Here is a 115,343-nt window from a genome sequence, read left to right as displayed (position 1 = left end):
GCGAAAAATCCGCAGCATGCGGATCACCCGGATGATCAGCAGGTACTGCGCGTCGCTGTAATACAGGGCGATGATGCCCGGCACGATCGCCAGCAGGTCGACCAGGCCGTAGAAGCTGAAGGCGTAGCGCAAGGGCTTGGGTGAGCAGTACAGGCGAATCAGGTACTCGACCAGAAAGACGGCAGTGAACCCCCACTCGATCGCTGCCAGCAGGCCGGCGTAGTTCTGGTGCACTTCATCGATACTGTCCAGGACCACGGTGATCAGGCTGGCGAGGATGATCAGCAGGAGGATGCTGTCAAAGCGTCGGCCAGCGACCGTGTCGGTTTGGAAAACGATGACATAGAGCCGCTCACGCCAGCTCGAAGGGGTGTCCATACTTTGCTCCATTACACAATGGAGCAGAGCCTAGGGGCAGCGTCTCAGCTATGCAAGCGACCGCTACGACGAGCCAGCGGCTGGCGCATCAAGCGCTGACCGATCAGCACCAGCCAGCAGGCGAAGATGAACGGCGCGGTCAGGCCAGGCACTGGCAGTTGGGCTACCAACGGTTGCAGGACAATGGCCAGGATCATCGCCAGCAGCGGCAACCAGGGTTGCTTGCGGGTCTGGCTGAAGGCCAGGGCGGCGAGTGCGGCATTGAAACCATAAAGGCCGGCATAGGCAGCACTGGCTTCGCCGCCGAGCAGTGCGACACTACCGCCCAGCGCTGCGCCGAGCAGCGCCCAGGCGGCGGCATAGCGGTTGGCGATCAGCAAGCCGATGGCGATCAGCAGACCGGCAAGCGGGTTATCCAGCAGAAAAATCTGACCCAGGCCGCGCGCCAGTGCGTAGAGCGCATGGTGTTCGATCGGGCTGATGGCGCTGGCTTGGGGGTGGCTGAGCAGCAGCACGGCCCAGCCGATCAATACGAACGGTGCGGTGTACGCCGGTAACAGCAGATTGGAACTGGCACGCTTTAGCCACTGATGCACCAGCATGCTGCTCACACCGCCAGCGGCGATGATCAGCGGTGGCAGGATGGCCGACCAGGGCAGGGCATAGCTGAGTAGCAGGCCGATCAGCACGCCGTTGTAGCTGTACAGCCCGGCTTGGCGATCGGTGCGGTTGTAGCCACGGCGTTGGGCCGTGAGCAGCCCGGAAAGGGCGCCAAGCAAGGCGCCGCCGACTAGGTTGGGGGCGGTCAGGGTGATGGCCAGCAAGCACAACAGGCCGCACAGCGGGTTGCGCTGCAGCAGCACCTGGCTGAAGCCATTGAGCAAGGCCGTGGCCCAGTCGGGGCACGGGTTGACGAAATTCTTGGTGTACATGGGGGCAGTCTGGGTTGATGTGGAGCGGGGTGGCCTCTATTGGGCTGGTTTTCCCACATGAATGTGTGTTGGTTGCGCTGGCCTCATCGCGGGCAAGGCCAGCGCCTACAGGGATGATATGTAGGCGCTGGCTTTGCCAGCGATGGGCTGCAGAGCAGCCCTATGCAGCATCAGATCAAGGTTTCGATCCGCAGCGTGTTAGTCGATCCCGGCTTGCCAAAAGGCACACCGGCAGTGATCAACAGGGTGTCGCCACGGCTGGCCATGCCTTGTGCCTGGGCGATTTCCAGTGCGGTGGAGCAGATTTCATCAACTTGACGCAGACGATCATTGACCACCGAGTGCACACCCCAGGCCACGCTAAGGCGCCGAGCGGTGGACAGGTTAGGGGTCAGGTTGAGAATCGGCGCCCGTGGCCGCTCGCGCGCAGCACGCAAGGTCGAGGCACCCGATTCGCTGTAGTTGACCAGTACCGCCACCGGCAGAATGCCGCTGATACGACGGATCGCGCAGCTGATGGCGTCGGAAACCGTCGCTTCAGCCTTGGGCCGGCCAACGTCGAGCTGAGCCTGATAGTCTGGGCCATTTTCGACCTGACGGATGATCTTGCTCATCATCTGCACAGCTTCGAGCGGGTAGTCACCCGAAGCGGTCTCGGCCGAGAGCATGACCGCGTCGGCACCTTCAGCCACAGCGTTGGCCACGTCGGTGACTTCGGCGCGGGTCGGGGCTGGGGAGAAGCGCATCGATTCAAGCATCTGCGTGGCAACCACCACCGGTTTGCCCAGCTCGCGGCAGGTGTTGATGATGGTTTTCTGGATCTGTGGCACGCTTTCAGCAGGCACTTCCACGCCCAAGTCGCCGCGGGCAACCATGATCGCATCGCTCAGCTCGGCAATCGCGCGCAGTTGAGTCACCGCCGACGGTTTCTCGATCTTGGCCATCAGGTAGGCGCGGTCACCGATCAGCTGGCGTGCTTCGATGATGTCTTCCGGGCGCTGCACGAACGACAGGGCCACCCAGTCCACACCCAGTTCCAGGCCGAAGGTCAGGTCGCGGCGATCCTTGGCGGTCAGCGGGCTGAGGTCCAACACTGCCTGTGGAACGTTGACGCCTTTGCGGTCAGACAGCTCGCCGCCATTGAGTACTTCAGTCTCGATGGCGTCGCTGTGCTTGGCAGTCACCCGCAGGCGCAGCTTGCCGTCATCGAGCAGCAGGTCCATGCCTGGCTCAAGCGCAGCAATGATTTCCGGGTGGGGCAGGTTGACCCGCTCGACAGTGCCGGGGGTGCTGTCCAGGTCCAGGCGCAGGGCCTGGCCGCGTTGCAGCTGGACTTTGCCCTCGGCAAAACGGCCAACCCGCAGTTTCGGCCCTTGCAGGTCCATGAGGATACCCAGCGGGTAATTCAGCTGGCTTTCAACTTCGCGGATCCACTGGTAGCGCAGGGCATGGTCTTCGTGTTCGCCATGGCTGAAGTTGAGGCGGAAGATATTTACCCCGGACTCAACCAGTTGGCGGATGTCATCGATACCCTTGATGGCAGGGCCGAGGGTAGCGAGGATTTTGACTTTTTTGTCAGGCGTCATGTTTGGCACTCTCGAGGATCAGAATGGCGCGAAAATCGTTAACGTTGGTCCGCGTCGGCTCGGTGACGATCAAGGCATCGAGAGCGGCGAAGTAGCCATAGCCATTGTTGTTGTCCAGCTCATCACTGGCCGACAGGCCGAGGGCTGCGGCGCGCGCGTAACTGTCTGGGGTCATCAACGCACCGGCGTTGTCTTCGGAGCCATCGATACCGTCGGTGTCACCGGCCAGGGCATAGACACCGGGCAGGCCCTTGAGGCTTTCGGTCAGGCTCAAGAGAAACTCGGCGTTGCGTCCGCCACGGCCATTGCCGCGCACGGTCACGGTGGTCTCGCCACCGGAAAGGATCACGCACGGAGGTGACAGTGGCTGGCCGTGCAGGACGATCTGTCGGGCGATGCCGGCATGGACCTTGGCCACCTCCCGTGATTCGCCTTCCAGGTCGCCGAGAATCAGCGGGCTGAAACCGGCTTGACGGGCTTTGACCGCCGCAGCTTCCAGCGACTGCTGGGGGCGGGCGATCAGTTGGAAGTGGCTGCGTGCCAGGGCCGGGTCATCGGCCTTGACGGTTTCCGAGGCCGGGTTGTTCAACCAGGCAGTGACGGCAGCAGGCGCTTCGATGTTATAGCGCTTGAGGATCGCCAGGGCTTCGGCCGAGGTGCTCGGGTCGGCCACGGTCGGGCCGGAGGCGATGACGGTGGCCAGGTCACCCGGTACGTCGGAAATCGCATAGGTGTAGACCGTGGCCGGCCAGCAGGCCTTGGCCAGGCGGCCACCCTTGATCGCCGAGAGGTGCTTGCGCACGCAGTTCATCTCGCCGATGGTCGCGCCGGATTTAAGCAGCGCCTTGTTGATCTGTTGCTTGTCGGCCAGGGTCAGACCTTCGGCGGGCAGGGCCAGTAAGGCAGAACCACCGCCGGAGAGCAGGAAAATCACGCGGTCGTCGGCGGTCAGGTTGCTGACCATTTCCAACACGCGTTTGGCAACAGCCAGGCCGGCGGCGTCGGGAACCGGGTGGGCAGCTTCGACCACTTCGATTTTCGAGCAGTTGGCGCCGTGGCCGTAGCGGGTGACCACCAGGCCGGAGACCGGGCCCTTCCAGTGGCGTTCGACCACTTCGGCCATGGCCGCTGCAGCCTTGCCAGCGCCGATGACAATGACGCGACCGCTGCGGTCGCTGGGCAGGTGCGCTTCAAGGACCTGGTGAGGGTGCGCGGCATCGATGGCCGTGGCGAACAGGTCGCGCAGAAAGTGTTGCGGATCGAGCGACATGGCAGGCTCCAATCTTATTGTTCTTCAGAATCGAAAACGCCCCTGGGCCCGCCTCCGTGCAGGCTGACCCAGGGGCGCTGTTGCCTGGGTATTACTTGTCGTCGCGGATCGAGAAGTTGGCCATGTGCTCAAGCCCTTTGATCAGCGCCGAGTGGTCCCAGTTGGCACCGCCGATGGCTGCGCAGGTGCTGAACACTTGCTGGGCGTTGGAGGTGTTGGGCAGGTTGATGTTCAGCTCCTTGGCGCCTTGCAGGGCCAGGTTCAGGTCCTTCTGGTGCAGGCTGATGCGGAAGCCTGGATCGAAGGTTCCCTTGATCATGCGCTCGCCGTGTACTTCCAGGATCTTCGAGGAGGCGAAGCCGCCCATCAGTGCTTCACGTACCTTGGCAGGATCGGCGCCGTTCTTGGCGGCGAACAGCAGGGCTTCAGCCACTGCCTGAATGTTCAGGGCAACGATGATCTGATTGGCGACCTTGGCGGTCTGACCGTCGCCGCTGCCACCCACGCGGGTGATGTTCTTGCCCATGGCCTGGAACAGCGGCAGTGCGCGTTCGAAAGCATTCGGGCAACCACCGACCATGATGCTCAAGGTCGCGGCCTTGGCACCGACTTCACCGCCGGACACTGGCGCGTCCAGGTAGGTGGCGCCAGTCGCCTTGATCTTCTCGGCGAAGGCTTTGGTGGCGGTAGGGGAGATCGAGCTCATGTCGATCACGACTTTGTTCGGGCCTACGCCTTGAGCCACACCGTTGTCACCGAACAGCACGCTTTCGACCTGTGGGGTGTCGGGCACCATGACGATGATGAATTCAGCTTCCTGGGCCACTTCTTTCGGGTTGGCCAGGGCAACGGCGCCTGCGGCAACGAGGTCGGCCGGGGCTGCATCGTGATGGGTGGACAGGAACAGGCTGTGACCGGCTTTTTGCAGGTTCTGCGCCATTGGGCGGCCCATGATGCCGGTGCCGATAAATCCGATTTTAGCCATGAGAGATGCCTCTTGTAATTGTTTGCAGGTCAGATCGCGTTATGGGATTTCAACCAGCCCAGGCCAGCTTCGGTGGTGGTCAGCGGCTTGTATTCACAGCCCACCCAGCCCTGGTAGCCGATGCGGTCCAGGTGTTCGAAGAGGAAGCGGTAGTTGATTTCGCCAGTACCCGGCTCGTTGCGGCCCGGGTTGTCGGCCAGCTGGATGTGGTTGATCTTGGCCAGGTTGCTTTCCATGGTGCGGGCCAGGTCGCCCTCCATGATTTGCATGTGGTAGATGTCGTATTGCAGGAACAGGTTGCTGCTGCCGACTTCGGCCTGGATTTCCAGGGCCTGTTGGGTGTTGTTCAGGTAGAAGCCTGGGATGTCGCGGGTGTTGATCATTTCCATGACCAGCTTGATCCCGGCGGCTTCCAGCTTGTCGGCAGCGTATTTGAGGTTGTCGACAAAGGTCTTGCGGACGCTGGCGCAGTCCGGGCCTTGCGGGCGGATACCGGCCAGACAGTTGACCTGGGTGTTGCCGAGCACTTGGGCGTAGGCGATGGCCAGATCGACACCGGCGCGGAACTGCTCGACGCGCGCAGGATCGCAAGCGATACCGCGATCACCCTTGGCCCAGTCGCCAGCCGGCAGGTTGAACAGCACCTGGGTCAGGCCGTGGGCATCGAGTTGCTGCTTGATTTCAGCCGAGCTGAAATCGTACGGGAACAGGTATTCAACTCCGCTAAAGCCAGCGTCAGCTGCAGCTTTGAAGCGGGCGAGGAAGTCCTGCTCGGTGAACAGCATGGACAGGTTGGCGGCAAAACGTGGCATGGAGGTCTCCTTGCAAAAGTGGGCCCTGTGCGCAATGCAGCAGGGCCGCTCAAGCGATCAGTCGAGCAGGGAAATCGCGGTTGGTGCGTCGTTGCCGACCAGCGCCAGGTCTTCGAACTCGTTGACCGCGTTGATTTCGGTGCCCATGGAAATGTTGGTCACGCGCTCGAGGATAACCTCGACCACCACCGGGACCTTGAACTCTTCAGCCAGTTTCTGCGCTTTGAGCAGGGCAGGCGCGATCTCGCCAGGCTCGGTAACACGCAGGGCCTTGCAACCCAGACCTTCAACCACGGCGACGTGGTCGACGCCATAACCGTTGAGCTCCGGTGCGTTGATGTTCTCGAACGCCAGTTGCACACAGTAGTCCATCTCAAAGCCACGCTGGGCCTGGCGGATCAGACCCAGGTAGGAGTTGTTCACCAGCACGTGGACGTAAGGCAGGTTGAACTGCGCACCCACGGCCAGCTCTTCGATCATGAACTGGAAATCATAGTCGCCCGACAGTGCCACAACCTTGCGGCTCGGATCAGCCTTGACCACACCCAGTGCTGCAGGAATGGTCCAGCCCAGCGGGCCGGCCTGACCACAGTTGATCCAGTGACGCGGCTTGTACACGTGGAGGAACTGCGCGCCGGCGATCTGCGACAGACCGATGGTGCTGACGTAGCAGGTGTCTTTGCCGAACACCTGGTTCATTTCCTGGTACACGCGCTGTGGCTTGACCGGCACGTTGTCGAAATGGGTCTTGCGCTGCAGGCTGGACTTGCGCTCCTGGCAGTCTTCCAGCCAGGCGCTGCGGTCCTTGAGCTTGCCGGCGGCTTTCCACTCGCGGGCCACTTCCAGGAACACGTCCAGGGCAGCACCGGCGTCGGAAACGATACCCAGGTCAGGGGTGAATACCCGGCCGATCTGAGTCGGTTCGATATCGACGTGAATGAAGCGGCGGCCTTCGGTGTAGACCTCAACCGAACCGGTGTGGCGGTTGGCCCAACGGTTACCGATGCCCAGCACCACGTCGGACTTGAGCAGGGTGGCGTTGCCGTAGCGGTGCGAGGTCTGCAGACCGACCATGCCGACCATCAGTGGGTGATCGTCAGGGATGATGCCCCAGCCCATCAGGGTCGGGATCACTGGAATGCCGGTCAGCTCGGCGAATTCAACCAGCTTGTCGCAAGCGTCGGCGTTGATGATGCCGCCACCGGCAACCAGCAGTGGGCGCTCGGCAGTGTCGAGCATGGCCAGGGCTTTCTCGACCTGGACGCGGTTGGCGGCAGGCTTTTGCACAGGCAGCGGCTGGTAGGCGTCGATGTCGAATTCGATTTCGGCCATCTGCACGTCGAACGGCAGGTCGATCAGCACAGGGCCCGGGCGGCCAGAGCGCATTTCATAGAACGCTTTCTGGAACGCGTAAGGCACTTGGCCTGGCTCCAGAACGGTGGTCGCCCACTTGGTCACCGGCTTGACGATGCTGGTGATGTCGACGGCCTGGAAATCTTCCTTGTGCATACGGGCACGCGGCGCTTGGCCGGTGATGCACAGGATCGGGATGGAGTCGGCGGAGGCGCTGTACAGGCCGGTGACCATGTCAGTGCCAGCAGGGCCGGAGGTGCCGATGCACACGCCGATGTTGCCGGCTTTGGTGCGGGTGTAGCCCTCGGCCATGTGCGAGGCGCCTTCAACGTGACGAGCGAGGACGTGATCGATACCGCCGACTTTCTTCAGGGCCGAGTACAGCGGGTTGATTGCAGCACCCGGAATACCAAACGCGGTTTCAACACCTTCGCGGCGCATCACCAGAACGGCTGCATCAATTGCTCTCATTTTGCTCATGGTTTTGTGCCTCTTTGATTTTGTAATTGTATACAAATGGCTTTTCGTCAGAGTGTATTCACGCCAGGCGACTCTGGTCAATCCATTTTCATCGGCGATGGGTGCTTTCGTCGGGAAGGCCATAAAAAAGGCGTTTCGTCAGAATTGGGTTGTCGCGCTGAAAATATTGTATACAAAAATATTCGCCATTGTGTTCTATTTGTTCTATTGATTTTTACACCTGCCCTCAGGGCTTCTAACAACAAGAGGACCTTTCCATGACCACATTGACCCTGAAAGTCGCTGTCAGCCTGGTGAACGCCGCGCTGGCTGCGGGTCGCAAGATCTCTGCCGCACCCCTGACGGTGGCGGTGCTCGACAACGGCGGCCACCTATTGGCGCTGCAACGTGAAGACGGTGCCAGCCTGCTGCGTCCGCAAGTGGCGATGGGCAAAGCCTGGGGGGCGATTGCCCTGGGTAAGGGTTCGCGCCTGCTGGCGCTGGACGCGCAGCAACGTCCGGCGTTCTTCGCCGCGCTCAATGGTCTGGGGCAGAGCCCGGTGGTGCCAGCGCCGGGTGGCGTGCTGATTCGCAATCAGCAGGGCGTGGTGTTAGGGGCGATCGGTATCAGTGGCGATACCTCGGATATTGACGAGCAGTGCGCGATCAGTGCGATCGAAGAGGCGGGATTGACGGCGGATGCCGGTGTAGCCGCCTAAGGTCTATGGGGCTGCTTTGTAGCCCATCGCCGGCAAGGCCAGCTCCTACAGGAGCCGGCCTTGCCGGCGATAGCGGCGCTGCGGACTAAGCGTCCGGCTCACACCCTTTGAGCACCAGGCGAATGATGGTCTGCGTTGCTGCCTCATAATCGCTGTCTTCCAGCTTGGCTTTACCGGTAACCACCGAAATCTGCCAGTCGAAGTCAGCATAGGTTTGAGTCGCCGCCCAGATGCTGAACATCAGGTGATGCGGATCGACTGCAGCGATCTGGCCACGCTCAATCCAGGCCTGGATGCATTCGATGTTGTGCCGGGCCTGTTCGTTGAGCTGTTCGACCTGGCTCGGGCTCAGGTGCGGGGCGCCGTGCATGATCTCACTGGCAAACACCTTGGAAGCAAACGGCAAGTCGCGCGAGATGCGTACTTTCGAGCGGATATAGGCGCTCAGTACTTCCTTGGGATCACCCTCGGCATTGAATGGTGTGGATGCCTGCATGATCGGCTCGATGATGCTTTCCAACACCTCGCGGTAGAGGTTTTCCTTGGACTTGAAGTAGTAGTAGACGTTGGGCTTGGGCAGCCCGGCCTTGGCCGCGATATCGCTGGTCTTGGTGGCGGCAAAGCCCTTGTCGGCGAACTCCTCGCTGGCCGCGCGCAGGATCAATTCTTTGTTGCGCTCGCGAATGCTGCTCATGGTTGACGCTGTTCCTCGTGTCGGGCCGCAGGCGGCACCGGGCCTGAAAGGGCGGTGGCGCATGGTAGCACCGCGTTTGCAAAGGGCTCAAGCTGGCGACTTTGGGCTAGACTGAGCACCTCTTAACCCGCTGGAATCAGGCAAACATGGCAGGAAGCAGTCTTCTGTTGTTGATCGACGACATCGCTACGGTACTCGACGATGTCTCGGTGATGACCAAGGTCGCGGCGAAAAAGACCGCCGGTGTATTGGGTGACGACTTGGCCCTGAACGCCCAACAGGTCTCGGGCGTGCGCGCCGAACGGGAAATTCCGGTGGTCTGGGCGGTGGCCAAGGGCTCGTTCGTCAACAAGCTGATTTTGGTGCCGGCGGCGCTGTTGATCAGTGCGTTTATTCCCTGGGCCGTGACACCATTGCTGATGGTTGGCGGTGCTTTCCTGTGTTTTGAAGGCTTTGAAAAGCTCGCCCACAAGTTTTTGCACAATAAAGCGCACGAGCAAGCCGAACACGAGGCCAGAACTGAAGCGCTGGCCGATCCGGCTGTTGATCTGGTGGCCTTTGAACGGACCAAGATCAAGGGCGCCATTCGCACGGATTTTATTCTCTCGGCGGAAATCATCGCCATCACCCTGGGCGCGGTCGCCGCTGCACCGCTGACTCAGCAGGTCATCGTGCTCTCGGGCATTGCCATTGTCATGACCATCGGTGTGTACGGATTGGTTGCCGGCATCGTCAAACTGGATGACCTGGGATTGTGGCTGACAGGTAAAGCCTCAAGCGTGGCCAAGGCTGTCGGTAACGGCATTTTGCGGGCGGCGCCGTACATGATGAAGAGCCTGTCGGTGATTGGCACCGCAGCGATGTTTCTGGTCGGTGGCGGGATCCTGGTGCACGGTGTGGCGCCGCTGCATCACGCTATCGAAGCCTTCAGCCAAGAGCGGGGCGGGGCGTTGACCGGGGCGTTGCTCAACGGTGGCGTCGGTATCATTGCCGGAGCTGCGGTGCTGGCCGTTGTGGCCGTGGTAGGCAAGATCTGGCGTTCGGTTAAAGGCTAATGACCTCATCGCTGGCAAGGCCAGCTCCCACAAGGTCAGGTAGTGAACCGATCCTGTTGGAGCCGGCTTTGCCGTGTTGATCAGAAGTGCACTTTGACCAGGAAGCTGGCGGTGTTCTGATCGGTATCGAAGGCATCGCTGTCCTTGATGCCGTACTTGTTCTTCCAGTAGTCGTATTCAAAACCGACATACAGCTGCTTCTCGCCCCAGTTCAACGCTTTACCCAGGTCGTATTTAACCTGCGGGTTGAAGTGCAGGTTGGCGTGGTAGGTGCCACGGCGGCTGGTGGCGTCGTTGTCGACTACCCAGTCCATGAAGCCATCGATGAGGATGTCAGACTTGCCCACAGGAATGGTGTAGGACCAGACTGGGGTGATCTGCCAGACATTGTCACCGGCCCGGCTACCTTCAGTGTTGCGCTGGTAGAAGTTCAGCTGGAAGTAATCGAAACCCGGGATTGCCAGGTCGAAACCAGGACCGATCAGGTAGGACTCGGTATCGCCCTCACCAAACTCGTAGGTCATCGCCAGCAGCACGTCCTTGATCGGACCGAACTCCAGCTTCTGGTCGAAAATCTTGCCGAACGACAGACGCGGCTGAATCTCACCGTAGTAGGTGTTGTCGCCGTTGTTGAAGTCTTTATCGCCGTTGTAAAAGATCTTGTCGACGAAGATGAAGTTGTCGCCGTATTTCCAGGCATCGGCGTGCTCGAAGGTTACGGTCTGCTGGATTTCCGGGTTGACGGCGAAGTTCTTGCCCCACAGGTAGGTCAGGCTGTTGTTCTGCCATTGCAGCAGATCACCGGCGGTGGCGGCAGTGCTGGCCGCCAGCAGGCCGCCGGCGAGAATCAGGCTATTGGTAATGCGCATCGCTGTGTTGCTCCCTTGATTGAATCTGATGTCAGTGCTCTGAATGGCACCGTTTTGTTCAAATACTTGTCTTTTGAGTCAGTTTTTTTCGATTAACCACAGCTATTTGGCAAGCGCTGCGCCAACTATCCGATACGGCACAACAATCCTGCTCGACGTCTTTCTGAACAGCTGAAAAGGGGTACTTCAGGTTAGCGTAACGCTTGCCAACCGCCCGAATTCATTGACTGAGCGGTCAGCAAACGCAGGTAGGATCCGTCCTACCCTGAGCGAGGGGCGCGCAGATTACTGGCTTGCGCGCGGGTCCTCAAGTGCTCCGTCATGGAGCAGGTGGTGTTAAAGCTGTGCATTTGGTCAGGTTTTAGAAGTGAACCTTAACCAGGGCGCTGGTCACGCTCTGATTGGTGTCCAGCCGACCATTGTTCTCGATACCGTATTTGTCTTTCCAGTAGCTGTATTCGATACCCACGTACAACTGCTTGGCACCGAGGTTCAGCGCCTTGCCCAGGTCGTATTTGACCTGCGGGTTGAACTGCAGGTTGGCATGGTAGGTGCCGCGGCGACTTTCGTCGTTATCGACCACCCAATCCATGTAGCCATCGATGAGGATGTCGGATTTGCCCACGGGGATGGTGTAGGAAAAAGTTGGGGTAATCTGCCAGACACTATCACCCGGGCGGCTGCCCTCGGTGTTGCGCTGCATGATGTTGAGGGTGAAGTAGTTGAAGCCGGGAATGGCCAGGTCAAAACCAGGGCCGATCAGGTAGGCCTCGTTGTCACCTTCGCCTGACTCGTAGGTCATGGCGATCAACACGTCCTTGATCGGGCCGAATTCGAACTTGCGTTCGAAGATCTTACCGAGCGACAGACGCGGGCTGAACTCACCGTAGTAGGTGTTACTGCCTTTGTTGCGGTCGGTACCGCCGTTGTAGAAGATCTTGTCAACGAACAGGAAAGTGTCGCCGTATTTCCACTTGTTGGCGTGCTCGAAGGTCACCGTCTGCTGGATCGCAGGGTTGACCTGAAAGTCCTTGCCGTAGAGATAGGTGAGACTGTTGGTGTGCCAGAGCAGCAAGTCTCCTGCGGTAGCTGGCAAAGCGGCCAGCAAACTGCTACCCAACAGGAGGGAAGTGGTGATGCCTTTCATGTTGTGATTCCCGGCTTTGTTATTGTTGGTTTTGGGTTTTCGGCGCGAGGCGCCCCGGCCGACCCGCTCCCACGGGTCGACGGTCCTGCGTGTTGCTCGGGTGTGCCGGGCGGCAACTGCCGCCCAAAGGCTCAGTGCTGGTGGGCGGCGTCGTTGTGCGCGGCGCGTTCGGCGCCGCCAAGGATGTTGAACAGCAGGTTGAGGATCAGCGCGCTGACCGTGGCCATGGCGATACCGCTGTGGGTGATCGGTTCCATCCACTGCGGCATCTGCGCGAAGAACTCCGGACGCACCACAGGGATCAGGCCCATGCCAACGCTGACAGCGACCAGCAACTGGTTGCGGCGGTCGGCGATGTCAGCCTCCTGGAGAATCTTGATTCCGGTGGCGGCGACCATGCCGAACATGGCAATCGAGGCGCCGCCCAGTACCGCAGGCGGAATTGAAGCAATCAGGAACGCTGCCTTGGGCAGCAGGCTGAGGAGAATCAGAAAACCACCGGCAACCACCGTCACATAACGGCAGCGCACGCCGGTCATCTGCACCAGGCCGATGTTCTGGGCAAAGGAGGAGTGGGTAAAGGTATTGAAGAAACCGGCAACGAAGGAGGCCCCGGCGTCGCACATCAGACCGCGGCGCAGCATGCCTGGGGTCACTTCACGGTCGGTGACTTTGCCCAGTGCCAGGAACATGCCGGTGGACTCGACGAAGATGATTACCACCACCAGGCACATGGAAAGGATGGGTGCCAGGCTGAAGGTCGGCATGCCGAAGTGCAGCGGGGTGACCACTTGCACCCAAGGGGCATCGTCGAGACCGGACAGATCAACCATGCCGATGGAACCGGCGAGGATGTAGCCCAGGCCCATGCCGATCAGGACCGAGACATTGACCCAGAAGCCACGCATGAAGCGATTGACCAACAGGATGGTGGCCAGCACCAGGCCTGCGACGATCAAGTAAATAGGGGAGCCGAAGGTTTCGGCGCTGGCACCGCCACCGGCCCAGTTGACGGCAACCGGGAACAGCGACAGACCAATCGAGGTGATGACCGTGCCGGTCACCAGCGGTGGGAAGAAACGCACCACCTTGGACATGAATGGGGCGATCAGCATGCCGAAGAAACCGGCGGCGATGGTCGCGCCAAAGATACCTTGCAGGCCGACACCGGGCATGCCGGCCATGGCCACCATGCTGCCGACAGCAGCAAAGCTTGCGCCCATCATCACAGGCATGCGGATGCCAACTGCGCCAATGCCGAACGACTGGACGATGGTGGCGACACCAGCGACCAGCAGGTCGGCATTGATCAGGAAAGCGACTTCTTCACGAGAAAGGCCGGCGGCCTGGCCGATGATCAGTGGCACGGCAATGGCGCCTCCGTACATCAGCAAGACATGTTGTAGACCCACCAGGAACAGTTGGAGCATTGGCAGTGGCTGTCGTGGGGGCGCAACGGGGATGTACGCCTTGCGTGACTCGGACATGCAACACCTCGGTTTTGTTTTTATTCTTTAGAGCTGCAAGCTTCAAGCGCCAAGCTTCAAGTAGAAGCAGGAGGTTGCGCTTGGCTTGCAGCTTTTAGCTTGCCACTTGAAGCTTTATTGCTTAGTTGGTTGGTGCCCCTTTGGCGATCCAGGCACCGATCAGTTCACGTTCTTGCTGGGTCATCTGGGTGATGTTGCCCAAGGGCATGATCTGTGTTGCCACGGCCTGCGCTTGAATGCGCGCAGCCTGCTGCTGGATCTGTTGCGGGGTGTCGAGCATTACCCCGGCCGGTGCAGCGCTGAACAGTGGGCTGGTAGGCTTGGCCGAATGGCACACGGCGCAACGTTCCTGGATGACGCTATGGATCTTGTCGAAGCTGGCATCGTCAAGTTTGGCAACGGTGGCTGCGGGTGCTTCGGCAGCAGGGGCGGCAGCCTGGGCAGGCTCGGCAGCTTTCTCTGCCGCTTTTTCAGCAGCGGTCTTTCCACCCAGGGCAGTTTCCGGAAGCGGTTGGTACTCAACCTTGGCGGCAGCCTGCTCCGGCGCGGTCGGCATCGGCGCAGGGCCGGTGACGTACGCCAGGCAAATCATCGACAGGGCACCGACTGGCAGGGTCCAGGCGTACTTGTTGCTGTCATGACGGGTGTTGAAGTAATGACGAACCAACACTGCAGCCACGGCGATACCGGCCAGGATCAACCAGTTGTACTGGCTGCCGTAGGTGCTCGGGAAGTGGTTGCTGATCATGATGAACAGCACCGGCAGGGTGAAGTAGTTGTTGTGACGCGAACGCAGCAGGCCTTTGGCCGGCAGGGTCGGGTCGGGCGTTTCGTTCTTCTCGATGGCGGCTACCAACTGACGCTGGGCCGGCATGATGATGCGGAATACGTTACCGACCATGATGGTGCCGATGATCGCGCCGGTGTGCAGGTAGGCACCACGACCGCTGAACACCTGGCTGAAGCCGTAGCAGGCGGCAATGACCAGGATGAACAGCACCAGGCCGAGCAGGCCAGGGCGCTTGCCCAGGGGCGAATCGCAGAGGAAGTCGTAGATGAACCAGCCGGCGATCAGCGAGCCGACACCGATGGCGATACCTTCGCCGCCCGACAGCGTGCTGCCTGGGGCCAGCAGATACAGGGTCGGGTTCCAGTAGAACACCAGGCACAGCAGGGCAATACCCGACATCCAGGTGAAATAGGCTTCCCATTTGAACCAGTGCAGGTTCTCCGGCATCTTCGGCGGAGCCAGCTTGTATTTCTCCAGGTGGTAGATCCCGCCACCGTGAATCGCCCAGAGATCGCCGGACAGACCGTCGCGCGGGTTGGCCCGGTTGAGGTTGTTTTCCAGCCAGACAAAGTAGAACGACGCGCCAATCCATGCCACGCCAGTGATCATGTGAACCCAACGCACGCTCAGGTTCAGCCATTCCAACAGATGTGCTTCCACAGTCTTTACCTCTACCCTGGCACCCTGTAGCCGGATGCTCAGGTCTTCTCTTATTGGTGGGGGGCGAGGATCAGTTGCTCATCCTCATTGAAAAAATGCTCATCGCAGTTGTTGCCAGTGCCACTGCGATCAACCACCAGGAAGTCATCCCGCTTTTCGATCGTCAGCACCGGGTGGTGCCAGACGCCGCGATGGTAATTGATGCCCTGCCTTCCATTACTCACGAAGGCGCGGACAAGGCCTGATACAGGTGCATCGCCAACCGGCGCGACCACGATCAGAAAGGGGTTGCCGAGCAGCGGAATAAACGCCTGGCTGCCCAGCGGATGGCGCTCCAGCATGCGAACGGTCAGCGGCATGTCCTGCGCGTCGGCGCGGAAGATGCTGATGATCGCGTTGTCCTCGGGCTGGGCGGTTTCGACCGTCGCCAGCTTGTGGAAGCGCATGGTCGAACCGTTGTTGATCATGAAGTGGTCGCTGCCGTCGGTTTCGATCACGTCACCGAAAGGGGCGAAGGCTTCTTTGGTCAATGGCTCAATCACTAAAGTGCGCATGCGGATTCTCTTTATTCTGTGTTGTGGAGGGTGTCGCTCATTCGGCCGTTTGGGCCCTGGGTATGCTCGCGTGGCGCACTCGGGCCCGTGGGCTCAGGCACCCTTTAAAGTTGCAGCAGGCGGAACAGGGCAATCAGGTTGATCTGTGCCAGCGCTTCCTTGAACTCAGCCTCGGCCGAGTTGTGGATGCGTTTTTCGAACGAGGCGAGGATCTGGTGCCGATTGCTGCCTTTGACTGCCATGATGAACGGGAACTTGAACTTCTCTTTGTAGGCGTCGTTGAGTTCGGTAAAACGCTCGAACTCTTCGGCAGTGCACTGATGGATCCCGGCACCGGCCTGTTCATTGGTGCTCGATTCGGTCAGTTCACCCTGGATCGCGGCCTTGCCGGCGAGGTCCGGGTGAGCATTGATCAGTGCCAGCTGAGCGGCATGATCGGCGCTAAGGAGAATGTCGCTCATGCGCTGATGCAGGGCTTCGATCTGATCGATTTCCTGCAGTTGGCCCAGGTCGTAGGCTTTTTCGGCGACCCATGGCGAGTGCTCGTAGATGTCGGCGAAGGCTTCGACGAACGCACTGCGTTCCAGGGACGAAGGCTTGAGGGTCTTGAAAGCGGTCATTAGACGTTCTCGGCTTTGTAAGGGTGGGTGGCATGCCAGTGACGGGCGATGTCCACGCGCCGGGTGAACCAGACCTGATCGTGGCTCTTGGCGTATTCGATGAAGCGCTTGAGTGCTGCCAGGCGTGCCGGGCGGCCAATCAGGCGACAGTGCAGGCCGATGGAGAGCATCTTCGGCGCTTCGGCGCCTTCTTCGTACAGCACGTCAAAGGCGTCTTTGAGGTACTGGAAGAATTGCTCGCCACAATTGAAGCCCTGTACCTGGGTGAAGCGCATGTCGTTGGTGTCCAGGGTGTAGGGGATCACCAGGTGCGCCTTGCCGGTCGGGTTGTTCGACTCCCAGTAGGGCAGGTCGTCGTCGTAGGTATCGCTGTCGTAGAGGAAGCCACCTTCCTCCATCACCAGGCGGCGGGTATTGGCGCCGGTACGACCGGTGTACCAGCCCAGCGGACGTTCGCCGGTCAGTTCGGTGAGGATGCGGATGGCTTCGAGCATGTGCTCGCGCTCCTGGGCCTCGTCCATGTTCTGGTAGTCGATCCAGCGGTAGCCGTGGCTGCAGATTTCGTGGCCGGCTTCGACCATGGCGCGGATTACGTCAGGGTGACGCTGCGCGGCCATGGCGACGGCAAAGATGGTCAGTGGCACGCCAGTCTCTTTGAACAGCTTGAGCAAGCGCCAGACGCCGGCGCGGCTGCCATATTCGTAGAGCGACTCCATGCTCATGTTACGAGCGCCCTGCAGAGGCTGGGCGGCGACCATTTCAGAGAGAAAGGCTTCTGATTCCTTGTCTCCGTGAAGAATGTTGCGTTCACCACCTTCTTCGTAGTTGAGCACGAAAGACAAAGCGATGCGGGCATTCCCCGGCCAGCGCGGATGGGGTGGGGTATTGCCGTAACCGATCAGGTCGCGAGGATAATCAGCGCTCACTGCAGTCTTCCTTCTTATACGTGTAAACGGATGGCGTGGTGCCCTTGTAGGGTGTCGCCCACGTCGATGAGATGATTGTATACAACTTTGTTTGCGGTTTGTAAGCCTGTTTTTTCGTATTTCTTTGTCTTTTCACGCTGGAAAACCTCTGCAAGAAACCTGCCTGATTGGTCAGCAAATGACGCGGCCGTCGGCCAGTAACGTGGTTTTGCGACTGATGGCGTATTTACAGGAGGTCATCGGCGTGCCAGGAAAGAATACTTAATTATTGTGTACAATTTTACAGAAAAATGTCTTAATAATTCGACAGTCGTACGCTGCCGGGTTTCCTGACGGCGTCGTATGGGACTTTTTGCCAATAGATAGACAGAGGCGAGCAAGCAATGGGACGTTTGACCACGCATGTACTGGATGCCGCACACGGCTGCCCTGGTAGCTCGATCAAGGTCGAGCTGTACCGCGTCGAAGGCCAGCAGCTGGAGTTGGTGAACTCCACCCTGACCAACAGCGATGGCCGTTGCGACGCGCCGTTGCTGCAAGGTGACGATTACCGCAGCGGTGTCTACCAGCTGCAATTCAATGCCGGCGATTACTACCGCGCCCGTGGTGTACAGCTGCCCGAGCACGCATTCCTTGATGTCGTGGTCCTGCGTTTTGGTATCAGCGCCGAGCAGGATCACTACCACGTGCCGTTGCTGATCTCGCCGTACAGTTACTCGACCTATCGTGGAAGCTAGTTGGTCGCTAGAAGAATCTTCGTAGGTCCTTGCCCGCTCACACTGCGGGCTTTTTTTTGTCTGCTGGTTATTGGCGGGGTGGACTGCATCGATCTCCCACGTAGGCCACGCAGGCAACAAAAAAGGTTCTTCACGGAATCCCGGGAAACACAGAAACAAGAACGCCGGTTTGATTGATGATGTTCGTGCGAGCAAACACATCTAACAAACCGGCGTTCTTATGCGCGATATTAATACGTTCCTTCCGTTTTGGGAGGGCTTTTCTATCGTCGCCATCAAGCTTGATGGCGACGCGCTGCAGATCGATCTCATCTCCCAGGCCACTCGATTCCCTACCTGCAGTGGCTGCAACCAACCCAGCACAACCACCCATGAATACTGCCAGCGGGCCATCCGAGACCTGCCCATCCTTAGGATGCCGGTGCGGCTAAACGTCGAACTCAGACGAGTTGGATGTGGCGCTTGCGGCAAACGGATGGAGGCTGTCAGTTGGCTTGATCGTTACTCCCGGATGACGCGCCGCTTGGCTGAAACCGTCATCCAGACCTGTCGACGGCTGCCAACCTTGCATGTGGCTCAGCTATTCGGACTGCACTGGGATAGCGTGCGGTTACTGGAGCGACGGGCTCTACAAGCAGAACTGGAGGAGCGGCCTGTAGCCCGCCCAAGGCGACTGGTCATGGACGAGTTTGCCCTGTTCAAAGGGCATCGATACGCCAGCGTCGTACTGGATGCCGATAGCCGCCGGGTGCTGTGGATCGGCGAAGGACGCAGCCGTGCCGCCATCCGACCGTTCTTCGAAGAACTGGGGGCTGAGGGTTGCGCGCGAATTGAGGCGGTGGCGATGGATATGAATACCGCGTTTGACCTGGAGGTGCGCGAGCATTGTCCGCGGGCACGGGTGGTCTACGACCTGTTTCACGTGGTGGCCAAATACGGTCGAGAAGTCATTGACCGTGTGCGCGTCGATGAAGCCAACCGCCTGCGGCATGACAAGCCTGCCCGCAAGATCATCAAGCAAGCGCGGTGGCTGTTGCTACGTAATCCAGAAAATCTCAGGAGTGCAGATCAGCAGGTGCACTTGAAGGATTTGCTTGCTGCCAACCAGTCGTTGATGACGGTTTATTTGATGAAGGCAGAGCTCAAAGCGCTGTGGTCACCTACTACCGCTTGGGGCTGGCGATCAGCCTGGAAACAGTGGCTGCGTCTGTCCGATGAAAGCGCGATACCGGCTCTGAAGCAGTTTGCCAAACGCCTGAAGGGCTATTGGCGCGGCATTCTGAGCAGGGTGCGGTGGCCAATGCACACCGGACAGCTGGAGGGGATCAATAACAGGATTAAGGTCATCAAGCGGATGGCCTACGGCTACCGGGACAGCGAATTCTTTTTCATGAAGATCAAGAGCAACTTTCCCGGTAATCCGTGAAGAACCACAAAAAAGCCCCACCCGAAGGTGAGGCTCTGTTTGCTCGGGCCGGGTTTACAGGAATACGAACTTGGCGATGAAGATCGCTGTCAGTACCCATAAACTTGCCGAGATCTCGCTGAAGCGCCCTGTACCTGCCTTGAGCACCACGTAGGTGATAAAGCCCAGGGCAATACCATCAGCCACCGAGAAGGTCAGCGGCATCATGATCGCGGTGACGATCGCCGGGATGCTGTCGGTCGCTTCATCCCAGTTGATGTGCGCCATGCTGCCCATCATCAGCATGGCGACATAAATCAGCGCACCTGCAGTGGCGTAGGCAGGGATCATCCCGGCCAGTGGGGCGAAGAACATTGCCGCAATGAAGAACAGGCCAACCACCACCGCCGTCAGCCCGGTACGACCGCCAGCAGCGACACCAGCAGCACTCTCGACATAACTGGTGACCGGCGGTACGCCAACCACGGCACCGAACACACTTGAAGCACTGTCAGCCTTCAATGCTCGCGAGAGGTTTTCGATACGCCCGTCGGCATTCACCAGGTTCGCCCGCTGGGCCACACCCATCAGGGTGCCGGCGGTGTCGAACATATGCACGAAAAGGAAGGCGAATACCACGGCGATCATGCTGACGTTGAACACACCTGCGACATCCATGGCCATCCAGGTCGGTGCCAGGCTCGGTGGCAGGGAGAACAAGCCGCCGTATTCGACCAGACCCAGGCCCCAGCCCGCGAGGGTAACGCTGATGATGCTGATCAGGATCGCCCCGAACACCCGGTGGTAGCTGAGTACCGCGATCATCAAAAAGCAGATCGCCGCCAGCAGCGGGCCAGGTTCGTGCAACGATCCAAGTTTGATCAGCGTGGCCGGGCTGTCGACGACAATGCCCGCCGTTTTAAGACCGATCAGTCCGAGAAACAATCCGACGCCGGCACCCATTGCATGACGCAGGCTCACGGGAATGCTGTTGAGCAGCCATTCACGCACCCGCGACAGTGTCAGCAGCATGAACAGCACCCCCGAGACGAACACCGCACCCAGCGCGGCCTCCCAGGTGTAGCCCATGGTCCCGACCACGGTATAGGTAAAGAAGGCGTTGAGCCCCATGCCCGGCGCCAGGCCAACCGGCCAGTTGGCATACAGGCCCATCAACAGGCAGCCCAGGGCGGCGGCGATACAGGTGGCGACGAACGCCGCGCCGTGATCGATGCCGGCATCGGCCATGATGTTGGGGTTGACGAAGATGATGTACGCCATGGTGATAAAGGTGGTCAGCCCGGCGATCATTTCGGTCTTGACGGTGGTGCCATGTAGCTTGAGTTTGAAAATCCGCTCCAGCCAGCTCGTTTCGAGCGGTGGGGCAAGATCCAGCGTAGGGGCTTCGGATTTGCGGCTTTCCACAGCATGTACTCCTCAAGTCTTTTCTTGTTTTTCAGAGCCAGTCCTGCGCACGCACTGGGGAGCTCTGTGAGGCGGGTGGGGTGGCAGGCGACCGGACTGTTAGTTGACTTCTGAGTCAGGAAGTTGCACGGGTGGATTATGCGTTTGTATACAAAGAATGCAAATAATGTTTTTGATGTTGTGCGCAAATAAATGCACCGTGTCGCTATAAAGGCCATCATCCCCTGCAGAAATCGCTGCGGCTGTGTACAATGTGCCCATACCTTAATCGATTAATTTTCTTACCAGGACTTGCCTTCGCCCCACTGGCTGCTATTACAGTCAGGGTCCGACTGGCAGATCTCCGTGCTCGAGTGCCCATGAACGAACAGCTGCAACCTCTCAAAAAACCAGTGCGTACCGGCAAGGCCGGACGTAGCGGAACCCAGGACGATATCGTCTACGCGCATATTTTCGAGGCCATTCTCGAGCAGCGTCTGGCGCCGGGTACCAAGTTGAGCGAGGAGGCCCTGGGCGAGATATTTGGCGTCAGCCGTACCATCATTCGTCGCGCGTTGTCACGCCTGGCCCATGAAAGTGTGGTGCTGCTGCGGCCAAATCGTGGTGCGGTAGTGGCCAGCCCCACTGTTGAAGAAGCCCGTCAGGTGTTCTTCTCACGCCGCATGGTTGAGCGAGCAATCACTGAGCTGGCCGTCGAACACGCCACCGCCGAGCAACTCAACGAGCTGCGCCAGATGGTTCGTGAGGAGCGTGACAGCTTTTCTCGTGGTGACCGCGGCGCCGGTATCCGTCTTTCCGGTGAGTTCCACCTGAAGCTGGCCGAAGCGGCTGGCAATGCACCGCTGATCAGCTTCCAGCGTAGCCTGGTGTCGCAAACTTCCTTGATCATTGCCCAGTACGAAAGCGGCAACCGCTCGCATTGCTCCTACGACGAGCACATGCAATTGATCGACGCCATCGAGGCCCGGGATGTGAATCAGGCAGTGAGCCTGATGATGCATCACATGGATCACATCGACAGCAAGCTCAACCTCGACGAAGACAGCGCGTCGGATGATCTGCATGCGGTGTTCTCGCATTTGCTGCAGACCAAGAAACGCGGAAGTTCGGTGCCGGTTAAGGGCTGAGATCGAGTCGCTGACATCGCCGACAAGGCCCGCTTGCACCTTCAGCCCGAGTGATCTGGGGGAGCTGGCCTAGCCGGCGTTGCATTTCAGGCTGACTGGCACTTCACCCAGCCTCTGCTAGATTCACACCTGTCTCACACCGCAAACCTTCATCAAGCAGTTGGGCTTGCGCGCTTCGCGTAGAACTTCAACTACTTGAGGACAGGTATATGTCGATGCCCCTGAGCAAGCGCATGGGTGCGGAACTGATCGGGACGTTCTGGCTGGTTTTAGGTGGTTGTGGCAGTGCGGTGCTGGCTGCGTCACTGCCAGCGGGGATCGGGCTGGTCGGTGTGGCCATGGCCTTTGGTCTCACCGTACTGACCATGGCGTTCGCCATCGGTCATATCTCCGGTTGTCATCTCAACCCCGCCGTCTCGGTGGGCCTAGTGGTGGGGGGGCGATTTCCGGCCAAGGATCTGCTGCCCTACATTGTCGCCCAGGTGATCGGCGCAATCCTGGCCGCCGCAGTGATCTATTTCATCGCCAGCGGCAAGGAAGGGTTCGATGTGGCTTCTGGCCTGGCCTCCAATGGCTATGCCGAACACTCGCCGGCCGGGTATTCATTGGCGGCAGGCTTTGCCAGTGAAGTGGTGATGACCGCGATGTTTATCCTGATCATCATGGGCGCCACCGACAGTCGTGCGCCAGTAGGCTTTGCACCGATTGCAATTGGCCTGGCACTGACCCTCATTCACCTGATCTCGATCCCTATCACCAATACCTCGGTCAACCCTGCGCGCAGCACCGGTCCGGCGTTGTTCGTCGGCGGTTGGGCGCTGCAGCAGTTGTGGCTGTTCTGGGTGGCACCACTGATCGGGGCAGTGATCGGCGGCGCGGTGTACAAAGGCTTGTTTCGCGAGCCTTAGCGTTGGTGCACGCAGCGCCCGGCAGCGAATGTCTGCTTGACGGTGCGGTCATCGCCCAGGGTCATCAGCACGAACAGCGTCTCATCGATGCTGTTCGATTGCTGGATGCGGTAGTCCATCAGCGGCGTAGCCTTGTAGTCCAGGACCACGAAGTCGGCGTCATTCCCCGGCTTCAGGCTGCCGATGCGGTCGTCCAGGTACAGCGCCTGGGCACCGCCCAGGGTGGCCAGGTACAGGGACTTGAACGGGCTCAGGCGGGCACCTTGTAGCTGTATGACCTTGTAGGCTTCATTGAGGGTGTTGAGCAGCGAGAAGCTGGTGCCAGCACCCACATCCGTACCCAAACCCACCTTGACCTTGAACTTTTCCGCCTGCGGCAGGTTGAACAGGCCACTGCCGAGAAACAGATTGGAGGTTGGGCAGAAGGCCACGGCCGAACCGGTTTCGGCCAGGCGCTGGCATTCCTCGTCGCACAGGTGCACACCGTGTGCGAACACTGAGCGTTCGCCAAGCAGCTTGAAGTGGTCGTAGACGTCCAGATAGCCCTTGCGCTCAGGGAACAGCTCTTTGACCCAGTCGATCTCCTTGAGGTTCTCGCTCAGGTGCGTGTGCATGTATAGATCGGGGAACTCACTCAGCAGTTGGCCGGCCAGGGTGAGTTGCTCCGGGGTACTGGTCGGGGCAAAGCGTGGGGTGACGGCGTAATGCAGGCGACCCTTGCCGTGCCAGCGCTCGATCAGCGCCTTGCTTTCGGTATAGCCGGACTCAGCGGTGTCGGTCAGGTAGTCCGGGGCGTTGCGGTCCATCATGACCTTGCCGGCAATCATCCGCAGGTCCAGGCGTTCGGCTTCGGTAAAGAAAGCATTCACCGACTCGGGGTGGACACTGCCAAACACCAGGGCGGTGGTGGTGCCGTTGCGCAGCAATTCTTCGACGAAGATCTTCGCCACGTTGTCGGCGTGGTCTTGGTTAGCGAACTGCTTTTCGCAGGGGAAGGTGTAGGTGTTGAGCCAGTCCAGCAGTTGCTCACCGTAGGAACCGATCATGCCGGTCTGTGGGAAGTGGATATGGGTGTCGATAAAGCCAGGGGTGATCAGCGCATCTTGATAGTGCTGCACTTCGATGTCGGCTGGCAGGGTTGGCAGCAGGTCGCTGGCGTGCCCCAGGGCGCTGATCTTGCCGTTGTCGATCAACAGTAGACCGTCTTCGAAATACTGGTAGGACGCTTCGATCCCGACTTCGGCGGGGTCGGCGACACTGTGCAGGATGGCGGCACGGTAGGCTTTGCGGGTTGCGCTCATAGGGCTCTCGTCATATGGCTTGGCTGCGCCGGGAAGGTGGCAGCAATTGGGCAATGGGGCCGGCATTGGCAGCATTGTCATGCTGGCCAAAGCTGGCGTTGTAGGTGGCAATGATTTCGGCGGCGATAGACACAGCGATCTCGATCGGCAGCTTGCCCTTGACCTCGGCCAAGCCCATCGGGCAACGCATGCGTTGCAGGCGCTCTTCGCTGTAGCCGCGTTCACGCAGGCGGTGTTCGAATTTGACCCGTTTGGTCTTCGAGCCAATCAGGCCGAACCAGGTGAAATCATTACGTTTGAGGATCGCCGCGGTCAGTTCCAGGTCCAACGGGTGGTTGTGGGTCATGACGATGCAATAGCTGCCTGCGGGCAGGTCGTCGACTTCATCGACCGGCTCTTCGCTGACAATCTTGCTGACCCCGACTGGAATGCTTTCGGGGAACTCCTGCTCGCGCGAATCGATCCAGCGCACCCGGCAGGGTAGCGCGGCGAGCAAGGGTACCAGAGCGCGACCGACATGGCCTGCACCGAATACGGCAATCTGTGCCTGGACCTGGCCCATGGGTTCGAACAGCAGCACCGTAGCGCCGCCACAGCATTGGCCCAGGCTGGCGCCGAGGCTGAAGCGTTCAAGGTGTGGAGATTCGCGACGCTCGCTGAGCATTTGCCGGGCGATCTTCATGGCTTTGTATTCAAGGTGGCCGCCACCGATGGTGTCGAACAACTGCTCGGCGCTGACCACCATCTTTGAGCCGGCGTTGCGCGGTGTCGAGCCGCGCTCTTCGATGATGGTGACCAGTATGCAGGCTTCGCCGCGGGCTTGCAGGCCGGCGAGGGCGTTGATCCAGGTGTGCATTTTCACTTACCTATGGGGTGCCTGTGCTGGCCTCATCGCTGGCAACACCAGCTCCCACAGGGAGCCGGCATTGCCGGCGATCAGGTGCTCACGGTGTCACGGTCTCAACCTCGGCAGCCGGCTGTTGTGCCGCCACCACCTTGCGCATCTGCTCGCAACCCCACAGTACCCGCTCAGGTGTGGACGGTGCGTCGATTTTTGGATGTACGCGGTAGTCGGCAAGGCTGGCCACGGCATCCTTGATCGCGCACCAAGCGGCGATGCCCAGCATGAATGGCGGCTCGCCCACAGCTTTGGAGTGGAACACGGTGTCTTCCGGGTTCTTGCGGTTCTCCACCAGTTTGACCCGCAGATCCACTGGCATATCGGCCACTGCCGGAATCTTGTAGCTGGCCGGGCCGTTGGTCATCAGCTTGCCCTTGGCGTTCCACACCAATTCTTCGGTGGTCAGCCAACCCATGCCCTGGATGAAACCACCTTCGACCTGACCGATATCGATAGCCGGGTTCAGCGAGGCACCGACGTCGTGCAGGATGTCGGTGCGCAGCATCTTGTACTCGCCGGTCAGGGTGTCGACGATCACCTCGGCGCAGGCCGCGCCGAAGGCGAAGTAGTAGAACGGACGGCCACGGGCCTGGCTGCGGTCGTAGTAGATTTTCGGGGTCTTGTAGAAACCGGTGCTCGACAGTGACACCTGGGCGAAATAGGCCTGCTGCACCAAGGCGTCGAAGCTGAGGATTTCATCGCGAACGCGCACATGGCCATTGCGGAACTCGACGTCTTCTTCACTGACCTTGTACTGGCGCGCAGCAAACTCGGTCAGGCGCTTCTTGAGAATCTCGGCAGCGTTCTGGGCGGCCTTGCCGTTCAGGTCGGCACCACTGGAGGCCGCGGTGGGTGAGGTATTCGGCACCTTGTCAGTGTTGGTTGCGGTGATCTGGATGCGTTCAAAATCAACCTGGAAGACTTCTGCCACCACCTGCGCCACCTTGGTGTTCAGACCCTGGCCCATCTCGGTGCCGCCGTGGTTCAGGTGAATACTACCGTCGGTGTAAATGTGTACCAGGGCACCGGCCTGGTTGAGGAAGCTGGCGGTGAATGAGATGCCGAACTTCACCGGGGTCAGCGCCAAGCCTTTTTTCAGGATCGGGCTGTTGGCGTTGAAACGGCGAATCGACTCACGGCGCTGCTGGTAGTCGCTGCTGGTTTCCAGTTCGGCAGTGATTTCCTCGAGCATGTTGTGCTCGACGGTCTGGTAATAGTGGGTGACGTTGCGCTCGGTCTTGCCGTAGTAGTTGGCCTTGCGTACGGCCAGCGGATCGAGGGCCAGATGACGAGCAATGTGATCCATCACTTCTTCGATGGCGACCATGCCTTGAGGGCCGCCAAAACCGCGGTAGGCGGTATTTGAAGCCGTGTTGGTCTTGCAGCGGTGGCCATGGATGGTGGCATCGCCCAGGTAGTAGGAGTTGTCGGCGTGGAACATGGCGCGGTCGACAATCGACGCCGACAGGTCCGGCGAGCAGCCGCAGTTACCGGCCAGGTCAAAGTTGATCCCGTGCAGGCGGCCGGTGTCGTCAAAGCCCACATCGTACTCAATGTAGAAGGGGTGACGTTTGCCGGTCATCAGCATGTCTTCGACCCGCGGCAGGCGCATTTTGGTCGGCTGGCCGGTGAGGTGAGCGATCACCGCACACAGGCAGGCAGGGCTGGCAGCCTGGGTTTCCTTGCCACCGAAACCGCCACCCATGCGGCGCATGTCGACGACGATCTTGTTCATCGATACGTCGAGGACTTCGGCAACCAGCTTCTGGACTTCGGTCGGGTTCTGGGTCGAGCAGTAGACGATCATCCCGCCGTCTTCGGTCGGCATCACCGAAGAGATCTGGGTCTCCAGGTAGAAGTGCTCCTGGCCGCCGATGTGCAGGGTGCCCTGCACGCGGTGCGGGGCGCAGGCCAAGGCGCTGGCTGAGTCGCCGCGCTGATGGGTATGGCTGTCGAGGACGAAATGCTTTTTGCGCAGCGCTTCGACCACATCCAGCACCGGCTCCAGGTCTTCGTATTCGATGATTGCGGCCATGGCGGCGCGGCGCGCGGTGTCGAGATCGCGGGCAGCCACGGCAACCACCGGCTGGCCGACAAACTCGACCTTGTCGATGGCCAGCAGCGGGTCGCCCGGCAACAGCGGGCCGATGTCCTTCAAGCCCGGTATATCTTCGTGGGTAATGGCGATGCGCACGCCTTCGAAGGCGTAGCAAGGGCTGGTATCGATACTCAAGACCCGGGCATGAGCGCGGTCAGACAGGCGCGCATAGACGTGCAACTGATTGGGGAATTCCAGGCGATCGTCGATGTACACCGCTTCGCCGGACACATGCTTGTCGGCGCTGTCGTGCTTGAGGCTACGACCGACACCGGTGGTCAAGTCCTGGCTGAACAGCTCGGCCATTTCTGCCTGGCTTTTGGCGACGTGATGGTTAGACATAAGCGGTCACCCGAGTCTCGATGTGCGGCGTTTGCAGTTCGATGAAATATTTGCGCAGCAAGTTCTGTGCGCTGAGCAGGCGATATTCCTTACTGGCGCGGAAGTCCGACAGTGGCGTGAAGTCTTCAGCCAAGGCCAGGCAGGCGCGTTCGATGCTCGCCTGGTTCCAGGCTTTGCCAACCAGCGCAGCTTCGCAGGCACGGGCGCGTTTCGGGATGGCGGCCATGCCGCCGAAAGCGATACGTGCAGCTTCGACCACACCGTTTTCAATGCGCAGATTGAACGCGGCGCAAACCGCCGAGATGTCGTCGTCCAGGCGCTTGGAGACCTTGTAGGCGCGGAACGTCCAGGCACTGCGAGCGCGCGGCACAATGATCTTCTCGATGAACTCGCTTTCCTGGCGAGCGGTGATCCGGTAGTCGATGAAGTAGTCTTCCAGCGCCAGGGTGCGGGTGCTTTCGCCCTTGCGCAGCACAATCTGCGCATCCAGGGCAATCAGCAGGGGCGGGGAGTCGCCGATTGGCGAGGCGTTGCCAATGTTGCCGCCCAAGGTGCCCTGGTTGCGGATCTGCAGCGAGGCGAAGCGATGCAGCAGCTCGCCGAAGTCCGGGTATTCGCGGCTCAAGGCGTCGTAGCAATCGGTTAATGGTGTGGCTGCACCGATTTCCAGATGCTCTGCTTGCGTGTCGATACGCTTGAGTTCGGCGACGTTGCCGACATAGATCATTACCGGCAGGGTTTTGTGGAACTGGGTGACCTCCAAAGCCAGGTCAGTACCACCGGCGAGCAGGCGTGCTTCTGGGTGCGAGCCGTACAGGTCGGCAAGGTCGGCCACGGTCAGTGGCACCAGGCAGCGTTTGTCGCCACTGTTGAGTTCGCCGGTTTCGCTAGGGGCGATGACTTTGAGGCGGGCGATGGTCTGCGCCTGGTTGCTATCAAACTGGTCAGGCTTGGCCTGGCAGCAGGATTGTTCGGCGGCAGCGAGGATCGGCCGATAGCCGGTGCAGCGGCAGAGGTTGCCGGCCAGGGCTTCCTGGGCCTTGTGCAGGTCCGGTGCGTCACTGTTCTTCTGCAGGGCAAACAGCGACATGACAAAGCCTGGGGTGCAGAAGCCACACTGCGAACCGTGACAGTCGGCCATGGCCTGTTGCACGCTGTGCAGCTGGCCTTGATGCTTGAGCCCTTCGACGCTGATCAATTGCTTGCCGTGCAGTGACGAAACAAAGGTCAGGCAGGAGTTGAGGCTGCGATAACGGAGTTGTTCACGGCCGTTGTCGTCCGCGCTCAGTTCACCGACCACCACCGTACAGGCGCCACAATCGCCGCTCGCGCAGCCTTCCTTGGTACCGGATTTGCCCAGGTGCTCACGCAGGTATTGGAGCACGGTCAGGTTGGGATCCAGGGCATGCTCACTGCGCAGCTCCTGGTTGAGTAGAAACTGGATCACGGGAAGGCCTCACACGCTGTTTATTGTTGTTGAGCGGACTGTAAGCAGACTTGATTTTCAGGTCAACAATTTTCTGACCTTAGAGTCAGGAAATTTCCCGTGCCATTACCGGGCTGCTACAGCCGTCTCTCTATTGAGCATAGTTCGCTGTCAGCGCGGGTAATCTTTTGCGTTATTCATGCCAACTTCTGCATCTAGGCCCCTGCGCGGCGCAGGGGCAAGTGCGCTACAATTGCGCCCTTTGCACAGTTCAATGATTTTGAAGGAAAACCATGACGTTCAAGGCGCCGGACAGCCTCTCGGAGCAAATCGCCCACTACCTGGCCGAGCGGATCATCCGCGGCGAGCTCAAGCCTGCTGAGCGCATCCAGGAGCAGAAGGTTACTCAGGCGCTGAACGTCAGCCGTGGCTCGGTGCGCGAAGCCTTGCTGATCCTTGAACGTCGCCACCTGGTGACCATCCTGCCGCGCCGTGGCGCCCACGTCACCGAGCTTAATGAGCATGGGGTGCGTAGCCTGTGCACTCTGATGGGCGAGCTCTACACCTTGTTGGGCAATGCCGTTGCACAAAACTGGCGCAGTGATAGCGAGCTGCTGCCTTTCCTGAAAATCCAGCAGCGCCTGACCGCTGCCCTCGAACGCCAGGACATCAAGGCCTTCGTCGAAGAGAGCTTTGCGGTGATGCGCGCCGCGTACCCGTTCGCCAACAATCCGTACCTGCAGGAAACCGTCGAAAACCTGCAGCCGGCCATGAGTCGCGCCTATTACCTGGCGCTGGATCAGCGCAAGGCCGAGATGAGCGATTTCCTCGCGCTGTTCGCCAGCCTGCTCGAGGCCGTGGTGGCACGTGATCAGCCGCGCATCCGCACGGTGCTGGCCGACTACTGCCAGCGCAGCTGCGAGCTGGTGCTGGCGGCGCTGGCGACTGCCTGAGCATGCGCCTCAAGTGCATTCGCCTGGCCGGGTTCAAGTCGTTCGTCGACCCGACCACGGTCAACTTCCCCAGTAATATGGCGGCAGTGGTCGGGCCCAATGGCTGCGGCAAGTCCAACATCATCGATGCGGTGCGCTGGGTGATGGGCGAAAGCTCGGCCAAGAACCTGCGTGGCGAGTCGATGACCGACGTCATCTTCAACGGCTCGACCAGCCGCAAGCCAGTGAGCCAGGCCAGTATCGAGCTGGTGTTCGATAACTCGGACAGCAGCCTGGTGGGGGAGTACGCAGCCTACGCGGAAATCTCTATTCGCCGTAAAGTCACCCGCGACGGTCAGAACACGTATTACCTTAACGGCACCAAGTGCCGGCGCCGTGACATTACCGATATCTTCCTCGGCACGGGCCTCGGTCCGCGCAGCTACTCGATCATCGAACAGGGGATGATCTCCAAGCTGATCGAAGCCAAGCCCGAGGACCTGCGCAACTTCATCGAAGAAGCTGCCGGGATCTCCAAGTACAAGGAGCGACGGCGCGAGACTGAGAGCCGCATCCGCCGTACCCATGAAAACCTTGAACGCCTGACCGACTTGCGCGAGGAGCTGGAACGCCAGCTCGAGCGCTTGCACCGCCAGGCCCAAGCCGCCGAAAAGTACAAGGAGTACAAGGCCGAAGAGCGTCAACTCAAGGCGCAACTGTCCGCCTTGCGCTGGCAGACCCTGGACCAGCAAGTCGCGCAGCGCGAAGGGGTGATCGGTGACCAGGAAGTGGCCTTCGAGGCCCTGGTGGCCGAGCAGCGTAATGCCGATGCCAGTATCGAGCGCTTGCGTGATGGTCATCATGAGTTGTCCGAGCGCTTTAACCTGGTGCAAGGGCGGTTTTATTCGGTCGGCGGTGATATCGCTCGGGTCGAGCAAAGCATCCAGCATGGCCAACAGCGTCTGCGCCAGCTTCAGGACGACTTCAAGGAAGCCGAGCGCTCGCGTCTGGAAACTGAGTCGCACCTGGGTCACGACCGCACCTTGCTCGCGACCTTGGGTGAAGAGCTGGAACAACTTGAGCCCGAACAGGAAATGACCCTGGCCGCCGCTGAAGAGTCGGCGGCGACCCTGGAAGAAGCCGAAGGCACCATGCACGGCTGGCAAGAACAATGGGACACGTTCAACACCCGCTCCGCCGAACCGCGTCGACAAGCGGAAGTGCAGCAGGCCCGCATCCAGCAACTCGAACAGGCCCTTGAGCGCCTTGCCGAGCGCCAGCGCAAACTGGCGGAGGAGCGCGATCAGCTCAGCGCCGACCCGGAAGACGCGGCGATTCTCGAACTGAGTGAGCAGGTGGCCAGCAGCGAGCTGGTGCTTGAAGACTTGCAATTGCAAGAGCAACAGGTGGTCGAGCAGTTGGAAGCGCTGCGCGAGCAATTGCAGCAGGCGGTTCACGCGCAGCAACAGGCCCAGGGTGAGTTGCAGCGCTTGGGCGGTCGTCTGGCATCGCTCGAAGCCTTGCAGCAGGCCGCGCTGGAGCCGGGCACTGGCACCGCGCAGTGGTTGCGCGAACAAGGCCTGGATCAACGTCCGCGGCTGGCTGAGGGCCTGCGGGTCGAGCCAGGTTGGGAGCTGGCGGTGGAAACCGTGCTCGGTGCTGACTTGCAGGCGGTGCTGGTGGATGATTTCAGTGCTCTGGATCTGGCAACTTTCAATCAGGGCGACCTGCGTTTGCTCGATGCCAGTGCTGAAGGTGTGCGGGTGCCTGGCAGCTTGCTCGACAAGGTTGAAGGGCGCGTCGATCTGGCACCTTGGCTGGGGCAGGTCCTGCCGGTGGACAACCTTGAGCAAGCATTGGCCCAGCGCGGCCGCCTGAATGATGGTCAGAGCCTGGTCAGTCGCGATGGCTACTGGGTGGGGCGGCATTTTCTACGGGTCAATCGCGCCAGTGATGCCGAAGGTGGCGTCCTGGCTCGTGGTCAGGAACTGGAGCGCCTGAGTCTTGAGCGCCAGGAGCAGGAAGCCGCGCTTGAGCTGCTCGACACACAGCTTCAGGAGCAGCGCGAACAGCAACAAGGGCTGGAAGAGCGCCGCGAGTACGTGCGCCGCCGCGCTCAGGACGAAGCCCGTCAGCAGGGCGAGTTCAATGCGCGCTTGTCTGCTGGTAAAGCGCGGGCCGAGCAACTGAGCTTGCGTCGGCAACGCCTGGAAGAAGAACTGCTGGAGCTGTTGGAGCAACGTGCACTCGAAAGTGAAAACCTCGGCGAGTCGCGCTTGCAACTGCAGGATGCTCTTGAGCTGATGGCTCAAGACACTGAGCAGCGCGAGCTGCTTCTGGCTCAACGCGACAGCTTGCGCGAGCGTCTCGACCGGGTACGCCAGGAGGCTCGCCAGCACAAGGACCATGCCCATCAGTTGGCGGTGCGCCTGGGTTCACTGCGCGCCCAGCACGACTCAACGCGTCAGGCCTTGGAGCGCTTGGAGCAACAGTCCGAGCGTCTGACCGAAAAGCGTGAGCAGTTGACCCTGAACCTGGAGGAGGGTGAAGCGCCGCTGGAAGAGCTGCGCCTCAAACTCGAAGAACTGCTGGAAAAGCGCATGAGCGTTGACGATGAAATGCGTCAGGCGCGTTTGCATATGGATGAAGCGGATCGCGAGCTGCGTGATGCGGAAAAGCGTCGTACCCAGGCTGAGCAGCAAGCGCAACTGTTGCGCGGTCAACTCGAACAGCAGCGCCTGGATTGGCAAGGGCTGAGCGTGCGCCGCAAGACCCTTCAGGAGCAGCTGCAAGCCGACGGCTACGACTTGCAGGGTGTGTTGGCGACCTTGGCCGAAAGCGCCAGCGAGGTAGAAGCCGAACAGGAACTGGAGCGCATCGATGCTCGCATTCAGCGCCTGGGGGCAATCAACCTGGCGGCGATCGACGAGTACCAACAGCAGTCAGAACGCAAGCGCTACCTGGATGCCCAGGATGCCGATCTGGTCGAAGCCCTGGATACCCTGGAAAACGTCATTCGCAAGATCGACAAAGAAACCCGCACCCGCTTCAAAGATACCTTTGATCAGATAAATGCCGGATTACAGGCACTTTTCCCAAAAGTTTTCGGTGGCGGCAGCGCTTACTTGGAACTGACGGGCGAAGATTTACTCGATACAGGGGTAACGATCATGGCGCGGCCACCGGGCAAGAAGAACAGCACCATCCACTTGCTCTCGGGCGGGGAGAAAGCGCTGACCGCCCTGGCCCTGGTATTTGCCATTTTCAAATTGAACCCGGCGCCGTTCTGCATGCTCGATGAAGTCGATGCACCATTGGACGATGCCAACGTCGGACGTTATGCCCGATTGGTCAAGGAGATGAGTCAGACCGTGCAGTTCATCTATATCACCCACAACAAGATCGCCATGGAGATGGCCGACCAGTTGATGGGCGTCACCATGCACGAGCCAGGTTGCTCGCGTCTGGTAGCTGTGGATGTCGAGGAGGCAATGGCCATGGTCGACGCCTGATGAAGGGTTAAAAAGCGTGAACTTGCGGTAATTGGCCCTGTCAGTTGCGACAGACGGTGTAAAGTTATCTTTGGTCGTGCTAGCTTAATGTCACTTATTTTTTGCGTGGGTAAAACGCCTGTCAGAACATAGAGTTGGCGCCACGTTTTAAAGGGGTTTAAACCCTTTATTTTTCAGCATTTTATACAGAGGCACAGGATTACATGGAAATCGGTCTGCGCGAGTGGCTGATCGTCATCGGCATCATTGTCATTGCCGGTATTCTTTTTGACGGCTGGCGCCGTATGCGCGGCGGTAAAGGTAAGCTGAAATTCCGTCTGGATCGCAGCTTCTCCAACGCCTCGGATGAAGAGAACAGCGCTGAGTTGATCGGCCAGCCGCGGGTATTGGACACTCACAAGGAGCCTGCGCTGGACGAGCACGACCTGCCGTCCATGAGTGCCGGGCGCGAGCGTGACAGCAACAGCAAGCCTAAAGGCTCCAAGCGCAAGCGTGGCAGCGAGCCGCAGCAGGGCGACCTGAACCTGGCGGCCGAGCCGCGTGAGCGTGAGCCAGACCTGTTTGCCAGTGTTGACGATGATTATCCGGATGAAACCCGCAGCAATGGCCCGGCGTTTGGCGCCAGCGAAGCCCGCGACCTGCCGCCGGTTGAAGAAGTGCTGGTGATCAGCGTGATTTCCCGTGACGAGGGCGGCTTCAAAGGCCCAGCCCTGCTGCAGAACATCCTGGAAAGCGGTCTGCGTTACGGTGAGATGGATATCTTCCACCGTCACGAAAGCATGGCCGGTAATGGCGAAGTGCTGTTCTCGATGGCTAACGCGGTCAAACCGGGCGTGTTTGATCTGGACGACATCGATCACTTCAGCACCCGGGCCGTGAGCTTCTTCCTGGGTCTGCCAGGGCCGCGTCATCCCAAGCAGGCTTTCGATGTGATGGTTGCAGCGGCACGTAAGCTTGCCCATGAGCTCAACGGTGAGCTCAAGGATGATCAGCGTAGCGTGATGACCGCGCAGACGATTGAGCATTATCGTCAGCGTATTGTTGAGTTCGAGCGTCGTGCGTTGACTCAGAAACGCTAAAAGCATCGCCGGCAAGGCCGGCTCTTACAGTGGCAAGCTGGACTTGCCGGCGATGGATACACTACAGACCGTAAAGACATGCCCCAAAGAGCAGCCCAGGCTGCTCTTTTGCTTTGCAAGAGAATTGAAAAATGACCGCCGAATCCCGAATCCTCGAACTGCGCGCCGAACTCGACCAGCACAACTATCGCTACTACGTGCTCGACGAGCCCAGCGTTCCGGACGCCGAGTACGACCGCCTGTTCAACGAGCTCAAGGCTCTGGAGTCTGAGCACCCTGAGTTGGTCACGGCTGATTCGCCGACCCAGCGTGTCGGTGGCAGTGCCTTGTCGGCCTTCAGTCAGGTGCGTCATGAAGTGCCGATGTTGAGCCTGGGTAACGCCTTCGAGGAAAATGATCTGCGCGAGTTCGATCGGCGGGTGGTCGAGGGTCTGGACCTGCCAGAGGGTGATCTGTTCGGCGATGCGGCGGCGGTTGATTACAGCTGTGAGCCCAAGCTCGATGGCCTGGCGGTCAGCCTGCTGTACCGCGATGGCAAGTTGGTACAGGGCGCCACCCGTGGCGACGGTACAACCGGCGAAGATATCAGCGTCAACGTGCGTACCGTGCGTAACATACCGCTCAAGCTGCAAGGCGAGGGCTGGCCTGCGGTGCTCGAAGTGCGTGGCGAAGTGTACATGTCCAAGGCCGGTTTCGAGCGCCTGAACCAGGCGCAGATCGAGGCCGGCGGCAAGACTTTCGCCAACCCGCGCAACGCTGCTGCGGGCAGCCTGCGCCAGCTGGATTCGAAAATAACCGCCAGCCGTCCGCTGGAGTTTTGCTGCTATGGCCTGGGCCAGGTGTCGGCGCCTTTGGCTGACACCCACATTGGCACTCTTGAGCAGCTCAAGGCGTGGGGCATGCCGATCAGTCGCGAACTGCGCCACGCCGCCGGCGTAGCAGAGTGCCTGGAGTACTACCGTGATATCGGGGCGCGCCGCAACGACCTGCCGTATGAGATCGATGGCGTGGTGTTCAAGGTCAACAGCCTGGCCTCACAGCGCGAACTCGGCTTCCGTGCCCGCGAGCCACGCTGGGCGATTGCCCACAAGTTTCCGGCCATGGAAGAGTTGACCGAAGTGCTCGACGTCGAGTTCCAGGTCGGGCGTACTGGCGCGGTTACTCCGGTGGCGCGGTTGAAGCCGGTGAAGGTGGCGGGTGTGACAGTGTCCAATGCCACCTTGCACAACATGGATGAAGTGGCGCGTCTGGGGCTGATGATTGGCGATACGGTGATCATTCGCCGGGCGGGCGACGTCATTCCGCAGGTGATGCAGGTTGTCACTGAGCGACGTCCTGACGATGCCCGGCCGGTGCACATTCCTACTCAATGTCCGGTGTGTGGCTCACAGGTTGAGCGCACGCAGTTGATCAAGCGCAGCAAGGGCAAGGAAACCGTCAGCGAAGGTGCAGTCTACCGTTGCGTTGGTCGTCTGGCCTGTGCGGCGCAGCTCAAGCAGGCGATCATTCACTATGTTTCACGGCGTGCCATGGACATCGACGGGCTGGGCGAAAAAAGCGTCGAGCAGTTAGTCGATGAAGGCTTGATTCGTTCCCCGGCTGATCTTTATCAGTTGACCTTCGAACAGGTTGTCGAGCTGGAAGGCTTTGCCGAGCTGTCGAGCAAGAACTTGCTGGCAGCCATTGCCGCCAGCAAGCAGCCAAGCCTTGCGCGCTTCATCTATGCCCTGGGCATCCCGGATGTAGGCGAGGAGACGGCCAAGGTCCTGGCGCGCTCCCTGGGCTCCTTGCAACGGGTCATGGCGGCGCTGCCGCAGGTCCTGACCTACCTGCCGGACATCGGCCTGGAAGTGGCGCACGAGATCCATAGCTTCTTTGAAGACGAACACAACCGCACAGTCATTGCCCAGTTGCTTGAGCGTGGGCTGCAGTTGCAGGACGAAGGCGAGCTGGGCGCCGAGTTCGCAGCCAGCACCACCCTCGCCGGGTTGATCGCAAAACTGGATATTCCTTCGGTGGGCCCGACCGGCGCCGAAAAACTGGTGGCCAAGCTCGATAGCCTGGAAAAAATCATCGCCGCCGACGGTATCGACTTGCGTCAGGCACTGGCGGCCAAGCAGGCCGATGCCGTGCGCAGTTATTTCCAGGAGCCGGCCAATACGGCCCTGGCCCGGGCAGTTGAGGCGCAGTTGCTTGAGTTCGGCATGCACTGGAGCTGCGAAAAGAAAGTCGCCGCTGGCTTGCCGCTGGCCGGACAGACCTGGGTGCTGACCGGGTCGCTGGAGCGCATGAGTCGCGATGTCGCCAAAGACAAGCTGGAAAGTCTAGGCGCCAAAGTGGCGGGTTCAGTGTCGGCGAAAACCCACTGTGTGGTGGCAGGGCCTGGCGCTGGCTCGAAGTTGGCCAAGGCCAATGAGTTGGGGCTCAAAGTGCTGGATGAAGACGCCTTTGTGAATTTCCTTGGCGAGCAGGGCATCAGCGTCTAAGTACGGCAGTTCGCAGTGCGAGTGATGGTCTAGGCTTGGCAACAGCCAGGAGGGATCATCATGTACCGCTTTTTCGAGCAATTGGGCGCCAGGATCGCGGCGTCCTTGGTCATTCGTCAGCAGCGACCGGACCGGGTTTGGCAGTGTCGATGCGGGCAGTCGGTATTCTTTCGCAACAGCCAGTGCCTGGCTTGCCATGCGGCGTTGGGGTATTGGCCGCAGGGCAATCGGGTCGCCAGCTTGGCTGCCGGATCAGCTGAGGGGTTGTGGTCACTCAATGGCGAGCCTGAGGCAGGGCTGCTGCGGCGCTGCGCCAACCTTGATACGCCAGCGGCCTGCAACTGGCTGTTGGCTGCTGACGAGCCTCACAGCCTGTGCCTGGCCTGTCGCCTGAACCGGACCATCCCCGACCTGTCACTTGCCGACAACCACCTGCGCTGGCGCAAGCTGGAAACCGCCAAACGCCGCTTGACTGCGCAGCTGCTGCACCTGGGGCTTGCCGTTGAACCGAAAAGCGATCACTCCCCCCAAGGCCTGGCCTTTGACTTCATCGGTGTCGACCTGGTAGGCAAGGCGCCCACCACTGGTCATGCCAATGGCTTGATTACCCTGGATGTGCGCGAGGCTGACGATGATTGGCGTGAGCATGTACGGGTGCAATTGCACGAGCCCTATCGAACCTTGCTTGGCCATTTACGTCATGAGGTCGGGCATTACTACTGGGATCGACTGATTGCTGATAGCGATTGGCTGGAGGCTTTTCGAGCGCTGTTCGGCGATGAGCGTCAAAGCTACGCCGAGGCGCTGGAGCGCCATTATCAACACGGTGCGCCCAGTGATTGGGCACAAGCCCATGTCAGTGCCTATGCGACCATGCACCCTTGGGAAGACTGGGCGGAAACCTGGGCGCATTACCTGCACATGACCGACGCCCTGGACACCGCCTTGGCCCTGGGCATGAACGCCAGCAACCTGGACCTCGACTATCCGCCGTTCCAGCGGGAAGACCTGTACCGTTCTGACGATCCTCGGGGTGAGCGCTTTCTGGCTTTCCTCAATGCTTGGGTCGAGTTGTCGGCGATGCTTAACGAACTGTCGCGCAGCATGGGTCAGGTGGATTTTTACCCCTTCGTGCTGAGCAGGCCGGTGGTGGCCAAGCTGCACTTCATCCACTTGCGCATCACCCAGCAGGCGCCGTCAGCGCTGGGCGAGGAGGGGGCCATTTAGGGGCTGGGCAGAGCCAAGTCATTGAGTGGTGATGGTTTTTTTTGCATTAGTGGTTGTAACTTCACTTGATGCCGGTACAATGGCGCGGCTCGTCGCCAGATGAGCAGCGTTATGGTGACCCCATCGGTCCCCCCGCATCGATCAACCGTGAACCCGGTCAGGCCTGGAAGGGAGCAGCCGCAGCGGTGACATTGAGTGCCGGGGTGTGGCTGGTGGGGTCGCCACCTATCTCTAAGTCCTTGATTTTAAAGGACATCCTTGGCTCAAAATCTCGAAGTGGAACAGTGTTTAGGTACACCTAAGTGGTGCGCCATAAGCTGCATGCTAGCTTCTTCGAATTGATTGATCCAGTCCCTTTCTGTTTGTGGATGATCGAGCTGCAACAGCCTTCGACCCCTTCATCCTGCCTCATTGTCTGTATTGCCTCCCGTACCTCACTCCATCATTTGACCCTTAACTACCTCCGCATTTACACGGTTCTTCACTGGCTGCTTGACCGATAAATAATTCAGAGCTACGATCTTCTCTAAATGGAGAAGATGATTGCCAGGAAGGTAACGCAGGGGTACGGGGAAGAGATGAAGGTGATCAAATGAGACTTACACCCTTTGGTGAAGCTGCCAGATTGCTTCGGATGAGGTTTGACGTGTCTCTAAAAGCAATGGCAGAAGCTATGGCTATCAGTTCAGCGCATCTCAGCGGTATTGAGTACGGCGAGAAGCGACTATCTGATAGGCACATTGAAGCGGCGCTAGCGTTCTTTGCTGAGCATGCAGATTCGGAACAGCTGCATCAGCTTAGGCTGGCTGCTGAGCGATCTAAAGACGTGGTAAATACAGCTGAGTTGGACTCTGATGCCAGAGGTCTCGTTGCAGCGTTCGCCCGCAGGCTTCAAGAGGGTAGTGCTCCAACTGAGGAGATTCGCCAGTGGCTTCAGGCTCAGCCTAAGAAGGGAGATTAAAGATTGACAACGCTTTACTCGAACGGGGACGTGAGAACGCCGCAGGGGCTAAAGGTAAGGGCTCAAAGTTATGCGTCGCTTGAGGAGATCGCTGAGGGTATCCGAGCAGCGCTCCCTCTTCGGTCGGGTGAGCGATACATGTTGGATTGCGCCAAAATCTTGGAGCACACCCTCCCGAACGCTGGGTTTAACTACAAGGTTGTGGAGGTGGACCAGCTTGACGAATGTGCTGCCTTCACTATCCCTGAAAAGAATTTGGTGGTGCTGAGAGAGGACGTCTACGACATGCTCCATGCAGATAACGTCTTTGGACGCAGTACTGTTGTGCATGAGATGGGTCACATTGTATTGGAGCACGCAGTTACCCTTCATCGGGGGGCTGTCCTGGGGCAGCATCGGTTCTATGAAGATTCTGAGTGGCAGGCAAAGGCAATCACGGCAGCAATCATGATGCCTATTGCAGCTTGTGCTGACGCCGGTACCCCTGAGCGGTTAGCTGAGATGTGCGGCACTAGCATCACGAGCTCAAGGTTCCGGTTGGACAATCTCAGGAAGCACGGGAAGTTGACGGGACAGCGCAGCTTGTTCTGGTAGGTGTCAATTTGAAGGCATAAAGAAGCCCAGGAGTGCTACCAACACTTCTGAGCTTCAGGTGAGGTGAACGAGGGTCTACCAAACCACCCGCAACCTGCAATATGTCTATGGGAAGACGTGGAGCAGTGTAGTCCTAGCGACTGTGTGGGGCAAGCCAAAACCCTTCCATCCGTCGTAGGAGGGCCACATATGGCTCGTTCTAGTATCAAGGTTGTGTTTGTGCGCAGCTACCCCCGGTTTAGGTTTGGCCGCTGGGAGAGCGTGTGTCAGCACTGGCGGTCTCATCCGGGTCAGTTGACCCTCTTCTAAATCGGCTAGTCGGCCTTCGTGGCTGCATGAGTAGCGCGGGTGATTGCGATGTAGTCTCTTTGAGACTAGGTCGTAGTTACCCGCTCAGCCTATCAGATGATCGTTGCCACTGTCTGGGCTAGGGGTTGCACCCCTCGTGTCCCTAGGCTTCAGGCGTGTCAGCTCAACTAATTAATGAGATGAGCATCATGAGCACAAACACAAAGAAGTCCTCTCCAAAGATCGCCAGGCTCGCCTCCGAGACGCTTCGTGATTCTGCCGCCTCCGCCATAGCCAAGAGCTTTGCTGCCTCTGCTCTGGCTCAGACCAATACTGGTAAGCAAACGAGTGCTGAGATGGAAGCCAAAGCGGGCAAAGCTTTGCAAAGCAGCAAGTTCAGTGCTGACACCAAGAAGCTCGCGGCGTCGGTAGTATCTCAATCCAACAAGCAGAGGGGGAGTAAGTAATGACCATTCATGCGATTCTCACTGTGGATTTGAACGGTTCTGTCTCCACTGCTGCGCGGGCGAAGTTTTACGAAGTGTTGAAAAGCCATCATTACGTGAAACACAAGCTGACTACTCTTTGGACTGTGCAATTTACGCCAGATACGACCCCGGCTGGTGCTGATAGGGTTGTACGAGAGCATGTGGCACTTGCTGCAAGGACTGCAGGTATAAATGACTATGAGGCTCTGCTCATGCAGGGAACGCAGCCGGCGACTGAGTGGAAAGCAAATCCCAATAGTATTCTGGCTGATGTCTTGCGGCGGTTATAACAGGAGGTAGGGCCCCGCTACGGCGGGGCTTCTCCTAGTCAACGTTTGCCAGCACGGGTTAGGCACTCAATTGTGTTAATGATGCCGGTGTTCCAAGGGGTACTCTTAAGGAGGGGAAGTGATGGAGTGTGTGCTTTGTGATAGTCCTCTCTCGGATGCTAATGACTCCGAAGAGCACATTGTAATTAACGCTATTGGTGGGCGTTATAAAGTATCCGGTGTGCTTTGTGTGAAGTGCAACAATGGTGCTGGGCAAGCTTGGGATAGTGCCTTGGCTAAGGATCTTCAGTCACTGGGACTATTGATTGGAGTTAAGAGGGAGCGCGGAGTATTGCCCTCTCTCGCGGTTGAAAATCTCGATGGCGACCAACTAGTGTTACATGCGGATGGTAGCATGAGCCCGGCTAGAGCTAGTTTTAGCCAAACTCCCGAAGGTTCTGGGGCGATGAGGATTGAACTCGTTGCTCGTAGTCCTGAAGAGGCACGTAAGATACTTAAGGGTGTTAAGCGGAAGTACCCTAACTTTGACTTGGAATCGACAATTGCCAATTCTGGCGTGCAGTCAAGGTATTCGAGGAGTCCGCTGAACTTCTCAATGGAGTTTGGTGGTGCTCTCTCGGGGCGCTCCCTCGTTAAGTCTGTACTCTGCTTTGCTGTGGTTAACGGCGTAGTAGCCAAAGATTGTACCAATGCCAGGCAATACTTGTTGGAGGACGGAGCAGAGGCATGCTTCGGGTATTGGTATGAAAGTGATTTAATGCTGCGTAGACCGGAAGGGGTTCCACTTCACTGTGTGGCAGTGAGTAACCGAGGAACGGATGGCCAATTGCTTGGATATATAGAGTTCTTCGGCGTCAGACGCATGGTTGTCTGTTTGGCGGAGAATTATTCGGGTGCGCCTGTACACGCTAGCTACTGCATAGATCCAAGAAACTCCCAGAGAATAGTGGCAGAATTTGACCTGGGTCTTGATAGAGCCGATATCCAGGCTTCATATAGCTACGAGCGTATTCCGGAAGGCAGCATTGAGCGTGCGTTTGACTCTATTCTACGTCAAGCGGTGAAGCGCTCAGCCGTAAGAGCAAGAGATCAAGCTGTTGATAGGGCAGTACAATATGCATTTAGCAACCTTGGCGTGGATGAGGGTTCCATTCTTACTGAGCAGGATGTGGAGAAGCTTTCCGGCTTGATCATGCATGAGTTGACACCTTACCTTATGCATATTATTGGGGATAAGCGGCGACGGGATGAGCGCTAATCTCGGTTTGACTGCATGCTCTCTACTCCAAAGTTATTAAACTAGAATAGTGCCGATAGTCAATTTGAGCTGTGTGGTGTCGGCAATTATTCGATACTGCCGATCAGTCTGGGTCGAGGCTAGACCCGGTAGCTAATGGCAAGCGGGGCACACAAACCTCTCTTTGAAATATGGCATAACGCCATCACGATCGAAGCCGTTCTATCGCTGAGGTGATGGAATCAGCATTGGTGTCCAGTGTCTGAAGGGCTCCCATTACATTGTCGTGTATGTTAACGCTGCCCCTCTGCCTCACCCATGTACTCAGCTCTTCCACTGAAGCTCGGATGGCTATCTGGTTAAGATGAAGCCCCTCAAGGGCGTTCGCTATCGCAGCTGCCTTATCGTCGTCCATACACCTCGCCCACCTAGTGATCGCTATTATCTGGGTATAGCCAGATTATGCACTGGCCTTCATGGCACGTTGCACGGTGCTCAGGCTTACGCCAAGGCTCTCAGCGGCCTTGCGAAACGATAGCCCACCACGCACGGCGGATTGTATGGCTACGTCATCAACGGTCTTAATGCGACCTTTGTAGACACCTCTCTGTTTGGCCTTGGCTATTCCCTCTCGCTGACGCTCCTTGATCATGGCTCGCTCAAACTGAGCTACAGCTCCCATCATCGAGAGCATCAGGTGCTGGGTCGGGTTGTCTTCGCCAGTGAACTCCAACTGCTCTTTATTGAAGCGGATATGGACGCCCCGCTTGGTTAGGTCTTCCACTAGCTTCAGTAGATCCGCCAGGGAGCGAGCAAGCCTGTCAATGCTGTGTACCAGAATGGTGTCGCCCTCACGCACGTACTCCAGCATGGCCTGAAGCTGGGGACGGTCAGTGGTAACTCCGCTGAGCTTCTCGGTGAAGACCTTATCTAAGGCAACACCATCAAGCTGGCGGTCTACGTTCTGATCTACCGAACTAACGCGGATGTACCCAACTCGTGCCATATCCCTGCCTCTGTATTCATTTAACTTTAGATGCTTGGAGTGTGGCTGTATTCATTGCCAAAATCAAGCCTAGTGAATACGGGTTGCAGGCGTTATGTGTATTCATCTGCTTGTGGTCGGTTAGGTAGAGGCCAATGAATACAGCTGGCCAGACGTAGAGGACTAAGATTGATAGATACGACAGCAAATTTGACATAGGTGTCATCGTGGGAACCATTCCCGTTATTCTTTCTACCCTGTCGCTTTGCGTCTCGACCATTGCCCTGTGGCGTACTCGCACGTCAATCAGCATTTTCCAGGGCAAGGATGGAGCGATACATGTAACGAACAATAGCGGGCACGCTGTCACGCTAGTAGAGCTGGGTATGGTTGGATGTGACGGGCGCTGTAGTCCCTTCGGTCACTCTCAAGAGAGCCCAGCGCTTCCTTATCGACTGGACGCACGCGATACCGTCTCTTTCAAGTCCAGCATCGGGATGACCGTTGAACTTACAGTGGAACACCTCCACCGTCGTAGGTCAGGCTGTTATGCCAGGATGGCCAGTGGGCAGCTTCTTGGCAGTCAAGGACGATTGTGCAGCGAGGTTGGGGCGCTAAGACGGATTTACTGGTGGGTCAAGACACAGTGTGAGGGTGAGAGGAACAGAGACTGAATCACACTCTGGACCTGCTGCGAGAGAGCGGTTCGCTCAATCCGTCTATAACTAAGGCGTGATGAGGCTGAGCAGGCTACGTGAGGGTGGTGTTCACCTATCAACAAGCTTACGTAGTGCGACTCGATAGAGCTGATGTAGAGTCACTGAATAATTAGTTCATTGAGGCGAGTGTGTAATGCTCATTCATGCGTTCGATCCAACTGACTTTATGACCTGCCATAATCTTGCTACCCAACCATTAATCATGTCTCCGAGTTGCATTGCCTCGGTTGACGAAGGTATTCAAGCCATCCATACACGGGTTGAGGACCTCAGTATTGATGCAATACGCGAGGCCCAATTTGGTTCTGTTGTCAGTCCTCGTGCGGGTATGTTCATGCTCGGCTTCATGCTTAGCAGGAGAATGACGATCACTGATGGATACGGCTCGCAGCGAGGGTGGGGTGACGAAGACCGCCTGATTAGAATCTACGAAGTGGAGCTTCAGATGGAAGAAGTGCGGCGGCAAGTTGCTCCAGCCGCTCCATCTAGGCTTGGCTGCATCTGGGTGGCTGAAGAAGGGGCTGCTTCCCGTGAAATGTTGGGTGTGATGTTCGGAACCGCTCGACACATCGTCTCAGTGGATATCGTTCGCTCTATTAACTTACTCAGAGCTGACGCGAGCCTTTACGACCGATTCGCTGAAACAGGTGACCTGGGCGCTGCGGAGCTTTACTGGCAAGGGCGGGAGGTTGATGGGCACTGGGAGATTCTGTTGGACGGGGCTATCCGCGTCACCAGAGATGATGAGCTTCAGGTACTACTACAGGACTGTCGAGACGCAGGGCACTGCCTGCCGTCGTTCACGTAACGCATTCACTCATCGACTGGCGATGGAGCAGAGCCATCATCATTGGCTGGCTGAAACCTCCTGCCGGATATCTCCACCGGCGCTCCAATTGCTGGTTCGATGACAGCTTGAATCTTGAATCCAGAAGCTTCTTGAGCACCTGCATCACTCGTTCAGCGGGCTCAGGCTGGCCGGTCTCAGTAAGCAGTAATGCCAGGGCATGAGGGGCCTCGTATATGGCCATTTGATTGCCCCAGAGTCGTGTTACCACTGTGGTGATGCAAACTTCTTGTTCCGACATGATGCTTGCCTCCCTGCTCTCCGCTCAATACAGCAGCCCCAGATGCCCTGCTGGCTGCATAGCAAGTGCCCCTCTAGCGTCCCTTTCCCGAGCCAGTGGACTGCACGGTTACGCCTAATTCCATGCTGTATGAAGGGTTAATGGTCCAAAGGGGCCTGCTGCTTGATCCTGCTCGTATCAATCCCATCATTCATGCGGGGTATATGAAAGGCTAGCCAGCAGAGGGGGCCATGTAGGGCTGGCTGGCAATTAGAAACCGATTAGATAAAGCGATGGCACGCACTGGCCTAGGGACGGCTCACATGCCTTCGAAGAGTGCAGAAATGCTTACGCCTAGGGCATCGGCCAGAACTTTGATGGCGTTTATAGACGGGTTCGCACCGCCCGTCTCTATCCGGGACATATACGTCCTGGCGAAGCAACATCGATCAGCGAAAGCCTCCTTGCTCTTGACCGAAAGCACACGGAGCTCCCTGACACTGGGTCTGAATTGACGCTGAATCGCTGGTGATCCAATACCTGCCTAAAGATTGCACAACGCCTCGATTCCGAAAACGGTCAGTGAGCGTAGGGTTCTCGGGATCAAGCCCCGGCTTGAGCAAGCAGGTGTCATGAAAGTAACTTGTTAATTTTCCATCGGTACTTGACATGGCTTCCGACTTCTGGGTAATTTTTAGCCTAAAGTTACTGTAAGTCCGCAAGTCCGCAAGACAATTAGTAAGTCCCCTCCAGTAAGCCCCCGCCTCGGTTGATGCTAACCGGCAGTAAGTCAGCAAGTCAGTAAGTTCGGCGCAATCGACGAAGTGGCATTAGGCCGCCTCGCTAATTTCTATTGACATTGATTTACTGAAGGAGCTTCAACATGAGGCTGAAGGTCAAAGGCGAAATTACCCCAGGGCAAGATGCATGAAGCAACGCATCGTCAGGGTTAAGTACGATAGGGAGCTTAATGGTCGGTGGCTGATGCATTGGTCAGAGCCTGGGGTAGGAGAGACGATTACCAATCGAAGTCTCAGTGGGTGCAGGTACGGCCAGATGATGGAGCGCTGCACATCTGATTCGAGGAAGCTGGCCAATCCGGGGTACGCTGGGGCAAGGTCGAAATTCGAGAGTTTTCAGCATTTTGTATGTTGGTCGCGGGGGCAGTATGGGTACGATCTTAGTAATGCCTCATGGTGTCTAGACAAAGATATCCTCGTGATCGGCAACGCCGACTACGGCCCGAGTACCTGCTTGTTCGTGCCACAGGAAGTCAATAAGTTCTTCTGCACTGGTGGGGCCCAAAAACTCTCTTATCCAGACCCTGCAATGCCAGATATCCCTTTTGTAGGGTGGTCGAATTCCCAACAACGCTTTACGGTGCAGTGTGGAGATAGGTCGAAATACTTTGATGATCCGTATGAAGCACACGCATGGTGGCAGGTACAGAAAATTGCTATGGCCCTCGAGTTTCGGGTCAAGTACTCAGGGCATGTTAGGTTAATCGGTGCTCTAGACGAGCGAATGGAGCGGTGCGTAGGTGACCTCCGTCATGGCCGCTTAACCCCACGGTTTTAAAGGCCAGAAAAGGGTTCTGATCGTTGTCCTTCGGACAGGATGCTCTCAGTTTTCTGCTTCCATACTTGGTGACGGAGCCCGTCACGTATTGTCCCGCTACCTGTGCCGCTGGGCACAAAGTGGTGCGTGAACTTAGCTACGGGGAGGGGGTAAACCCCTCCTTGTACTACTGTTATCACTTGCCTGAGGGCTGGTGCTCTCAGGCACGACTTGCTTCACTGACCATGGTCACTGCTTGCTCTTAGATGTGAACTGATCATGGCTGAGGCCACGGGGTAACTCTGCACAGCAAGATCAAGTGCGGGTGGTGGCTGAGCCCCTATCCACCCTGCTGAATAGAATTGTTATCTTGCCTCATGGCAGGTTTGTAGTCAGGGGGCAGGGCGGAAAAGCCCCCCACAACTTTTGATTTTCACCTTGCAGATAATTGGTGACGTTCCGTCACGTCGTAATAACTTCTATAGTTCTCAACATGGTTAAAGCAAGATCAAGAGCAGGAGGGGCTTTCTTGCCCCTTCTCTTCTCTGCTACATAGAGGTGCTATTCGTGCTTCAGGCACAGGTGACCCTGCTGTGGCGGCTGCGCCACGATGGTAAATTAATAGAGGTAAATAGTCTCAAAGCTCCGCTTTGGCACTTACCCTTATATATGCGGCCGTATTATTCCCCCCTTGCTCCTGAACCGTTGCAGGCGGTTATGCTGCCTGCGAGGCGGCAGCGCTGGAAGCCTCGTCTCGCCACTTCCTGATTGTCTTCGGGTCAACCCGTGTCTCTCTTGCGATAGGCTTGACCTGAGCGCCATCCATCAGCATCTGCATCACTCTGCCTTTCATCGGATGGTCCTGACGCCCTGGGAGTTGGATGATGGTCGGCTGGTGGGGATTGCTGCTCAACTCTGCTTCGTATTCTTCAGAAGTTTTATATTGCGTCAGCGTGCGTAGGTCGTAGTGAAGCTTGGCCAATACCTCAGGAGTTGGAATATCAGCGTCATCGCAGTCTTCCCAGTCATGAGTGCTTCCTTGAGGCAGAGGGTTGGCTTCAGGAAGAGTCCCTTCCATTTCGTGAGTAAGCGAGCTAGGGCGACTCTTCATCATCCTTGGGATAATTAGTTTGACTGCTTTAAAATAACGTCTTGCATGTCGCGGCTTTAGTTGCAGGAAGTCTTCAATGGCTTCATTATGGATAATTGGCAGGCTTTCCAGGATTCTTCCAAGGTTGCGTACTGACAGCGGCATGTACTTGCCCCCTGCGCCGATAGGACGGTGATGCCAATCAAGTCGCGCAACACCTTCGATGATATCCATTGCAAACCGAGGATAGCGCCCCCAGCACGTGTCCCAGCCAATGAATCCGTAGAATGGGTTTGTAATAGTATTGGGTTTTGGTCCTCGTGTACTCTTCTGCTTTCTAGGACGCCTATCCTGGGAAGTAGGTGCATTGTCCATCAGCCACTGATTAGCGTTGGCAGCTATTCGTGCGTTTAATGCTGCTAGCTCCAGTGGAGTAAGTAGGTTTGTTGTGCGGTTATCTGTATCGGGTAGATGTTTCATGGTTGCTGTTGTAGGTAAGTCTATTGATAGACAAATCCTCTAGGGGTGTGAGTGATTAGTTGGCTGCGTGATGCTGCGATTAATAGATGACTAACTTCGCGACGCCAGTCATCTTGTGTAGATCGTGTCAGGGTTGTCTAGAACTCAGCCTGGCGCCAACAGCGTTAAGTCTCTCTTGTCTGGAGATAAATCAATCCAATTTACGCAGCCAGTTTGTCCGAGAGCCATCCGGCTTCACGAAGCAAACTGCCGATATAGAGTTCACCCTTGCCAGTTACCATTACGCGGTTGTAAGTGAGCGTCTGGCCATACTGCTTGCGGCTTTTCCCCTCGACGATGAAATAGTCGTAGTCGAGGTATTTCTGATACGGAAGGTTGCCAATTACATTTCGAAGCACCTTCTTTTCACGGAGAAGTCGAAAGAGTTTGTAATGGCCAACTCCGAACTTTTTGGCCACTTCCTCCATTGTTTGGCAGTTTGCAGAGCCCTTTACGGCGTCATAGTATTCTGCCTTCGAGATGTTTTCGCTGACGATTTGCTTCAACTGAGCATTCTCAAGTAGCAGTGCTTCAGCTTGTTCAGTGATCTGTTGCATGTACTTGTCAGGGTTGTCCATAAAGTATTGTGCAGCACTTTCGTGGATGACGACGCCGTGGGTCAGTAGTTGGTCGTAGGCGCGAATTACCTTGAGGTGAAATTCGCTGCTGATCCACATTGCATAGCAGTAGACAAGTTCCCGTGCGACATAAGTGCCACCGCCGCGACCTGCTGTTGCATTAAGTGGATTAAAGGTAGGATTCTCTACCTTTAAAAGCTCTACCAAGTTCTGGGTGGAGTCATTGCTGCTCCAATGTGCAGGCTTGTGGCGCTCCTCACCTCCGGCAGCTTTATGTACGTCATTGAGGCAGTAGCGCCCTTCAGTGTCCTGCTTGACCATGATAGAGCCGATTTCGAGCGCTTTGCTCTGATGGTTTGCAATTTTTACAATATTATTCATGTTGTTGCTTCTGTTAAAGGTGGGGGTTGGTTTCAATCGGTGTTTGTTGTTGCTTTTGGGGGAGTATTAAGCAGCTTCACGCTGATCCCAGTACTGCAGGATTTCTTCGATTAGTCGGGCTTTACCAGCATTGCGGTGCTCCTTGAATAGCGGCATACGTTCCCGTAAATCATCCGCAAAGAGGTATAAGTCTTGGCCGTAAATTAGAGTGTCGGTCATTTCATCCGCGCAGAGAAAGCCGTGGTATGTCCGCTCGATCCATTCCCGGTTAAGTCTCTCCGTGTATTTCATTCTCGACCGGATATCCGACTCCTTTCCGTACCCTGGTGAGTACGAGCAAGAGTGAGCCATCATTGTGCTGCTGTCATAAATTACCCAGTCATCGGCTTGTAGGGCTATTGCAGAAGTGGCTGAGGCGCATGTCAGACCGATTTCTACAATCTTGTGGGCTTCGCATTCTTCCATCCGGCGGCAAAGATAGTCGCAAGTCTCCAGGCTTCCGCCAGGTGATGAGAGTTGGATATATACCCGGTCTTCCTCTCCTGCATGGGCAAGGATGTTGACGAACTCGCCGTATTCATGAGTTTCCCCGATAGGGCCGGTGAGCGGGACGATGTATTGCGTGGAAGCTCGCTGCTTGGCAAGGATGTTCTTCGGGCGGTAAATGCTCTTGAGTTCTACGGGTTTGTTGTTGGCTTGGTATTGCATCTAGTGTCTTTCTTTACGAATTTCAGGCAATAGGTGGCCGTCGCTCGAAGTTTAGAGCTAGTGCGGGTTGGTGCACCTATTGATAAAAGTTTGGTCGTGTTGAAGTAAGTTTCTAGTGTTGAGTTAATTCATCTATCGGTCCTGTGGTCGGTTGGATTGCGTCTTTTGAGCAATAGGGTGCCGTAACGTAAACTCTGAGTTTCGTCGGACTTATAGCGTGCGGGTCTAGTTGACGTGCTGGCTCTATGGTTGGCCAAGTAGGATGGGTGTTCTTACGTCATATAGTTGTTCTCTGGTGATAGTTTTAAGGTGGATTTCGGGCGCGGAATTATCTTGCGATCAAGGCATGGTAGTTACTCGATTAATTTAAACTAGGGCTACGAGCCTAGGGGTTGCGAAATCCCGGGTACGACAAAAACCCTGTGCAGTGCTCGTTGATTTCGAGTAAGGCAGAGAGTTGTGTTTTGGAATTGTCCGAAGGACCTGTACAGCATGGGTGGTGAGTGTTGCGCATTTTAGCGGGTTGGCCTGGTAGGTCAATAGTCATTCGCTAAAATTTATTGTACGGCTTGTTGTAATGGCTCTTGAAGTTGGCCGTCTTATTCGTCTTATGTCTCGTTGGCCTGCATGTTAGCAGGGCAGCGCTTGTTGTCAACTGTTATTGCTGAAATAAGTCAAATTTATTCCGCTTGAGTGTTCAGTTCGCATAATAATCCTCACTGTTAAATTACAGTTTCGTGGTCATAATGCCACCAACCAATACAGTTAGATGTCATCAAGCCACCAACTTCCGGAGCCGATTCGAAACATCAGCGGACAACTTCCACAATCAACGGCGCTGCCTTCCCGAGTATGTGTGGTGGTCTTGCTTCTATAAGGTGATCTGCCAAAGGGCCTCCGCCATGGCCTTCAGCGGGCTCCTGCTACCGTAGATGCTGAACGTGACCGCACCGTCCTCGTGCCCAACCACCCGTTTGATCAGGGAGTCTTGAACGCCTGCATCCCGTAGGTCGTCAATCAGCGTGTGGCGAAAGCTATGAAAGGTTTTCCGGGGGTCAGTGACACCCATCTTCGTTTTGTATCGACCGAACCACTTCGATGGCGCGTGGCCCAGTTTCCCCCGAACGGCTTCCAGTTCAGGGAACAGTCGATCTGCTCCAGTTGCTCTGACTGACTCAACGTGCTGTAACAAACCCAGTTCGATCAGGGAAGGATGCAGGGGAAGAACACGACGGCTGCTGGTGTTCTTGAGGTTCTGGCCTTCACGGCTGTCATCAATGCGAATGCACTGGATGCCTTGCTGTTCGATGAAGTCATCGACTCGCAATTGGCATAGTTCTTCAAGCCTGCAGCCAGTGGCTCGCCCTAGGAGCGGTAGCCAGTATCGCCATGGGTGCTTGCGGGCTTCCTTTCTCAATGCTTCGTGGTTCAGCAGGGCAACCAGATCGTGGTGGTCAAAGGAAAGGCGTGCTTCCTTCGCTGATCCTGTCATCACTTTCATACCCACGAGTGGATTGTCCGCAACATATCCGTTTGTCTTGCACCAGTTCAGGAAGGCAGAAAGTTTGCGTAGACGATTGTTCACAGTGACGGCGGTGATGGTCTTGTAAGTGGCGCCTGATTCAACAACCTGTCTCAGGCTCTTGCCTTCATACTCGGGGCGTAAGCCGAAGTACTGGGGGCACCGGCTCAATCGTTCTTTCAGCAACCTGGCTTGGTGAACGTCGAACGCTTCAGCGGGCATGTCGCCCATCAGCTCGAACAGATCACGCAGGGCACGTTCAACCTCGAAGGTGCTGACCGTTCGCCAAGTGCCGCCACGTTTCCCTTCTTCTATATAGAGCTTGGACAATGTGGCGAGGGTAGGGCTGTCGTTACTCGGCTTCGCTGTAGCCGCTTGTGTCTTCCGTGGGGCGGTCCGGATGGTCGCTTTTGGGGCAGCGTCCCGCCACTGCAAACACAGCGTACGAAGCGCCTGAGGCTCTGTTAGGGGGTGTTTGCTCAGGTATTGATGCACCTGTTGAGCCAGTGAGCTGGCGAGGAATAGTGCCGCCTGACGCTCTCGCAGATGCAGACATACACGCAAGGTGTGACGGTTCGGGAACAGGTGCTGGGGGAGTCGCAGGTTTAAGTAGTAAACCGATTGGCGACGGACGATGTAAGCCATATGAGGAACACCAAAGTGGACCAATGAAGTGGACCAATTGAGTGGAACAAATCTGGTCGCACCCCTGACTTTGAACGTCCGTGAAACGAGCTCACACGGTAGTTGGATGACAGCCCTAATAAGCCTACAGCCCTTGCCCTATAAGGCTCGCAACGATTACCGAGCATGCTTGCATGCCATCTGGTCAGGCCTGGAAGGGAGCAGCCGCAGCGGTGACATTGAGTGCCGGGGTGTGGCTGGTGGGGTCGCCACCTATCTTCAAGCCATGCGCTTGTTTCTGTTTTGCCTCTCTTGTTTTCTAATCATTATTCACTACGCGCGCTTTAGCGTCTGCTTGTGTTCGGCTGTCCAGTGCTGCCGTATGGCGCTTGATCATCTGCTCAATTTCTCCCGACTTCTTAATGTTCAGCAAGCTACGAAGAATGCGTTGCGTGGGGACCTCGGGATCATTTCGCACGTAGCAGCTCAGCGCCTGTTCCTCCAGCAGTGCCACGGGCTTCAACTGTTCGGCTTGGGGTTGCGAGTGATTGAACCAATCCAGGCTCATCTGACTGCTGATCGCGTAACGATAGCGCCCAGCCTGCAGCTTTTGCAGCACTTGCAGTTGGCTTCGAGCGTCATCGCGGATGAAGTGGCCGTTATCGAATTGCGTCTGCAGCGTCGGATAGTGGAAACCAAGTACGGTGCCAATGGCCTGATGGGGCAGGTCCGCGATCTTGATCGGTAAGGCCTGTCGATCCAGGGCCACCAGCATGTCTCGCTGCTGGAACAACGGCACGCTCCAGCTGTAATCGCCTGACAGGCTTCCAGCCCAGGACGGCATGACGAAACAACGCACATCGACGTTGCCGCGCTCCATCGCCGATTGCAGGCGCAGGCGCGGTACCACGTGATATTCAGGGCGGCGCTGGACGCTGGCCGCCAAGCGGTTCATCAGGTCGAACATGATGCCTTCAACAGGCTGGTTGTTTTCCAGGCGTATCAGCGGCATGGTCCAGCTGTCGGCAATGGCAAAACGCAAAGGCGCTGGCTCTTGCGCTGGCAGGTGGCCGATGTACAGCATCAACAGGCTTAAAACCCAGCGCATCAACTTCTCCCCGCGTGACATCAGCAATCTGGCGAACAAAGCTGGGCGATGGACTGCATAGCGGATGCAATTTCAGGCCTGCTCCGCTAGGATTAGCGGTCTTTGGTCTATCTATTTGACGGTTTTCGATGAGTTATCAGGTTCTTGCACGTAAATGGCGTCCGCGCTCGTTCCGCGAAATGGTCGGCCAGACCCATGTGCTCAAGGCTTTGATCAACGCACTGGACAACCAGCGCTTGCACCATGCCTACCTGTTTACCGGCACGCGTGGCGTGGGCAAGACTACCATCGCGCGGATCATCGCTAAATGCCTGAACTGCGAAACCGGCATTACCTCGACCCCTTGCGGCACCTGTTCGGTGTGCCGGGAGATCGACGAGGGGCGCTTTGTTGACCTGATCGAGATCGACGCCGCCAGCCGCACCAAAGTCGAAGACACCCGCGAGCTGCTCGACAACGTGCAGTACGCGCCGAGCCGTGGGCGCTTCAAGGTCTACCTGATCGACGAAGTGCATATGCTCTCCAGTCACTCGTTCAACGCCTTGCTCAAGACGCTGGAAGAGCCGCCGCCCTACGTCAAGTTCATCCTCGCCACCACTGACCCGCAAAAGCTGCCAGCAACCATTCTTTCGCGCTGCCTGCAGTTTTCCCTGAAGAACATGACCCCTGAGCGGGTGGTCGAGCACTTGAATCACGTGCTCAGCGCCGAGAACGTCCCGTTCGAAGACGATGCCCTGTGGTTGCTGGGGCGTGCAGCCGACGGTTCGATGCGCGACGCCATGAGCCTGACCGATCAAGCCATCGCCTTCGGTGAAGGCAAGGTGCTGGCTGCGGATGTGCGGGCCATGCTCGGCACGCTCGATCATGGTCAGGTCTATGGCGTGCTGCAGGCGTTGCTCGAAGGTGATGCCCGTGCCTTGCTCGAAGCGGTGCGCCATCTGGCTGAACAGGGGCCGGACTGGAGCGGTGTGCTAGCCGAGATGCTCAACGTGCTGCATCGCGTTGCCATTGCTCAGGCGCTGCCTGAGGCTGTGGACAACGGCCAGGGCGACCGTGACCGGGTATTGGCTCTGGCCCAGGCGTTGCCAGCCGAAGACGTGCAGTTCTACTACCAGATGGGCTTGATCGGCCGTCGCGACCTGCCATTGGCACCCGATCCACGCGGTGGCTTTGAAATGGTCCTGCTGCGCATGCTGGCGTTCCGGCCTGCCGATACCGACGACGCACCGACGCCGATACTAAAGCCAGTGGGGATCAGCCAGGCCACAGCTGATTCGGCAAGCAGGGTGGCAGCGGCCAGTGCAGCTGCGCCTGCCGCGATTGCGCCGCCCGCTGTCGAGCCTGGGCCTGTCGCGCCGGCACTGGTTGCTGAACCTGAGCCTGAACCCGCACCTGTCGAGGTGAAGGTTGAGGCGCCCGAGCCGGTTGTTGACCTGCCATGGAATGATCCGGCCCCGGCTTCGGCTGTCGTCACGCCTGAACTTGAAGTGGCGCCTGAGCCTGAGCCCGTCGTCGAATCGCCGCCATCTGCACCTGCGCAGGCGACGGCTACTGTTCGCCAGGACGATCCGCCCCACGACGACAACGTAGGCTACAGCCCTGCCGGGATGGATCGCGACGACGAGCCGCCGCTGGACGAAGATTACTACGAGCCGGAGATGGATCCGGCCAGCTACAGTTACCTGGATGAGCTGGCGATCGAGCATGTGCACGAGGAGGTTGTGGCTGTTGCGCCGGAACCGTTGCCTGCGGCGATGCCAGCGACTGGCCTGGCGTTGCAATGGCTGGAATTATTCCCGCAGTTGCCGATCTCCGGGATGACCGGCAGTATCGCCGCCAACTGCACCTTGATTGCCGCCGAAGGCGATGATTGGCTGCTGCATCTGGACCCGGCTCACAGTGCGCTGTTCAATGCCACGCAGCAGCGGCGCCTGAATGATGCGTTGAACCAGCATTTTGGGCGCCCACTGAAGCTGTCTATCGAATTGATTCGCCCAGAGCAGGAAACCCCGGCCCAGGCAGCATCGCGTAAGCGTGCCGAGCGTCAGGGTGAGGCTGAGGCGTCGATTGAAGCGGACCCGCTCATCCAGCAAATGATCAAGCAGTTTGGTGCAATGGTGCGACACGATACCATTGAACCTGTAGACGCCCAGCTAGCCCAGGGCGAATGATCGAATGACACAAACGGCCCGGGCCAGCCCGCGCCGCATCCCGTAAGACTAAATTTTGAGGTGATCCCCATGATGAAAGGTGGCATGGCCGGCCTGATGAAGCAGGCTCAGCAGATGCAAGAAAAAATGGCCAAGATGCAAGAAGAGCTGGCCAACGCCGAAGTCACCGGCCAATCGGGTGCAGGCCTGGTGAGCGTGGTGATGACCGGTCGTCACGATGTTAAGCGCATCAGCCTGGACGACAGCCTGATGCAGGAAGACAAAGAAGTGCTGGAAGACCTGATCGCTGCCGCTGTCAATGACGCGGTGCGCAAGGTTGAGCAGAACAGCCAGGAAAAAATGGGCGGCATGACCGCTGGCATGCAACTGCCACCTGGCTTCAAAATGCCGTTCTAAGTTAGCTTCTGTATTACCTTCGGTGGGAGCGCGGCTGCGAGGCTGTTGCTCCCATCGTCGTTTTTCCCGCGCTTATTGAATATATCCAGGTTATTACCATGAGCTTCAGCCCCCTGATTCGCCAACTGATCGATGCCTTGCGCACCTTGCCCGGCGTCGGCCAGAAAACCGCTCAGCGCATGGCGTTGCAGTTGCTTGAGCGCGACCGTAGCGGTGGTGTGCGTCTGGCCCAGGCTTTGAGTCAGGCCATGGAAGGGGTCGGTCACTGCCGTCAGTGCCGGACGTTGACCGAGCAGGAATTGTGCCCGCAGTGCGCCGATACGCGCCGTGACGATACGTTGCTGTGCGTGGTCGAAGGGCCGATGGATGTCTATGCGGTGGAGCAGACGGGATACCGTGGCCGCTACTTCGTGCTCAAGGGGCACCTGTCGCCACTTGACGGCCTGGGGCCGGACGCAATCGGCATTCCGCAGCTGATGACGCGTATTGAAGAGCAGGGCACCTTTGCCGAGGTTATCCTGGCTACCAATCCGACCGTGGAAGGTGAAGCGACGGCTCATTACATTGCGCAGTTGCTGGCCGACAAGGGCCTGGTTGCTTCGCGCATCGCTCATGGCGTGCCATTGGGTGGAGAGCTGGAACTGGTCGACGGCGGGACGCTGGCGCATTCCTTTGCCGGGCGTAAGCCGATTTCGCTCTGACGTTGTAGTTTCAGAGGCGTGGGAGTGAATTTATCCGCGAAGGGTCGCGATACGACCCCAAAGAGGGGGCTGCTATGCAGTCCTTCGCGGCGGTGCGGCGGAAGCTCAGAATTCGCTTAACGAGAACTCGGTCAGGCAAAAGGTCGGCACGCCAGTGGCATTCAATCGTTGCGAGCCGCTAAGCTCCGGCAGATCAATGATTGCCGCCGCCTCGAACACCTGCGCACCCATGCGACGCACCAGGTTGGTGGCGGCCAGGAGGGTGCCGCCAGTGGCAATCAGGTCATCGAAAATCAGCACTGCGTCACCTTCACACAGGCTGTCGGCGTGCACTTCCAGAAAGGCTTCGCCGTATTCGGTCTGGTAGCCTTCAGAGAGCACGTCAGCCGGCAGCTTGCCCTGTTTGCGGAACAGGATCAGCGGTTTGTTCAGTTGATGGGCGATGATCGATCCGATCAGAAAGCCCCGGGCATCCATGGCGCCGATATGGCTGAACTCAGCCTCGACATAGCGCTCGATGAAGGCGTCAGCCACATGACGCAGGCCCCGCGGGGATTGGAACAGCGGGGTGATGTCGCGAAAGATCACGCCGGCTTTGGGAAAATTCGGCACCGGGCGGATCAGGGCTTTGAGGTCGAAGGTATCGCTGTGCATGAGGCGGGTATCCTGAAAACGAATACCCGCCAGTATACCCTTATCCCGTGACCTCAGCTGTCCAGCGCGCCACCGGCCAGCGCGCACAGCTGGATCGGGTCGAGGATATGGATTTCCTTGCCTTCAGCGGCAATCAGGCCGTTTTGCTGGAAGCGGGTGAAAACCCGTGAAACAGTTTCCACTGCCAGGCCCAGGTAATTGCCGATTTCGTTACGCGACATGCTCAGGCGGAACTGATTGGCCGAATAGCCACGGGCACGGAAACGTGCCGAGAGGTTGACCAGAAAGGTGGCGATACGCTCGTCGGCGGTTTTTTTCGACAACAGCAGCATCATCTGCTGGTCGTCGCGAATTTCCCGGCTCATCACCCGCATCAACTGGCGGCGCAGTTGTGGCAACTGAACCGAAAGTTCATCAAGGCGTTCGAAGGGGATTTCACACACCGAAGTGGTTTCCTGGGCCTGGGCCGACACCGGATAAGCTTCGGTGTCCATGCCAGACAGGCCGACCAGTTCGCTGGGCAGGTGGAAGCCGGTGATCTGCTCTTCACCGCCGTCGCTCAGGCTGAAGGTTTTCAGTGCGCCGGAACGCACTGCATAGACCGAAGCGAAGTTGTCACCCTGACGGAAAAGAAATTCGCCTTTCTTCAGCGGTCGCCCGCGTTTGACGATTTCATCCAGTGCGTCCATGTCTTCCATGTTCAACGACAATGGCAGGCACAGAGGCGCCAGGCTGCAATCCTTGCAATGGGCCTGGTTGTGAGGGCGCAGTTTGACTGGCTCGGACATTTCTTCATTCCTTGGTGTAAAGCACACATAAGCCGTAAGGATAACTCAGGGCATGGAGTTTCGGCCAGTCCGCACCCGGGTGGGGTGCGCTGGTTGAGGTGCGGCGTATCGTCCGACCTCCAATAAACATAGTGTGCTTTACAAGTATGACTGTAAACAGGGTCCGCGCTGGGGGTCAGATGACCCGGGAAAATCGTTGCTGATTGTGTAGCCCGAGGTAGGCGTCGAAGACCATGCAGACCGAGCGAACCAGCAGACGTCCGGCGGGCAGTACCTGGATGCCCTGGTTGCTGAGGCTGATCAAGCCGTCTTTGTGCATGGCTTGCAGGGCTGGCCACTGGTCTTTGAAGTAGCCGCGAAAATCGATGGTGAACTGTTGTTCAATGGTGTCGAAATCCAGTTCGAAATGGCAGATCAGCTGTTGGATCACCGCACGCCGCAGGCGGTCGTCGGCGCTGCAGATCAGGCCGCGACTGGTGGCCAGCTGGGCACTGGAGAGGGTGTCCTGGTAGCTGTTCAGGTCGCTGGTGTTCTGGCAGTAGAGGTCGCCGATCTGGCTGATCGCCGAAACCCCTAGGCCAATCAGGTCGCAATGACCGTGGGTGGTGTAGCCCTGGAAATTGCGCTGCAGGGTCGATTCTTCCTGGGCGATGGCTAACTCATCATCGGGCAGGGCGAAATGGTCCATACCGATATAGCGGTAGCCGGCGGCGGTCAGTTGTTCGATGGTTCTTTCCAGCATCTCAAGCTTGGCGGCACGGGTGGGCAGGTCGTTGCTGTCGATGCGCCGCTGCGGCATGAAGCGCTCGGGAAGGTGGGCATAGTTGAATACTGACAGGCGGTCCGGTTGCAGCTTGATCACTTCCTCGACGGTACGGGCGAAACCTTCGGGCGTCTGCTTGGGCAGGCCGTAGATCAGGTCGAGGTTGATCGAGCGAAACTGCAGCGTACGCGCCGCGTCGATGATCGCCCGGGTCTGTTCCAGGGTCTGCAGGCGGTTGATAGCCCGTTGCACCACCGGATCCAGGTCTTGAACGCCGAGGCTGACGCGGTTGAAGCCCAGCTCACGGAGTAGCCCCATGGTCGGCCAGTCGGCTTCGCGCGGGTCAATCTCGATACCGTAATCGCCGGAGTCGTCGTCCAGCAGATTGAAATGCTGACGCAAGTGCGCCATCAGCTGGCGCAGTTCGACGTGGCTGAGAAACGTCGGCGTGCCGCCACCAAAATGCAGTTGCTCGACGCTCTGCTTGGGATCCAGGTGACAGGCGATCAGCTGGATTTCTTGCTCCAGGCGCTGCAGATAAGGCTGGGCCCGGGCGCGGTCCTTGGTGATGACTTTGTTGCAGGCGCAGTAGTAGCAGATGTTGGCGCAGAACGGTACATGCACGTAGAGCGACAGCGGGCGCACAGCGCGGCGGCTGTCGCGCAGGGCGTGCAGCAGGTCGAAGGAGCCTACTTCGCTGTGCAGTTGCACGGCGGTTGGGTAGGAGGTGTAGCGTGGGCCAGACAGGTCGTAGCGACGGATCAGGTCGGAGTCCCAGCGGAGTGCGTCGAGCATGTGGGCAATCCCCAGAATGAGCAGCAGTGTGCGAATTCTAGGGGCCTGGGGCGTTGCCCATCTTGATTTGTATCAACGGCGCTTTAGTGGCCCATCAGCCAGTGCTGGTGTGGTCCAGGTAGGGTCCACAGGCCAAACAGGATCACCAGCAAGCCGCCAGCAACGCGCACCCCACGTTTGCGCAGCAAGGCATTGGTGCGTTCGGCGGCAAGTCCGGTGGCCAGCAACACTGGCCAGGTACCGAGACCGAAGGCCAGCATCAGTAGTGCACTGTCGACTGCGTTGCCTTGGCTCGCGGCCCAGAGCAGGGTGCTATACACCAGGCCGCACGGCAGCCAGCCCCACAGGGTACCCAGCAGCAGCGCACGCGGCAGGCTGGAGACTGGCAGCAACCGGTTGGCCAGTGGCTGGATATGTCGCCACAGCCCACGCCCGAGGCGCTCGATACGGGTCAGGCCACTCCACCAGCCGGCCAGGTACAAGCCCATGCTGATCAACAGCAGTCCGGCGACTACACGCATGCCCAGGGCCACCGGGCTGTTGGCCAGCGCCCAGCCTGCCAGCCCCAGCAGCAGGCCGGCGAAGGCGTAGCTAAGGATCCGGCCAAGGTTATAAGCGAGCAGCAGGCGAAAGCGCCGGCTGCGCTGTTCTTTGGGGATGGCCAGAGTCAGGGCGCCCATCAAGCCGCCGCACATGCCCAGGCAGTGACCACCGCCAAGCAGCCCGAGGATCAGCGCCGAGCTGAGCAGGGGTAGCAGTTCAACCACGGGGTGGTGCGCCGTCGTCAGGTTTCTTGCCGTCGGCTTCGTCCATGGCGGCGGTGTGCTGCGGGTCCTGATCGTCAAACAGGATACTGTGGGCCGGGCTGTCGAGGTCGTCGTACTGGCCGCTGTCCACCGCCCAGAAGAAGATGTACACAGCGATGGCGACGATCAGCAGTGCGGCCGGAATCATGATGTAAAGCGCGGGCATGGTGACTCCTGATCAGGCCGTGGCGGGGTGAGTGGCGCGGGGGTCGGCGCCGGTGCTGGCCACTGTGCTGAGGCGGGTCAGGCGCAGGGCGTTGAGCACCACGATCAGCGAACTGACCGACATGCCAATCGCTGCCCAGATCGGCGTGATCCAGCCCAGGGCAGCAAACGGCAACATCAGGCCATTATACAGCGCTGCCCAGAGCAGGTTCTCGATAATGATCCGGCGTGTACGTCGGGCCAGGCTGAACGCCTGGACCAAGGCGTCGAGTCGATTGGACAGCAGCACCGCATCGGCACTGGTCTTGGCCAGGTCGGTGGCTGAGCCCATGGCGATACTGATGTCGGCGGCGGCCAGCACCGGCACATCGTTGACCCCGTCGCCGAGCATCAACACTTTGCGCCCTTGTTGTTGCAGGGCTTTGAGTTTCTCCAGCTTGTCGTCCGGGCGCAGGCCGCCGATGGCCTGGTCTATGCGCAGCTCGGCAGCCACGCTCTGCACCATTGGTGAGCTGTCGCCGGACAGCAGCAGGGTCTGCCACCCGCGTGCGCGACAGGCGTCGAGCAAGGCGGCGGCGTCACTGCGCAGGCGATCATCGAGCACCAGCCAGGCCAGAGCGCCGCGGGCGTCACCCAGTAGCAGCCATTGCCCGGCCTCGGCAGGCATTACAGGGGTCGCAGTAACGCTAAGGGCACAGACGTAACCCGGCTCACCAATGCGCAGGCGCCGCCCTTGCACCACACCTTCAAGGCCCAGGCCCGGTTCGGCCTGAACCTCGTCGGCAGCAACGCTGGCGCGACCGAAGGCGCGGGCGATCGGGTGTTCAGAGCGGTTTTCCAGGGCCGCAGCGAGCATCAGGCATTGGTCGGCGTCGGCGTCTGCCAGCGGGCGAATGGCGCGCAAGGTCAGGCGGCCTTCGGTGAGGGTTCCGGTCTTGTCGAAGATCACTGTGTCGATCTGGTTCAGGCCTTCAAGGACATGGCCACGGGTCAGCAGCAAGCCGAGTTTGTGCAGGGTGCCGGTGGCGGCGGTCAATGCCGTTGGCGTCGCCAGCGACAGCGCGCAGGGGCAGGTGGCAACCAGCATGGCCAAGACGATCCAGAACGCTCGCGACGGGTCCAGTTGCCACCAGAGCAGGCCGATGGCGGCAGCGGCGACCAGCGAAAACAGTAGGAACCATTGTGAGGCGCGGTCGGCAATTTCCGCCAGGCGCGGCTTTTCTGATTGTGCTCGTTCCAGCAAGCGGACAATGGCGGACAGGCGCGTGTCCTGGCCCAGCGCCTGGACTTCGACGGTCAACGCACTTTCCACATTCAGGGTTCCAGCGGTTACCGCATCACCTGCACGCCTGGCCTGCGGTAGGTATTCGCCGGTCAGCAGCGACTCGTCGACACTCGACTGGCCGTTGACGATGCGCCCATCGGCGGGGACCACGTGACCGGGTTGAATCAGCACGCAATCGCCCAGTTTCAGCTCGCTCAGCAGGATCCGCTCGCTCTGGCCGGCAGCACCCAGGCGCAGGCAGGAGGCCGGCAACAGGTTGACCAGCTGTGCGGTGGCGGCGGCGGTGCGCTCGCGGGCGCGGCGCTCCAGGTAACGGCCGGCCAGCAGGAACAGGGCGAACATGCCAACAGCGTCGAAGTACAGCTCGCCGCTACCGGTGATCGCTGTCCAGATCCCGGCAATGTAGGCAAGGCCAATAGCCAGAGACACCGAGACGTCCATGGTCAGGTGGCGGGTACGCAAATCGCGGGCGGCGCCACGGAAAAACGGCGCACAGCTGTAGAACACGATGGGTGTGGTCAGAAACAGCGCGACCCAGCGCAAAATGGTGTGCAGCTCCGGGCTTAGGTCAATATTGAATTCCGGCCAGGTGGCCATGGTTGCCATCATTGCCTGGAACCACAGCAGGCCCGCGACCCCCAGTTGACGCAGGGCGGTGCGGTTTTCATTGGCCAGCTGTTCAGCTGCGCGGTCGGCCTGGTAGGGGTGCGCGGCGTAGCCGATATGGCGCAGTTCGGCCAGTAATTTGGACAGCGGCAATTGGCTGTCGGCCCAGTTGACCTGCAAGCGATGATTGGACAGGTTCAGTCGCGCTTCAGCTACGCCGGGCAGGTTGCGCAGGTGTTTTTCGATCAGCCAGCCGCAGGCGGCGCAACTAATGCCTTCAATCAACAGGGTGGTTTCAGCCAGCTCGCCGGTGTGGCGAACGAACGGCTTTTGCACATCGGCACGGTCATACAGGGCCAGCTCATCGACCAGCTGCTGGGGCAGGGCATCGGGGTTGGCGCTGGCTTCGCTGCGATGCTGGTAATAGCTTTCCAGGTTGCCGGCGACAATGGCTTCGGCCACGGCTTGGCAGCCGGGGCAGCAGAATAGCCGGTCCTGGCCGAGTACCACGGCGGTGAAGTGGCTGCCGGCGGGAACGGGCAGGGCGCAGTGGTAGCAAGGCGTGGGGCTGGTCATGGTGCTCTGTCGTTATTCATGGGTGAGCCCATCGCCGGCAAGGCCAGCTCCCACATTCCATGGGAGCCGGCCGTGCCGGCGATACAGGCGACTCATTTTTCGAGGTGTTCAGCCCCTTGCAGCGCTTCGTCACCGAGCTGCAGGGTGGCACCGTGCTCAACTTTTTCTTCCTCGAACAGACGCCAGATATGCTCGTCCTGGCTGCCCAGCACTTCGACAAAACGACGCCCTTCGATCTTGTCGCTGAGCTGGCCAATATAACGCCCGGCTTCGCTTGCGCTCTGGGTCAGGACAATCTTGCGATCTTTCTCCGGCTGAGTCGGTGAGATCAGGTTCAACTCCAGGGTCTTGGGCTGGCTGTTGCCGGTCAGGCGTAGCTCGACTTCGCCGGTCAGCTCATCGAGGTACACGCTGGCCTTGAGGTTGAGCGTCTGGGCCAGCAGTTCCCGGTCCAGGGAGCGGTTGATGCCTTTGCCGGCCTCGTAGTAGTTGTCGTTGACCAGGTTGTCCGGGTTGTTCACCGCAATGGTCACCATGGTCAGACTCAGGGTCACCGAGGTGGCCAGCACACCGATGATGATCCAAGGCCAGAGGTGCTTGTACCAGGGGCTGGCAGCTGTTGCAGGAGGCATAGGCGCAGTCTCAATCTCTTATCGAATTTGTGGGCCGATGAATCGGCTCTTGGCTTCAACCTGGGTGGCGCTGTCGTCAGCGTCCTTGAGGATGAAAGTGACTTCGTTGGTACTCGATGGCAGTTTCTCCGGGGCCATCGACAGTTGCACTGGCAGGCTGACGATATCGCCGGCAGCGACGCGGATTTCTCGTGCGCCTGCCAGTTGCAGGTCAGGCAGACCGGCGGCTTCGAGCACGTAGACGTGGTCGCGCTGGTCTTTGTTCATGACCTTCAGGCTGTAGACGTTCTCGATCCGGCCCTGGGCGTTTTCACGGTACAGGACGCGGTCCTTGCTGACATCGAAGCCCACCAGCGAACGCATGACGAAGGCGCTGGCAAGCAAGGCGATCATGGCCAGCAAGACCACGGCGTAACCGATCAGGCGCGGGCGTAACATGTGGGTCTTCTGCCCCGAGAGGTTGTGCTCGGTGGTATAGCTGATCAGCCCTTTAGGGTAATTCATCTTGTCCATGATGGTGTCACAGGCGTCGATGCAGGCGGCGCAGCCGATGCATTCAATCTGCAGGCCATCACGAATGTCGATGCCGGTCGGGCAGACTTGCACGCACATGGTGCAGTCGATGCAGTCACCCAGGCCTTTGGCCTTGTAATCGAGGTCTTTCTTGCGTGGGCCACGGGTTTCGCCGCGACGTGGGTCGTAGGACACGATTAAGGTGTCTTTGTCGAACATCACGCTCTGGAAGCGGGCATAGGGGCACATGTACACGCACACCTGCTCACGCAGCCAACCGGCGTTGCCGTAGGTGGCGAGGGTGAAGAAGCCGACCCAGAAATACGCCCAGCCGTCGGCCTGCCCGGTGAAGAACTCCACCACTAGCTCGCGAATCGGCGAGAAATAACCGACGAAGGTCATGCCGGTGACAAAACCGATCAATAGCCACAGGCTGTGTTTGGCCAGCTTGCGCAGCAATTTGTTACCGCTCATCGGCGCTTTATCAAGCTTCATGCGTTGGTTGCGGTCCCCTTCGGTGACCTTCTCGCACCACATGAAAATCCAGGTCCAGACGCTTTGCGGGCAGGTGTAGCCGCACCACACCCGGCCGGCAAATACGGTGATGAAAAACAGTCCGAAGGCGGCAACGATCAATAGGCCAGACAGGAGGATGAAATCCTGCGGCCAGATGGTCGCACCGAAGATGTAGAACTTGCGCTCTGGCAGGTTCCACCAGACGGCCTGATGGCTACCCCAGTTCAGCCAAACCGTACCGAAGTACAGCAGGAACAGCGCCGCGCCGCCGGCCATGCGCAAGTTGCGGAACAGGCCGGTGAAGGCCCGGGTATAGATTTTTTCCCGAGAGGCGTAGAGGTCGATGCTGTCCTTGTCTTTATTGGCAGGCGGGGTGACGTCATGTACTGGAATCTGCTTGCTCATCATTGAGTCCCACGGCAGTGGTGAAGTGCCGCAGCCAGTACATGCCGGCCGCAGTCGGAAGCTTGATGCTCTAGGGCGCATGATACGCCTGTCCTGCGGGTAGGGGGGATGGGTGCGACTTTTGGCCGCGTTGGGTAAACGTGGGTAATAGTGTATCGGCCTGTGTCAATTGATCCAGGTCATGCCAAAGCAGTCTCTGTTGTGCCTGTAGGAGCCAGCCTTGCTGGCGAAAGAATCAGCAGGGTGCCTGCTACTGTGCGGTATCTGCATCGCTGGCAAAGTCGGCTGCTACAAAAAAGCCCCGGCAGTTTGCACTGACGGGGCTCTCTTGAAACCGATGGATTACTCCGCGTCGGTGGTTTTTTCAGGCTGGTGCGACAGGCTGTAGACATAGGCTGCCAACAGGTGGACCTTGTCGTTGCCCTGAATCGATTCCTGTGCAGGCATCTGGCCCTGACGGCCATAACGGATAGTCTGCTGCAGCTGGGCGAAGCTCGAACCGTAGATGAATGCCTGTGGATGGGTCAGGTTCGGCGCGCCCATGGCCGGGGTGCCTTTGCCTTCCGGACCGTGGCAAGCCACGCAGTTGGCGGCAAAGATTTTCTGGCCATTGGCAGGATCGGCTTTTGCACCTTCTGGCAGTTTGCGTCCATCGAGGTTGGTCAGGACATAAGCGGCAACGTCGGCAACGCCTTGTTCACCGATAACTTCAGACCAGGCCGGCATCACGCCATGCCGACCGCCCATGATGGTTGCCTTGATGGTTGCCGGGTCACCGCCCCAGCGCCAGTCGTTGTCGGTCAGGTTAGGGAAGCCGTAAGCACCTTTGGCGTCGGAGCCGTGGCACACCGAGCAGTTGGACGCGAACAGGCGGCCACCCATCTTCAGGGCTTGCGGGTCTTTGGCTACTTCTTCAATAGGCATCGCTGCAAATTTGGCGAAAATCGGCCCGAACTTGGCGTCGGCGCGGGCCATTTCCTTTTCCCACTCGTGCACACCGGTCCAGCCCGGTTGACCGTTGGCGAACTCGGTCTTTTTCTCATTGTCGACGTACTGGTAGCCCGGCAAGATGCCTTTCCAGTTACCTAGGCCTGGGTACAACACCAGGTAGCCCAACGCGAAAATGATGGTGCCAACGAACAGCATGAACCACCATTTTGGCAGCGGGTTGTCATACTCCTCGATGCCATCGTAGGCATGGCCCACGGTTTCTTCGGTGGTTTCGCTGCGCTGGCCCTTGCGGGTGGACAGCAGCAGCCAGGTCAGGGCGAAGATGGTGCCCAGACTCAAAACGGTGACGTACAGACTCCAGAAGGTAGTCATTCGTTGTTACTCCTAGACGCTTTCGCTTGCGCTTGCTCGACGTGCTTGCTGGCTTCGGGATCATCCGCGAAGGGCAGCATGGTCGCTTCGTCGAACTCAGACTTGCGCCGAGAACTGAATACCCACAACGCCAGGCCGATAAAGGCCACCATCACTACGACGGTGCCCAGGCCACGAATCATCCCGATATCCATCAATGTCACCGTTTGCTTTTGATGATGGTGCCCAGGCCTTGCAGGTAGGCAACCAAGGCGTCCATTTCAGTCTTGCCCTTGACCGCGTCGCGGGCACCGGCGATGTCTGCATCGGTGTACGGCGTGCCGAGGGTACGCAGGACGTCCATCTTCTTGGCCGTGTCCTTGCCGTCGAGGTGGTTCTCGACCAGCCATGGATAGGCGGGCATCTTCGACTCGGGCACGACGTTGCGCGGGTTGTACAGGTGCGCGCGATGCCAATCATCGGAGTAGCGGCCGCCGACACGGGCGAGGTCCGGACCGGTACGCTTGGAGCCCCACAGGAACGGGTGGTCCCAGACGCTTTCACCGGCCACCGAGTAGTGGCCATAGCGCTCGGTCTCGGCACGGAACGGACGGATCATCTGCGAGTGGCACTGCACACAACCTTCGCGGATGTAGATGTCACGGCCTTCAAGCTCCAGCGCGGTGCGCGGCTTCATGCCTTCGACCGGTTTGTTGGTGACGTCCTGGAAGAACAGCGGGACGATCTGGGTCAGGCCGCCGATGCTCACGGCGATGACCATGAAGAAGGCCAGCAGGCCAATATTCTTCTCTAGTACTTCATGCTTCATCAGTGAGCTCCAACTACAGCGATCTGAGCGGCGGCTTCAGCTTCGGCCGGCTTCGAGGCGCGCACGGTACGGTAGACGTTGTAGGCCATCAGCAGCATGCCGGAGGCGAAGAACGCGCCGCCCAGGGCGCGGACGATGAAGCCTGGATGGCTGGCCTGCAGCGCTTCGACGAAGGAGTAGGTGAGAGTGCCGTCATCGTTGATTGCACGCCACATCAGGCCCTGGGTGATGCCGTTGACCCACATCGAGGAGATGTACAGCACGGTACCGATGGTTGCCAGCCAGAAGTGCGCATTGATCAGGCCAATGCTGTGCATCTGCTCACGGCCATAGACTTTCGGGATCATGTGGTACAGGGCACCGATCGAGATCATCGCTACCCAGCCCAGCGCGCCGGCGTGTACGTGGCCAACGGTCCAGTCGGTGTAGTGCGACAGCGAGTTGACGGTCTTGATCGCCATCATCGGACCTTCGAAGGTCGACATGCCGTAAAACGCCAGCGATACCACGAGGAAGCGCAGGATCGGGTCGGTGCGCAGCTTATGCCAGGCGCCCGAGAGGGTCATCATGCCGTTGATCATGCCGCCCCAGCTTGGCGCCAGGAGAATGATCGACATGGCCATGCCCAGCGACTGAGCCCAGTCGGGCAGGGCGGTGTAGTGCAGGTGGTGCGGGCCGGCCCAGATGTACAGGGTGATCAGTGCCCAGAAGTGCACGATCGACAGGCGATAGGAGTAGATCGGACGCTCGGCCTGTTTCGGTACGAAGTAGTACATCATGCCGAGAAAGCCGGTGGTCAGGAAGAAACCTACGGCGTTATGACCGTACCACCACTGGATCATCGCGTCGGTGGCGCCGGAGTAGGCCGAGTAGGATTTGAACAGGCTGACCGGCAGCGACGCGTGGTTGACGATGTGCAGCATCGCGGTGACCACGATGAAAGCACCGTAGAACCAGTTACCGACATAGATGTGCTTGGTCTTGCGCTTGACGATGGTGCCGAAGAACACCACACCGTAGGTGACCCAGACAATCGCCAGCAAAATGGCGATCGGCCATTCCAGCTCAGCGTATTCCTTGGTCGTGGTGTAACCCAGCGGCAGGGTAATGAGCGCACCGACGATCACCGCTTGCCAGCCCCAGAAGGTGAAGGCCGCGAGGCTGTCGGAAATCAGTCGCGTCTGGCAGGTGCGCTGCACGACATAATAGGAAGTGGCAAACAGTGCACAGCCACCGAAGGCGAAAATCACCAGGTTGGTGTGCAGTGGGCGCAGGCGTCCAAAACTCGTCCATGGCAGGTCCAGGTTCAGCTGGGGCCATACCAATTGCGAGGCGATGAAGACGCCAAGCCCCATGCCAAGGATCCCCCAGACCACCGTCATGATGGCGAACTGGCGGACGACCTTATAGTTATAAGCAGTCGGACTGATTGCTGTGCTCATTCTAAGGTTCCACGGTTTGGGTGTTTTTGTAGGTTAAAAAATCGGCGCAAGTATGTATAAACCGTGTGGTTATTGCAACGCGATGGCTCCCGCGCCGACCTTTGCCAAAGCCCGTTCTACTGCTGTTTCGAGCGATGTTGTCGGGCAAAGTGTACACAATTATCTGCTTGATATGTGTACTGTTATTCATCTTTTCTTGTCCAATTGGTCAGGCTTGTTGTGACCCTTTTCCGTTATTCAATAACCGGTAATAAGAGGTCGAGCCGATCCCATCTGCCTTTGCACGCATTCTTCAACAGCGGCGACTGCGCAAGGGAAGGTAAGGGCCCTTGGATGCGGTCGCTGTGGCAACAAGCTTAGTTGCGATCAAGGCAGGTGCAAGGCGGGGTGGCGGGGGAGGTGCGACACTTGGTCGCAAGGGGGAAGCGGAACCGCCGCATCCGGAGGGATGCGGCGGTTTCGGTCAAGGCTCAGTTACACGATGATTTTACTTGGCAGTGACGCTGTCGGTCTGAGCCGGTTCACCTTGGGACAGGCTGTAGACATAGGCGGCCAGCAAGTGAACCTTGTCATTACCCTGGATGGCTTCCTGTGCCGGCATCTGACCTTGGCGACCATAACGAATGGTCTGTTGCAGCTGGGCGAAGCTCGAGCCGTAGATGAACGCTTGCGGATGCGTCAGGTCCGGTGCGCCCATCGCTGGCGTACCTTTGCCTTCTGGGCCATGGCAGGCTACGCAGGTGGCGGCGAAAAGTTTCTCGCCGTTGGCGACATCCGCCTTGGTGCCTTCTGGCAGTTTGCGGCCATCGAGGTTGGTCAGAACGAAACCGGCCACATCAGCTACACCTTGTTCGCCAATCACGTCGGCCCAGGCCGGCATGACGCCGTGGCGGCCGCTCATGATCGACTGCTTGATGGTCTCCGGCTCGCCGCCCCAGCGCCAGTCTTTGTCGGTGAGGTTAGGAAAGCCGTAGGCGCCTTTGGCGTCCGAGCCGTGGCACACCGAGCAGTTGGAGGCGAACAGGCGGCCGCCCATTTTCAGTGCCTGCGGATCCTTGGCCACTTCTTCTACCGGCATGGCAGCGAACTTGGCGAAGATCGGGCCGAACTTGGCGTCTGCCTTGTCCATTTCTTTCTGCCATTCGTTAACCTGGGTCCAGCCGTTCTCATAGCCCGGCAGGATGCCTTTCCAGTTCCCCAGGCCCGGGTAGAGGATCAGGTAGCCAACGCCGAACGCCAGGGTGCCGACGAACAGCCAGAACCACCACTTGGGCAGCGGGTTGTCGTACTCCTCGATGCCGTCGAAGCTGTGGCCCATGGTCTGGTCGCTGGTCCCCGGCTTTTCGCCCTTGCGCGTGGCCAGCAACAGCCAGGTCAAGCCGATCAGGCTGCCGATGGTCAGTACGCTGATGTACGTACTCCAGAAGGTGGTCATTGCCCGTTACTCCTCGGTGCGGGTTCGTTGGCGGCAGGTGCAATACGGTCATCGGCGAACGGCAACAGGCTTGCTTCGGCAAACTCGCGGTCACGCCGACCGTTGAACACCCACAGCGACAGGCCGATGAAAGCGATGGCCACCAGCAAGGTGCCCAGGCCGCGCAGCTGGCCGATATCCAATGTGAAGTCCATGGCCCTTACCTCTTGTTCTTGATCGCGGTGCCAAGCACCTGCAGGTAGGCGACCAAGGCATCCATTTCGGTCTTGCCCTTGATCGATTCCACTGCACCGCTGATATCCGCATCGGTGTAAGGCACGCCGAGGGTGCGCATGGTGCGCAGCTTGGTCTCGGTGTGGCTGCTGTCGACCGGGCTTGCTACCAGCCATGGGTAGGCCGGCATCTTCGACTCGGGCACGACGTTGCGCGGGTTGTACAGGTGCGCGCGGTGCCAGTCATCGGAGTAACGACCGCCGACACGGGCCAGGTCCGGACCGGTACGCTTGGAACCCCACAGGAACGGGTGGTCCCAGACGCTTTCACCGGCCACCGAGTAGTGGCCGTAACGCTCGGTTTCGGCGCGGAACGGACGGATCATCTGCGAGTGGCACTGCACACAACCTTCGCGGATGTAGATGTCACGGCCTTCCAGTTGCAGCGCGGTGTACGGCTTCATGCCCTCGACCGGTTTGTTGGTGACATCCTGGAAGAACAGCGGAACGATCTGGGTCAGGCCGCCGATGCTGACGGCAAACACCATCAACAGCACCAGTAGGAAGACGTTCTTCTCGATTACTTCGTGTTTCATCTCGGTCTCCTCAGGCCAACTGCGTAGCGGCAGGGGCGGTCGCGGTCACCGGGGCACGCACGGTGCGCCAGGTGTTCCAGGCCATCAGCAGCATGCCGGTGAGGAAGATTGCCCCGCCGACGAAGCGCACGATGAAGCCAGGGTGGCTGGCGACCAGGGTTTCGACGAAGGAGTAGGTCAGCGTGCCGTCGGCGTTGACTGCGCGCCACATCAGGCCCTGGGCGATGCCGTTGACCCACATTGAGGCGATGTACAGCACGGTGCCGATGGTGGCCAGCCAGAAGTGCGCGTTGATCAGGCCGATGCTGTGCATCTGCTCACGACCGAAGACTTTCGGGATCATGTGGTACAGAGCGCCGATCGAGATCATCGCTACCCAGCCCAAGGCACCGGCGTGTACGTGGCCGATGGTCCAGTCGGTGTAGTGCGACAGGGCGTTGACGGTCTTGATCGCCATCATCGGACCTTCGAAGGTCGACATGCCGTAGAACGCCAGGGAGACCACGAGGAAACGCAGGATCGGGTCGCTGCGTAGCTTATGCCAGGCGCCCGAGAGGGTCATCATGCCGTTGATCATGCCACCCCAGCTTGGTGCCAGGAGGATCAGCGACATGATCATGCCCAGCGACTGCGCCCAGTCGGGCAGGGCGGTGTAGTGCAGGTGGTGCGGGCCAGCCCAGATGTACAGGGTGATCAGCGCCCAGAAGTGCACGATCGACAGGCGATAGGAATACACCGGACGCTCAGCTTGCTTGGGCACGAAGTAGTACATCATGCCGAGGAAGCCTGCGGTCAGGAAGAAGCCCACGGCGTTGTGGCCGTACCACCACTGGACCATGGCGTCAGTGGCGCCGCTGTACAGGGAGTAGGACTTGGTCAGGCTGACCGGCAGTTCCAGGTTGTTGACGATGTGCAGGATGGCCACGGTGATGATGAATGCACCGAAGAACCAGTTGCCCACGTAGATGTGCTTGGTGGTTCGCTTCATCAGAGTGCCGAAAAACACCACGGCGTAGGCGACCCAGACGATGGTGATCAGGATATCGATCGGCCATTCCAGTTCGGCGTACTCCTTGGAACTGGTATAACCCAGCGGCAAGGTAATGGCGGCAAGCACGATCACCAATTGCCAGGCCCAGAAGGTGAACGCGGCAAGGCGTGGTGAGAACAGGGTGGTCTGGCACGTTCGCTGGACCGAATAGTAGGAGGCGGCGAACAGCGCGCAACCACCGAAGGCGAAGATCACCGCGTTGGTATGCAGCGGGCGCAGGCGCCCAAAGCTGGTCCAGGGGAGGTCGAAGTTGAGCGAAGGCCAGACGAGTTGCGCGGCGAGAAAAACGCCGAGCCCCATCCCGACGATTCCCCACACCACCGTCATAATGGCGAATTGGCGGACCACCTTGTAGTTGTAGGCGGTACTGCTGGTTGTGTTCATGTATGGGTTCCCATCCACGGTTATAGGCAGGCTAAATAGCGAGGTAAGCATGAATAATGGGCAAGTTGCCGGTATTGACGGGGATCAATGGGCGCAGTTGCTCGAACGTCGAGGCTGGCGCTGGAATGCCCCGCAAAATCAGGGGGATGGCGCGCTTTCAGGCTGTCTGATTCTGGCCCATGGAGCAGGTGCGCCGATGGACAGCGGGTTCATGGAGGAAATGGCGCAAAGGCTGGCAGCACAAGGCCTGGGCGTGTTGCGTTTCGAGTTTCCCTACATGGCGCAGCGGCGTCTCGATGGTGGCAAAAGGCCTCCGAATCCGCAGGTCAAACTGCTCGAATGCTGGCGCGAGGTGTATCAACAGGTGCGACCATTGGTCACTGGGGTGCTGGCCATTGGCGGCAAGTCAATGGGCGGGCGGATGGCCAGTCTGCTGGCCGATGAACTGGGCGCTGATGCGCTGGTATGCCTGGGGTATCCGTTCTATGCCGCGGGAAAACCGGAAAAGCCGCGGGTGGCGCACCTGGCTGAATTGAAGACGCCGACGCTGATCATTCAGGGTGAACGGGATGCGCTGGGCAACCGGCAGGCGGTGGAAGTCTATACGTTATCGCCAACGATTGAGTTGTGCTGGCTTGAGGCGGCGGATCATGACCTGAAGCCTTTGAAAGCATCGGGATTCAGTCATGCCGATCATCTGGCGACGGCGGCGCAGAAAATTACAGCGTTTTTGCGCTGACGGCTGCTGTAGGAGCGGATGACTCCGCTCCCACGCGTTCAGTGCAGTACCTGGCTTAGCCGCGGTACTCGCACAGGTAAGCGGTGTCCACAGCCACTTTCAGCTGAAACTTGCTGTTGGCCGGTACATTGAACTGGCTGCCAGCACTGAAGGTTTCCCAGTTGTCGCTATCCGGCAGCTTGACGGTCAGCGCGCCAGACACCACGTGCATGATTTCACGCTGGGCCGTGCCGAATTCGTACTCGCCGGGGGCCATGACGCCGACCGTGGCCGGACCTTCGGCAGTGCCGAAAGCAATCGACTTGACCGTGCCATCAAAGTACTCGTTGACCTTAAACATGGGCGACTCCTGAAAAGGGGCTGAAAAGGTTGGCCAGTATGCCCAAGGCGCCTGGCGCCGTCATCCGCTTTCAGGTGCCGTTGGCCGGTAGGCTCAAGGGCAGCAAGCGTGCGGTGTTGCGCGCATCTTCAAGGGCACGGTGCTGCACCCCGCAGAACTGCAGGCCGGCCAGTTGCAGGGCACCGTTAAGGCCTAACGGGCGCTGGAGCTGACGGGCCTTGGCAAAGCGTTGTTTGAGGTTGATATGCGGTAATTCAGCCAGCAGGCTATGCAACTGATGCCGTTGCCATTCCTGCAGCAGTTGCAGGCGGTCGTAATCGCCCCAACTGACCCAGGCTTGCAGATGCCCCTGATGATGGCCAATCCAGCGTTCGAACTGACCCCAGACTTCGTTGAAGGGCGCGGCCGCGTCGACATTGGCCTGGCTGATATGGGTCAATTCGCGGCAAAAGGAGGTGAGTTGTGGGCGTCGCCGTGGTTTGACGAAGCGCTGGAAATGGTCGACCTCCCGGCCCTGTCGATTGACCAGCGTCGCACCGATTTCGATGACTTCCATATCCGTGACTGGCCAACCACCATCATCGGTGGTTGCTTCCAGGTCGATCACCAGCCAATGCCCCATAGTAGGCTCCCTTGCAAGACTCGCTAGAGCGTAGCCAAACTTGCACGCTTGGGGTATCCCCTGGCGTTTTGCCGGTAACTGCAATTTGCCACAAACGATGGTTGTGCAGCGCCGGGAAAACGCCTAGCTTAGTCTGATTCCGGTAAAGACCCGCAAAGAGTGTGTTGCTTTGACTCCCACGTCCATGCCGCAGGCTGTGCCTTTCCTGTTCATGTTCGCTAGCCTGTGGCTGGCGTCGCCGGCCCAAGCGGTCGAGGCAGTAGAGGTCAAGGTCGGTGCGGCGCATTTCCCTCCTTATACTGTGCGCCCGGAAAAGGGGGCCGAGACTGGGCTATTGCCGCAGTTGGTCGAGGCGCTGAACAACGCGCAGCAGCACTACCATTTCGTTCTGGTGCCTACCTCGATCCCGCGTCGATTCGGTGATTTTCGCCAGGGGCGTACTGACATGGCGATTTTCGAAAATCCGCAGTGGGGTTGGCAGGGCATCGAGCACGTGGCGGTCGATATGGGCCTGGAAGATGCCGAGGTGTTCGTCACTCATCTTCAGCCCGATCGGGATGAGCGCTATTTCGCCGACCTACACGGTAAGCGTCTGGCCCTGTACAGCGGTTATCACTACGCCTTTGCCGGCTTCAACCCCGATCCCGATTACCTCACCACGCACCACAACGCGACCCTGACCTACTCTCACGACAGCAATCTACTGATGGTCCAACGCGGTCGCGCAGATGTCGCTCTGGTCACCCGTTCCTACCTCAGTGATTTTCTGGTGCGCAACCCGCAGAGTGCTGGCCAGTTACTGACCTCCCAGCGGGTCGATCAGGTCTATCATCATTACGCCTTGCTACGCCCTGACGCACCGATCAGCGGCCCGGCATTCTCCGTCTTGTTGCAGCAATTGCGCGACAACGGCGAACTTCTACGCATTTTTCAGCCTTACCGGATCAGTGTGACGGCGCCTGAGGCTGACTAAATTTCGCTGTGGCGATCACGTTCACACAGGTGAGCCCTTTTCCTTTGTGAGCCACGACCATGCCGTTTGATACCGCATCGCAAACGTTATCTTTACCCCGCTGGCGCAGCCTGGAGGGCGATGAAAGTGACTGTCAACTGAGCCTTGTGCTCGAAAGCAGGCCGCTGATTCGTGTGCGTCTGGTGCGTGGCGATACGCTGCACGTGCACTTGGACGGTCTCGCTCAGGACCGTTTGCATCAGGCCCTGTGGGCAACGTGCTACTGGTTGTTCGCCCGCGATCCTAGTTGCCAGTGCCTGATCTGGCACCTGAATGAGCCACCTGTTGAGGCTTTACTTAGCGGTTTGCTAATTACGCAGCCTCAGGCCGGTGTTTATCGCTGTGAAAGGACGAAATTCTGGCAATTGCCGCAACCCTGGTTGGGGCAGCCATTCACCACTGTCTACCCGCAACAGATGCAGATCACCGAGGGCAAACGCCATCCGCGCCGTGCACCGAAACCCCGTGGCGAGGTTTACCGGCGCTTCGATGTACGGCTGGGCGCCTGGGTGTCCTTGCGCACCTTGGAGATCGACGCGGACCTTGAGCGCTTCAACCGTTGGCAGAACAACCCGCGGGTGGAGAGTTTCTGGCAGGAGGGCGGTAGCCTCGAGCAGCATCGAGACTACTTGAGCAAGCTGCACGCCGACCCGCATAGCTTGACCTTGATCGGTTGTTTCGATGATCAGCCTTTCGCCTATTTTGAGGCTTACTGGGCCAAGGAAGATCGCATCGCCCCGTTCTATGCGGTCGATGACTATGATCGCGGCATTCACATGCTGGTGGGTGAAGAGCATCATCGTGGGCCGCACAAGGTGGCCAGCTGGCTGTCAGCGTTGGTGCACTACCTGTTTCTCGACGATCCGCGCACCCAGCGGGTGGTCGCCGAGCCACGGGCTGACAACAGCAAGATGATCGGCTACATGCACGATCAACGCTTTCATTGCGAGAAAGAATTCGACTTCCCGCACAAGCGGGCGGCCTTGATGGTACTTGGACGGGAACGCTTCTTCGAGCGCGCTAGGCTCGCCTGAGGCTCACGCTGTAAGTTGCAAGCTACAAGCTACAAGCTACAAGCTACAAGCTACAAGCTGCAAGTAGGTCGTGTGCTTGCCGCTTGCCGCTTGCCGCTCTCAAGCCCTCTGGCTTGAGACTTTCCGACAGTGCACCAGGGCGTCGCGGATCATGAAGTTGACCAGTGTCGGCGAGACGCCCAGTTCTTTGGCGATGTCCTTTTGCGGCACACCGTGCAGGCGATACATCTCGAAGGCGTAGCGCGTGCGCTGCGGCAGTTCGTTCAATGCATCGGCAATATGTTCCAGGGTGGCGAAGTTGATGTGCGCAGCTTCCGGCGAAGCACCCTGAACCACCACGTTCAAGCCTTCCTCTTCACTGCCGGAGTAACGCAGTTCCATGGATTGCTTGCGGTAGTGGTCAATGGCCAGATTGCGCACGATCTGGAACAGGTAGCTGAGCTGGGCCTTGAACGAGGAGGTGATCTGCGGCGCCGAGCTGAGGCGAAAGAATGCGTCCTGCACCACGTCTTCAGCGCGGGAGCGACAGCCAGTAATACGGGCGGCGATTTTGACCAGAATGTTGCGGTTGTCGACAAACGCCTGGAGTAACGGTGAATCGCACTTACTTGTGGACAGTTGTTCCGCCATGGAAATCACCTTGTCTCTAACGGGGAAGGGAAGCTTTCTGAGTTTTGGGATGCTTCCTAAGACGTGCGACAAACTATTCGTAATGATAATTATTGTCAAATGAGAAAAGTAATTCATCTCCGAATTTTTCGCTATAAGCATCAGCGTGTGATCCGCTTCAAATTACTTATCGAGAGGAGCAACTCTTTGGCTTGGGCTTGGGGGCTTGGCAAGCGTGTTTAATCCAGCCGCAACTCAAGCAACTCAGCCTCTGGAGTCCCTGCTCCGGCAATCTGAGAAGAACCTTAATTATTTGCCCTGTCCGTCCGTTTCTCTGGATACATCTCCCGGCGCTCGACAGATGCAAGGTGCACGCGCATAGCCGCAACACGCCACTGTCGAGCCCTGACTTCACGTACAGACTCTGGCAGGAACCTCCCATGACGGACGCCTTCGAACTCCCGGTTACGCTGGTCCAGGCATTGGCACAACGCGCGGCGCAAACGCCGCAGCGGGTAGCGTTGCGCTTTTTGGCCGACGATCCGCAAGAGGAGGCGCTGCTGACCTATGAAGACCTGGACCAGCGCGCACGGGCCATCGCTGCGGTGCTGCAGGCACGGTCTGATTTCGCTGATCGGGCGATATTGTTGTTTCCCAGTGGCCCGGATTACGTCGCGGCGTTCTTTGGCTGCTTGTACGCCGGGGTAATTGCCGTGCCGGCCTATCCGCCAGAGTCGTCACGGCGTCATCACCAGGAGCGGCTGCTGTCGATCATCGCCGACGCCGAGCCGCGCCTGCTGCTGACCACCAGCGCCCTGCACGATAGCTTGCAAGCACTGGAGGTGCTGGCCGGGGACACTGCACCGCAGTTGCTGGCAGTTGACCGGCTTGACGCAGCGCTGGCGGATGCCTGGCAAGCACCGACGTTGCAGGCGGATGACATCGCCTTCCTGCAGTACACCTCCGGATCCACGGCGCTGCCCAAAGGGGTGCAGGTCAGTCATGGCAACCTGGTGGCCAACGAGATGTTGATCCGCCACGGCTTCGGCATCGACCTCAACCCCGATGATGTGATCGTCAGTTGGTTGCCGCTTTACCACGACATGGGCTTGATCGGTGGATTGCTGCAGCCCATTTTCAGCGGTGTGCCATGCGTGTTGATGGCCCCGGCCTATTTCCTCGCCCGGCCCCAGCGCTGGCTGCAAGCGATTAGCGATCACGGCGGGACCATCAGCGGTGGCCCCGACTTCGCCTACCGGCTGTGTAGTGAGCGGGTCAGCAGTGCCGCCCTGGCGAACCTCGATCTGAGCCGCTGGCGTGTGGCCTATTCCGGTTCCGAGCCAATCCGTCAGGACAGCCTGCAGGCCTTTGCCGAGAAGTTCGCCGGTTGTGGTTTCAGCGCGCAGAGTTTCTTCGCCAGCTATGGCCTGGCCGAGGCGACCTTGTTTGTCAGTGGCAGCCGCCGCGGTCAGGGCATCGGCGCCTTGACCCTGGATGCTGCAGCCCTGGCGCGCAACAGTGCAGAGCCCGGTGTTGATTCGGTGCAGATGAGTTGTGGGCGCAGTCAGCCCAAACATGCTGTGCAGGTCGTCGATCCGCAGCAGTTGAACGTGCTGGCCGACAACCAGGTCGGCGAGATCTGGGCCTGTGGTCCGAGCATCGCCAAAGGCTATTGGCGCAACCCGCAGGCGACGGCGAAGACCTTTGTCGAGCAGGGTGGCCAAACCTGGCTGCGTACCGGCGACCTGGGTTTTCTGCGCGACGGTGAGCTGTTTGTTACCGGTCGTCTCAAAGACATGCTGATCGTACGTGGACATAACCTCTACCCGCAGGACCTGGAAAAGACCTTGGAGCGTGAAGTTGAGGTGTTGCGCAAAGGCAGGGTAGCGGTGTTCGCCGTCGATGATCAGGGTGAAGAGGGCATCGGCGTTGCCGTCGAAATCAGCCGCAACGTGCAGAAGATCGTCACTCCGGCAAGCCTGATCAAGACCTTGCGTCAGGTGATCGCCGATGCCTGCCAGCAAGCGCCGGCGGTGGTCTTGTTGCTCAACCCGGGTGCCTTGCCGAAAACCTCCAGTGGCAAGCTGCAGCGTTCGGCCTGTCGGCTGCGTATGGAAGATGGCAGCCTGGATTGCTATGCGCGTTTCCCCGATGCCCAGCAGTGCGCCACGGTGGATACCGGCGCTCAGGGCAAGCCGTTGCACAGCCTGATTGCAAGGTTGTGGTCCGAGCAGTTGGCGGTGGAGCAGGTGGCCGATGACGACCATTTCTTCCTCCTCGGCGGCAATTCTATTGCCGCCACCCAGCTTACTGCTCGCTTAGCCGATGAGTTGGGTTTGCAGTTGAGCGTACGGACCCTGTTCGAAGCCCCATTACTGGCCGACTTCTGCAGTGCGGTGGCTGCGGTGCAACAGCAGGGCGGTGGCGGCCATGACCTAATCAAGCGCCTGAGTCGTGCCCAGACGTTGCCGCAATCGCTGGCGCAAAATCGCCTGTGGCTGCTTTGGCAGCTGGAACCGCACAGCGCCGCCTATAACATTCCCGGAGCGTTGCGCTTGCGTGGCGAACTGGATGAGTGCGCGTTGCAGGCCAGCTTCCAGGCTCTGGTGGAGCGTCACGAGTCCTTGCGTACGGTGTTTAGCGAAGAGCAGGGGCAAGCGCTGCAACGGGTTCAGCCGACGCTGGTGTTGAACATCCAGCACCTGGACCTGAGCGGGGTCGACAGCCACCAAGTGCTGGCCCGACGGGAAGCGGAAGCGCAGCAACCGTTTGACCTGCACACCGGTCCATTGCTGCGGGTGACCCTGGTACGTTTGGGCAGCGAGGAGCATCAGTTGTGGGTAACGTTGCACCACATCATTGCCGATGGCTGGTCGATGAACATCCTTATCGATGAATTCTCGCGCCTGTACGCCGCCCACTGCCAAGGCCAGCAGGCTGAACTGCCGCCATTGACTCTGGACTATGCCGACTACGGTAGCTGGCAGCGGCAATGGCTGGCCGAAGGCGAAGCGGCGCGGCAACTGAGCTACTGGAAGGCGCAACTGGGTGATGCTCAGCCGGTACTCGACCTGGCTACCGATTACCCGCGTTCAAGTCAGCAGCGCAAATCGGCTGAGCGTCTGAGCGTGCAGGTGCCGACGGCGCTGGCCGAGGCACTGCGCAGCACCGCTGGCGAGCACCACAGCACGCTGTTCATGATCTTGCTGGCCGGCTTCCAGAGCCTGCTGCACCGCTACAGCGGGCAGTCCGATATTCGCGTTGGCGTGCCGAATGCCAACCGCCCACGTCTGCAAACCCAGGGTTTGGTGGGTTTTTTCATCAATACCCAAGTCCTGCGGGCCCAGCTCGATTCGCGCCTGTCATTCGCCGACTTGCTGGCCCAGGTTCGCCAGGCCACCCTGCAAGCCCAGGCCCATCAGGATCTGCCCTTCGAACAATTACTTGCCGCCTTGCCCGACGCCCGTGAACAGGGCTTGTTCCAGGTCATGTTCAACCATCAGCAGCGTGATCTGGGGGCGTTGCGACGCCTGCCCGGGCTGCTTGCCGATGAGCTGCCATGGCACAGTCGCGAGGCCAAATTCGACCTGCAATTGCACAGTGAGGAAGATCATCAGGGACGCCTGTCGCTGTCATTCGACTATGCCAGCGAATTGTTCGACGCCAGCAGTGTGCAGCGTTTGGCGACGCAGTTGCTGAGTTTGCTGGAGCAGGCCTGCGCGGCACCAAGTTTGGCCATCGGTGATCTGCAGTTGTTCGATGCCCAGGGCCATGAGCAATTGCTGCACTGGGGGCAGGCGGCTGCGGCGCAGGCTCGGCAAGGGGTTGTTGAGCAGCTTAACGAACAGGCGCGAGTGACCCCGCAGCGTACTGCGCTGGTGTGGGAGGGCGGTAGCCTCGACTATGCCAGCTTGCACCAGCAAGCCAATCGTCTGGCCCATTACCTGCGTGACAAGGGGGTCGGCCCGGATGTGTGTGTGGCCATCGCCGCTGAACGTTCACCGCAGTTGCTGATCGGTGTGCTGGCCATTCTCAAAGCCGGTGGCGCTTATGTGCCGCTGGATGTGGATTATCCGACCGAACGCCTGGCCTACATGCTCGCTGACTGCGGCGCGCGCTTGCTGCTCAGCCAGAGTGATGTGTTGCAGCGGCTGCCACACGTGCCAGGTGTCAGCGCCATCGCCATGGACCAGCTCAAACTCGACAGTTGGCCGTGTCAGCCACCGGGCCTGCATCTGCACGGCGATAACCTCGCCTATGTGATCTATACCTCCGGTTCCAGCGGTCAGCCCAAGGGCGTAGGCAATACGCATGCGGCCTTGGCCGAGCGTCTGCAGTGGATGCAGGAACGCTACGCGCTGGATGAGCATGATGTGCTGATGCAGAAGGCACCGATCAGCTTCGACGTGTCGGTCTGGGAGTGCTTCTGGCCGCTGGTCACTGGTTGCCGGCTGGTGCTGGCAGGCCCCGGTGAACACCGCGACCCGCAGCGCATCGCGGCCTTGGTGCGTGAGCATGGCGTGACCACCTTGCACTTTGTCCCGGCGCTGTTGCAGGTGTTCATCCAGGAACCCCTGGCGGCCCGCTGCAGCAGCCTGCGGCGTTTATTCTCTGGCGGCGAGGCGCTGTCCGCCGCGTTGCGCGACCGAGTGCTGCAACTGTTGCCTCAAGTGGCACTGCACAACCGCTATGGGCCGACCGAAACGGCAATCAACGTCACCCACTGGCACTGCCAGGAAAGCGATGGGGCTCGCTCGCCGATTGGTCGCCCGTTGGCCAACGTCGTCTGCCGCGTGCTTGATGACGAACTGCAGTTCAGCGCTCCGGGCGTCCCTGGTGAGTTGTACTTGGGCGGCGCCGGGCTGGCACGCGGGTACCTGGGCCGTCCAGGGTTGACCGCCGAACGTTTCGTACCAGAGCCAGATGGCGAGGGGCAGCGCCTGTATCGCAGTGGTGACCGCGCCCGTTGGCAGGCCAGCATGCAAGCTCTGGAATACCTCGGGCGCCTCGATCAACAAGTAAAGCTGCGTGGCTTTCGTGTCGAGCCCGAAGAAGTCGAGGCCTGCCTGTTGAGCCAACCGGGCGTCGAACAGGCACTGGTGTTGATTCGCCAGACCGTTGCCGGTGCGCAATTGGTCGGCTACTACAGCGGCGTGGAAAACACCGCGGCACTGATGCAGGCATTGGCCGAACAACTGCCGGCCTACATGGTGCCGGCGCTGTTGATGCACCTGGTGCAAATGCCCCTCGGCCCGAGTGGCAAGGTAGAGCGCAAAGCGCTGCCGGAACCGCTATGGACCAGCCGTGAACACGTCGAGCCGCACACTGCACTGCAACAGCAGATCGCCGCTATCTGGCGCGAGGTGCTGGGGCTGCAGCAGGTCGGTCTGCAGGATGATTTCTTCGCCCTGGGCGGCCATTCGTTGCTGGCGACCCAGATCATTTCCCGCAGCCGTCAGGCCTGCAATGTCGAGTTGCCGTTGCGCGTATTGTTCGAAGCCAGCGAGTTGGGTGCCTTTGCCACTGCGGTCGAGCGCATTCAGCACAGTGGGGCGCATAACTTGCAGGGCGAGATCGCGCGCATCGATCGGCGTCAGGCCGTGCCCTTGTCCTACTCCCAGCAACGCATGTGGTTTCTCTGGCAGATGGAGCCGGACAGCCCGGCCTACAATGTCGGCGGCATGGCGCGGCTGCGCGGAGTGCTGGACGTCAGCCGTTTCGAACAGGCCCTGCAAGCATTGATCGTGCGTCACGAGACCTTGCGCACAACCTTCCCGAGCATTGACGGCGTGCCGTACCAGTGCGTGCACAGCGACAGTAGCCTGCACATGCAGTGGCAGGACTTTTCTGCCGATAGCCTGAGCCTGCGCGAGCAACGCCTGCAGGCGTTTGCCGATGAACAGGCGCATCAGCCGTTCGACCTGGAGTGTGGGCCGCTGCTGCGTGCCTGCCTGGTCAAGGCCGCTGAGCAGGAGCATTACTTTGTTCTGACCCTGCACCATATCGTCACCGAAGGCTGGGCCATGGACATCTTTGCCCGTGAGTTGGGTGAGTTATACGAAGCCTTTGTCGATGAGCGTGAATCGCCGCTGTTACCGCTTCCGGTGCAGTACCTGGACTACAGCGTCTGGCAGCGCCAGTGGCTGGAAAATGGTGAAGGTCAGCGCCAGCTGGCGTACTGGAAAGCCAAGCTCGGTGACCAGCATCCGGTGTTGGAACTGCCAACTGACCGGTCACGACCAACGCTGCAAAGTCACCGTGGCGAGCTGTATCGCTTCGACCTCAGCCCACAGTTGGCGGCACGGGTACGCGCCTTCAACGCTGAACGCGGCCTGACCCTGTTCATGACCATGACCGCGACCCTGGCAGTGCTGCTCTATCGCTACAGTGGGCAATCAGACCTGCGTATCGGTGCACCGGTGGCCAACCGCATCCGCCCGGAAAGCGAAGGATTGATTGGTGCTTTCCTCAACACTCAGGTGCTGCGCTGCGAACTTGACGGACAAATGCGCGTGGGCGATCTGATCGACCAGGTCCGCCAGACTGTGATCGAGGGCCAGTCCCATCAGGACCTGCCGTTCGATCAACTGGTCGAAGCGCTGCAGCCTGCGCGCAGCACTGCCTACAACCCGTTGTTCCAGGTGATGTGCAACGTTCAGCGCTGGGCGTTCCAGCAGAGCCGGCAGTTGGCGGGCATGCAGGTGGACTATCTGGTCAACGACGCCCGGGCAACCAAGTTCGACCTGAACCTGGAAGTGACTGACCTCGACCGTCGCCTGGGTTGCTGCCTGACCTACAGCTGCGACCTGTTCGACGAGCCGCGCATTGCCCAGATGGCCGCACACTGGCAGAACCTGTTGACGGCGATGCTCGACAACCCTACGCAGCGCCTGTGCGAATTGCCGATGCTGGGCACAGACGAACAACAGCGGTTGCGTGACAGCCTTGAGGGCAACCTTGCAGCTGACCTGGGCCAGACCATCGAAGGCTTGTTCAGTGCGCAAGCGGCGCACCAGCCACAGGCCTTGGCCCTGACCTTTGCCGGTCAGCACCTCAGTTATGCCGAGCTGGATGCGCGTGCTAACCAGTTGGCGCGGGTGCTGCGCGAACGCGGCGTTGGCCCGCAGGTGCGGGTTGGTCTGGCGCTGGAACGTTCGCTGGAGATGGTGGTGGGCCTGCTGGCTATTCTCAAGGCCGGCGGCGCCTACGTGCCACTGGACCCGGAGTACCCGCTGGAACGCTTGCATTACATGATCGAGGACAGCGGCATCAGCTTGTTGCTTGGTCAGCGCAGCCTGTTCCAGGCACTGGGTGAGTTGCCCAAACAGGTTAGTCGATGGAGTCTGGAAGACGATGGCCCGGCCGTCGCTGCAGTCAGCAGCGAAGCCCTGGCCATGCAAAGTCTGCCGGGTCATCAGGCCTACCTGATCTACACCTCCGGCTCCACCGGCAAGCCCAAAGGCGTGGTCGTCAGCCGTGGCGAGATCGCCATGCACTGCCAGGCGGTCATCGAACGTTTCGGCATGCGTAGCGATGACTGCGAGCTGCATTTCTATTCGATCAACTTCGACGCCGCTACTGAACGTTTGCTGGTTCCTCTACTGTGTGGCGCGCGGGTGGTATTGCGCGCCCAAGGGCAGTGGGACGCGGAGGAAATTTGCACGCTGATTCGCGAGCAACAGGTTTCGGTTCTCGGCTTTACGCCAAGCTATGGCAGCCAGTTGGCGCAATGGTTGGCCAGCCGTAACGACACCCTGGCGGTGCGCCTGTGCATCACCGGCGGTGAAGCTTTGACGGGCGAACACCTGCAGCGGATTCGCCAGGCATTTGCACCGCAGCAGTTTTTCAACGCCTACGGCCCGACCGAAACCGTCGTCATGCCACTGGCGTGCCTTGCGCCCGAGCAAATACCAGCCGGTGCTGGCAGCGTGCCGATCGGCAGCGTGGTTGGTGCCCGCATGGCGTACATTCTGGACGCCGATCTGGCGTTGCTGCCTCAGGGCGCTATCGGTGAGCTGTATGTGGGTGGCGCTGGTTTGGCCCAGGGTTACCATGCGCGGCCCGGGCTCAGTGCCGAACGTTTTGTCGCTGACCCGTTCAGCGCTGATGGCGGGCGCTTGTACCGCACCGGTGACCTGGTGCGTCAGCGTGCTGACGGGCTGGTGGAGTATGTAGGGCGTATTGACCAGCAAGTGAAAATTCGCGGATTCCGCATTGAGCTTGGTGAAATCGAAACGCGTCTGCTGGAGCATCCGGCGGTGCGCGAGGCGGCGGTGCTGGCCCTGGACATGCCAGGCGGTAAACAGTTGATTGGTTACCTGGTCTGCGATCAGGCCCTTGCCGAGGCGGCTGAACAGCTTGCCTTGCGTGACGCACTCAAGGCTCAGCTTCGTCTGCACCTGCCGGATTACATGGTGCCGACGCACCTGGTATTGCTCGCGCAAATGCCGCTGATGGGTAACGGCAAGCTTGACCGTCGCGCGCTGCCAGCACCGGACCTGGTCCAAGGTCGCGAGCACTATGAAGCACCACGTAACGCGCTTGAACAGCAATTGGCAGACCTGTGGGGTGAGGTGTTGAATGTGCCGCGGGTTGGTTTGCAGGATAACTTCTTCGAACTGGGTGGCGACTCGATCCTGTCGATCCAGGTGGTCAGCCGGGCCCGCCAGGCAGGTCTGCATTTCACCCCGCGTGACCTGTTCCAGCATCAGACCATCCAGACCTTGGCCGCTGTGGTTAGCGGCAGCGAGGACAGTCAGATCGATCAAGGCCCATTGAGCGGTCGTGCAGCGTTGACGCCGATTCAGCAGTGGTTCTTCGACAGCGATGTGCCGCAACCGCAGCACTGGAACCAGGCGCTGTTGCTGGCGCCAGGCGAGCGCTTGTGGCCCAAGACGTTGGAGCAGGCCCTGCAGCAACTGGTGGCGCAGCACGATGCGCTGCGCCTGCGCTTTAGCGTCCAGGGTGGTCAGTGGCAGGGCGATTATGTAGACGGCGAAAACCGCGAACTGCTCTGGCAGGTATCGGTCAGCAGCTTTGCTGATTGCCAGGCCCTCTACAGTGACGTGCAACGCAGCCTCGACTTGCACAATGGCCCGCTACTGCGCGCCTTGCTGGTCGAAGACAGCAACGGCCAGCAGCGCTTGCTGCTGGCGATCCATCACCTGGTGGTCGACGGTGTGTCGTGGCGAGTTCTGCTTGAAGATCTGCAAGCGCTTTACCGTGGTCAGGCGCTGGGCGCGAAGACCCGGGCCATGAGCGATTGGGCCACACGCCTGCTGACCTATGCCAGCAGCGATTCGCTGCGCGACGAACAGCACTGGTGGCAGACCCAGTTGAGCGTCGCTCACCGAGAGCTGCCGTGTGATCACCCGCAGGGGTCGAACGTGCACAAGCAGGCGCAGACCCTCAGCGTGCGCCTGGACGCTATACAGACCCGGCAATTGCTCAAGGAGGCGCCAGCGGCTTATCACACCCAGGTCAATGACCTGCTGTTGACCGCCCTGGCGCGTGTCTTGTGTCGCTGGAGTGGTGACAGCTCGGTGCTGGTGCAACTGGAAGGTCATGGTCGGGAAAGCCTGTTCGACGACATGGACCTGACCCGCAGTGTCGGTTGGTTCACCACTGCCTACCCGCTCAGCCTCAGCCCTGCGCTGGATGACGGCGGGCCTGGGCAGGCGGCGTCGATCAAGGCGATCAAGGAGCAACTGCGCCAGGTGCCCCATAAAGGCTTGGGCTATGGTGTGTTGCGCTACCTGGCCGACACACCGGTGCGCGAAGCCATGGCAGCCCTGCCGCAGGCGCGCATCACCTTCAACTACCTTGGCCAGTTCGACCAGCAGTTTCAGGCCGATGCGCTGTTTCAGCCGGTGGATGAACCCGCCGGGATGGCTCATGACCTGGAGGCGCCGCTGCCCAACTGGTTGAGTGTCGATGGTCAGGTGTATGCCGGTGAGCTGCAATTGCGCTGGACCTTCAGCCGTGAACGTTACGATGAACCCACCATTGATCAACTGTCTCAGGCCTATAAAGCGGAACTGCTGGGCCTGATCGAGCACTGCCTGAGCCCAGGCAGCGGCAGCTTCACGCCGTCGGACTTCCCTCTGGCACAACTGACTCAGGAACAGATCGACAGCTTGCCGGTACCCGCCGCGCAGATCGACGACGTCTATCCACTGACACCGATGCAAGAAGGGCTGTTGCTGCATACCTTGCTCGAACCGGGCACCGGCATCTACTACATGCAGGACCGCTATCGGATCAACAGTGCCCTCGACCCGCAACGCTTCGCCCAGGCCTGGCAGGCGGTGGTTGCACGCCACGAGGCGTTGCGCGCATCGTTCAGCTGGAACGCTGGCGAAGCCATGCTGCAGATCATCCATAAGCAGGGCAGCACCAGGCTCGACTATCTGGACTGGAGCGAGTTTGCCGAGGAGGAGCAGGAAGCTCGCTTGCAGGCGCTGCACAAACAGGAGCGTGAAGCCGGCTTCGATCTGCTGCAACAGGCGCCGTTCCATCTGCGCCTGATCCGGGTCGGCGTCGAGCGCTACTGGTTCATGATGAGCAACCATCACATCCTGATCGATGCCTGGTGCCGCTCGTTGCTGATGAACGATTTCTTCGAGCTGTACCTGGCCTTGGGCGAAGGTCGCGAGGCGCAGTTGCCGGTGCCGCCGCGTTACCGCGACTACATCAGCTGGCTGCAGCACCAGGACCTGGACGAGGCGCGTCAGTGGTGGCGCGACAACCTGCAAGGCGTTGAGCGCAGCACTGCGGTGCCGAGCGACCGGCCGTTGCTGCGTGACCATGGTGGCGAGAACGCCGGGATGATCGTCGGCGACTGTTACACCCGCCTGGACGTCGCCGATGGCGCTCGCCTGCGTCAACTGGCCCAGGCGCATCAGTTGACCATCAATACATTCGCCCAGGCGGCCTGGGCGCTGGTGTTGAGCCGCTACAGCGGCGAACGTGATGTGCTGTTCGGGGTGACAGTGGCTGGCCGGCCGGTGAGCATGCCGCAGATGCAGCGCACGGTCGGGCTGTTCATCAACAGTATCGCCTTGCGGGTGAAACTGCCGGCTGCCGGTGAGCGTTGCAGCGTCCAGCACTGGCTAAAAGGCCTGTTCGAACGCAACATGGAACTGCGAGAGTACGAGTACCTGCCATTGGTGAGCATCCAAGAATGCAGTGAGTTGCCCAAGGGCCAGCCCTTGTTTGACAGCCTGTTCGTGTTCGAGAACGCACCGGTGGAGGTCGCGGTACTGGACCGGGCGCAGAGCCTGAATGCCAGCTCCGACTCTGGCCGTACCCACACCAACTTCCCCCTGACTGCGGTCTGCTATCCAGGCGATGACCTGGGGCTGCACCTGTCGTTCGACCAGCGCTATTTCGACGCGTCGACGGTCGAGCGCCTGCTGGCCGAGTTCAAACGCCTGCTGCTGGCCTTGGCCGATGGCTTCCAGGGTGACATGAGTGCGCTGCCACTGCTGGGTGAACCGGAGCGGTGCTTCCTGCTTGAAGACTGCAATCGCAGTGAGCGGGCCTACAACCTTGAGCAGAGTTATGTGGCGCAGTTTGAAGCACGCGTTGCAGCCCATCCGCAACGTACGGTTGCGCGCTGCCTCGAACAGTCGATCAGCTACGCCGAACTCAACCGCCAGGCTAACCGCCTCGGTCACGCGTTGATCGCCGCCGGGGTGAGTTTGGACCAACCGGTGGCGCTGCTGGCTGAGCGTGATCTGCCCTTGCTGGGCATGATCGTTGGCAGCTTCAAGGCGGGTGCCGGTTACTTGCCGCTCGATCCTGGCCTGCCGACCGCGCGTTTGCAACGTATCGTCGAACTCAGCCATACACCGGTGCTGGTCTGCAGCCAGGCTTGCGTGGAACAGGGGCGTGCACTGCTGGATGAGTTGTCATGCGCAGGGCGGCCGAAGTTGCTGATCTGGGAGCAGGTGCAGGGAAGCGAGCTGCCGGAGGTTAATCCGGGTATCTACAGTGCCCCGGACAACCTCGCCTATGTGATCTACACCTCGGGCTCTACCGGCTTGCCAAAGGGAGTGATGGTCGAGCAACGCGGCATGCTCAACAACCAGTTGAGCAAGGTGCCGTACCTGCAGTTGGACGATCAGGATGTGATCGCCCAGACCGCCTCGCAAAGCTTCGATATCTCGGTCTGGCAGTTCCTCGCAGCACCGCTGTTCGGTGCCCAGGTGGCGATCGTGCCGAATGCCATTGCCCACGATCCGCACGGCCTGCTCGAGCACGTCCAGGCCTACGGTATCACCGTGCTGGAGAGCGTGCCGTCGCTAATCCAGGGCATGCTTGCCAACGAGCAGCAGCAATTGGACGGCCTGCGCTGGATGCTGCCAACCGGCGAGGCAATGCCGCCAGAACTGGCTTCGCAGTGGTTGCGGCGCTATCCACAGATTGGCCTGGTCAATGCCTATGGGCCGGCAGAGTGCTCCGATGACGTGGCGTTCTTCCGTGTTGATGCGGGGTCGACCCGCGGCAGCTACTTGCCGATTGGTACGCCGACCGACAACAACCGTCTGTACCTGTTGGGTGATGACCAAGCGTTAGTACCGCTGGGGGCAGTCGGTGAATTGTGTGTTGCCGGTACTGGTGTGGGGCGCGGTTATGTCAGCGATCCAGTGCGCACCGCCCAGGCATTTATCCCGCATCCGTTCGGGGCGCCGGGCGAGCGCTTGTACCGTACCGGTGACCTGGCGCGGCGACGCCTTGATGGCGTGCTCGAATATGTCGGACGCATTGACCACCAGGTGAAGCTCCGTGGCTACCGTATCGAGTTGGGTGAAATCGAGGCGCGCTTGCATGAGCAAGTCGAGGTTCGCGATGCGGCAGTAGGGGTTCAGGAGGGCGTCAACGGCAAGCACCTGGTTGGCTACCTGGTGGCTAGCGATGCGCTAGCGGATACCGCTTTGCTGCTTGAGCAAATCAAGCACCGCTTACGCGCCGAACTGCCTGAGTACATGGTCCCGCTGCATTGGGCCTGGCTCAAGCAACTGCCACTCAATGCCAATGGCAAGCTCGACCGCAAGGCGCTGCCGACCGTTGACTTCGGCGCTCAGCATAGCCAGGGCTACCTGGCGCCGCGCAGCGAACTGGAGCAGACCCTGGCGGATATCTGGGCCGAGGTGCTCAAAGCTGAAAAGGTCGGTGTACGTGACAATTTCTTCGAGTTGGGCGGGCATTCCCTGCTGGCCACCCAGATTGCTTCACGGGTGCAGAAGGCGCTGCAACTGAACGTGCCATTGCGGGCGATGTTCGAGTGCAGCACCGTCGAGGAACTTGCAACCTACGTGGAAGGCCTCAAGGCCAGTGAGTTGAGCGACGACAAGGTCGATCGTCTCAGTGACCTGATGGCCGAGCTCGAAGCACTGTAAGGACCGGGACAGGCAGCGATCCCCCGTGGTACGGGGGGCGCTGCAGATGCCTTTAACGTTTGCCCAGAATCTTGCCGAGCGTATCTGGCCGAGGTGCGCCTTGTTGGGTCTGCAATTGCTGGTTTTCATCCAGATAGAAAATGGCCGGGGTCGCGGACAGACCCAATTCCTCCATCAGTGCCAGGTTGCTATCGAGTTTGGCTTGAACCGCAGCCGGGATTTTTTCCAGGGCCTTGAGGCTGCTGGCCTTGCCAGCCTTCTCGTGTTTGTTCAGAGCCTGGACCGGGTCACTGCTGGCCAACAGCGCTGCTGACTTGCCCGGGCTGTCTTCGCGAATGATACCGACCATGATGTGACGCAGTTGCACTTTGCCCGACTCGACCCAGGGCCGTGCCTGTTGCCAGAACATGTTGCAGTACGGGCAGTTGGGATCACTGAACAGGTAGACAATGCGTGGGGCGTCGGCTTTGCCGTCGGCGATCCAGGCGGTCTTTTCCATCTTTGCCCAGACTTCTTTGGCCATCGGTGCATAGACCAGTTTTTCCAGCGGTGCCGCACTCAGATCCTTGCCTTGCTCGTCGAACAGGCTACCCACCAGCACATGTTTGCCATCAGGCGTCAGGTACAACGCCATTCCCCGATTCTGGTATTCGGCCGCATACCCGCGCAGGCCGTTGGGGGCATCAAAGCTGCCTTTGACCTTTACCCCCTTGGCCTCCATCTGCTGCACGGCCTTGGGGAGAGTTTCAGCCATGGCGGCCTGGCTGGCCAACAGGCCGAAGGTGAGGGTCAGGGGCAGTTTCAGCAAAGCGTGCATGTGTCATTCCTTGAAGTGTTGGTGACGGCAGGCGCAGGTGTGCGTTCGAAGGATTCCAGGGCGTGGCTGAGGCTTGCCCGCGACAGCTCGCCCAGGTGGCTGCCGACCAGGCGGCCGTCGGCGTTGTAGAACAGGGTGGTGGGCAGGGCCATGGAACCGACCCGCTGCGCCAGTTGGCCACCGCCGTCAAACAGCACATGGGACAAGTTCAGCCCGGTGGTGGCGAGGAAGGTGCTGACTGTCTGCGGGGTTTCGCCCTGGTTGACGAACAGGAAGGTGATGTCCGGGTGCTCGTGCTGCGCTTGTTGCAGCACCGGCATTTCACGGCGGCACGGCGGACACCAGGTGGCCCAGAGGTTGATCACCAGCGGTCGGCCACGGTAGGTGCTCAGTTGCACGGCTTGGCCGTTGGCCTTTTGCAGACTCAACTCCGGCAATTGCGTGCCTTGTTCATAGAGGTGGCTGGCCAGGCTGCCAAGTAGCCAGAACAGCGCGCCGCTGAACAGGCCCCAGCCGAGCGGGCGACGTAGCGTCGGGCGGCGCCAGCCGCGCCATAACCCACCGACAGCGACCACCAGCAATCCCGGCCAGAGCAGGAAGCCGCCATCGCGCAGGTCAATGATCTGCACGGGATCGTCGCGGTACATCGGCCAGTAGCTCAGGACAAACCCCAGCCGTGCGCCGAGCAATCCCAGCAGAAACAGGCTGAACAGGACTGATTCAGGGTTGTCGCCGCCACGCTTGGCTACGCGCCAGCCCACCAGGGTGGCCAGCGTCAGGGCGCAGAGCAACAACAGGTGATCGACGGCCATGGTCAGCGGCCCGAGGTTAACGGTTAGCATCAGCCTTGACTCCGGGTCTGGGCCCATTGTTCGAGGAAGTTCTTCGCATCGATTTCCCCGGTGATACGGCGGCTGCGGCGCTCGTTACCCTCTGGGCCGACCCAGATCAGGCTGGGTGGCCCGGGCACCAAGTAGCGTTGCAGCAACGCGCGGCTCGACGGCGCATCGGCGGTGACGTCCAGGCGCAGCAAGCGAACGCCGTCGAGTGCCGCCAGTACATCGGCGCGGGCAAACACCTGCTTTTCCATGACTTTGCACGACACACACCAGTCGGCATAGTAGTCGAGCATCACCCACTGGCCCTGGGCCTTGGCGGTATCCAGCTCGCGTTGCAGCTCGGCGGGCTGGCTGACGGTGATGAAGGCATCGCTGTGAACTGTACTGGCGACGGCGCCACTGCCTGCACGAAAAGGCTGTAGCGGCTGCCAAGGATCATCGCCACCGGCGGCGGCACCAATGACCAGCAGACTGCCCCAGAAGCCGAGCAACAGGGGGACCGCGCGGATCGCTCGCACCCCGTGCAACGCCGGCCACGCAGCCCAGGCCAGGGCGATCAGCCAGGCGCCGGCCAGTCCCAGCCACAGCGACTGTTCCAGCACGGTGCGCAGGGTATACAAGGCCATGGCCAGGAACACAAAGCCGAACAGGCCTTTGACCAGGTTCATCCAGGCGCCGGGGCGTGGCAAGTAGCGGTTGCCAAGGGTGACCAACAGCAGCAACGGCAAGCCCATGCCGATGCCTAAGGTAAACAGCACCAGGGCGCCGTGTACGGCATTGCCACTCTGGGCAATGTAGAGCAGGGCGCCAGCCAGCGGCGCGGTCATGCATGGCCCCATTAACAAGCCGGAGAGGGCACCGAGGAGCGCTGCGCCATACAGGTTGCCACCACGGGTGCCATGCCCGGCGCGCTCCAGACGATCACGCACAAAGGTCGGCAATTGCAGCTCGAAGGCACCAAACATCGGCAGCGCCAGCAATACAAACAGCGCAGCCAAAGAGCCAAGTATCCACGGTTGTTGCAGCCAGGCCTGCAGGCTGGCACCCAGCAGCGCGGCGATAACCCCGAGGGCGGCGTAGACCAGGGCCATGCTCAGCACATACACGCTGGCCAGAGCCCAACCGCGGCGGGCACTGACGCCGTTGCCAAGGACCAGGCCGGCGAGAATCGGCAGCATTGGCAATGAGCACGGAGTGAAGGCCAGCAGCAGGCCCAGGCCCAGAAAGGCCAGCAGACTCCAGGCCAGGCTTGACTGCTGCAGGCCGCCGGCCAGGACTTGATCGCTGGCCTGATCGCTGGCTTGCGCGTCGACGCTGGTGGGGCTCAGGCTGACCAGATTGGTCTGCGGTGGGTAGCACAACCCGGCATCGGCGCAACCTTGCCAGCCCATGCGTAATTGGCCAGTGGCGCTGGCGGGAAGTAGTATTTCAAGCTCGCCGCGATACACCAGTGTCTGGCCGTAGTATTCATCCTCATGGGGCAAGGCTTCAGGCAGGACTGGCTGTTGCTCCACGGCTAGGCCGTCGAACTTCAGGCGCTTTTGATACAGGTAGTAGCCGTCGGTGATTTTCCAGTGCAGGCGCATCTGCCCGGAATCGAGCCGCTCGCTGCTGAACACGAAGGCTTTGTCCACCGCAAGGAAATCACTTTGGGTGAAAGGGTTGGCCTGGGCCAGGCTGCTCAACAGCAGCATCAGGGCAATGAGTAAAGTGCGCATCTTCAAACCTTGGCAGTGCGATAAGTGGCCGATCCTGGCCGAGCGCGATTAACCGAGTGTTAACCCTGCAGTCGATTGTCGCCCCAAGCGCGACGATTCGGCCTTGACCCGGCATAATCCTGGCTTAATCCGCCTGCGTTTCACTGCCACTTTTAGTATCGAGACCGACCATGCACGTACTGCTCTGCGAGGATGACGACCTGATTGCCGGCGGCATCGCCGTCGGGCTGACTGCCCAGGGTATGACCGTGGACCGGGTGGCTACGGCTGCTGCGGCGCAAGCCATGCTCCAGGCCGCCAGCTTCGATGTCATGGTGCTGGACCTGGGCTTGCCTGATGAAGACGGGCTCAAACTGCTGCAACGCTTGCGCCACCAGGGCCAAAGCCTGCCTGTGCTGGTACTCACCGCCCGTGATGCCGTCACGGACCGGGTCGACGGCCTGCAGGCCGGTGCCGATGACTACCTGCTCAAACCCTTCGACCTGCGCGAGCTGGCTGCTCGTCTGCACACCCTGTTGCGCCGCGCCGCGGGGCGGGCGGTCAATATCATCGAACACGGCCCACTCAGCTACGACCCCAGTAGCAGAGAAACCTGCCTGGGCGGGGTGCCGGTCGATCTGTCCCGGCGTGAGCAGGCCCTGTTGCAGGCCCTGCTGCAAAACCGTGGCCGGGTGCTGTCCAGTGAACAACTCAAGGACAGTGTTTACGGTTTCGGCGATGAAGTGGAAAGCAACGCCTTGAACGTGCACATCCATCACCTGCGCCGCAAGTTGGGCAATGGCATTGTCGAAACCGTACGCGGCCTGGGGTATCGTCTGGGGCCTGCGCAGTTGCCTGAGGTTTCACCGCCATGAGCCTGCGCCTGCGCCTGACCCTGATTCTGGGGACCGCCTTCGTGCTGATCTGGATGCTGGCCGCGGCGTGGATGCTGCGAGACCTGCGTTATCAGATGATGTTTTCCCTCGACCAGCGTCTGGTGGCATCGGCACGCATGGTGGCCGGGTTGATTGATCAGTTGCCACAACCGCTGGTGGCCAAGGGCGAGGGCACTCAGCTCAGTGCCGATCAACTCAGCGTGCCGGATGGCATGGCGTGTCAGGTCAGCTCGTTACGCGGCGAAATCATTGCCCGTAACCATAACCAGGAACACAAGATCGACGACGACCGCAGCGGCTTTCATGACCAGACCATTGATGGCGCACGCTGGCGGACTTTCACCTATTACCGCGGCGATGTGCGTATCACCACGGCTGACCGTCACCAAGAGCGCGAGGCGTTGAACCGCTCAATCCTGCTGGCGGCCTCGGCACCGGTGCTGGTGGCCTTGCTCGGCAGCTTGGGGTTGTTGTGGATTGGTATTGGCAAAGGCCTGGCCCCGCTCAATCGCATGCGTGATGCCTTGCGTCGGCGTAGTCCCGATGCCGTTGAACCGTTACAAGTGCGCGCCTTGCCCAGTGAGTTGCAGCCGCTGCTGGACACCCAAAACCAGTTGTTCTTGCGCATTGCCCAGACCATTGAGCGCGAGCGACGCCTGACCGACGATGCCGCCCATGAGCTGCGCACGCCCCTGACTGCGATCAAGACCCACCTGCAAGTGGCGCGCATGACGGATGGCGAGGTTCGCGAGCAAGCCCTGGAACACGCCGAGCAAGGCGCCGACCGTTTGCACCGGACGCTTGAACAGCTGCTGCTGTTAGCACGGGTCGAAGGCAGCCTGTCGTTCGAGGACGGCGTGCAGTGCAGCGCCGAGCAGGTCGCGCGCCAGGCAATTCAGGACACCGGTCTGGGTGATTCGCAACGCATCGACCTGCAATTGGCACCCGACGCCGCTAAAGCCTACCTGGGCATGCCTTCACCGTTGGCGGTGACCGCCTTGCGCAACCTACTCGACAACGCCTTGCGACATACCCGTGGCCCGGCGCCGGTAGAGCTGGCGGTGCAGATGGAGAAGGGCCAAGTGGCTTTTCTGGTGCGTGACCACGGTCCGGGTATTGCCGATCAGGACCTTGAGCGCCTCACCGAACGCTTCTGGCGTAATGACCAGAGTGGTGGTTGCGGGCTGGGCCTGGCCATTGTCCAGGCCATCGTCCAGCGCTGTGCCGGTTCGCTGCGCTTCGACAGCCGCAGTGACGGCCTGCGGGTGCAGCTGCAGATTCCCTTGCGCGGGACGTCGCCCCAGCCTGGTTAAATGTGGGAAAAATCTTGTTCGGCATCGGATTCGGCTAAATCCGCGAGACGCTGAAGCGTTTTTCAAGCGATAACAACCCGACACACATCTGCTTACAGGCGCGTGCCGGGCACATCCGCTTGCTTGCGAGGGTTTTCCCCGATGTCAGTCGCTATCAACCTTGCCCAACCATTGCCGGTGTCCGCAGACGTGGACGCCGGTGAGGTGCTTTATCACTTCGAAGAGTCGCCCTTGCTGGCCCGTCAAAAGCAGCAAGAGTCCAATGCCCGCAGCTACCCGCGACGTATACCGCTGGCATTGAAAAAAGCCCGTGGTCTGTATGTTGAAGATATCGAAGGGCGTCAGTTCATCGATTGCCTGGCCGGAGCCGGGACCCTGGCGTTGGGGCACAACCATCCGGTGGTGATTGAGGCGATTCAGCAGGTGCTGGCCGACGAGCTGCCGCTGCACACCCTCGACCTGACCACTCCGGTCAAGGATCAATTCGTTCAGGACCTGTTCGGGCTATTGCCACAAGCCCTGCGTGAAGAGGCGAAGATTCAGTTCTGCGGGCCGACGGGTACCGACGCTGTGGAAGCGGCGCTGAAACTGGTGCGCACCGCCACCGGACGCAGCACCGTGCTGTCGTTCCAGGGTGCTTATCACGGAATGTCGCAAGGTGCGCTGAGCCTGATGGGTAGCTTGGGGCCGAAAAAACCATTGGCGGGCCTGCTGAGCAATGGCGTGCAGTTCCTGCCGTATCCCTACGACTACCGTTGCCCGTTTGGCCTGGGGGGCGAGGCGGGGGTCAAGGTCAACCTGCATTACCTGGAGAACCTGCTCAACGATCCGGAGGGTGGTGTGCAACTGCCGGCGGCGGTGATCGTCGAGGCCGTGCAGGGTGAAGGCGGGGTGATTCCGGCTGATCTGGAATGGTTGCGGGGAGTGCGGCGAATTACCGAAAAGGCCGGTGTTGCCTTGATCGTCGATGAGATCCAGAGTGGCTTTGCCCGTACCGGGAAAATGTTTGCGTTTGAACACGCCGGTATCCTCCCTGACGTGGTGGTGATGTCCAAAGCTATCGGTGGCAGCTTGCCGTTGGCGGTGGTGGTCTATCGCCAGTGGCTCGATACCTGGCAGCCGGGTGCCCACGCCGGAACGTTCCGCGGCAACCAGATGGCCATGGCCGCAGGTTCTGCGGTAATGAAGTACATCAAAGACCACGACCTGTGCGCGCATGCCCAAACCATGGGCGAGCGACTGAGCGGGCAGTTGCGCCGTCTGCAGGAAGATTTCCCGCAGCTGGGTGATATTCGTGGTCGTGGTTTGATGCTGGGCGTTGAATTGGTCGATCCAGCCAGTGCCAAAGATGCCCAGGGTCATCCGGCTGCCTGCCCACAGTTGGCTCCGTTGGTTCAGCGCGAGTGCCTCAAGCGAGGGCTGATTCTGGAGTTGGGTGGCCGTCAGGGCGCAGTCGTGCGCTTTTTACCACCGTTGGTGATCACTGCTGACCAGGTGGATGAAGTGGCTGCGCGGTTTGCGCGGGCGCTGACAGCGGCTGTGGCCATTCTCGGCGCGTAACTGCGGGTCGCTGGCAAGGCCAGCGCCCACACAAAGCGAGTGCACCACCTCGCTCTGTACCTTAAATTTTCCCCTCCAGCATACGTCCTAGCTGGGATAAAGCCTGCTTTATGGCGGACACGGGTAGGACAATGACGATATCGCGGCGAGGATTCATCGCAGGTCTGGCAGTAGCGGGTGCTGCGGTGCCAGCAGTCTATTACGCGCACAACGAACTGACCCATGATCCCGAGAACGATATCGTTACCCCGGGTGAGGCCAGTGTCGAACTGGCCGACGTCGCCGGCCAACAACTGGCGGATCAGCTGCGTGGCGTTTGGGACCTGCGCTTTGAAGGCAGTCAGGCTGGAATGGCTGGATTACCCGAACAGGGTGTACAGCTCTACTTGGACGTTGCCACCAAGGGGCGCGGGCTGCGTGGCTTTGTCGACGAACAAAGCCGCCTTGAGGGGCCGGGGGGCGTGGCTTATCGGGTTGTGGGAGACTTGGTGGGTGCATCCAGCGCCGAAGTACGTTGGCGCTTGTTGAGCAATCAGGGCGGTATGGACTACGAATGCGTCGCCAGCCTGGATGAAGTCTGGGGCAGTTTTGCCAATGCTGGCAGCGGGACCTTGAGCGGCCGCCTGCAGCCACTGAGTCGGTCCATGGCATTACCGTTGCTTGACAGCCACTTTGTCGCAGTCAAGCGCCTGTTTCCTGAAGCCCGTGAGCGTTTGCCCTATACCCCGCAACTACAGGCTTGGCTGATCAGCCCTGAACACCGTCTGTTCCACCAGCTCTGGCATGCGACCCGCGACAAGTGGCATCGCTTGGCTGATGAAAAGAAAGGCGCCTTGCGTGGTTTGGGCTGGCAACCCGGACCTCGTGATCACGAGCGCGACGCCCGTGGGCCGCGCAAGCATCGCAATGGCTCGGGGGTCGACTTTCTGTTCATGCATCGGCATATGCTCGAAACTGTGCGCAGCCTGCAGGACCTGCCGTCCTGGACTCATTTTCCGTTGCCCAAGCCTAACGTCGAACTGGATCGCCAAGGCTTTGCCCGCTACTTCGATAACCATGATGGCAATTGCGTGCCGCCGACCTGGCAAGCCCCTGGTGATGATGCCTACGGTGTGTGGGTGTCGGCGATCAAGGCAGGCGAAACGTTCTGCAGCAACTTCCAGGTGTGGGAGTCTCAGTATCAGGACCCTCTCTACCTGTCGAAATTGACCTTGGGGGCGTTCGGCTCGGAATTGGAGATGAACCTGCACGACTGGCTGCACATGTGCTGGGCTTCGGTGCCGCGAGATCCGGTCAACGGCGCGCCGGTACCCTTTGCCCGCGATCCGGCCGATTTCGCTGCGCGCTGGTTTGCGGCCGAAAATGACTTTCTGGGTGATCCGTTTTCGTCCCATGTGAACCCGGTGTTCTGGGGCTTTCATGGCTGGATCGACGACCGTGTCGAAGACTGGTACCGCGCCCATGAACGGCACAACCCCGGTCAGGTGCGCAGGCTTGAAGTCAATGGGGTGAAATGGTTTGCTCCGGGACGTTGGGTCGAGGTTCAGGATCCTTGGCTGGGGCCGGTGACCCATGGTTGTAGCACTGTGCCTGGGACCTTCCCTGGCAAGTCGGTAGAGATGGATGTGGAAACCATGAAGCTGGCGCTGCGTATCACCTTCGGTGAAGACGATAACATCGGCGACCTGGTCCGCAGGGTGCCGCAACGACCTTGGTATGCACGGCACTTGTCTTTGCGTGGAATCAGCCTGTAATTGCCGTCTTGTCCGGTGACGGACAAGACGGCAATTACAGCAGAGAAGGTTGTACCTACAGGCTCCAGCCGCCGCCCAGCGCCTTGTACAACGCCACACTACCTTGCAGGCGCGCCAAGTGCAGCTGAGCCTGTTGGTCCTGCGCCTGGTACAGCGTGCGCTGCGTTTCCAGCACAGTCAGCAAAGTTTCGGCGCCAGCCTGGTAGCGACTTTCTGACAGGGTAAAGGCGATGCGGGCCTGTTCCACTTCCTGGTCCTGCCATTGACGCTGCTGGTCTACACCGCTGATACCGTTAAGGGCCTTCTCGACGTCAGCAAAGCCGGCGATGATGCTGGCGCGATAACTCTCCAGCAATTCCTCCTGCTGAGCACGGGCCTTGTCGCGTTCGGCACGCAAACGACCGTTGTTGAAGATCGGTGCAGCCAGGCCTGCTGTCAGGGTGTAGAAGGGGCTACGCAGGATGTCGGCGAAGGTATCATCCCCAGAGCGAAGGTCAGCACCGAGGGTCAGGCTCGGCAGCATCGCCGCGCGCGCCACCTGGACGTTAGCCTGGGCGGCGGCCAGGCGCGCCTCGGCGGCTGCGATATCTGGGCGACGGCTGAGCAGCTCGCTCGGTACGCCACTGCCGATTTCCGGCCAACGTACGGCGCTGATGCTTTCTTCGATCGGTGCCAGCCTCTGCACCGGTTCACCGAGCAGGGTCGCCAAGGTGATGCGCGCTTCCTGCAATTGTTGTTCGAACAACGGCACCTGGCGCGCTTGAGCGGCGACCAGGCTGCGTTGCTGGGCCAGCTCCAGTGCGGTGGCTGAGCCTGAGTCGTAGCGGGTTTGTACCAGGCGCAACACGTCTTCGGCGTTAGCCAGATTCAAGTGGGCAATGCGCACTTGCTCAGCCAGTGCCAGGCTTTGCAGGTAACTGTTGGCGACACCGCTGAGCAGGGTCAGCTCGACCGTCTGACGGTCGAAACGGCTAGCGTCCAGGGTAAACAGGGCGCTGTCGTGGGCGGCGGCCTTGCCACCCCAGAAGTCGACCTCGTAGCTGGCGCTTAGACGGGTATTGAATGAGGTGCTGGTGCGCTCGCTGGCACTGCTGTCGAGTTGGTCGAAGCCATTGCCGTGCAGCAAGTGCTGGCGACTGCCATCCAGGCCAAACTTGACTTCTGGCAGCAGCGGTGCGCCGGCGATCATTGCCGAGGCCTGGGCCTGGCGGACCCGGGCGGCGGCTGCAGCGAGGTCGAAGTTGTTGCGCCGGGCTTGCTCGATCAACTGATTGAGCGCGGCACTGGAAAATTGTTGCCACCAGTCCTGCTGCGGCAGTGCCTGATCAAACGTGGCGGTTTGGCCTTGCCATGCTGCCGGTGCCTGCAGGTCACTTTGCGTGGATGGAGGGCCGTTGCTGCAGGCAGCGATGAACAGGCTGATGGACAACACACTGAGACGGCTGGGCAGGTTCATTGATTATTCGCTGGTAAGGGCTTTGACCGGGTCGAGGCGGGCAGCTTTGCGTGCTGGCATGAAACCGAACACCACCCCGGTGACCACTGCACAGGCAAAGGCGCCAAGCACGGCCGTCAGGGAAAAGGCTACGGCGATGTTGCCAAGCAGCAGGCCGCCGCCAATCAACAAGGCCAGGGCAATACCGGTTACACCACCGACCATCGACAACAGCACCGCTTCACTGAGGAACTGACGCAGGATGTCGCGCTGCCGAGCGCCGGTGGCCATGCGGATACCGATCTCGCGGGTGCGCTCGCGTACTGTCATCAGCATGATGTTCATCACCCCAATGCCGCCGACCAGCAGCGAAATCGCTGCGATCGAGCCGAGCATCAGCGACAGCGTGTTCTGCGTGCGTGCCTCGGCCTGGATCAGCGCCGCATCGTTGCTCAGTTCGTAATCGCGCTTGCCGTGGTGCAATTTGCGCATCAGTTTGTCGATGGCCGCTTCGGTTTCGCCGACCCGGCGTGAGTCGGTCGCGGCGATGGTCACGTACTCCGGGTCGCGACTGCCGAACAGGCGAATGGCCGCAGCGGAGTAGGGCACCACGATGCGCTCGTCACTGTCCTGATCGCCGGAGCTGGCGCCCTTACCTTGGAGGATGCCGACCACCTGGAAGGGCACGTTCTCGACCAGAATGTACTGCCCGATTGGATTGACTTGATGACCGAGGAGCTTTTCTTTGACCTTCTGGCCGATCACCGCGACGGCGGCCGCGGCTTGCTCGTCGGCTTCGGTAAAGAAGCTGCCCTCGACCACCGGCCAGTTGAAAATCTCAGAAAAGTAGGTGTTGTTGCCACCGACATAGAACTGCTGGTTATTGTTGCCATAGCGCACCATCAGCTTGTTGCCGATGACCGGCATGATCATTTTTACCTGCGGCAGGCTGCCCACCGCAGCGACATCGTCCAGGGTGATGACCCCGGCCGGCTCGCGCAGGGTCGGCGCACTGCCACTGAGGTAGAGAATGTTGGAGCCGAAAGCGGCCATCTGGGCCATGACCTGACGCTTGCTGCCTTCGCCGACGGCAAGCATAACCACCACCGAAGCGACGCCGATGACAATTCCGAGCAGGGTCAAGGCGGTGCGAAAGTGGTTGATCCACATGATCCGCCAGGCCGCTTGCAGCGCTTCGAGCAGCTCGCCTTTCCAGGCGCCGGTGTGAGTCGCGCCGCGATCCAGGCGCTGGCGCAGGTCTTCGGCCTGTAACCCTGGGGCATTGTTGTGCTGGCTGGATGGGGCGGTGGCCGAGTCGCTAACAATCAAACCGTCACGAATTTCGATGATGCGCTTGGCCCGTGCCGCAACCTGGCGATCATGGGTGATGAGGATCACCACATGGCCCTGGGCGGCCAACTCATCGAGCAACGCCATGACTTCGGCACCGCTCTGGCTGTCCAGGGCGCCTGTGGGCTCGTCGGCGAGAATGATATGGCCGCCGTTCATCAGTGCGCGAGCAATCGACACCCGCTGTTGTTGACCACCCGAGAGTTGATGCGGACGGTTGCCGGTGCGGCTGGCAAGCCCCAGGCGCTCGAGCAGGGCCGCAGCCCGAGCATGGCGTTCGGCTGCCGGGGTGCCGGCGTAGATGGCCGGCATCTCGACGTTTTCCTGGGCTGAGCCCGAGGCAATCAGGTGATAGCCTTGGAACACGAACCCGAAGGCTTCGCGACGCAGCCAAGCCAGTTCGTCACTGTCCAGGTCGGCGACGTTTTTGCCCGCGAATAGGTACTCACCTGAAGTTGGGCGGTCCAGGCAACCGAGGATGTTCATCAGGGTCGACTTGCCGGAGCCGGAGGCACCCATGATGGCAACGAACTCCCCCGGATGGATGGCCAGGCTGATGCCGCGCACCACTTCAACTTTCGGGGTGTCGATCCCACCATAGGCTTTGCGGATCTCCCGCAGTTCAATTAGCGGCGTGTTCATTCAACCTCCGCTGGCGGCAGGGGCGCCGATCAACAACCGTTCGCCTTCATTCAAGCCTTCGAGCACTTGTACCCGCAGGCGGTCGCTGAGCCCGGTACGCACCTGGCGCTGTTCGACTTTGCCGCTGGCGTCGAGTACCTGAGCGATGCGCATGCGCTCGTCACTGCCATCGTCGTCCAGCGCCGCCACCGGCACCGTCAGCACTTTGCTGGCCCGGCCGGAGACGAAGAATACCTGGGTGGTCATTTCCGCCATCAAGGCGTTATCGGGGTTGTCGACGTCCAGCAGTACCGTGTACAGCACCACTTTGCCGCCACTGCCAGTGCCACTGGCGCTGGCTGGGCTACCGCCGCCCTGAGTGGATTGATCCAGAGGCTTGGGTGGAATCGGCAGAATCTGTCGTACCGTGCTGGTCCAGCGGCGCTTGCCGCCGGCCAGGGTGGTGAAGTAGGCCGACATGCCCGGTTTGACATGACCGATGTCGGCTTCGGAGACCTCGGCCCAGACGGTCATCGGCGACAGCTTGGCGATACGCAGGATCAACGGTGTTTGCTGTTGCGCGTTGAGGGTTTGGCCTTCGCGGGCATCAACGGCCACCACGGTGCCAGACATCGGCGCATAAATACGTGTGTAGCCCAATTCGGCCTCGTCGCTGCGCAGGCTGGCTTGAGCCTGGCGGATCTGTGCGCGGTACATGTCGATGCGCGCCTGGGTGACCTTGAGCTGAGCCTGGGCGCTCTGCACATCTTCCTCACGGGTGGCACCGCCGGCGGCCAAATTACGCTGGCGCTTGTACTGTTGTTCGGCGAGCAGGTATTGGGCTTGTTGTTCGGCGAGCTGGGCCTTGAGGTTGTCGATCGAGAAGCGTCCGGCATCAAGCCTGGCCTGCTGGGTTGAAGGGTCGATCTCGACCAGCAACTGGCCAGCCTTGACCTGATCGCCGACTTCCACATGCAGTTTGCGTATCTGTCCGGAAGCCTGGGCGCCGACATCCACGTAACGTCGAGGTTGCAGGGTGCCCAGTGCCGTCACGCTGCTTTCGATATCGTTGCGCGTGACGCTAACGGTGCTCAGTGAGTCGCCAGCGGCGGGCAGGGTTTTCCAGGCAAGCAGGGCACTCAGGCTGAGCAAGCCAAGCCCGCAGAACAGCAGGCGGCGTTGGATCGGAGGACGTCTCATGCAGGGTTCCAGCCAAAGGGGTTGGGCCGTGGCGTCACGCTGTCGGCATACACGACAGACACGGAAGGCTTCCAGTAAACGAGAGACTCGCGGCGGAATTTACCGTGACGGGGAGGGTTGAGCAGAGGATCAGGTCGTGGCGAGTAATGGCCTTGTAGCTTGATCTGCTTGCCAATAGTTGGAGATCGTGTGCCGGATGTGAAAATTCCGTAGTGGCTGTCCTTGATTTCTGCGGGTTTCCCGACAACTATCAATACAGACCCTTAATCTGGCGAAGTGCCCGCCATCAGCCTGTAGTTGAGTTATTGGCGCAGTATGGTCAAGGAATGTCTTTAACGTTGCTAAGCCTTGGTCATCGACGATGCCGAACAAATCAATGCGGATCCTGATTGCCGACGAGCACCCCATGCAGTTACTGCAGCTGGAGAAGATGCTCAATGGCATGGGCTATTACCGCATCGCACCGGTCGAGTCCTTTGAAGACCTGCAGCGTCTGGTCCAAGGTGCGTTACTCCCGTTCAACCTATTGGTCGGCAATATCGACCTGGCAAACCATGTCGGGGTCGACCTCGAGCGTTTTTGCCGGGTCAATACGCAGATTCAGCATGCTCTGCTGTACCAGTCCCAACATCTGAAAGTACCGGCTATCCCCAATAGCCAGCGCGAGGCGGTGAACCTCAGTCTGCCGAAGGTGCCGGATAACGAAACCATGCAGACGTTCATGTCGATCATTGATGCGCCGAAAGTCATCGGCCAACTGCCTGATGTTTCCGTCCGGGTCTCTCATCCAGGCTATCCGCCGCGGCGTATGGGGTTCGCCCAATCAGTGTTCTCCCGTCAATCCTGAGTTGCGGCATCTGTCGGCGCACCCTTGGGGTGTGTTTTGCTATCCTCTTGCGTTCGCCAGGCGCGCCAGCATGCGCGCTGATGCCCACCGATTGACGGATAGCCCTATGACAGCCACCACGCCTGCGCCGACGATTCGCCTGACGCGCAGTGACCACAAGACCTTGAGCCTGGCGGCTTTGGGCGGCGCGCTGGAAATTTACGATTTCATTATCTTCGTGTTTTTCGCCCTGACCCTGAGCCAGTTGTTCTTCCCGCCGCAAATGCCTGAGTGGCTGCGCTTGTTGCAGAGCTTCGGGATCTTCGTCACCGGATATCTGGCGCGGCCGCTGGGTGGAATCCTGATGGCGCACTTTGCCGACCATTTGGGCCGCAAAAAGGTCTTCAGCCTGAGCATTCTGATGATGGCCTTGCCGTGTCTGCTGATTGGCGTGATGCCAACCTATGCCGAGATCGGTTACTTCGCTCCGTTGATTCTACTGGCGCTGCGTATTTTTCAAGGTGCTGCGGTGGGTGGTGAAGTACCCAGTGCCTGGGTTTTTGTCGCTGAACATGCGCCGGCAGGCAGGCGAGGGTACGCCCTGGGCTTTCTCCAGGCGGGGCTGACCTTCGGTTATCTGCTTGGCGCCTTGACGGCCACTGCACTGGCGCAGCTGTTTACCGCGCAGGAGATTCTCGATTACGCCTGGCGCTTGCCGTTTCTGCTCGGTGGTGTGTTTGGGGTGGTAGGCGTGTGGCTGCGCCGCTGGCTGAGTGAAACCCCAGTGTTTCTGGCCTTACGCGAACGTCGCGAGCAGCCGGTGGCGTTTCCTTTGCGTACAGTCTTGAGAGAGCATCGACGGGCGCTGACCCCGGCCGTACTGCTGACCTGTGTGCTGACCTCGGCGGTGGTGGTGTTGGTAGTGATCACCCCGACGGTCATGCAGCAACGCTTTGGCATGAGCGCCGGCTATACATTCGCATTGAGCAGCATGGGTATCGTCTTCCTTAATATTGGCTGTGTTCTGGCCGGCCTGCTGGTTGATCGAATTGGCGCCTGGCGTGCATTGATGTTCTACAGCCTGCTGCTGCCGCTGGGAATCGGCGCACTTTATGCCAGTCTGGTGACAGGCTGGGAGTGGCCTGGAATTGCCTATGCCTTGGCTGGATTGGCCTGCGGTGTCGTCGGGGTAGTCCCTTCGGTAATGGTCAGCCTGTTTCCCGCGGCGATTCGTGTGTCGGGGATCTCCTTCACCTACAACATCGCCTACGCGCTGTGGGCCAGTACCACGCCGCTGATGCTGATTGCGCTGATGCCGTGGAGCCCTTGGGTGTGTGTGGGTTTCGCGTTGATCATGGGCACGGTCGGATTGTTGACGGCGATGTACTTTGGTGCACGTGAGGCAATCACCTTCGAGGATGAAGCCGTTCGCTGTTAAATCCGTGGCAACAAAAAGCCCCCTGGCCGTGAAGGCGAGGGGGCTTTTTAGTCGGCGCTGACTTACATGTTCGGGTAAGTCGGACCACCTGCGCCTTCCGGCGTTACCCAGGTGATGTTCTGCGAAGGGTCCTTGATGTCACAGGTCTTGCAGTGCACGCAGTTCTGCGCGTTGATCTGGAAGCGTTTGTTGCCGTCTTCCTGCGTCACCACTTCGTACACACCGGCTGGGCAGTAGCGCTGGGCCGGTTCATCGTACAGCGGCAGGTTGGTGCCAATCGGGATGCCGGCGTCGGTCAGCTTCAGGTGGCAAGGTTGTTCTTCTTCATGGTTGGTGCTGGAGAGGAACACCGAGCTGAGCTTGTCGAAGCTGAGTTTGCCATCCGGTTTCGGGTAGTCGATCTTCTTCGAATCAGCCGCCAGCTTCAGGCAGGCATAGTCCGGCTTGGTGTCGTGCAGGGTAAACGGCAGCTTGCCGCCGAACCAGTTCTGGTCGACATAGTTGAACGCTGCGCCCAGCATCGGACCAAACTTGTGCATAGCCGGGCCGAAGTTGCGGCTGGCGAACAGCTCTTCGTACAGCCAGCTGGCCTTGAACGCGTCGACATAGCTGTTGAGCTGATCGCCGCCTTCGTTACCGGCCAGCAGCGCCTCGACGACGGCATCGGCGGCAAGCATGCCGGATTTCATCGCCGTATGGCTGCCCTTGATCTTGGCCACGTTCATGGTACCCAGGTCACAGCCGATCAAGGCGCCACCGGCGAAGACCATCTTCGGCAGCGAGTTCAAACCGCCCTTGGCCAGGGCACGGGCACCATAGCTGATGCGTTTGCCGCCTTCGAGGTACTGGCTGATCACCGGGTGGTGCTTGAGGCGCTGGAACTCGTCGAACGGCGACAAGAACGGGTTGCTGTACGACAGGTCAACGATCAGACCGACTACTACCTGGTTGTTTTCCAAGTGATAGAGGAAGGAACCGCCGGTGTTCTCCTTGGCCATGACATCCAACGGCCAGCCAGCGGTATGCACCACCAGGCCTTGCTCGTGTTTGGCCGGGTCGATTTCCCAGATTTCCTTGAGGCCGATGCCGTAGTGCTGCACGTCGGCATCGCTGTCGAGGTTGAAGCGCTTGATCAGCTGCTTGCCGATGTGGCCACGGCAGCCTTCAGCGAACAGGGTGTATTTGCCGCGCAGTTCCATGCCCGGGGTGTACAGGCCTTCTTTCGGGTTGCCTTCACGGTCGACACCAAGGTCGCCGGTGATGATGCCGCGAACTACACCGTTCTCGTCGAACAGGGCTTCTTGAGCGGCGAAGCCTGGGTAGATCTCCACGCCCAGGTTCTCGGCCTGTTGCGCCAGCCAGCGGCACAGGTTGCCCAGGGAGATGATGTAGTTGCCTTCGTTGTGCATGGTTTTTGGCACGAACAGGTCCGGGACCTTGACCGAGCTGCCAGCATCCTTGAGCACATAGATGTCGTCGCGTTTGACTGCGGTGTTGAGTGGCGCGCCGAGCTCTTTCCAGTCCGGGAACAGTTCGTTCAGGGCGCGCGGTTCGAAGACTGCGCCGGAGAGGATGTGGGCACCGACTTCCGAGCCTTTCTCAACCACGCAAACGCTGATTTCGTTACCGGCTTCGGCGGCCTTCTGCTTCAGGCGGCAGGCGGCGGACAGGCCCGCCGGGCCGGCGCCGACGATGACCACGTCGAATTCCATGTATTCGCGTTCCACAGGTTCTCTCCTACTCAAGGCTCATCGGTTTTTCTTTGTTGGCGGGTGTCAGGCGGTCATTTTTCAGGGCGCTCAAGCTGTAGCTTGAGCGATGACGGACTACACCGCTTTCTCTTGGCCGCGCATTATATCTACACCACTCGCGGGGTCCAATACAAACGTTTGTTTGAATTTGCCGCAGGCCAGTAAAATCAAAGACGCACGGCGTGAATCTGACCGATTTGCCGTATTGACCGGATTAGGCGTTACGGTCAAGATACGAGCGGTTTTGCGCTCGCCGTAGGCTGACCGTCGGATGCAGGTGCACCCCTAAAAACCTGGCGAAAAGCCGGGCAGCTAGGCCTTAACCCGCTTTGTAGTGGAGTTTACACACCACGACAGAAAATGACTTAAGGGTTTTGTTGCTACAAGGTCGAATTGAGACTGCTGGGTCAGAGTTAAATTCTATCGGCTGCAATCGTTTTTAGAGGTGCCCTTGTACCCACGCGCAATCGCCAGGTTTGCCCCAGGCGACATTCTTTTCACCGGAGAGTAACGAGGAATCCATGAAGGTTCTTGTAGCTGTCAAACGAGTGGTCGACTATAACGTCAAGGTTCGCGTCAAGGCGGACAACTCCGGCGTCGACCTTGCTAACGTCAAGATGTCCATGAACCCCTTCTGCGAAATCGCCGTAGAAGAAGCCGTGCGCCTGAAAGAGAAGGGCGTAGCGAGCGAGATCGTCGTCGTTACTGTCGGCCCGGCCACTGCTCAGGAGCAGTTGCGTACTGCCCTGGCACTGGGTGCTGACCGTGCGGTACTGGTCGAATCCGCTGAAGAGCTGACCTCGCTGGCCGTAGCCAAGCTGCTCAAGGCTGTGGTCGACAAAGAACAGCCTCAGTTGGTGATCCTTGGCAAGCAAGCCATCGACAGCGACAACAACCAGACCGGCCAGATGCTGGCGGCGCTGACCGGTTTCGCTCAGGGCACCTTCGCCTCCAAGGTTGAAGTGGCTGGCGACAAGGTCAACGTTACCCGTGAAATCGACGGCGGCCTGCAGACGGTTGCGCTGAACCTGCCAGCGATCGTCACTACCGACCTGCGCCTGAACGAGCCGCGCTACGCGTCGCTGCCGAACATCATGAAGGCCAAGAAGAAGCCGCTGGAGACCGTTACTCCAGACGCGCTGGGCGTTTCCACCGCCTCCACCAACAAGACCCTGAAAGTCGAAGCGCCTGCGGCTCGCAGCGCGGGTATCAAGGTCAAGTCGGTTGCTGAACTGGTCGAGAAACTGAAGAACGAGGCGAAGGTAATCTAAATGACTATCCTGGTTATCGCTGAACACGAAAACGGTGCCGTTGCCCCGGCTACCCTGAACACCGTAGCGGCTGCCGCCAAGGTCGGTGGCGACATTCACGTGCTGGTTGCAGGCCAGAACGTCGGTGGCGTCGCTGAAGCGGCTGCCAAGATCGCTGGCGTCGCCAAGGTGCTGGTTGCCGACAACGCCGCCTACGCTCACCAACTGCCGGAGAACATCGCGCCGCTGGTAGCTGAACTGGGCAAGGGTTACAGCCACGTGCTGGCACCGGCTACCTCCAACGGCAAGAACATCCTGCCGCGCGTTGCTGCGCTGCTGGACGTCGACCAGATTTCCGAGATCATTTCGGTTGAATCGGCTGACACCTTCAAGCGTCCGATCTACGCCGGTAACGCCATTGCCACCGTGCAATCGAATGCTGCCGTCAAGGTCATCACCGTCCGCGCCACCGGCTTCGACGCTGTTGCAGCTGTTGGTGGTTCGGCTGCTGTTGAAGCCGTCGCCGCTGCCCACAACGCTGGCATCTCTTCGTTTGTTGGTGAAGAGCTGGCCAAGTCCGATCGTCCTGAACTGACCGCTGCCAAGATCGTCGTTTCCGGCGGCCGTGGCATGCAGAACGGTGACAACTTCAAACACCTGTACGCCCTGGCCGACAAGCTGGGTGCTGCCGTCGGCGCTTCGCGCGCTGCGGTCGACGCAGGTTTCGTACCCAACGACATGCAGGTCGGTCAGACCGGCAAGATCGTTGCGCCACAGCTGTACATCGCCGTTGGTATCTCCGGCGCGATCCAGCACCTGGCCGGCATGAAAGACTCCAAAGTGATCGTTGCGATCAACAAGGACGAAGAAGCGCCGATCTTCCAGGTGGCTGATTACGGCCTGGTCGCTGACCTGTTTGAAGCCGTACCTGAGTTGGAGAAGCTGGTTTAATCCGGCGGCTTCACTTATAAAGGGCCCGGTCCGGGCGGGTTGTGCAAGCCAGTCTTGTGCAACCCCGGGGCCGGGCTTTTTTATTTTCAGATGGCGGGTAAGGAGTCGGTTGCATGGGATGGCTTGGCCGAGTGAATGCGGCGCTGGTGGTTGCGGCGTTGTTACTGCCGTCGCAGGTAATGGCGGTGGGCAGGTGCGAGCGCCTGGTGGCCACCGGCAGTCCTGATGCGCCGCCTTTTCTATGGCGTGACCCGAAAGATCCCAAGCACTTGATCGGCGCCAATGCTGATTTACTGAATCAGGTCGCTGCCGAGCTCGGGGTGAAAATCGAGATCCTCTATAGCGGCAAGCGCAGCGACGCCCTGGCGGAGGTACGCAGCGGACGCGTTGACATGCTTGTCGACTCGCCACTGCTGGCCACCGAACTGACGACCATGGACTACGTGCATCCGCCGCTGATGCATAACGAGTACCTGGTATGGACCCGGCATGATTCTCCGCTGGTCTACGAAGGGCTTGCTGACCTGCATGAGCGTCAGGGCAGCCTGTCGGAAAAGGCACGACTGACCCCTGAATTCGAGTCGTTTGCCAAAACCCAGCTCAAGCTGGCGCCAGCGCAGAACCTGACCCAAGCCTTCCAGAAACTTTTGCTCGGTCAAGTGGACTATGTATTGGCCGGGCGTTACTCAGGGATGGCGATGGCCCAGACTCTGGGCATGAGCAATGAGTTGGTGGCCCGTGGCTTGCCTTTGGATCGCCCCGGCTTGTACTTGGCGCTGTCGCATAATTCCGCCTGCAATGATCCTTGGATACGCGGACAACTGGCGAAAAAGCTGACAGAATTGCCGGCCTCCGGCGTGTCTCAGGCGGTGCTGCAACGCAATATCGAGCGCTGGAAAGCGCAGATGCAGGTGCCGCTGGATGCCCCTAAACAGTAGGAAGATTGTGTGAGAATCCAACCACTATTTGCAGCCCTGGCGCTGCTGGCGCTGGCCGGATGTGCCAATGATCCGGCACCCACTGAGCAGATGCGTCTGACTGAGCAGGCCCTGGCCCAAGCCAAGGCCGTGGGCGCGACCGATGAGATCGCAGAGCTGAAGATGGCTGAAGGTAAAATGGCCCGGGCTCAGGCCAACATGAGCAATGAGGCCTATCGCGATGCGCGCATGCGCGCTGAACAGGCAGAGCTCGACGCCCGTCTGGCCGAGGCGCGGGTGTTGACCAGCAAGAGCAACGAGCAGTTGAACCTGCTGCAATCGCGGGTCAATCGCCTGCGTAAACAGTTGGGAGAACAGCCGTGAGTTCGATCAAGCCAATGGCCGCTTTGCTACTGTTCGGGCTCGTCGGTCTGCAGGGCTGTGCCAGCCAGCGCAGCGAGACGGCGCTGGATGAAGCGACAGCCAAATTCCAGACCGTTAAGGACGATTCCGATGTGCTGCGCAGTGCGCCACGCGATGTCATTCGTGCCGGTGAGTCGCTGGCCCGGGCTGATCGCCTGTCCAGCTACCTGGGCACCGGTGCCGATGTGCGCCACTATGCCTACCTGAGTCAGCGCTACAGTGACATCGCGCGTGAGCACAGCAATCTGGTCCTCAATCAGGAGCGCCTGGCCAAACTCGAACTCGAGCGTCAGCGTCTGCAACTGGCGCTACGCGAAGCCAAGCTCGCCAGTGTGCAGCAGCAGGGCAAGTGGGTGGAGGCGCAAATTGTCAGCCTGGCCACCAGCGAGGGGGATCGTGGTCTGGTCATGACCTTGGGCGATGTGTTGTTCGATACCGGTCGTGCTGAGTTGAAAAACTCAGCCAGCCGTACTGTGCTCAAGCTCGTGCAGTTCCTGCAGCTCAATCCCAAGCGTATCGTGCGCATCGAAGGTTATACCGACAGTACGGGTGCTTCGGAAGATAACCTCAAGTTGTCCCGTGACCGGGCTCAGGCGGTTGCCGATATGCTGGTTGACCTGGGCGTCGACGAGAAGCGGATTCAGGTCGAGGGCTATGGCGATCAGTATCCGGTTGAAGCCAATGCCTCCGAGCGGGGCAGGGCGCAGAATCGTCGGGTTGAAATTGTCTTTTCCGACGATAAGGGCAAGCTTGGCGCGGCGCGCTGAAGCGGGTCCTTTAAAGCCCGGTGAAGTGACCTTCACCGGGCTTTTTTATGGCTTATGAAAGGCGATGGGGGCTGTCACGCAACTGTATTGTCGACTATTCTGCAATCTGTCCCAGTACACTTTGCAACTGTTCCGGTATTCTGGCTTGAATATCGAGTCGTACAAAAATAACTACATTGCCTGCGTGTCGAGAACCGATCATGACCAACCTGCTGCTCTATCAGCGCATTGCCCAGCAACTGGCCGAAGATATTCGCCGTGGTGTCTATCAGCCGGGTGAGCGGGTACCGTCGGTGCGCAAGATGAGTTCGCAGCTCAATGTCAGTCATGCCACGGTGTTGCAGGCTTACGCCAATCTGGAAGACCAGGGCCTGATCCGTGCCCGACCGCAGTCTGGCTACTATGTGCATCAGACCCCGGCGCTGACCGCGCAAACCCCGGATATCGCGCGTGTCGAGCGGCCAGGTCTGGTCACCCGCAGCAGTATCATCCAGCAGGTGCTGGCCGAAGCTCGCCGCGACGGTGTGTTTCCCTTTGGTGCCGCAGTACCGCATGTCGATTACTTGCCGGTGCGGGCGCTGCACCAGCAATTGGCCAAAGTCACCCGCTTCCACAGTCCGCGGGCCTTCAGCTATATGTTCAGCCCAGGTTTTGAGCCCTTACGTCGGCAAATCGCTATCCGCATGCGGGACGCCGGGGTGGTGGTCGATCCAAGTGAGGTGGTCGTCACGCACGGCTGCGTCGATGCGCTACAGATGTCGTTGCGGGTGTTGACCAAGCCGGGGGATCTGATCGCCGCCGAATCACCCACTTATTATGGTTTGTTGCAACTGGCTGATCTGTTGGGCCTCAAAGTCATCGAAATTCCCAGTGATCCGTCCACGGGTATCAGCCTGGAAGCTTTGCAGCTTGCAGCCAATCAGTGGTCGATCAAGGCCTTGGTGTTGACCGCGCGCCTGAGCAACCCGCTCGGCGGCACCATTCCGGAAGATCGCCAGAAGCAGCTGCTACGCCTGGCATCGGACTTCGATATTCAGATTGTCGAAGACGATATCTACGGCGAACTGATGTTTGAGCAGGGTAAGACCAAGGCACTGAAGGCGTTTGATCGTCTGGGGCGGGTGATTTATTGCTCGAGCTTTTCCAAGACCTTGTCGCCCGGTGTGCGCATTGGCTGGATGGTGGCCGGTAAATACCAGGCGGAAATCCAGCGGTTGCAGACCTTTACCACGCACTCGGCCTGTAGTGTGACGCAGATGGGGGTTGCCGCTTACCTTGAAAATGGCGGTTATGACCGGCACCTGCGCTATATCCGCCAGGAATACCGGAAAAACCTCAGTGCCTATCAGCTGGCGGTGCAGCAGCATTTTCCCGAAGGTACGCAGATGACTCGGCCCACAGGCGGCTTCATTCTTTGGGTGAGCCTGCCGGGTCGGGTCAACACGCAGGAGCTTCATGTGCGAGCGCTGCAGCAGGGGATCAGTATCGCTCCGGGGCTAATCTTCAGTAATACTGAGCAGTTCAACCACTGTATACGCCTAAATTGCGGCATTCCCTGGAACCGTGAGGCGGAGCGTGCGTTGATGACCCTGGGCATGTTGGCCAGCCAACTGTGTCAGGAGTCGGGGGCGGCAAACTTCTTCTAGGCTTGCCAGCCTTCATCCGAGCGAGGAGCATATGCATCTTTGTGGTGATTGCGGGTGTCTATGAAAGCCTCGTTTCGGGTAGGCCTGCTGCTGGCTCTGCTGGTTGGCGCCGGGAGTGTGTTGGCCCAGACTTCACCTGCTGCGCAATCGAGCAAGCCCGCCAGCGCAGCGGTGGAATCCAAGCCGTCCGACAGGAACAAGCAGGTCAAGTCGACAGCCGTCAGAAAGAAAACACCTGCCAAACCTGTCCGAAAAAAGACGGCTAAAGCTGCCCCGGAGCCCTTGCCAGCTGCCGCAGTGGATCTACGACTGCCGGCAGACATGGTCAAAGACCTTAAGCCTGCGAGCCAGGACCCAGTCTCTACGCCCAAGCCTCTGTTGCCTCACCTGTTTGGCGAAAGTCCGCCCTCCGATAGCCCTTTTCAGCTAAACGGCCGGTTGCTGAGTAACGAAATGCAACTGCAGTTGCGTAACGATGCTCGCCAGGATATCGAAGGCGCTGCCATCGAATTCGAGTTCAAGCAGTAATCGTTGCGCTGACCTGCCGGTCATCGCCGTTCAGTTGAGTTTTCATCCTGCGAATAATTTCAAACGATCGTTTAACCGAGTACTATTCGGGTTCTTTCATCATTTGTTGCTTTGCTGCACCGAGGATTCTGTTGTCATGAATTGCCGTGAAGGATGTGGCGCCTGCTGCATCGCGCCCTCCATCAGCTCACCGATTCCTGGCATGCCCAAGGGCAAGCCGGCGGGGGAGCGCTGTTTGCATCTGTCGGTCGCCAATCTCTGTGATCTGTTCGGCAAGCCCGAGCGACCTGCAGTGTGTGGTGGCTTCAAGGCGGATGTGGAGGTGTGCGGCAGTGATCGCGATGAGGCGATCAGGATCATCGGGTGGCTGGAGCAAATGACGGCGGCTTGAATCGTGGATCTTCGACAATAAGGAACAAGAGCATGGGATCGTTTAAGCAAATTGCAGTGGTTTTCGGGTTGAGCGCCATGCTGGTGCCGCTGGCGTATGCCGAAGACTGGAAGGTGGCCAAGGAAGAGGAGGGGGTCAAGGTATCCCTGAGTGATGTTGCCGGTTCCGACTATAAGGCTTATCGCGGGGTAACACTGATCAAGGCGCCATTGGCGAAGGTCCAGGCCCTGCAGGAAGACGTTGCCGGGGCGTGTGCCTGGATTCATGAGTGCAAGTCGCAAAAGCTGCTCAAGAGTGAAGGTGATCAGAGCTGGACCTACACTCAGTTCAATACGCCATGGCCGGTTACTGCTCGCGATTCGGTGTTGCACGTCACCACCACGCAGGCCGCCGATGGCAGTTTGACCCGCAAGCTTGAAGGCGTGCCGACCTACCTGCCTGAAGAGAAGGGCTTTGTGCGTGTCGCCAAGGTTGAAGGCTTCTGGAAGCTTGTGCCTAAAGACGGCGGCACCGAGGTGACTTATCAGGTTCACACTGAGCCAGGTGGTAGTGTTCCGTCGATGGTAGCGAACAAGTTTGTGGTGGATGCGCCGTTCAATACCTTGAAGGCATTGAAGGCGAAGGCCGAGAGGCCTTGAATCGAAGGGGTACAGATCGCCAGTTTAGTGATGATTGAGCGACTGTAGGGTCGCGTTGCGACCCATCGCCGGGAAAGCTGGCTCCTACAGGGAATGCGCTAGCCAGTGGGAATAAAAAAGGCTGCCCGGGGGCAGCCTTTTTTCGTGTTCAGCCCAGGGCTTACTTGCGGTCTTCCAGCTTGGTGATGTCGCGCGACTCGTAGCCGGTGTACAGCTGGCGCGGACGGCCAATCTTGTACGGGCTGGAGAGCATTTCTTTCCAGTGCGAGATCCAGCCGACGGTGCGCGCCAGGGCAAAGATCACGGTGAACATGCTGGTTGGAATGCCGATCGCCTTGAGGATGATCCCCGAGTAGAAGTCGACGTTCGGGTACAGCGAGCGCTCGATGAAGTACGGATCGGTGAGGGCGATCTCTTCCAGGCGCATGGCCAGTTCCAGCTGCGGGTCGTTCTTGATGCCCAGCTCGCGCAGGACTTCGTCGCAGGTCTGTTTCATCACGGTGGCGCGAGGGTCGCGGTTCTTGTAAACGCGGTGACCGAAGCCCATGAGCTTGAACGGATCGTTCTTGTCCTTGGCCTTGGCGATGAACTTGTCGATGTTCGAGACATCGCCGATTTCATCGAGCATGGTCAGC

94 protein-coding genes and 1 other RNA gene (2 of these 95 only partly in view) are annotated in these 115,343 nt (G+C 59.4%); 40 read left to right on the top strand and 55 right to left on the bottom strand.

Annotated elements, in window-relative coordinates; all coding sequences use genetic code 11:
- The 7 genes from ACQRAX_RS03110 to gcl all read right to left on the bottom strand — a co-directional run.
- Positions 1-378 carry the 5' portion of an ion transporter gene (locus ACQRAX_RS03110; protein WP_412038270.1) on the bottom strand. The gene continues 447 nt to the left of window position 1, outside the view, so 378 of the gene's 825 nt are visible here — the first part of the coding sequence; the start codon lies at positions 376-378; the stop codon falls past the left edge of the window.
- Positions 379-422: 44 nt separating this feature from the next.
- Positions 423-1,310, bottom strand: coding sequence for an urea transporter (locus ACQRAX_RS03105; protein WP_412038271.1), 888 nt, complete (start codon positions 1,308-1,310; stop codon positions 423-425).
- Positions 1,311-1,480: 170 nt separating this feature from the next.
- Entirely contained in the window at positions 1,481-2,896 is a 1,416-nt protein-coding gene (pyk, locus tag ACQRAX_RS03100; protein ID WP_045188946.1) for a pyruvate kinase, read from the bottom strand.
- The gene (locus ACQRAX_RS03095) at positions 2,886-4,166 is read right to left on the bottom strand and encodes a glycerate kinase type-2 family protein (protein ID WP_045188944.1); all 1,281 of its coding nucleotides are present in this window, start codon (positions 4,164-4,166) and stop codon (positions 2,886-2,888) included. Before ACQRAX_RS03095 ends, pyk begins: the two co-directional genes overlap by 11 nt.
- Positions 4,167-4,257: 91 nt before the next feature.
- A complete protein-coding gene (locus ACQRAX_RS03090) occupies positions 4,258-5,151 on the bottom strand; it encodes a 2-hydroxy-3-oxopropionate reductase (RefSeq protein WP_045188942.1) in 894 nt (297 codons plus the stop codon).
- Positions 5,152-5,180: 29 nt separating this feature from the next.
- Positions 5,181-5,963, bottom strand: coding sequence for a hydroxypyruvate isomerase (gene hyi / locus ACQRAX_RS03085; RefSeq protein ID WP_045188941.1), 783 nt, complete (start codon positions 5,961-5,963; stop codon positions 5,181-5,183).
- A 57-nt stretch (positions 5,964-6,020) separates the two neighbouring features.
- Positions 6,021-7,796, bottom strand: coding sequence for a glyoxylate carboligase (gene gcl, locus ACQRAX_RS03080; protein ID WP_412038272.1), 1,776 nt, complete (start codon positions 7,794-7,796; stop codon positions 6,021-6,023).
- 257 nt (positions 7,797-8,053) lie between these two features.
- Between gcl and ACQRAX_RS03075 the strand changes: the two genes are divergently transcribed.
- On the top strand, positions 8,054-8,494 hold the full coding sequence (locus ACQRAX_RS03075) for a GlcG/HbpS family heme-binding protein (RefSeq protein WP_045188935.1): 441 nt from the start codon (positions 8,054-8,056) through the stop codon (positions 8,492-8,494).
- Between the two features lie 85 nt (positions 8,495-8,579).
- Here ACQRAX_RS03075 and ACQRAX_RS03070 read toward each other — a convergent pair whose 3' ends face one another.
- Positions 8,580-9,188: a TetR/AcrR family transcriptional regulator gene (locus tag ACQRAX_RS03070; protein ID WP_412038273.1), complete on the bottom strand. Its 609-nt coding sequence runs from the start codon at positions 9,186-9,188 to the stop codon at positions 8,580-8,582.
- A 146-nt stretch (positions 9,189-9,334) separates the two neighbouring features.
- Between ACQRAX_RS03070 and ACQRAX_RS03065 the strand changes: the two genes are divergently transcribed.
- The gene (locus tag ACQRAX_RS03065) at positions 9,335-10,243 is read left to right on the top strand and encodes a DUF808 domain-containing protein (RefSeq protein WP_412038274.1); all 909 of its coding nucleotides are present in this window, start codon (positions 9,335-9,337) and stop codon (positions 10,241-10,243) included.
- Positions 10,244-10,323: 80 nt separating this feature from the next.
- Here ACQRAX_RS03065 and ACQRAX_RS03060 read toward each other — a convergent pair whose 3' ends face one another.
- From ACQRAX_RS03060 to puuE, 7 genes are all read right to left on the bottom strand, one after another.
- The gene (locus tag ACQRAX_RS03060) at positions 10,324-11,112 is read right to left on the bottom strand and encodes an outer membrane protein OmpK (protein WP_412038275.1); all 789 of its coding nucleotides are present in this window, start codon (positions 11,110-11,112) and stop codon (positions 10,324-10,326) included.
- Positions 11,113-11,473: 361 nt separating this feature from the next.
- Entirely contained in the window at positions 11,474-12,259 is a 786-nt protein-coding gene (locus ACQRAX_RS03055) for an outer membrane protein OmpK (RefSeq protein WP_412038276.1), read from the bottom strand.
- A gap of 131 nt (positions 12,260-12,390) precedes the next feature.
- The gene (locus ACQRAX_RS03050; RefSeq protein ID WP_400172699.1) at positions 12,391-13,746 is read right to left on the bottom strand and encodes a nucleobase:cation symporter-2 family protein; all 1,356 of its coding nucleotides are present in this window, start codon (positions 13,744-13,746) and stop codon (positions 12,391-12,393) included.
- A gap of 121 nt (positions 13,747-13,867) precedes the next feature.
- Positions 13,868-15,196 (bottom strand): urate hydroxylase PuuD, encoded by a 1,329-nt coding sequence (locus tag ACQRAX_RS03045; RefSeq protein WP_412038277.1) that lies wholly within the window; start codon positions 15,194-15,196, stop codon positions 13,868-13,870.
- 50 nt (positions 15,197-15,246) lie between these two features.
- Positions 15,247-15,750, bottom strand: a complete 504-nt coding sequence (locus ACQRAX_RS03040; protein WP_045188921.1) for an ureidoglycolate lyase — start codon at positions 15,748-15,750, stop codon at positions 15,247-15,249.
- Between the two features lie 104 nt (positions 15,751-15,854).
- The gene (uraD, locus tag ACQRAX_RS03035) at positions 15,855-16,370 is read right to left on the bottom strand and encodes a 2-oxo-4-hydroxy-4-carboxy-5-ureidoimidazoline decarboxylase (protein ID WP_038613234.1); all 516 of its coding nucleotides are present in this window, start codon (positions 16,368-16,370) and stop codon (positions 15,855-15,857) included.
- Positions 16,370-17,296 (bottom strand): allantoinase PuuE, encoded by a 927-nt coding sequence (gene puuE / locus ACQRAX_RS03030; RefSeq protein WP_412038278.1) that lies wholly within the window; start codon positions 17,294-17,296, stop codon positions 16,370-16,372. The genes uraD and puuE overlap by 1 nt, the downstream gene beginning before the upstream one ends.
- 383 nt (positions 17,297-17,679) lie before the next feature.
- On the opposite strand from puuE, the gene uraH reads away from it, so the two are divergent.
- Together uraH and ACQRAX_RS03020 are read left to right on the top strand one after the other, a co-directional pair.
- On the top strand, positions 17,680-18,033 hold the full coding sequence (uraH, locus tag ACQRAX_RS03025; RefSeq protein ID WP_412038279.1) for a hydroxyisourate hydrolase: 354 nt from the start codon (positions 17,680-17,682) through the stop codon (positions 18,031-18,033).
- A 220-nt stretch (positions 18,034-18,253) separates the two neighbouring features.
- A complete protein-coding gene (locus tag ACQRAX_RS03020; RefSeq protein WP_412038280.1) occupies positions 18,254-19,459 on the top strand; it encodes an ISL3 family transposase in 1,206 nt (401 codons plus the stop codon).
- A 54-nt stretch (positions 19,460-19,513) separates the two neighbouring features.
- Here the strand turns inward: ACQRAX_RS03020 and ACQRAX_RS03015 are convergent, their stop codons facing one another.
- A complete protein-coding gene (locus ACQRAX_RS03015) occupies positions 19,514-20,863 on the bottom strand; it encodes an NCS2 family permease (protein WP_038613228.1) in 1,350 nt (449 codons plus the stop codon).
- 359 nt (positions 20,864-21,222) lie between these two features.
- Here ACQRAX_RS03015 and ACQRAX_RS03010 point away from each other — a divergent pair, with 359 nt between their 5' ends.
- Both ACQRAX_RS03010 and aqpZ read left to right on the top strand, forming a co-directional pair.
- A complete protein-coding gene (locus tag ACQRAX_RS03010; protein ID WP_412038281.1) occupies positions 21,223-21,990 on the top strand; it encodes a GntR family transcriptional regulator in 768 nt (255 codons plus the stop codon).
- Between the two features lie 215 nt (positions 21,991-22,205).
- Entirely contained in the window at positions 22,206-22,898 is a 693-nt protein-coding gene (gene aqpZ / locus ACQRAX_RS03005) for an aquaporin Z (RefSeq protein WP_412038436.1), read from the top strand.
- On the opposite strand, the gene guaD is transcribed toward aqpZ, so the two are convergent.
- From guaD to xdhA, 4 genes are all read right to left on the bottom strand, one after another.
- On the bottom strand, positions 22,895-24,199 hold the full coding sequence (guaD, locus tag ACQRAX_RS03000) for a guanine deaminase (protein WP_412038282.1): 1,305 nt from the start codon (positions 24,197-24,199) through the stop codon (positions 22,895-22,897). The genes aqpZ and guaD overlap by 4 nt on opposite strands.
- A gap of 10 nt (positions 24,200-24,209) precedes the next feature.
- Positions 24,210-25,055, bottom strand: a complete 846-nt coding sequence (gene xdhC, locus ACQRAX_RS02995; protein WP_412038283.1) for a xanthine dehydrogenase accessory protein XdhC — start codon at positions 25,053-25,055, stop codon at positions 24,210-24,212.
- Positions 25,056-25,143: 88 nt separating this feature from the next.
- Positions 25,144-27,540, bottom strand: coding sequence for a xanthine dehydrogenase molybdopterin binding subunit (gene xdhB / locus ACQRAX_RS02990; RefSeq protein WP_412038284.1), 2,397 nt, complete (start codon positions 27,538-27,540; stop codon positions 25,144-25,146).
- Complete coding sequence (xdhA, locus tag ACQRAX_RS02985) at positions 27,533-28,987, bottom strand: xanthine dehydrogenase small subunit (protein ID WP_412038285.1); 1,455 nt, start codon at positions 28,985-28,987, stop codon at positions 27,533-27,535. The genes xdhB and xdhA overlap by 8 nt, the downstream gene beginning before the upstream one ends.
- Before the next feature lie 272 nt (positions 28,988-29,259).
- Here xdhA and ACQRAX_RS02980 point away from each other — a divergent pair, with 272 nt between their 5' ends.
- The 11 genes from ACQRAX_RS02980 to ACQRAX_RS02930 all read left to right on the top strand — a co-directional run bounded on the left by ACQRAX_RS02980 (position 29,260) and on the right by ACQRAX_RS02930 (position 42,081).
- Complete coding sequence (locus ACQRAX_RS02980) at positions 29,260-29,919, top strand: GntR family transcriptional regulator (RefSeq protein WP_412038286.1); 660 nt, start codon at positions 29,260-29,262, stop codon at positions 29,917-29,919.
- Positions 29,920-29,921: 2 nt separating this feature from the next.
- The gene (smc, locus tag ACQRAX_RS02975) at positions 29,922-33,410 is read left to right on the top strand and encodes a chromosome segregation protein SMC (protein WP_412038287.1); all 3,489 of its coding nucleotides are present in this window, start codon (positions 29,922-29,924) and stop codon (positions 33,408-33,410) included.
- Positions 33,411-33,613: 203 nt separating this feature from the next.
- On the top strand, positions 33,614-34,489 hold the full coding sequence (zipA, locus tag ACQRAX_RS02970; RefSeq protein WP_412038288.1) for a cell division protein ZipA: 876 nt from the start codon (positions 33,614-33,616) through the stop codon (positions 34,487-34,489).
- A 131-nt stretch (positions 34,490-34,620) separates the two neighbouring features.
- The gene (gene ligA / locus ACQRAX_RS02965) at positions 34,621-36,975 is read left to right on the top strand and encodes an NAD-dependent DNA ligase LigA (RefSeq protein WP_412038289.1); all 2,355 of its coding nucleotides are present in this window, start codon (positions 34,621-34,623) and stop codon (positions 36,973-36,975) included.
- Positions 36,976-37,035: 60 nt separating this feature from the next.
- A complete protein-coding gene (locus ACQRAX_RS02960; protein ID WP_412038290.1) occupies positions 37,036-38,202 on the top strand; it encodes a zinc-binding metallopeptidase family protein in 1,167 nt (388 codons plus the stop codon).
- 121 nt (positions 38,203-38,323) lie between these two features.
- An RNA gene (gene ffs / locus ACQRAX_RS02955) (signal recognition particle sRNA small type) lies at positions 38,324-38,420 on the top strand.
- A gap of 374 nt (positions 38,421-38,794) precedes the next feature.
- The gene (locus ACQRAX_RS02950) at positions 38,795-39,163 is read left to right on the top strand and encodes a helix-turn-helix domain-containing protein (RefSeq protein WP_274296391.1); all 369 of its coding nucleotides are present in this window, start codon (positions 38,795-38,797) and stop codon (positions 39,161-39,163) included.
- Positions 39,164-39,166: 3 nt separating this feature from the next.
- On the top strand, positions 39,167-39,757 hold the full coding sequence (locus ACQRAX_RS02945) for an ImmA/IrrE family metallo-endopeptidase (protein ID WP_274296390.1): 591 nt from the start codon (positions 39,167-39,169) through the stop codon (positions 39,755-39,757).
- Between the two features lie 497 nt (positions 39,758-40,254).
- On the top strand, positions 40,255-40,512 hold the full coding sequence (locus ACQRAX_RS02940) for a hypothetical protein (RefSeq protein WP_412038291.1): 258 nt from the start codon (positions 40,255-40,257) through the stop codon (positions 40,510-40,512).
- Positions 40,512-40,823, top strand: a complete 312-nt coding sequence (locus ACQRAX_RS02935; RefSeq protein WP_412038292.1) for a hypothetical protein — start codon at positions 40,512-40,514, stop codon at positions 40,821-40,823. Before ACQRAX_RS02940 ends, ACQRAX_RS02935 begins: the two co-directional genes overlap by 1 nt.
- Before the next feature lie 121 nt (positions 40,824-40,944).
- Positions 40,945-42,081 (top strand): HNH endonuclease, encoded by a 1,137-nt coding sequence (locus ACQRAX_RS02930; RefSeq protein ID WP_412038293.1) that lies wholly within the window; start codon positions 40,945-40,947, stop codon positions 42,079-42,081.
- Between the two features lie 439 nt (positions 42,082-42,520).
- Here ACQRAX_RS02930 and ACQRAX_RS02925 read toward each other — a convergent pair whose 3' ends face one another.
- Positions 42,521-43,066: a recombinase family protein gene (locus ACQRAX_RS02925; protein WP_412038294.1), complete on the bottom strand. Its 546-nt coding sequence runs from the start codon at positions 43,064-43,066 to the stop codon at positions 42,521-42,523.
- Between the two features lie 831 nt (positions 43,067-43,897).
- Here ACQRAX_RS02925 and ACQRAX_RS02920 point away from each other — a divergent pair.
- Positions 43,898-44,572, top strand: coding sequence for a hypothetical protein (locus ACQRAX_RS02920; protein WP_412038295.1), 675 nt, complete (start codon positions 43,898-43,900; stop codon positions 44,570-44,572).
- On the opposite strand, the gene ACQRAX_RS02915 is transcribed toward ACQRAX_RS02920, so the two are convergent.
- From ACQRAX_RS02915 to ACQRAX_RS02885, 7 genes are all read right to left on the bottom strand, one after another.
- Positions 44,565-44,852 carry a hypothetical protein gene (locus tag ACQRAX_RS02915; RefSeq protein ID WP_412038296.1) on the bottom strand — a complete coding sequence of 96 codons (288 nt, stop codon included), beginning with the start codon at positions 44,850-44,852 and terminating at the stop codon, positions 44,565-44,567. The genes ACQRAX_RS02920 and ACQRAX_RS02915 overlap by 8 nt on opposite strands.
- A gap of 298 nt (positions 44,853-45,150) precedes the next feature.
- Positions 45,151-45,354 (bottom strand): helix-turn-helix domain-containing protein, encoded by a 204-nt coding sequence (locus tag ACQRAX_RS02910; protein ID WP_427867724.1) that lies wholly within the window; start codon positions 45,352-45,354, stop codon positions 45,151-45,153.
- Positions 45,355-47,103: 1,749 nt separating this feature from the next.
- Entirely contained in the window at positions 47,104-47,712 is a 609-nt protein-coding gene (locus ACQRAX_RS02905; protein ID WP_412038297.1) for a hypothetical protein, read from the bottom strand.
- A 446-nt stretch (positions 47,713-48,158) separates the two neighbouring features.
- Positions 48,159-48,956, bottom strand: coding sequence for a KilA-N domain-containing protein (locus ACQRAX_RS02900; RefSeq protein WP_412038298.1), 798 nt, complete (start codon positions 48,954-48,956; stop codon positions 48,159-48,161).
- A 66-nt stretch (positions 48,957-49,022) separates the two neighbouring features.
- The gene (locus ACQRAX_RS02895; RefSeq protein WP_412038299.1) at positions 49,023-49,664 is read right to left on the bottom strand and encodes an ATP-dependent Clp protease proteolytic subunit; all 642 of its coding nucleotides are present in this window, start codon (positions 49,662-49,664) and stop codon (positions 49,023-49,025) included.
- Between the two features lie 871 nt (positions 49,665-50,535).
- A complete protein-coding gene (locus tag ACQRAX_RS02890; protein ID WP_412038300.1) occupies positions 50,536-51,831 on the bottom strand; it encodes a site-specific integrase in 1,296 nt (431 codons plus the stop codon).
- A 298-nt stretch (positions 51,832-52,129) separates the two neighbouring features.
- Positions 52,130-52,918 (bottom strand): substrate-binding periplasmic protein, encoded by a 789-nt coding sequence (locus ACQRAX_RS02885; RefSeq protein ID WP_412038301.1) that lies wholly within the window; start codon positions 52,916-52,918, stop codon positions 52,130-52,132.
- A 128-nt stretch (positions 52,919-53,046) separates the two neighbouring features.
- Between ACQRAX_RS02885 and dnaX the strand changes: the two genes are divergently transcribed.
- The 3 genes from dnaX (at position 53,047) to recR (ending at position 56,186) form a co-directional block, all read left to right on the top strand.
- Positions 53,047-55,089 (top strand): DNA polymerase III subunit gamma/tau, encoded by a 2,043-nt coding sequence (dnaX, locus tag ACQRAX_RS02880; RefSeq protein ID WP_412038302.1) that lies wholly within the window; start codon positions 53,047-53,049, stop codon positions 55,087-55,089.
- 69 nt (positions 55,090-55,158) lie between these two features.
- Complete coding sequence (locus ACQRAX_RS02875) at positions 55,159-55,485, top strand: YbaB/EbfC family nucleoid-associated protein (protein ID WP_028945400.1); 327 nt, start codon at positions 55,159-55,161, stop codon at positions 55,483-55,485.
- 98 nt (positions 55,486-55,583) lie between these two features.
- Positions 55,584-56,186, top strand: a complete 603-nt coding sequence (gene recR / locus ACQRAX_RS02870; RefSeq protein ID WP_412038303.1) for a recombination mediator RecR — start codon at positions 55,584-55,586, stop codon at positions 56,184-56,186.
- A gap of 105 nt (positions 56,187-56,291) precedes the next feature.
- On the opposite strand, the gene ACQRAX_RS02865 is transcribed toward recR, so the two are convergent.
- The 16 genes from ACQRAX_RS02865 to ccoN (ACQRAX_RS02790) all read right to left on the bottom strand — a co-directional run bounded on the left by ACQRAX_RS02865 (position 56,292) and on the right by ccoN (ACQRAX_RS02790) (position 71,941).
- Positions 56,292-56,840 carry an adenine phosphoribosyltransferase gene (locus ACQRAX_RS02865; protein ID WP_412038304.1) on the bottom strand — a complete coding sequence of 183 codons (549 nt, stop codon included), beginning with the start codon at positions 56,838-56,840 and terminating at the stop codon, positions 56,292-56,294.
- 53 nt (positions 56,841-56,893) lie between these two features.
- Positions 56,894-57,628, bottom strand: coding sequence for a Crp/Fnr family transcriptional regulator FnrA (gene fnrA / locus ACQRAX_RS02860; protein ID WP_412038305.1), 735 nt, complete (start codon positions 57,626-57,628; stop codon positions 56,894-56,896).
- A gap of 175 nt (positions 57,629-57,803) precedes the next feature.
- On the bottom strand, positions 57,804-59,186 hold the full coding sequence (hemN, locus tag ACQRAX_RS02855) for an oxygen-independent coproporphyrinogen III oxidase (RefSeq protein ID WP_412038306.1): 1,383 nt from the start codon (positions 59,184-59,186) through the stop codon (positions 57,804-57,806).
- Positions 59,187-59,269: 83 nt separating this feature from the next.
- Entirely contained in the window at positions 59,270-59,953 is a 684-nt protein-coding gene (locus tag ACQRAX_RS02850; RefSeq protein WP_412038307.1) for a sulfite exporter TauE/SafE family protein, read from the bottom strand.
- A complete protein-coding gene (ccoS, locus tag ACQRAX_RS02845; RefSeq protein ID WP_412038308.1) occupies positions 59,946-60,158 on the bottom strand; it encodes a cbb3-type cytochrome oxidase assembly protein CcoS in 213 nt (70 codons plus the stop codon). The genes ACQRAX_RS02850 and ccoS overlap by 8 nt, the downstream gene beginning before the upstream one ends.
- Before the next feature lie 12 nt (positions 60,159-60,170).
- Positions 60,171-62,624: a heavy metal translocating P-type ATPase gene (locus ACQRAX_RS02840; RefSeq protein WP_412038309.1), complete on the bottom strand. Its 2,454-nt coding sequence runs from the start codon at positions 62,622-62,624 to the stop codon at positions 60,171-60,173.
- 92 nt (positions 62,625-62,716) lie between these two features.
- Entirely contained in the window at positions 62,717-63,256 is a 540-nt protein-coding gene (locus ACQRAX_RS02835) for a FixH family protein (RefSeq protein ID WP_412038310.1), read from the bottom strand.
- Positions 63,257-63,274: 18 nt separating this feature from the next.
- A complete protein-coding gene (ccoG, locus tag ACQRAX_RS02830) occupies positions 63,275-64,690 on the bottom strand; it encodes a cytochrome c oxidase accessory protein CcoG (RefSeq protein ID WP_412038311.1) in 1,416 nt (471 codons plus the stop codon).
- A 342-nt stretch (positions 64,691-65,032) separates the two neighbouring features.
- On the bottom strand, positions 65,033-66,013 hold the full coding sequence (gene ccoP, locus ACQRAX_RS02825; protein ID WP_412038312.1) for a cytochrome-c oxidase, cbb3-type subunit III: 981 nt from the start codon (positions 66,011-66,013) through the stop codon (positions 65,033-65,035).
- Positions 66,010-66,207 carry a CcoQ/FixQ family Cbb3-type cytochrome c oxidase assembly chaperone gene (locus ACQRAX_RS02820; RefSeq protein WP_010225992.1) on the bottom strand — a complete coding sequence of 66 codons (198 nt, stop codon included), beginning with the start codon at positions 66,205-66,207 and terminating at the stop codon, positions 66,010-66,012. The genes ccoP (ACQRAX_RS02825) and ACQRAX_RS02820 overlap by 4 nt, the downstream gene beginning before the upstream one ends.
- A gap of 5 nt (positions 66,208-66,212) precedes the next feature.
- A complete protein-coding gene (gene ccoO / locus ACQRAX_RS02815; protein ID WP_045188859.1) occupies positions 66,213-66,821 on the bottom strand; it encodes a cytochrome-c oxidase, cbb3-type subunit II in 609 nt (202 codons plus the stop codon).
- Positions 66,821-68,263: a cytochrome-c oxidase, cbb3-type subunit I gene (gene ccoN, locus ACQRAX_RS02810; protein ID WP_038613180.1), complete on the bottom strand. Its 1,443-nt coding sequence runs from the start codon at positions 68,261-68,263 to the stop codon at positions 66,821-66,823. Before ccoN (ACQRAX_RS02810) ends, ccoO (ACQRAX_RS02815) begins: the two co-directional genes overlap by 1 nt.
- Positions 68,264-68,750: 487 nt before the next feature.
- Positions 68,751-69,698, bottom strand: a complete 948-nt coding sequence (gene ccoP / locus ACQRAX_RS02805) for a cytochrome-c oxidase, cbb3-type subunit III (protein WP_412038313.1) — start codon at positions 69,696-69,698, stop codon at positions 68,751-68,753.
- Positions 69,695-69,892 (bottom strand): cbb3-type cytochrome oxidase subunit 3, encoded by a 198-nt coding sequence (locus ACQRAX_RS02800; protein WP_412038314.1) that lies wholly within the window; start codon positions 69,890-69,892, stop codon positions 69,695-69,697. The genes ccoP (ACQRAX_RS02805) and ACQRAX_RS02800 overlap by 4 nt, the downstream gene beginning before the upstream one ends.
- Before the next feature lie 5 nt (positions 69,893-69,897).
- A complete protein-coding gene (ccoO, locus tag ACQRAX_RS02795; protein ID WP_038613174.1) occupies positions 69,898-70,506 on the bottom strand; it encodes a cytochrome-c oxidase, cbb3-type subunit II in 609 nt (202 codons plus the stop codon).
- A gap of 10 nt (positions 70,507-70,516) precedes the next feature.
- Positions 70,517-71,941 (bottom strand): cytochrome-c oxidase, cbb3-type subunit I, encoded by a 1,425-nt coding sequence (gene ccoN / locus ACQRAX_RS02790; RefSeq protein ID WP_107025499.1) that lies wholly within the window; start codon positions 71,939-71,941, stop codon positions 70,517-70,519.
- A 49-nt stretch (positions 71,942-71,990) separates the two neighbouring features.
- Between ccoN (ACQRAX_RS02790) and ACQRAX_RS02785 the strand changes: the two genes are divergently transcribed.
- Positions 71,991-72,680, top strand: coding sequence for an alpha/beta family hydrolase (locus ACQRAX_RS02785; RefSeq protein WP_412038438.1), 690 nt, complete (start codon positions 71,991-71,993; stop codon positions 72,678-72,680).
- A 55-nt stretch (positions 72,681-72,735) separates the two neighbouring features.
- Here ACQRAX_RS02785 and ACQRAX_RS02780 read toward each other — a convergent pair whose 3' ends face one another.
- Entirely contained in the window at positions 72,736-73,020 is a 285-nt protein-coding gene (locus ACQRAX_RS02780) for a pyrimidine/purine nucleoside phosphorylase (protein WP_010225980.1), read from the bottom strand.
- A gap of 70 nt (positions 73,021-73,090) precedes the next feature.
- Entirely contained in the window at positions 73,091-73,642 is a 552-nt protein-coding gene (locus ACQRAX_RS02775; RefSeq protein WP_412038315.1) for an exonuclease domain-containing protein, read from the bottom strand.
- A gap of 211 nt (positions 73,643-73,853) precedes the next feature.
- Here ACQRAX_RS02775 and ACQRAX_RS02770 point away from each other — a divergent pair, with 211 nt between their 5' ends.
- Both ACQRAX_RS02770 and ACQRAX_RS02765 read left to right on the top strand, forming a co-directional pair.
- Entirely contained in the window at positions 73,854-74,615 is a 762-nt protein-coding gene (locus tag ACQRAX_RS02770; RefSeq protein ID WP_412038439.1) for a substrate-binding periplasmic protein, read from the top strand.
- A gap of 59 nt (positions 74,616-74,674) precedes the next feature.
- Positions 74,675-75,688 carry a GNAT family N-acetyltransferase gene (locus ACQRAX_RS02765; protein WP_412038316.1) on the top strand — a complete coding sequence of 338 codons (1,014 nt, stop codon included), beginning with the start codon at positions 74,675-74,677 and terminating at the stop codon, positions 75,686-75,688.
- A gap of 99 nt (positions 75,689-75,787) precedes the next feature.
- Here ACQRAX_RS02765 and ACQRAX_RS02760 read toward each other — a convergent pair whose 3' ends face one another.
- A complete protein-coding gene (locus ACQRAX_RS02760) occupies positions 75,788-76,318 on the bottom strand; it encodes an RNA polymerase factor sigma-70 (RefSeq protein WP_412038317.1) in 531 nt (176 codons plus the stop codon).
- 419 nt (positions 76,319-76,737) lie between these two features.
- Here ACQRAX_RS02760 and ACQRAX_RS02755 point away from each other — a divergent pair, with 419 nt between their 5' ends.
- Positions 76,738-89,700, top strand: coding sequence for a non-ribosomal peptide synthetase (locus tag ACQRAX_RS02755; protein WP_412038318.1), 12,963 nt, complete (start codon positions 76,738-76,740; stop codon positions 89,698-89,700).
- Positions 89,701-89,752: 52 nt separating this feature from the next.
- Here the strand turns inward: ACQRAX_RS02755 and dsbG are convergent, their stop codons facing one another.
- Genes dsbG through dsbD form a run of 3 tightly spaced genes read right to left on the bottom strand, consistent with a single transcriptional unit; the run spans position 89,753 to position 93,074 of the window.
- A complete protein-coding gene (gene dsbG, locus ACQRAX_RS02750; protein ID WP_412038319.1) occupies positions 89,753-90,517 on the bottom strand; it encodes a thiol:disulfide interchange protein DsbG in 765 nt (254 codons plus the stop codon).
- On the bottom strand, positions 90,502-91,359 hold the full coding sequence (locus tag ACQRAX_RS02745) for a prolipoprotein diacylglyceryl transferase family protein (protein ID WP_412038320.1): 858 nt from the start codon (positions 91,357-91,359) through the stop codon (positions 90,502-90,504). The genes dsbG and ACQRAX_RS02745 overlap by 16 nt, the downstream gene beginning before the upstream one ends.
- The gene (dsbD, locus tag ACQRAX_RS02740) at positions 91,359-93,074 is read right to left on the bottom strand and encodes a protein-disulfide reductase DsbD (protein WP_412038321.1); all 1,716 of its coding nucleotides are present in this window, start codon (positions 93,072-93,074) and stop codon (positions 91,359-91,361) included. Before dsbD ends, ACQRAX_RS02745 begins: the two co-directional genes overlap by 1 nt.
- Before the next feature lie 170 nt (positions 93,075-93,244).
- Here dsbD and ACQRAX_RS02735 point away from each other — a divergent pair, with 170 nt between their 5' ends.
- From ACQRAX_RS02735 to ACQRAX_RS02720, 4 genes are all read left to right on the top strand, one after another.
- Entirely contained in the window at positions 93,245-93,928 is a 684-nt protein-coding gene (locus tag ACQRAX_RS02735; protein ID WP_412038322.1) for a response regulator, read from the top strand.
- Positions 93,925-95,262, top strand: a complete 1,338-nt coding sequence (locus tag ACQRAX_RS02730; RefSeq protein ID WP_412038323.1) for an ATP-binding protein — start codon at positions 93,925-93,927, stop codon at positions 95,260-95,262. The genes ACQRAX_RS02735 and ACQRAX_RS02730 overlap by 4 nt, the downstream gene beginning before the upstream one ends.
- A 141-nt stretch (positions 95,263-95,403) precedes the next feature.
- On the top strand, positions 95,404-96,822 hold the full coding sequence (locus tag ACQRAX_RS02725; protein ID WP_412038324.1) for an aspartate aminotransferase family protein: 1,419 nt from the start codon (positions 95,404-95,406) through the stop codon (positions 96,820-96,822).
- Positions 96,823-96,953: 131 nt separating this feature from the next.
- Positions 96,954-98,576 (top strand): twin-arginine translocation signal domain-containing protein, encoded by a 1,623-nt coding sequence (locus tag ACQRAX_RS02720; protein WP_412038325.1) that lies wholly within the window; start codon positions 96,954-96,956, stop codon positions 98,574-98,576.
- A 55-nt stretch (positions 98,577-98,631) separates the two neighbouring features.
- Here the strand turns inward: ACQRAX_RS02720 and ACQRAX_RS02715 are convergent, their stop codons facing one another.
- Genes ACQRAX_RS02715 through ACQRAX_RS02705 form a run of 3 tightly spaced genes read right to left on the bottom strand, consistent with a single transcriptional unit; the run spans position 98,632 to position 103,182 of the window.
- Positions 98,632-100,032, bottom strand: a complete 1,401-nt coding sequence (locus ACQRAX_RS02715; protein WP_412038326.1) for an efflux transporter outer membrane subunit — start codon at positions 100,030-100,032, stop codon at positions 98,632-98,634.
- Between the two features lie 3 nt (positions 100,033-100,035).
- A complete protein-coding gene (locus tag ACQRAX_RS02710; protein ID WP_412038327.1) occupies positions 100,036-102,003 on the bottom strand; it encodes a MacB family efflux pump subunit in 1,968 nt (655 codons plus the stop codon).
- Positions 102,004-103,182 carry an efflux RND transporter periplasmic adaptor subunit gene (locus ACQRAX_RS02705; RefSeq protein ID WP_412038328.1) on the bottom strand — a complete coding sequence of 393 codons (1,179 nt, stop codon included), beginning with the start codon at positions 103,180-103,182 and terminating at the stop codon, positions 102,004-102,006. It abuts the gene before it with no gap.
- A gap of 361 nt (positions 103,183-103,543) precedes the next feature.
- On the opposite strand from ACQRAX_RS02705, the gene ACQRAX_RS02700 reads away from it, so the two are divergent.
- On the top strand, positions 103,544-104,029 hold the full coding sequence (locus tag ACQRAX_RS02700; protein WP_412038329.1) for a histidine kinase: 486 nt from the start codon (positions 103,544-103,546) through the stop codon (positions 104,027-104,029).
- Positions 104,030-104,135: 106 nt separating this feature from the next.
- Complete coding sequence (locus tag ACQRAX_RS02695; protein WP_412038330.1) at positions 104,136-105,446, top strand: MFS transporter; 1,311 nt, start codon at positions 104,136-104,138, stop codon at positions 105,444-105,446.
- A 62-nt stretch (positions 105,447-105,508) separates the two neighbouring features.
- Here ACQRAX_RS02695 and ACQRAX_RS02690 read toward each other — a convergent pair whose 3' ends face one another.
- Entirely contained in the window at positions 105,509-107,173 is a 1,665-nt protein-coding gene (locus ACQRAX_RS02690; protein ID WP_412038331.1) for an electron transfer flavoprotein-ubiquinone oxidoreductase, read from the bottom strand.
- A 545-nt stretch (positions 107,174-107,718) separates the two neighbouring features.
- Here ACQRAX_RS02690 and ACQRAX_RS02685 point away from each other — a divergent pair.
- From ACQRAX_RS02685 to ACQRAX_RS02645, 9 genes are all read left to right on the top strand, one after another.
- Complete coding sequence (locus ACQRAX_RS02685) at positions 107,719-108,468, top strand: electron transfer flavoprotein subunit beta/FixA family protein (RefSeq protein ID WP_009396278.1); 750 nt, start codon at positions 107,719-107,721, stop codon at positions 108,466-108,468.
- Entirely contained in the window at positions 108,469-109,398 is a 930-nt protein-coding gene (locus ACQRAX_RS02680; protein WP_412038332.1) for an electron transfer flavoprotein subunit alpha/FixB family protein, read from the top strand.
- 113 nt (positions 109,399-109,511) lie between these two features.
- Positions 109,512-110,336, top strand: coding sequence for a substrate-binding periplasmic protein (locus tag ACQRAX_RS02675; RefSeq protein ID WP_412038333.1), 825 nt, complete (start codon positions 109,512-109,514; stop codon positions 110,334-110,336).
- A gap of 9 nt (positions 110,337-110,345) precedes the next feature.
- On the top strand, positions 110,346-110,699 hold the full coding sequence (locus tag ACQRAX_RS02670) for a DUF4398 domain-containing protein (protein ID WP_412038334.1): 354 nt from the start codon (positions 110,346-110,348) through the stop codon (positions 110,697-110,699).
- A 14-nt stretch (positions 110,700-110,713) separates the two neighbouring features.
- On the top strand, positions 110,714-111,505 hold the full coding sequence (locus tag ACQRAX_RS02665; RefSeq protein ID WP_412038440.1) for an OmpA family protein: 792 nt from the start codon (positions 110,714-110,716) through the stop codon (positions 111,503-111,505).
- 200 nt (positions 111,506-111,705) lie between these two features.
- Positions 111,706-113,151 carry a PLP-dependent aminotransferase family protein gene (locus ACQRAX_RS02660; protein WP_045188789.1) on the top strand — a complete coding sequence of 482 codons (1,446 nt, stop codon included), beginning with the start codon at positions 111,706-111,708 and terminating at the stop codon, positions 113,149-113,151.
- Between the two features lie 60 nt (positions 113,152-113,211).
- Complete coding sequence (locus ACQRAX_RS02655; RefSeq protein ID WP_412038335.1) at positions 113,212-113,679, top strand: translation initiation factor 2; 468 nt, start codon at positions 113,212-113,214, stop codon at positions 113,677-113,679.
- 136 nt (positions 113,680-113,815) lie between these two features.
- Entirely contained in the window at positions 113,816-114,070 is a 255-nt protein-coding gene (locus tag ACQRAX_RS02650; RefSeq protein ID WP_045188788.1) for a YkgJ family cysteine cluster protein, read from the top strand.
- A gap of 32 nt (positions 114,071-114,102) precedes the next feature.
- Positions 114,103-114,708 (top strand): START domain-containing protein, encoded by a 606-nt coding sequence (locus tag ACQRAX_RS02645; protein WP_412038336.1) that lies wholly within the window; start codon positions 114,103-114,105, stop codon positions 114,706-114,708.
- Between the two features lie 160 nt (positions 114,709-114,868).
- Here ACQRAX_RS02645 and gltA read toward each other — a convergent pair whose 3' ends face one another.
- Positions 114,869-115,343, bottom strand: the 3' end of a protein-coding gene (gene gltA / locus ACQRAX_RS02640) for a citrate synthase (RefSeq protein WP_412038337.1). 815 nt of this gene lie beyond the right edge of the window; the window shows 475 of its 1,290 coding nt (coding positions 816-1,290); the start codon falls outside the window, past its right edge — the gene reads right to left on this strand; its stop codon occupies positions 114,869-114,871.

This window comes from Pseudomonas sp. UM16 (genome assembly GCF_050312595.1).
Lineage (GTDB): Bacteria > Pseudomonadota > Gammaproteobacteria > Pseudomonadales > Pseudomonadaceae > Aquipseudomonas.
Note: the sequence above shows the minus strand (reverse complement) of the source record. Positions and strands in the feature narration are given on the sequence as shown.

Bases quoted from the DNA above. Each gene is read 5' to 3' on its own strand.
- ACQRAX_RS02865 (WP_412038304.1), bottom strand. From the start codon at position 56,840: ATGCACAGCGATACCTTCGACCTCAAAGCCCTGATCCGCCCGGTGCCG.
- guaD (WP_412038282.1), bottom strand. From the start codon at position 24,199: ATGAGCGCAACCCGCAAAGCCTACCGTGCCGCCATCCTGCACAGTGTC.
- ACQRAX_RS02930 (WP_412038293.1), top strand. From the start codon at position 40,945: ATGGAGTGTGTGCTTTGTGATAGTCCTCTCTCGGATGCTAATGACTCC.
- ACQRAX_RS02905 (WP_412038297.1), bottom strand. From the start codon at position 47,712: ATGGATATCATCGAAGGTGTTGCGCGACTTGATTGGCATCACCGTCCT.
- ACQRAX_RS02655 (WP_412038335.1), top strand. From the start codon at position 113,212: ATGAAAGCCTCGTTTCGGGTAGGCCTGCTGCTGGCTCTGCTGGTTGGC.
- hyi (WP_045188941.1), bottom strand. From the start codon at position 5,963: ATGCCACGTTTTGCCGCCAACCTGTCCATGCTGTTCACCGAGCAGGAC.
- ACQRAX_RS02770 (WP_412038439.1), top strand. From the start codon at position 73,854: ATGTTCGCTAGCCTGTGGCTGGCGTCGCCGGCCCAAGCGGTCGAGGCA.
- ACQRAX_RS02660 (WP_045188789.1), top strand. From the start codon at position 111,706: ATGACCAACCTGCTGCTCTATCAGCGCATTGCCCAGCAACTGGCCGAA.
- ACQRAX_RS02695 (WP_412038330.1), top strand. From the start codon at position 104,136: ATGACAGCCACCACGCCTGCGCCGACGATTCGCCTGACGCGCAGTGAC.
- ACQRAX_RS03070 (WP_412038273.1), bottom strand. From the start codon at position 9,188: ATGAGCAGCATTCGCGAGCGCAACAAAGAATTGATCCTGCGCGCGGCC.
- ACQRAX_RS02890 (WP_412038300.1), bottom strand. From the start codon at position 51,831: ATGGCTTACATCGTCCGTCGCCAATCGGTTTACTACTTAAACCTGCGA.
- ACQRAX_RS03010 (WP_412038281.1), top strand. From the start codon at position 21,223: ATGAACGAACAGCTGCAACCTCTCAAAAAACCAGTGCGTACCGGCAAG.
- ACQRAX_RS02875 (WP_028945400.1), top strand. From the start codon at position 55,159: ATGATGAAAGGTGGCATGGCCGGCCTGATGAAGCAGGCTCAGCAGATG.
- ACQRAX_RS03055 (WP_412038276.1), bottom strand. From the start codon at position 12,259: ATGAAAGGCATCACCACTTCCCTCCTGTTGGGTAGCAGTTTGCTGGCC.
- dsbG (WP_412038319.1), bottom strand. From the start codon at position 90,517: ATGCACGCTTTGCTGAAACTGCCCCTGACCCTCACCTTCGGCCTGTTG.
- ACQRAX_RS02800 (WP_412038314.1), bottom strand. From the start codon at position 69,892: ATGGACTTCACATTGGATATCGGCCAGCTGCGCGGCCTGGGCACCTTG.
- ACQRAX_RS02665 (WP_412038440.1), top strand. From the start codon at position 110,714: ATGGCCGCTTTGCTACTGTTCGGGCTCGTCGGTCTGCAGGGCTGTGCC.
- ccoO (WP_038613174.1), bottom strand. From the start codon at position 70,506: ATGAAACACGAAGTAATCGAGAAGAACGTCTTCCTACTGGTGCTGTTG.
- ACQRAX_RS02700 (WP_412038329.1), top strand. From the start codon at position 103,544: ATGCCGAACAAATCAATGCGGATCCTGATTGCCGACGAGCACCCCATG.
- ACQRAX_RS02840 (WP_412038309.1), bottom strand. From the start codon at position 62,624: ATGACCAGCCCCACGCCTTGCTACCACTGCGCCCTGCCCGTTCCCGCC.
- ACQRAX_RS02980 (WP_412038286.1), top strand. From the start codon at position 29,260: ATGACGTTCAAGGCGCCGGACAGCCTCTCGGAGCAAATCGCCCACTAC.
- uraH (WP_412038279.1), top strand. From the start codon at position 17,680: ATGGGACGTTTGACCACGCATGTACTGGATGCCGCACACGGCTGCCCT.
- ACQRAX_RS02705 (WP_412038328.1), bottom strand. From the start codon at position 103,182: ATGAGACGTCCTCCGATCCAACGCCGCCTGCTGTTCTGCGGGCTTGGC.
- ACQRAX_RS02780 (WP_010225980.1), bottom strand. From the start codon at position 73,020: ATGTTTAAGGTCAACGAGTACTTTGATGGCACGGTCAAGTCGATTGCT.
- ACQRAX_RS02920 (WP_412038295.1), top strand. From the start codon at position 43,898: ATGCTCATTCATGCGTTCGATCCAACTGACTTTATGACCTGCCATAAT.
- ACQRAX_RS02820 (WP_010225992.1), bottom strand. From the start codon at position 66,207: ATGGATATCGGGATGATTCGTGGCCTGGGCACCGTCGTAGTGATGGTG.
- ACQRAX_RS02745 (WP_412038320.1), bottom strand. From the start codon at position 91,359: ATGCTAACCGTTAACCTCGGGCCGCTGACCATGGCCGTCGATCACCTG.
- ACQRAX_RS02835 (WP_412038310.1), bottom strand. From the start codon at position 63,256: ATGCCTCCTGCAACAGCTGCCAGCCCCTGGTACAAGCACCTCTGGCCT.
- ACQRAX_RS02725 (WP_412038324.1), top strand. From the start codon at position 95,404: ATGTCAGTCGCTATCAACCTTGCCCAACCATTGCCGGTGTCCGCAGAC.
- ACQRAX_RS03065 (WP_412038274.1), top strand. From the start codon at position 9,335: ATGGCAGGAAGCAGTCTTCTGTTGTTGATCGACGACATCGCTACGGTA.
- aqpZ (WP_412038436.1), top strand. From the start codon at position 22,206: ATGCCCCTGAGCAAGCGCATGGGTGCGGAACTGATCGGGACGTTCTGG.
- ACQRAX_RS02950 (WP_274296391.1), top strand. From the start codon at position 38,795: ATGAGACTTACACCCTTTGGTGAAGCTGCCAGATTGCTTCGGATGAGG.
- ACQRAX_RS02720 (WP_412038325.1), top strand. From the start codon at position 96,954: ATGACGATATCGCGGCGAGGATTCATCGCAGGTCTGGCAGTAGCGGGT.
- xdhB (WP_412038284.1), bottom strand. From the start codon at position 27,540: ATGTCTAACCATCACGTCGCCAAAAGCCAGGCAGAAATGGCCGAGCTG.
- ACQRAX_RS03105 (WP_412038271.1), bottom strand. From the start codon at position 1,310: ATGTACACCAAGAATTTCGTCAACCCGTGCCCCGACTGGGCCACGGCC.
- fnrA (WP_412038305.1), bottom strand. From the start codon at position 57,628: ATGTCCGAGCCAGTCAAACTGCGCCCTCACAACCAGGCCCATTGCAAG.
- dsbD (WP_412038321.1), bottom strand. From the start codon at position 93,074: ATGCGCACTTTACTCATTGCCCTGATGCTGCTGTTGAGCAGCCTGGCC.
- ACQRAX_RS03095 (WP_045188944.1), bottom strand. From the start codon at position 4,166: ATGTCGCTCGATCCGCAACACTTTCTGCGCGACCTGTTCGCCACGGCC.
- ACQRAX_RS02775 (WP_412038315.1), bottom strand. From the start codon at position 73,642: ATGGGGCATTGGCTGGTGATCGACCTGGAAGCAACCACCGATGATGGT.
- ACQRAX_RS02675 (WP_412038333.1), top strand. From the start codon at position 109,512: ATGGGATGGCTTGGCCGAGTGAATGCGGCGCTGGTGGTTGCGGCGTTG.
- gcl (WP_412038272.1), bottom strand. From the start codon at position 7,796: ATGAGCAAAATGAGAGCAATTGATGCAGCCGTTCTGGTGATGCGCCGC.
- hemN (WP_412038306.1), bottom strand. From the start codon at position 59,186: ATGCTCGACGCACTCCGCTGGGACTCCGACCTGATCCGTCGCTACGAC.
- ACQRAX_RS03050 (WP_400172699.1), bottom strand. From the start codon at position 13,746: ATGTCCGAGTCACGCAAGGCGTACATCCCCGTTGCGCCCCCACGACAG.
- ACQRAX_RS02785 (WP_412038438.1), top strand. From the start codon at position 71,991: ATGAATAATGGGCAAGTTGCCGGTATTGACGGGGATCAATGGGCGCAG.
- ACQRAX_RS03090 (WP_045188942.1), bottom strand. From the start codon at position 5,151: ATGGCTAAAATCGGATTTATCGGCACCGGCATCATGGGCCGCCCAATG.
- ACQRAX_RS02645 (WP_412038336.1), top strand. From the start codon at position 114,103: ATGGGATCGTTTAAGCAAATTGCAGTGGTTTTCGGGTTGAGCGCCATG.
- ACQRAX_RS02935 (WP_412038292.1), top strand. From the start codon at position 40,512: ATGACCATTCATGCGATTCTCACTGTGGATTTGAACGGTTCTGTCTCC.
- ACQRAX_RS02915 (WP_412038296.1), bottom strand. From the start codon at position 44,852: ATGTCGGAACAAGAAGTTTGCATCACCACAGTGGTAACACGACTCTGG.
- ACQRAX_RS02685 (WP_009396278.1), top strand. From the start codon at position 107,719: ATGAAGGTTCTTGTAGCTGTCAAACGAGTGGTCGACTATAACGTCAAG.
- ccoP (WP_412038313.1), bottom strand. From the start codon at position 69,698: ATGACCACCTTCTGGAGTACGTACATCAGCGTACTGACCATCGGCAGC.
- ccoG (WP_412038311.1), bottom strand. From the start codon at position 64,690: ATGAGCAAGCAGATTCCAGTACATGACGTCACCCCGCCTGCCAATAAA.
- ccoN (WP_038613180.1), bottom strand. From the start codon at position 68,263: ATGAGCACAGCAATCAGTCCGACTGCTTATAACTATAAGGTCGTCCGC.
- ACQRAX_RS02650 (WP_045188788.1), top strand. From the start codon at position 113,816: ATGAATTGCCGTGAAGGATGTGGCGCCTGCTGCATCGCGCCCTCCATC.
- ACQRAX_RS02715 (WP_412038326.1), bottom strand. From the start codon at position 100,032: ATGAACCTGCCCAGCCGTCTCAGTGTGTTGTCCATCAGCCTGTTCATC.
- ACQRAX_RS03060 (WP_412038275.1), bottom strand. From the start codon at position 11,112: ATGCGCATTACCAATAGCCTGATTCTCGCCGGCGGCCTGCTGGCGGCC.
- pyk (WP_045188946.1), bottom strand. From the start codon at position 2,896: ATGACGCCTGACAAAAAAGTCAAAATCCTCGCTACCCTCGGCCCTGCC.
- ACQRAX_RS02900 (WP_412038298.1), bottom strand. From the start codon at position 48,956: ATGAATAATATTGTAAAAATTGCAAACCATCAGAGCAAAGCGCTCGAA.
- ligA (WP_412038289.1), top strand. From the start codon at position 34,621: ATGACCGCCGAATCCCGAATCCTCGAACTGCGCGCCGAACTCGACCAG.
- smc (WP_412038287.1), top strand. From the start codon at position 29,922: ATGCGCCTCAAGTGCATTCGCCTGGCCGGGTTCAAGTCGTTCGTCGAC.
- ACQRAX_RS02730 (WP_412038323.1), top strand. From the start codon at position 93,925: ATGAGCCTGCGCCTGCGCCTGACCCTGATTCTGGGGACCGCCTTCGTG.
- dnaX (WP_412038302.1), top strand. From the start codon at position 53,047: ATGAGTTATCAGGTTCTTGCACGTAAATGGCGTCCGCGCTCGTTCCGC.
- ccoO (WP_045188859.1), bottom strand. From the start codon at position 66,821: ATGAAGCATGAAGTACTAGAGAAGAATATTGGCCTGCTGGCCTTCTTC.
- ACQRAX_RS02925 (WP_412038294.1), bottom strand. From the start codon at position 43,066: ATGGCACGAGTTGGGTACATCCGCGTTAGTTCGGTAGATCAGAACGTA.
- ccoS (WP_412038308.1), bottom strand. From the start codon at position 60,158: ATGCCCGCGCTTTACATCATGATTCCGGCCGCACTGCTGATCGTCGCC.
- ACQRAX_RS02760 (WP_412038317.1), bottom strand. From the start codon at position 76,318: ATGGCGGAACAACTGTCCACAAGTAAGTGCGATTCACCGTTACTCCAG.
- xdhC (WP_412038283.1), bottom strand. From the start codon at position 25,055: ATGCACACCTGGATCAACGCCCTCGCCGGCCTGCAAGCCCGCGGCGAA.
- ACQRAX_RS02710 (WP_412038327.1), bottom strand. From the start codon at position 102,003: ATGAACACGCCGCTAATTGAACTGCGGGAGATCCGCAAAGCCTATGGT.
- ACQRAX_RS02755 (WP_412038318.1), top strand. From the start codon at position 76,738: ATGACGGACGCCTTCGAACTCCCGGTTACGCTGGTCCAGGCATTGGCA.
- ACQRAX_RS02960 (WP_412038290.1), top strand. From the start codon at position 37,036: ATGTACCGCTTTTTCGAGCAATTGGGCGCCAGGATCGCGGCGTCCTTG.
- ACQRAX_RS02765 (WP_412038316.1), top strand. From the start codon at position 74,675: ATGCCGTTTGATACCGCATCGCAAACGTTATCTTTACCCCGCTGGCGC.
- ACQRAX_RS02895 (WP_412038299.1), bottom strand. From the start codon at position 49,664: ATGCAATACCAAGCCAACAACAAACCCGTAGAACTCAAGAGCATTTAC.
- ccoN (WP_107025499.1), bottom strand. From the start codon at position 71,941: ATGAACACAACCAGCAGTACCGCCTACAACTACAAGGTGGTCCGCCAA.
- ACQRAX_RS03020 (WP_412038280.1), top strand. From the start codon at position 18,254: ATGCGCGATATTAATACGTTCCTTCCGTTTTGGGAGGGCTTTTCTATC.
- ACQRAX_RS02735 (WP_412038322.1), top strand. From the start codon at position 93,245: ATGCACGTACTGCTCTGCGAGGATGACGACCTGATTGCCGGCGGCATC.
- ACQRAX_RS02885 (WP_412038301.1), bottom strand. From the start codon at position 52,918: ATGCGCTGGGTTTTAAGCCTGTTGATGCTGTACATCGGCCACCTGCCA.
- recR (WP_412038303.1), top strand. From the start codon at position 55,584: ATGAGCTTCAGCCCCCTGATTCGCCAACTGATCGATGCCTTGCGCACC.
- ACQRAX_RS02940 (WP_412038291.1), top strand. From the start codon at position 40,255: ATGAGCACAAACACAAAGAAGTCCTCTCCAAAGATCGCCAGGCTCGCC.
- ACQRAX_RS02680 (WP_412038332.1), top strand. From the start codon at position 108,469: ATGACTATCCTGGTTATCGCTGAACACGAAAACGGTGCCGTTGCCCCG.
- ACQRAX_RS03075 (WP_045188935.1), top strand. From the start codon at position 8,054: ATGACCACATTGACCCTGAAAGTCGCTGTCAGCCTGGTGAACGCCGCG.
- zipA (WP_412038288.1), top strand. From the start codon at position 33,614: ATGGAAATCGGTCTGCGCGAGTGGCTGATCGTCATCGGCATCATTGTC.
- ccoP (WP_412038312.1), bottom strand. From the start codon at position 66,013: ATGACTACCTTCTGGAGTCTGTACGTCACCGTTTTGAGTCTGGGCACC.
- uraD (WP_038613234.1), bottom strand. From the start codon at position 16,370: ATGACCGCTTTCAAGACCCTCAAGCCTTCGTCCCTGGAACGCAGTGCG.
- ACQRAX_RS03040 (WP_045188921.1), bottom strand. From the start codon at position 15,750: ATGCGCACTTTAGTGATTGAGCCATTGACCAAAGAAGCCTTCGCCCCT.